Raw genomic sequence first — 108266 nt, forward strand, 5'->3', positions numbered from 1 at the left:
GACCCACTTCCCGTCGATCAGCATCTGCTTATAGGACCCGTTCGCGAACGGATGACGCGTGATCGGAATAGCCTGCGACACAGCCATGGCTGCACTCCCTGTCAGGTGATTGATTGGTTCGATCTGGGCCGGATCGTTGAGTTGAAGAATACAGGGGTGCCCGATAGGCGTAAAGGCAGCGCGGAACGAAGACCTCCCATGCCGACTTGTGCAGGGTCGCGCACCGCCATGTTATAGCTCGCGAGCCCCTCTTGCGGAGACATCCCATGCCACATCCCGCCATGGTCAAAGACAATGTTGCCGTGATCACAGGCGGCGCATCCGGAATCGGATTTGCCGCCGCCGCGGCCTTCGCGCGTGCCGGCATGAAGGTGTGCATCGCGGATGTCGATCAGGAACGACTGGCGGACGCCGCGACAAAACTGTCATCCATCACTTCTGCCACAAAGGTGATGACCTTCGCCGTCGATGTCGGCAGGGCCGAGAGCGTGATGGAACTGGAGCGCGCGGTGGGCGCGCATTTCGGCGGAACCGACTTGCTCATGAACAATGCCGGCATCCAGCCGGGCAGCACATTGTTCGGCGAGCCCGACAATTGGCAACGCATCATCGCCGTCAACATGTGGGGCATCATCAACGGCTCGCGCATCTTCGCGCCCGACATGATCGCGCGCGGCAAATGTGGCCTCATCATCAACACGGGCTCGAAGCAGGGCATCACCACGCCGCCGGGCGATCCCGCCTACAATGTCTCCAAGGCCGGTGTGAAAGCATTTACCGAAGCGCTCCAGCACGAGCTGCGCAACACGAAGGACTGTCGCATCACGGCACACCTGCTGATACCGGGCTTCGTCTTCACCGGCCTCACCGCGAAGGGACGCACCGAAAAGCCGGCGGGCGCCTGGACGCCGGAGCAGACGATCGATTTCATGCTGGCGCGGCTGGAGGCCGGCGACTTCTACATCCTGTGTCCTGACAACGACGTGCCGCGCACGCTGGACGAGAAGCGCATGGAATGGGCGGCCGGCGACATCATCGAGAATCGCCCGCCGCTGTCGCGCTGGCACCCGGATTATGCGGATGCGTTCAAGAAGTATGCGGAGGGGGAGTAACGATTAGACCCTCATGGTGAGGAGCGCGCCCTTGCGCGCGTGTCGAACCATGAAGGCCCGAGTGGGGCCTGCATCCTTCGAGACGCCCGCCTTCAGCGGGCTCCTGAGGATGAGGGATTAGAGCGTCTCCTGCTGGTGTCCGCAGTTCTTGCAAGCGAACTTGACCCGGGTTTGGCCTTTCTCCGCCTGGACCCGGTTCGGCGCGCCGCACTTGCCGCAGACGGCCTCGACGCGGGTCGCGCCCTGCTTGACGACGATGGTCTTCTTTTCCATCGATTCGCGGATCAGGCGCTCGGCCTCCTCGCGCAGCGATTGTTTCGACAAAGCTCGTCTCCGCCTCTGAAAAGCGCGAGAGCCATATCCCACCTGCGGCCGAAGCACAATGCGTGATACGGATCGCGACCATCGAGGTGTCATTCCGGATGGTTGCGGAGGCGAGAGCCGCGGCGTGTGTTGCTCCGCGGCCCTCTTGCTTCTCGTCGGATCGGCTCAAGGCGTTTTTCAAGCGGCCTTGGACACCTCCATCAGCAGCCGCTCGGCCTTGGCGTCCTCGATGCGGTTCACCAGCCGGCTGCTCTCGTGATTGTCGCGCACGGTCTTGGTCAGGGTGATGCAGGTCTGGATCAGCATGACGATGCCCATGGTGAGATAGCCCTTCATCCAGAAGTCGATCGGCAGGAAGAAGACGCCGATGGCGACGAGGAATGCGGACGCTGCAAAGGACGCGTAAGTGAAGGTCACCCAGGCGCTGCTGTGGGGTTGGCCGTTCTGGTTCATGGTGGTCTCCTGTTGGCTCGAATGATGAGGGGTTTGGGATCAGGTGGTCGGCGTGCGGTTGGACTTCAACCGCGTCAACACGTCGTCCGCAGTCGTCTTCAGCCGCGGGCCAAAGCCCTGCTCGGCGAGTCTCTCGGCGGTGGCGAGGGGGCCTGTGGCCGCATCGAGCTCGACCAGCGCATCGTCGGCAGCCTGGGCCTCCATCTGCCGATCGCGCAGACGCCTCAGGGTGCTCTCCGCCTCCGGCAGCGTGGATTCGTAAGGCCGCGCTGCCTCGATGCCGCTGCGGCGAAGCGAGCGCACCGCCTCCGAGGCACGGGCGATGCGGCGGCCCCGATCGAGCTCGGTGATGCGGGCCTGCGCCGTTGCGACGTGCCGCTTCAACCTGATGATCTCGGTCGCGAACAACGCGCGTGCCGTCAGCGCCGCATCGCGGTCGGCCTCCAGGCCTGCGATGGCTTCGGCGGCGTCCCTGGCGAGATCCTCGCGGCCGCCGTCGAGCGCCGCAACCGCGCGCGTCTCGAGATCGGCGATCCGCGCGAGCGTCGCCTCGAGCTTGCGGCCTTCCTGCTGATCCTGCGCGATCGCCAAGGCCAGCGTTCGCTTGCTGCGCTCGACGGCGGCAGCCGCATCGCGCATCTGCTGGTCGAGGATCAGAAGGGCCGTCCGGTCTTCCAGCTCTTCCCCTGCGGCGGCTACGCTGCCGCGGAAAAGCGTCACGACTGTCTTGAACATCTGTTTCTCCCTGTTATGAGCGTTGCTCACAAATGCTTTGTAGCAGTAAACTTGAACATCGTTCAATAAACAAACTGAGCACCGCTCAAGAGTTCGGCTGGATTATGTTCAAGGCCTTGAAACGTCGGGAGAAACTCCGGTCCGATTTATTTCTGGCAGCGGAGCGGATGATAGCGGACCGTGGATTATCCGGCCTGAAAACCCGCGATCTCGCCCGCGAGATCGGCTGCGCCAATGGCGCGGTCTACAATCTCGTGGCCGACATGGACGAGCTGATCCTGCGCGTGGGCTCGCGCACGCTGCACCGGCTCGACCAGGCCCTCAGCGCCGCGGTCCCCAGGGGCGAGGCAATGCCGCAACAGACGCTGGTCCGCGTCGCCCTCGCCTATTGCGATTTCGCTGCGGAAAATCTCCAGCTCTGGCGCGCGTTGTTCGAGCACCGCATGGAGGCCGACAAGATCGTCCCCGACTGGTCCGTCGAAGACCAGATGCAACTGTTCCGCCACATCTACCAGCCGTTGGCCACACTATTTCCGAAGCGCAGCCCCGAGGAGCTCGGCATCACGGCGCGCAGCCTGTTCTCGGCGGTGCATGGCATGGTGGCGCTGGGACTGGAGCAGAAGCTGGTTGCCGTACCGCTGCCGGCGCTGCGCGAAGAAATCGCTCGCCTCGTGCGAGCGATGATCGACGGACTGGCCGCGCACGGAGGCGGCGCCTGACTAAAATTTCGCCTGTCCCATCGCGTGCGGCACGCTTAGCTTCGCGGCGTCCCGTCATCTCTTTCGGAGCCTCCCATGCCCCTCCTCATCCGCGGCGGCACCGTCGTCAATCATGATCATTCGCGCCGTGCGGACGTGCTGATCGATGGCGAGACCATCGTGGCAATCGGAGCATCGCTCGATGCGCCCACGGGTGCCGAGATTATCGACGCTGGCGGCGCCTACATCATCCCGGGCGGGATCGATCCGCACACCCATCTCGAAATGCCGTTCATGGGCACCGTGACAGCCGACGATTTCGAATCGGGAACGAAGGCGGCGCTGACCGGCGGCACCACCATGGTGGTGGATTTCTGCCTGCCCGATCCCGGCCAGTCGATGCTCGCGGCCTACCAGGAATGGCGGCACAAATCCGAGAAGGCGGCCTCCGACTACGGCTTCCACATGGCGGTGACATCGTGGTCGAAGCAGATCCATGACGAGATGGAAACCGTGGTCAAAACCTACGGCATCAACACCTTCAAACATTTCATGGCCTACAAGGGCGCGCTGATGGTGAACGACGACGAGCTCTACAACTCGTTCGCCCGCTGCGCCCATCTCGGCGCCATGCCGGTGGTACACGCCGAGAACGGCGACGTGGTCGCCTTGATGCAGGAGGCGCTGATCGCGCGCGGCGTCACGGGCCCCGAGGGGCACGCTTATTCGCGACCACCAGAGGTCGAGGGCGAAGCCACCAACCGAGCCATCATGATCGCGGACATGACGGGCACGCCGGTCTACATCGTGCACACCAGCTGCCGCGAGGCGCATGAAGCAATCGCGCGGGCGCGCGCGGCCGGAAAGCGCGTCTATGGCGAGCCGCTGATCCAGCATCTGCTGCTCGATGCCGGCGAGTACCGGAGCAAGGACTGGGATCATTCCGCCCAGCGCGTGATGTCACCGCCGTTCCGCGACAAGTCCCATCAGGACAGTCTGTGGGCCGGCCTGCAATCCGGCTCGCTCCAGGTGGTCGCGACCGACCATTGCGCCTTCACCACCCCGCAGAAGCGATTCGGCCTCGGCGACTTCAGGAAGATCCCGAACGGCACCGGCGGCCTCGAAGACCGCCTCGCGCTGCTGTGGACCGCGGGCGTCGCCACGGGACGGCTCACCAAGGAAGAATTCGTCGCGGTGACCTCGGCGAACATCGCCCGCATCCTCAACATCTATCCCCGCAAGGGCGCCGTCGCCGTCGGCTCGGATGCCGACATCGTGGTGTGGGATCCCAAGGCGACCAGGACCATCAGCGCCAAACGGCAGATGAGCCGGATCGACTACAACGTCTTCGAGGGCTTTTCTTGCACGGGCGGCCCGGCTGCGACGGTGTCCCGTGGCCGTACCGTCTGGCAGGATGGTGATCTGCGCGCCAAGGCCGGCGACGGTCGCTACATCGAACGACCCGCGTTTTCACCGGTGCATATCGCCAACTCCACCTGGAAGGAGCTGACCGCCCCGCGCGCGGTCGAACGCTACGCGGTGACGCCGTAGCGACTCTCACGGCTCACCATTTCGGCTTTCACCACCGGCCGCTACCGTCGGTTCGCGCCAGGCCGACCGTTCTCGGCGGCACCGACCGGCGCGAGGCCGCGCGCGCCTGCTCGATCGAGAAACCCCGCTCAAGCCGCGCCGCGCTTGCGCGTAGCATCGCTGCGTCGAGCTTGCCCTGCCGCGCCCCGTCCAGGGCGCAGGCGAAGACGCGGTAGAACTGCGCGCCGTCATAGGCGACCAGCAGCAGATCGACCCCGGCATTGATCGCCTCGACCACCGCCTTGCAGACGTCGTTCTGGTAGATCGCGCCCATCACGAGGTCGTCCGTCATCACCACGCCCTGGTAACCCCATGTCTCGCGGATGACGCCCTCGACGACTCGTTTCGAATGCGATGCGGCGTGATCGGGATCGACGGCGGTGAGCGTGACATGGCCGACCATGAGCGCGCTGTGCGAATGCGATAGCACGTCGCGGAACGGGAGCCAGTCGGATTCCTCCAGCTCCTTCACCGGCGTGTCGAGCTTGGCGCTGAAATGATGTGTGTCGGCATGCACCCGGCCGATGCCCGGAAAATGCTTGAGCGTGGCACCGACGCCTGACTGCTCCAGCCCGCGCACATAGGCGCTCGCAATCGTGCTGACGACGGCCGGATCGGTCGCGATCGCGCGCTGGCCGATCAGCGTGTGGAAGTCGAGCCGGTTACGCCGCGCCGGCGGCTTGAGGTCGAGCACAGGGGCGAGATTGAGGTTGACGCCGAGGTCCGCGAGCTCGCGGCCATGGATGCGGCCGAACTCCTCGGCTTTGGCCTGCTGGTCGTCGGGAGCGAGTCCGGCCAGCGTCGCCAGCGCCGGCACTTTCGTCAGTGGCGGCGCGAGATGACCGACAATGCCGCCCTCTTGGTCCGCGGCGACCACCAGCGGTGGCAGGCCAGCGGCACGCCTGATATCTTGGAGCGACGCGATCTCGGCACGCAGCGCCTCGATCGTCCGTCCCCGGATGTTGTGCCGGGTGACATAGACGCCGCCGATCAGGCCCTGCTCGGCAAGGCGCGCGACCTCGGGAAACGAGGAATAGCCGACCATGAAGTGCGGCCCGAGCCGACGCGCTTCTGCCGCACTGACGCCGAGGACATCGTTCTTGCGCAGCTCGAACTTCAGATGCGCCGCAGACATCAGGACCGGCGGCAGGCACCAGAGCATGACAAGCAGCTTGCCCGCCATGGTGCGCCAACGCCGTCTGTGCAGCAGGAGCAAGACGATCGCGATGCTTGCGACGACAAGCGCGATGTTTCCGGCGCCGCGCAACGCCACCAGATAAGGATCGCTCTTGTTTGCGGCCGCGAACGCGACCACAGGCGCGGCTAGCCAGAGCAGAATGAGGCCGGTACGGCGGAGCAATTGCATGATGCATCACGTGTTGGGAGTGGCGACTGCTTCGCACCTATCAAAGCGAATCGCGCTCTGCGAGAGGCAAACGCGCGCCTGCACGAAATCTGCAAAAAACTCCTGAAACCGTGCTGACGTTGATCCCGGCTTCTGCACAAGCACCGTTCAAAGTCCGTGATGTCACCATCACGAAAGGTCTTCCGGATATGACGAGCCTGGCTACGACGATCGTAGAGGAAATCAAACCGATGGGTCATTCCTCGATAGCGGCCAAGGTCGGCCTCGCGCTGGCGCTGGCCGCATTCGCCGACTGGCTGTTCTACGGGCAGCGGATCGGGCTATCCCTGTCGCTCTTTACGATCGCGCTCGCTGGCGTGTCGGCACTCTTCAATCATGCGGCACTGGACTCGCGCCGCGCTCTGATCGGCTCGGCCATTCTCGTCACCGGTCTGGTGCCTGCTATCGAGGAGCTCAACACGCTCTCGTTCCTGGTCCTTGCTGCGTCGCTGGCGATTGCGCTGCTGCTCGTGACCAACGCGGAAACGACCGGGCTCGCCGACCGCGTCCGTGCGCTGCGCAACTTCGTCCTGCTTGGACCCTTCAGGTTCTTCCTCGATGCGCCCCAGGCGTTGAACGCCTCGGCGTTCACCCGCGGCTTCGCGCTGTGGCTGCTGCCGGCAACACTGAGCACCGTATTCATCGCGCTGTTCGCGGCGGCCAATCCGGTCATCGAGCAATGGGTGTCCCTGCTCAATCCAAAGCTCATCTTCGAATATGTCAGCATCCCGCGCGTGCTGTTCTGGGCCATGATGCTCGCGCTGGTCTGGCCCTTCATCCATGTGCGCTGGCGGCGCAGGAAGATTATCGTCGCCACCGAAGCCGACGCCGTAGAGCCGCCCCCGCCCACGCCCCTCGTCTCACCGGAGTTTGTGGGCCCCTCTACCATCCTGCGCTCGCTGATCCTGTTCAATCTGCTGTTCGCGGCGCAGTCGATTCTTGACGGCATCTATCTCTGGGGGCATTTGGCGCTGCCCGACAATTTGACCTACGCCGCCTACGCCCATCGTGGCGCCTATCCGCTGATCGCCACCGCGCTGCTCGCCGCAGTCTTCGTACTGGTGACGATGCGCCCGGGCGGGCCGGCCGAGAAGTCAAAGGTAATCCGCCCGCTGGTCTATGTGTGGGTCGGGCAGAACGTGCTGCTGGTCGCCTCCTCCATCCTTCGTCTCGATCTCTATGTCGATATCTACATGCTGACCTATTGGCGCATCGCAGCCTTCATCTGGATGGGGCTGGTGGCGCTCGGACTGATCCTGATCGTGGCCCGCATCGTCCTCAACCGGTCCAACCAATGGCTGGTCGGCGTCAATCTGATCGCACCCGCGATCGTGCTCTATGCCTGCTCGCTCGTGAACTTCGATGCCTTCATTGCTGACTACAATGTGGCGCACAGCAAGGAAGCTTCGGGCAAAGGCGTGCAGATCGACATGAACTATCTCCTGACGCTCGGCCCGCAGGCGCTGCCCGCCATCGACAAGGCGATCATGCTGCGGCCCGGCAACCCTGAGAGCTGCCTTGTGTCGCGCCGCGACCGCCTTGTAGAACAGCAGCGTCAGGACTTGGCCTGGCGAAGCTGGGGTTTTCGCAACTGGCGCCTCCGGCACAGGCTGGATACGCAGGCGACGAGCCAATCGGCGGGCTGACGAGGGCAGCGGAGAGTTTCTTGGCGCATCGCATTCTCATCGTCGACGACGAAGGCCACATCCGCGAGGTCACCCGGGTCGCCCTGAAGAAGGCGGGCATGGACGTGATCGAGGCGCGCGACGGCAGGGAGGCGCTTAGCCGCGCTGCCGCCGACAAGCCCGACCTGATCGTGCTCGACATCGGCATGCCTGAATTCGACGGCCTCGACGTCTGCCGCGAGATTCGCAAGACCTCGGACGTGCCGATCCTGTTCCTGTCGGCGCGCGACGAGGAAATCGACCGCATCCTCGGCCTCGAGATCGGCGGCGACGATTACGTGACAAAGCCGTTCAGCCCGCGCGAGCTGGTGGCGCGGGTCAATGTCATCCTGCGCCGGCTCGGTCCGCGCAATGGCGAGATCAAGGCTGGTCCTACCGCGCTTGCCCAGGGCGGGCTCCTGATCGATCCCGAGCAGCATGTCGCCTCCTTTGCCGGCACGCCGCTGAAACTGACCGCGATCGAGTTCGGCATTTTGCGCGCGTTCCTGACCCGGCCGACCTCGGTGTTCAATCGCGAGCAACTGATGCGGGCGGCCTATCAGCTCAATATCCAGGTCTCCGACCGCACCATCGACAGCCACATCCGCAACATCCGCGCCAAGCTGGCGGCGGAAAATTGCGAGAACGTGATCGAGACCATCCACGGCGTCGGCTTCAAGCTTGGCCGTTGCGAGAAAGAGGCATGAGCGCAGCGCCGGACAAATGGCGGCCGTCGCTTGGCCTCGTGATCTTCACGGTGCTAACAACCGTCGGCGTGCTGCCGCTGGTCGGCCTGTTCTTCTTCCGCCTCTACGACAACCAGCTCATTCGCCAGACCCAGGCCGAACTGATCGCGCAAAGCCGCGTGCTGGCGACGATCTATGCACAGGAGGTCACGACGAGGCTCGACAGCGGCCTCACGCTCGGCGCCGAGGTGCCGCCGGGCGTGTTGCCCGACCCCGGCGATCAGGTCACCCCGATCCGGCCCGCGCTCGATCTCACCGCCAACGACCTGCTGCGGCGGCGTCCCGATGCGCAAGCCGCTCCCCGGCCCGCGCAGCCTGCCTATGTCGAGATCGGCGCAAAACTGACGCCGATCATCCGCGAGACCCAGAAGGTGACGCTGGCAGGCTTTCGCATCCTCGATCCGCAAGGCGTCGTCGTTGCCGGGCGGCAGGAGGTCGGGCAATCGCTCGCCCATATCGAGGAAGTCGCGGATGCGCTGCATGGGCAATACCGCGCCACCTTGCGCAACCGCGTGCCGGACAAGCCGCCGCCGCCGATCTACTCCTTCAGCCGCGGCCTCGGCGTGCACGTGTTCTCGGCGATGCCAGTCATCGTCAACAACCGCGTCGCGGGGGTGATCTACACCACGCGGACGCCGAGCAATATTTTCGATCATCTGTACCAGGAGCGGGCCAAGTTCGTGCTGGCCGGCCTCGCCGTCATCCTCGGCACGATGGCGATCGGCCTCGTGTTCTCCCGCACCATCACCCTGCCGATGCGCGAGCTGATCGAGCGCGCGACTCGAATCGGCCGCGGCGACCGCGAGGCATTTAAGCCGCTCCGGCACTATGGCACGCGCGAGTTCGCCCAGCTCTCGCACAGCTTCCTCGGCATGGCCGAGCAGTTGGCGCGGCGCTCCGACTATATCGCGACGTTCTCGGCCCACCTCACCCACGAGCTGAAATCGCCGCTGACCTCGATCAAGGGTGCGGCCGAGCTGTTGCAGGATTCGGTTCAAGGCAAATCCGAGGGCCTGACGCCGGCCGAGCAGAACACCTTCATCGCCAACATCCTGTCGGACACGCAGCGGCTGGAGGCGATGGCGCAGCGGCTGCGCGAACTGGCCCGTGCCGAAAGCCTGCCGCAGAACGAGCGCACTGAGCTCGCACCCGTGATCGCCGACCTGAGGAGCCTGTTTCCCGCAAGCGATATCTCGGCCAGCGGCAGCCTCGACCGCCCCATCGGCATGTCCGGCGAAAAGGCGCTGATCGTGCTGTCGCATCTCGCCGACAATGCGATGCGGCACAACGCTGGGACAATCAGGCTGGAGGCGGCCTTCGAGCGCACGACCGTGCGTCTCACGGTCAGCAATGACGGCGAGCCGATCTCAGCGCCGAACCGCGACCGGATTTTTGATGCGTTCTTTACCACCCGCCGCGATCAGGGCGGGACCGGGATGGGGCTTGCGATTGTGCGTGCGGTGATGGCGAGCCATGGCGGCTCGATCAGGCTCAAGCCGACCGAGGCGGGCGCCGCCTTCGAACTCCAATTCCCTGTAGCCTGAGGCGCGATGAGGTCATCGCCCCCCAGTTTCCTGTGGGCATGATCCATTCGGAAAACCGCTTCGCACTTTTCCGGATCATGCCTAGATCGCAAACACCCAGGCGGCAACGATGGTGCCGATGGTGACCAGGCCGGCGATGGTCCAGCCGGCGGCATATTCCAGCTCGGGATGACCGGTCGCCCGCATGATCTCTGCCGGATCGGCGGTATGCTTCTGTGCCATGACAGCCTCGCACGTTTCTCCCCGCGTCATATGTAAGTCGCATCAGCCGCCAATAGGTTCCATCACGGACGTGCGAGGAATGACACAGCTAGGTTTGTTCGCCGGACCGCAAGCGGTCCCCGCCGGGCTTCGCCACGCGGACAATTTTATCGATCCCGCCCTCGAGCAGGAATTGATCGGCCGCATCGCAGCACTGCCGCTCCAGCGCTTCCAGTTCGGGGCGTTCGAGGGTAACCGCCGGGTCGCCTCGTTCGGCTACCGCTACGACTATTCGCTGCAGCGGCTGGCCGAGGCGGAGCCGATCCCGGACTGGATGGCGCCCGTCGCGCGTCAGGTCGAGCAATGGGCGGGGCTGCCGGAGGCGGGCGTCCGCCAGGTGCTCTGCACCGAATACGAGGTCGGCGTTGGCATCGGGTGGCACCGCGACAAGCCGCATTTCGACAAAGTCCTCGGCCTGTCACTCGGCGCAGCGTGCAAGTTCCGCTTCCGCCGCCGGAGCGGCGACAAATGGCAGCGCCACACGCTCGAGGCTCTGCCACGCTCGCTTTACATGATGGAGGGCGAGGCGCGCTCGGAATGGGAGCACAGCATCCCGCCGGTCGAGGCGCGCCGTTACTCCATCACCTTCCGGACGATGAAGCGGGCCTGACCGGCTGTCCAAATAAAACTGCGAAAACAACCCCATGCACAGTAGAACGCCGTTGCCGGCCCAAGGCTGGGTCACCCGCCAACAGCTTGACTCAACGGGACAAAATGGCCGCATTGTGCAACAGCCGCGCCGTTTGCGAACTTGCCTTCCGATGCCCCGTGGCGTGCTAGGTTGGTTCCATGCATCCCGGACGCCGAGGTTGCAGGTCCAGGGAGGCAAGGATGAAAGCCAGCCGTTCGATTCTTACCTGCGCTCTCCTCGTCGCCAACGTCCATCATGTCGCCGCCGCTTCTGGCGCCACGCCCACAAAAGTTTCGGGCTCGACGGCGCTGGCGCTCGCAGGGGTGATCGCGCCGCTGTCGTCTGTCTTGTCCGGCGCCGAAAAGAAGGCAATGGCGATGCTGTTCGCCGCCAACAGCGACATTCCCTACAAGAAGCCGATCGTGGTGACCGCCGATAGAATCGTCTGCCGCGCCGGCAATGTCGACATCACCGTGCGGAACTGCGAGGTCACGTTCGGTAAGAAGATCAGGACGGTGAACGGCTCCACGGCCAACGAGATCTTCGCCACCGAAGCACTGGCCGGCATTGCGCCCCACGGCGCAGCGGGATCGAATTTCGAGAGCCTGACCAACCTGAGCTGCACGATCGATCCCAATGCCATCAGGCGGAAAGACGGCACCGGGGCGGATTGCACGTTCCAGCCGGGGAATTGAAGCACGCGTGAAGGACGAGCCGGGAGAGGACCAAGGGTGCCGTGAAATCGCCTCATGACCAACTAACTAATAAGGCGAATTGAAAAGACGGGCCAAACGCGCGAGGCCATATCGGGCACGCAGGGCCGACATCGTCATGAAGAGTTTCCTCGCATTTTGTCTAGTTCTGGGCGTGACGGCAGCCTCCGCACACGGTCCATTGCCGATGCTGCCGAGGGCGCGGTCCGATCTTGTCCGAGTGGGCCTCACCGACAGCGACACCACCGCCGGCGGCACTGCGCGGCTGTGCGAGCAGGTTACGTTCTCGCGGGGCCTGCGCTACGCCGAGAGCGAAGCCAATGTGCTCGATGTCGCCGCCAGCGCGACCAAGGCGGATACGCCGCGGCCGGTGCTGCTATTCGTCGCCGGCGACACTTTCACCGGCGACCGCGCCGCGCCGGAGCTATCGCGCCAGATCCAGGACCAGGCGATGTGCTTTGCTGCGCGCAACGACATGATCGGGGTGCGCGTCAACTATCGCCTGGCGCCGTCGGCGGCTTGGCCGATGGGGGCGACCGACGTGGCGGCGGCACTGTCCTGGGTTCACGGCAATATCGACCTGTTCAACGGCGATGCCCGCGAGATCGTCGCGGTCGGCTACGGCGCCGGCGCCTTCCATGTCGCCACCCTGCTGGCGCATCCCGAATTCCAGACCGATCGCGCCGATGTCGCCGCCGTGGTGCTGGTGTCCGGCATTTACCGCGCTGGCAAGGACGCCAGCGACAGCGAGAAGGCCTATCTCGGCACCGACCCCAGCCAGTACAACAAGCGCTCGGTCTTCCCCGGCATTCTCAATGTCGACGTGCCGATCGTGCTGGCCTGGGCGGCGGACGATTCCGCCGGCATCGTGGCGCAGGGCGAGACCCTGAAGAAGACGCTGTGCGGCGCCGGCCATTGTCCGCGCAGCGCACTGCTCCGCAGCCGCGACGGTATCGCCAGCGCCTTCGGCCTCGACGGCTCCGGCGACAGCCTCGCCGAGCCGACGCTGCTGCTGGTGCATCAGCTCGAGGCGCGGGGGCTGCCGTAGCGAGGCGCTGCTCCGTTATCGACCACTCACACCATTGAGTGGGCCACCCCTCTCCCCGGTCTGAACACCCGCAAGGGGCGAGGGAGCGCAGCGGAGCACGCAGCCACACTGCGGTTCATCGCAAGTGCCTCATAAATCGAGTCGCCTCCCTCCTATCCGTCTGCTCAGCTTCGGGACCATCACGTTCGCCCCGACCACGACGTCGTTGCTGGAAATGTTCCCGTCGCGCATTCGCTATACCGCCATGTCGTTCCCCTACCACATGAGCGCGGCCTGGCTCGGCGGATTTTTGCCGGCGACGGCTTTCGCGATCGTGGTCGCGACCAGGAATATCTACTCGGGATTATACATGCCCGGCCGACGACGTGGAGGAGTGGCGGCAGGGATCTGTTCGTTTCACGGCGATTGTTTAAGATCGGCATTGACCTGCACTCCGCCGGGAGATCCTCCAAATGACCGATACCATCCGCATCCAACGCTTCAACGCTCGGCCCGTGATTGTGCCGATGAACTTGCCGCTCCAGACCTCGACCGGCGCGGTTGCCAGGGCGCCGCTGGTGCTGATCGACTGCGAGACGGACCACGGCGCCGTCGGGCACGCCTATCTGTTCTCGATCACGCCGTCGGCCTTGAAGCCGCTGACGGCGATGGTCACTGAAATGTCAGAGCTGCTCGCCGGAGACGAGCTGCTGCCTTTCGAGATCGAGCGCAAGCTGACCCAGCGCTTCACCCTGCTGGGCCTCGCCGGCCTGCAGCGGCTGGCGCAATCCGGCATCGACATGGCGGCCTGGGATGCGCTGGCGCGCAGCAAGGGCCTGCCGCTGGCTCGCCTGCTCGGCGGCGCGCCGAAGCCGGTGCGCACCTACAATTCGAAGGGGCTCGGCATCATGCCGGCGGGTGCCGCGGTGGACGAAGCCCACAAGCTGCTTGCAGAAGGGTTTCACGCCGCCAAGATCCGCGTCGGCCGGCCCGATGCGCGGGAGGATCTCGCCGTCGTCCGCGCGGTACGAAAAGCTGTCGGCGATCAGGTGACGCTGATGTGCGACTACAATCAGGCGCTGACGGTGACCGAGGCCATTCGCCGCGGGGAGATGCTCGACGACGAGGGCTTGAGCTGGATCGAGGAGCCGATCCGCCACGACGACTATGAGGGCAGCGCCCGCATCGCGGACGCGCTGAGCACGCCGATCCAGATCGGGGAGAATTTTGACAGCGCCTTCTCCATGCAGGCCGCGCTCTCGGCAGAGGCCTGCGACTACGTGATGCCTGATGTCCAGCGCATCGGCGGCGTCACCGGCTGGCTCCGTGCCGCTTCGCTCGCGCATGCCGCCGGCATCGAGATGTCCTCGCATCTGTTCTCGGAGGTGAGCGCGCATCTGCTGTGCGTGACGCCAACCGCGCATTGGCTGGAATATGTCGACTGGGCCGACGCGGTGCTGGCAACGCGGCTGACGGTCAAGGACGGCTTTGCGTTGCCGAGCGAGGAGCCCGGCAACGGCATCGCGTGGGACGAGGCGGCGGTCGCCAAATATCTCGTCGAATGAGCCGACCTGCTACGACCGGACGGCGGCGATCATATTCAATTCGACCGGCGCCCCCCGCGGCAGCTCGGCGACACCGACAGACGTACGCGTGTGACGGCCGCGATCACCAAGGCGTTCGATCAGCCGGTCGGAGGCCCCGTTCATGACTTGCGACTGCTGCGTAAATCCAGGCCCTGAAGCGACGTATCCAACGACCTGCAGGACCTGGACGATCCGGTCCTTCCCGCCTGTGGCATGATTGATGGCGGCAATGCAGAGATCGGCACAGAGGGCGGCGGCCTCTTGCGCGGCCGCCATATCGACGCCAGCGCCGACCTTGCCCGCATATAGCAGGTCTTCGCCGCGACGCGGCAACTGGCCGCTGACATACGCAACTCCACCATGGATGATAACCGGCAGGTAGTTGCCGCCGGGCTTGTTCACGCTGCTCATTTAGATGGCCCGCCTTCTCTTCACATTCCGGCAAAACGATGCACCGGCATCGTCGCCGTGGGGACGAGGGGACAATGGCAGGCCACAAATCATGGATCAAGGCTGCCAAGCTCTTGCATGCCGAAGGCGCTGCGGATCCGCCCCGGCAAGGCTTCGCTTCCAGGCGTTGCGTAGCGGTGGCGAGCGCGATAACGATGCCCCATGACCGCATGGCTCCCTCATCCCCACATCCGCGTCGTCGCGATCGGCCTGCACTGGCGCGACGGCCGGCTGCTTGCGGCCGAGGTTCGCGACGATGCGGGGCGGATCAAGGGCGTGCGTCCGCTCGGCGGCGAGATCGAATTCGGCGAGAGCTGGCGGGCTGCGCTCATGCGTGAATTCAACGAAGAGCTCGGCATTGACGTCACGCTCAAGGGCGAGCCGTTGATGCTGGAGAACATCTTCTTGCACGAGGGCGCGATCGGGCACGAGGTGATGTTCATCTCCGAGGTCGAATTTCCCAAGGCCGCGTTCCGCGATCAGGACCGCATCGACTTCAGGGAGGATAACGGGGAGCAGATCGTGGCGCGCTGGTTCGACCTCGCAGATCTCGACGTGGAGGGCGCGCCGAGCCTGTTTCCAAGCGGGCTGAAGGGCTTGCTGCTAGGGGCACGAGACGGCGCTGTGTAAGCGGCGCACCTGCTTTGCTGGCCGCGATGACGCCGGCTTCAACTCCACGTCATAGTGCCAAGCCTGCTGCTTGGCAGCTACTTCGCCAGTCGGAAGCGGCCTCCTTCCACCTTGATCAAGAATGCCGAGCGCTCGTCATATCCATTGTGATCGGTTGCGCTCATCGTGGACAGGCCGTTGTTGAGATACACCTCCTTGACGCGCTCGAGCTCGTCACGAAGGGCGGCCCGAAACTCTCCCGTACCGGGTTTCGCGGTCTTCAATGCGGTTGGTATCGCCGTCTGAAGGAGCGCCATCGAATCCCACAGGTGCGCTGCGAAGATGTTCGGCTTCTGCCCGTTCGCCTTCTCGTAGGCGGACAGCAATTGGTCTCGGACCTTGCGGAACGGATCGTCGGCCGGCAAATCGTCCGCGATCGTGAACGCCTCGCCGGTGAAGACGGCGCCTTCGACGCTGGCGCCGCCGAGCTTGATGAATTCTTCGGTGGCGACACCGTGGGTCTGGTAGATCTTGCCGGAATAGCCTCGCTCGCGAAGCGCCTGCTGCGGCAGGACCGCCGGCGTGCCCGCCGAGGCGATGAAGACAGCGTCCGGATTTGTCGCCATCACCTTGAGAGCCTGTCCGGTCACGCTGGTGTCGGCGCGCGCATAGACTTCGTGCGTGGTCAGGGTCAGGCCGAGAGTGGGAGCAAGCCTGCTCACTTCCTTGTAATAGCCCTCGCCATATCCATCGGAGACGCCGATATAGCCGAGCGTCTTCGCGCCCGACTTCGCGATATGCTTGAGGATCGCGAGGGCCATCAAATCGTCGTTGGGAACGACCTTGAAGGCCCATTTGCGCCGCTCGTCCATCGGTTGGACGATGGCCGTCGCCGCGGCGAGCGAGATGATCGGCGTCTTGGCCTCCCAGGCGACGTCGAGCATCGGCATGGTCACCGGCGTCAGCGAGGAGCCGATGAGGACGTCGACACCGTCCTGAATGACGAGCCGCCGCGCGTTCTGAATGCCCTTGGTCGAATCCGATTCATCATCGAGGGCGATATAGACGATCTTCTCGCCGCCGATCTCCTTGGGAAGGGCAGCAACCGTCCGCATCTGCGGCTGCCCGAGCGCCGAGCCCGGCCCTGAAGCAGAGACCACGATGCCCACCCTGATATCGGCATTTGCGCGGGGGATGGCGAGAACCATTGCAGTGCAAACGCACAAGGCGGCGAGGCAGCGCCGGATCATGATGTCCTCCCTGGTATTATCTTCACCAAAGCAATGTCGCTCTGGCCCGGGAGAAAGTCTGTCCCTACCGCTAGGGACAAGCCCAATCTCGGGGAGGATCGCCTTCGGTTGAATGCGCGGGATGCCGCTCGACTATCCTGGACCGACAAAGTCGCGCCATCTCGCGTCAGACGAGAGTGGAACAAGACGCCCCACGTCTACGCTCTTCGAGCTACGACGGACACGCTTCGCCACAATTTCCAGGCTGTGCCACGCGAAGCCGAAGGCGAAGCGTGGTGGGCACGACAGGGATCGAACCTGTGACCCCTACCATGTCAAGGTAGTGCTCTCCCGCTGAGCTACGTGCCCTAGTCGTCCACTGGTGTCGGGTGGGGTCCCTATAACGGCTCAGGGAAGCCGGCGCAAGGACGGAACGGGGCCGATTCAGGCCGCCAGCATCTTGTTCACTTCGCTGACCAATTCGCGCAGATGCACGGGCTTGGACAGCACCTTGGCGTTCTTGGGGGCGTCCGAATCCGAGTTCAGGGCCACCGCGGCGAAGCCCGTGATGAACATGATCTTGATGTCGGGGTCGAGTTCCGAAGCCCGGCGGGCGAGCTCGATGCCGTCCATCTCCGGCATCACGATGTCGGTCAGCAGCATCTCGAACGGCTCTTCCCGCAGCCGCTGATAGGCGGCCATGCCATTGTCATGGGACGAGACCTGAAAACCGGCGTTTTCCAGCGCCTTGACCAGGAAACGGCGCATGTCGTTGTCGTCTTCGGCGAGCAGGATTTTTGGCATGGCAGGATCGTCGCATCCCCAGAGGATATCAGCAGAGGTCACTAAGCCCGACAGAGGGTAAATTTGGGGTGAAAATCTTTACCCTGAGGCGGCGACGCTGCCCGTTCCTTGTGAACTGTAATGGAGCTCGAAGCAATCGAGCCGCCGCGGCTCATCCCCGTTTCCCTGCCCGCACGGTTAAGACGTGTTCCAACCAGCTATCACATCTTTTCGCTTGGCAGAATGGTTGCGATTCCGGACAATGACGACAACATAAGAGCCGCTCGATCGGCCGAATCAATGCGGTCTGGACCCTGCCAGATGCCGGCGCGAAGGGACGAAGCCTGAGAAGATGACCCGGTTTGACGGCGAGGTGTCGCCAGCCTTCGAGATCGTGGAGCCCGCGCAATGGCGCGCGCCCGTCATCTTCAACTCGCCCCATTCCGGCTCGACCTACCCGGACGAATTTTTGGCGGCTTCAAGAATCGACCTGCCGACGCTGCGGCGGTCCGAAGATTCGTTCATGGACGAGTTGATCGGCCACTTGAGCGAGCGCGGCTTTCCGACCGTCAAGGTCAATTTTCCCCGCTCCTATGTCGACGTCAATCGCGAGCCCTATGAGCTCGATCCCCGCATGTTCAGCGGACGGCTGCCGAGCTTTGCCAATACCCGCTCGATGCGGGTCGCTGGCGGCCTCGGCACCATTCCGCGCGTGGTCGGCGACGGCCAGGAGATCTACCGCGACCGCATTCTGGTCGATGATGCGCTGGGGCGGATCGAGACGCTGTACAAGCCCTATCACCGGGCGCTGCGCCGACTGATCAACAAGGTGCACCAGATGTTCGGCACCGTGGTGCTGGTCGACTGCCATTCGATGCCCTCGGTCGGCGTGTCCCGCGACGAGCCGCGCCGGCCCGATGTCGTGATCGGCGACCGCTACGGGACGAGCTGCACGCCGCTGCTGCCCGACCGGGTCGAGGAGACCATGGCCGGCCTCGGCTATTCGATCGGCCGCAACAAGCCCTATGCCGGCGGCTTCATCACCGAGCATTACGGCAATCCAGCCAGCGGCCTGCACGCGGTGCAGCTCGAGCTCAATCGCGCGATCTATATGGACGAGCGGCGGCGCGAGCGCAGTCCACGCTTTGCGCAAGTGGCGACCGACTTCGGCGTTCTCGCCGACGTGCTGGCGACCACGATTCCGTTCGGCGACCTCGGCCCGTTCCAGGCCGCGGCGGAATAGGCGCCGGTTTTTTGTAAGATCGTGTGGTCTGCGGTCGGCGCGAACTATCTTCGCTTCGCCAATTTGCGCGCGCTGAACTGAAAGCCAGGTTCGCAGAAACAAGGCCGCAAGAAAAAAGGGCCGCTCGCGAATGACGCAAGCGGCCCAAGTCTAGGGAGGAAACGCCCAAGGAGGGCAGCGGTAACGCAGAGCGCTACCGCACCGCAACAATATGCGGCCGCGACGCACAAAGTGCAAGGGCTTTTGGGCCGTTTCCCATGCAATACGCACATGGCTCAGTTGCTTCCACGGAAACCCAGATTCAGCTTCTTTGATAAAGAAATTCAATGGGTTGATAGGTGTTTGCGTACGAACGAAGCACGGTCGGAACTAAGTTTTCAACGCCGTGATCGATATTTGGCCAGAAGATGACCGACATACGGCAGGGCGGCCGCGGCATTCAAAATACCAGGGAGCAAAATCAAGACAGCGCTGCAAGATCCTGCTGAATTGAGCTAGGCAGGAGGCGAGCTTCACCCGACTTTCGCTTTGAGGATTTAGCCCGTGACGGTGATCGACTTCTCCGCCTTCATCGGACGGCTCGCCACCGCCTCCGGCGAAACCATCCTGCCGTTCTTCCGCACCTCCCTGTCGATCGACGACAAGAGCAAGACCAGGGATTTCGACCCCGTGACGGAGGCCGACCGCGCCGGCGAGGCGGTGATGCGGCGGCTGATCAAGGCCAACTTCCCCCAGCACGGCATCGTCGGCGAGGAATTCGGCAACGAGCGCGAGGACGCCGACTATGTCTGGGTGCTCGATCCCATCGACGGCACCAAATCCTTCATCGGCGGCTTTCCGATCTGGGGCACCCTGATCGCACTGCTGCACAAGGGCGCGCCGGTGTTCGGCATGATGCATCAGCCCTTCATCGGCGAGCGCTTCTCCGGCGACAACGGCTCGGCCAATTACAAGGGCCCCTCCGGCGAGCGTCGGCTCCAGGTCCGCCGCTGTGCCTCGCTTTCGGGGGCCACGACCTACACCACCAGCCCCTTGCTGATGAACGAGCGTGACCGCGCCATCTTCGGCCGCATCGAGCAGGGCGCGCGGCTGTCGCGCTATGGCGGCGACTGCTACTCCTATTGCATGCTGGCGGCGGGCCATGTCGATCTCGTGGTCGAGACCGAGCTGAAGCCTTATGATATCGCCGCGCTGATTCCGATCGTGACCGGCGCCGGCGGCGTCGTCACCACTTGGGAGGGCAAGCCGGCCCAGGGCGGCGGTCGCATCATCGCGGCCGGCGACGCCAGGGTCCACGAAGAAGCCTTGAGGCTGCTCAACCAATAACAAACGCGAGCGGGAGGCTTTCATGACTATCTCACGCAGGCTTCTTCTTGGTTTGTTCCTGCTGCTGCCGTCAGCGGTGGCGGCGCAGAATTTTCCCGCGAAACCGATCAAGCTGATCGTGCCGTTCCCGGCCGGCGGTCCGAACGACATCATCGCGCGTGTGATCGGCCAGCGCATGTCGGAGCTGTCGGGCCAGCCGGTGCTGATCGACAACCGCGGCGGCCAGGGCGGCGTGCTCGGCACCGACGCTGTCTCCAAGGCCCCGCCTGACGGCTACACCATCGCAATCTCCAGCGCCGGCGCCCTCGCCATCAGTCCGAGCATGGAGAAAGTCGCCTATGACACGCTGACCGATCTCACGCCGGTGACCCTGGTTGCGACCGTGCCGGAAATGCTTGTGGTCGCCACCAACGTGCCCGCAAAGGACATCGGCGAGCTGATTGCACTGGCCAAGGCGCAGCCCGGCAAGCTCAACTTCGCCTCATCCGGCCCCGGCAGCCTGCCGCATCTGGCTGGTGAATTGTTCAAGCAGACGGCCAAGATCGACATCGTGCATGTGCCCTATCGCGGTGCCGCGCCGGCCGTGAACGATCTACTGGGCCAACAGGTCCAGATGACGTTCCTCGATCTTTCCGGTGCTGCTGCCGCAGGTCAAGGCGGGCGCGCTACGGCCGATCGCAATCGGCTCCGCCGCGCGGGCCCCGACCGCACCTGATGTGCCGACCACCGCAGAAGCGGGATTTACCGGCCTCCACATCGAGAACTGGTACGGCATGGTCGCGCCGAAGGGCACGTCGAAGGAGATCGTCACCGCGCTGCATGGCCTGGCAACAAAGGCGATGGCGGATCCCGCGGTGAAGGAAAAGCTCGCCGCGCAAGGCGCAACGCTTGTTGGCGACGAGCCGGAGCATTTTCGCCAGTTCATCACGGACGAGACCGCGAAATGGGCGAAGGTGATCAAGGACGCCGGGATCGAGACGGCGAAGTAGGGCCGATGTTCCCCCAGCGCTACCCCGTTATTTGCTCATAGCCGCCGCCGTTTCATGACGAGCCTCTGCGCTTCGACAGCCGCCTATGCACGCCGCTAGAGAGGTGACCAAACCAGCTTCTCGAAGCCGCGCCTGCCCTTCGGCGGCCTGCATGATCTCAGCCCTACACGCGAGCACCTCCATCAGCCGATCGATTTCGACCGTCTGAATGGTACGGAAAGGTCGGGAGGCGATGGGGTGCCTCCACGGAGCGATCCGCACTGCTCAGCGCGCGTATAAGCCTTCTACGATCGGCAACCGCGCGGCCCGGACGGCCGGAAACAATCCACCGATCAGACCCACGATCAGCGCAAGGGCGACGCCCTCGACGATCAGCCAGGGACTGAGCTTGAAGTCGAACACCACCTGCGTGAAGTTGCCGCCGAGGGTCGAGGCCGTGACGCCGTCGAAAATCAGATAGGTGGCGGCAGCCCCTACCAGGCCGCCGATGACGGCGAGCAACAACGATTCGGCCAGCGTGCCGACGAACGCCGGGAAGCCGCCGAAGCCGATGGCGCGCAGCGTTGCGATTTCCGTCGCGCGGGCAGCAACCGACGAATACATGGTGTTGAGCGCGCCGGCGACCGCGCCCAGCGCCATCGCGATCGCCAGCGGCCAGCCGAGTTTCTGAATCAGGTCGGAGGTCTGGGAGGCCTGTTCGGCGAAGTAGGCGGCTTCGGATTTGACGTCGAGCTTCAGCCGCGGATCGTTGTCGCTGTAGCTTTTGAGTTCGTTCAGCGTAGCTGGCGCGGTGAGGCGCACGCGCACAATTTGCACGACGTTGTTGCGGTTGAACAGGCTCTGCACCACGTTGAGATCGGCCCAGATTTCAGATTCGAACACGCTGCCGCCCGCGTCGAACACGCCGACGACGGTCCAGCGCGTGGCGCCGAACGCCACGGTAGAGCCGAGGTCGAAGCCTTCGAACTGGCGCTGCAATGCCTTGCCGACCACCACTTCGTTGCTGCCGCGGTTGAACATGCGGCCCGCGGTGATGGTGATGTCCTTGCGCAGCGTAGAGCCCTGTTCGCCGATCCCGCGCAGCGGCAGGTTGGCCTTGGTGCTGGTCGAGCGCTTGATGCCGTCCACCACCAGATAAAGCTCCGGCGAGATCAGCGGCTTGCCGTCGTTGCCGCGGGCGATCCCGGGACCGTCCTCGATCAGCCGCACCTGGTCGCGGCTCACGGTGCTGTTGATCTCGGCCTGCGAGCCGGCCCGCAGCACGATCGCGATGTCGTCGGCGCCGGAGCCTGCGATGGTGCGCTGAAAACCGTTGGCCATCGCCAGGAAGGCGAGCAGCACGATCACCACCAGAGCGATCGCGATCACCGTCGACAGCGAGAGCCAGCGCCGCTGCGCAATGCTCTTGAGATTGATAGCGGTGACCGCCGCGACTTGAAGCCAGAGCGAACGCATGCCTATCCCCGTCCGAGCGCGGTTGCAATTTTGAGGCGCATTGCATTGAGCGCCGGAATGATGCCCGTGATCAGCCCAAGGGCGATCATCAGCGCCAGGCCTTGCAGGATGATGGTTGGTGATACCGCAAAAGCGGGCGCGATGCTGGCGAGGCTGTTGCGGAGCGCCATGGCGATCAGCGCCGCGATCGCGAGGCCAGGAATGCCGCCGAGCAGCGCCAGCAGCACGGACTCGCCCAGCACCATCGCAAGGATGCGCGGCCCCGAAAAGCCGAGCGTCTTCAGCACGCCGATCTCGCGGGTGCGCTCCCGGATTGACAGCGCCATGGTATTGCCGACGATCATCAGGATGGTGACGAAGGCCGCGCCGACCACCAGCAACACGATCAGCGCGATATTGCCGAACTGCGCGGCGAACGCCTTGCCGAACGCCTTTTCGGTGTCGGTCGAGGTCTCGGCGGTGGAATTGGCGAACATCGCGTCGATGGCTTTGGCCACCCGATCGTTGTTGTCGGGCGAGGTGGTCTGCAGGATCATCCAGCCGATGGTGTCCTTGCCGAAACTGCGGGTCTCGTCGAAATAGGCGTACTGGAACAGCAGGAAGTTGGTGTCGACGTGCTCGGCCTTGGCCTTGACGATGCCGGCGATGGAGAGGTCCCAGGTGTGGCCGCCGCTCTTCTGGCTGAAGATGTTGCTGTTAAGCGGGATGCGATCTCCGATCTTCCAGCCCCATTTCTGCGCCAGCTTTTCGCCGACCACCGCGCTGCCGCGGTCGCGCATGAATGCCTGAAGCTGGTCGGGCGCAACCTCGAATTCGCTGCGGTAGACGTCGAAATAGGTGTTCGGCTCAATCGCCAGCGCCATGATGAAGTTTTTCGGATCCTGATAATAGCCGCCGAACCAGTTGGCGAAGGTCACCTGCCGGACCCCTTCGATCGCGCGCACGCGATTGTAGTAGGCGATCGGCATCGGCTGGGTGAAGTTGATCTTGTTGACGGTGATCATCCGGTCCGCGGCGGCGGCATCCTCGCCGGCGGTGAAGGCGCGGTAAAATCCCGCGAGCACGCCGAAGATCATGAAGGCGATCAGGATCGACACGATCATCAGGCTGGCCCGCAATTTGCGGCGGAACAGGTTTTTTCGGACCAGGTCAAAGTCGTTCACGCGGCAAGCTCCCGTTCGACGAAACGGCCCTTGTCGAGATGCAGGACGCGCTTGGCATAGTTTGCCGCGGCCGGGTCGTGCGTCACCATCACGATGGTCTTGCCGAGTTCGCCATTGAGCAGTTGCAGGATCGTAAGGATTTCGTCGGCGGATTGCCGATCGAGATCGCCGGTCGGTTCGTCGCACAGCAGCAGGTTCGGATCCGAAACGATGGCGCGCGCAATCGCCACGCGCTGCTGCTGGCCGCCCGACATCTCGCGCGGACGATGCTTGATGCGGTCGGCGAGCCCGACCACGGAAAGCGCGGTCTGAACGCGCTCGGCGCGCTCCTTGCGGTTCAATCTGGTGAGCAACAGCGGCAGTTCCACGTTCTGCGCCGCGGTCAGCATCGGCATCAGATTATAGAACTGGAAGATGAAGCCGATATTGGCGGCCCGCCACGCGGCGAGCTCGCCCTCGGAAAGGCCGTCGATGCGCTGGTCCGCGACCGCAATCTCGCCGGCGTCGGCCCGATCGATGCCGCCGAGCAGGTTGAGCAGCGTCGTCTTGCCCGAACCGGACGGCCCCATCACGGCAATGAAATCGCCGCGGGGGATAGCAAGATCGAGATGATCGAAGATCGAGATCGTCTCTTTACCCTTAGTGAAACGCTTGGCTACACCGGTAAGGCGGACCATCGGTTGTTCGGCTGTCACGCTTGTCTCCTCTTGGGATTCCGGCTGGAGGCTAATTCGCGGCGGTGGCTTCGGCGGCGCCCTTGGCCTTGGCGTCGCCCAAGAAGTTCACCTTCACCGCCATATCAGGTAGGATGCGCGGGTCCTTTTTCTCGAAACGGATGCGGACCCTCACCGTGGCCTTCTCGCGGTTCGCGGTCGGCACGATCGCAATGACCGAGGCCGGAATGGTCCAGTCCGGATAGGCATCCAGCATCGCGTTCACGGCGCCGCCGGGGACGACCCGGCCGATAAAGGCTTCGTTGACGTCGACTTCAATTTCGATCGAATCCATGTCGACGATGGTGCAGATGCCGGTGCGTGTGTAGCCGCCGACCGACATCGGTGAAATCATTTCCCCGGGCTGCGCGCTCCGGTCGATGACGACGCCGGCGAACGGCGCCCGGATTTGATGCTTGTCCAGCATCGAGCCGCTGCGTTTGGCGTCGATCTTGGCGGTCTCGAGCTGCGACTGCGCCTGGCGCAATTGCGCGCTGAGTACTCCGAACCGGGCCTGTGCCTTGGTCAGATCGGCGTCGGTTGCGAAACTCTTCTGCGAAAGTGTTTGCACCCGCGACATGATCCGGGTCGCATCCTCCAGGTCCGCCGAGATCGCGGCCACCGCGGCTTCGGCCGTCTCGACCCGCGAGCGGGCCAGTTCAAAATCCCTTTCGGCCAGTACGCTATCGAGTCGCGCGACGATCTGACCTTCGGCCACCGTCATGCCTTCGTCGATGAAGACCTCGACCACTTTGCCAGTGATCTCGGCCGCAACGGTGGCTTTGCGGCGCGCCACCACGTAGCCGGAGGCCGCCAAGCTGCCCACCGCCTTCACGGTCGTTCGTTCGGGCTGTGGCGTATCGGGCTGCGGGGCCGGTGCGACCTGGGAGGCGGTCTCCTTCAGTGGGACTGCTCTGCGAAATTCGAAAGCGGCAAAGGCGGCGAATGCGACAACGCAGGCGACGATCGCCGCCGAGATTGGCAACCAACGGCTACTCGATCGCTTCGCCTTGCTGACGCTGCGATCGATCGTCAGCGATCTCAGCAATTTGCTCTTGTCGTCGCTCATCGTTCGTTTCCATCCGGTTGCTCGCTGCAGCTTGCGCGGGCGGCATCGTCTCTCGCGCTGGGAGCTTTGCTCCCGGCCGGATTACTTGTCTCGCGATTAATGAGAGCAGGCCTCACCCGATAAAGGGCCCCCCGGTTACAATCCACATTCGGCTCTCGCGAGCGCTGGGCGGCACCCTTGTCGACGAGGCGAGTGGCGGGACATTTAAAGCTTAACGGCGACAGAGGCAATTCCTTAAACGAATAGGCGTTGCGCTTCATGTTGCCAGTTGTGGCCATGCGCAGATTCTTCGCCTCAACGCGCGTGGCCTCCCCAAATCCCCTCAAAACCCGGCACAATCTCACAAGAGGAACCGGTCCTTGAAATCGGCAGGCATGGCAAAATGTCGCGCTCCAGCAATCTCCGGGCACAGCGGCAAAAGCCGAGAGCCATTGATGATGGCGCCTGCTAACGATGAGCCCTCCAGGGGGCAAGAGCAGCGCCCTTCACACCGCCGCTGCCCTCAGATGCTCCACCAACATTTTGGCCGGCCGCGGCAGCACCTTGAAGCTGCGCGCGCAGATCACGAGCTTGCGGTTGGCCCAGGCGTCGCGCAGGCGAACCATGGCAATCGACATGGTCTTGGCGCAGCGGCGGGCGGCTGCTTCGGGCACGAGCGCCACGCCGACATCGGCGGCGACCATCTGGCAGATCGCATCGAAATCGCGCATGCGGGCGCGGTAATGCAGCCGCATGCCGAGCCGGGCGGCGTGCTTCGAAATGTGCATCTGAAGCGCGGTGGCGCTGGTCAGCCCGACGAAGTCGCAAGCCCGCGCCTCCTGAAAATCGATCTGGCGGCGGCCCGCGAACGGGCCGCGCTTCGACGTCACCAGCGTCAGGCGGTCCTCGCTGAAGACGAAACGCTCGATATGGTCGGGCAGCGCGTGCTCGGCGGCAAAGCCGAGATCAGCCGCACCCGCGGTGATCGCCGCCGCGATGTCAGTGCTCTCGCGCTCCTCGATATCGATGGCGAGGTCGCGATGCTCACGCAGGAAGCCGGCGAGCGCCTTCGGCAGATGCTCAGACAGGCCCGACGTGTTGGCGAGGAAATGCACGCTGGCGCGGACGCCGCTGGCAAAGCCGGCGAGATCGCCGCGCATGGCGTCGATCTGGTGGATGACGAGCCGCGCATGATCGAGCAGGCTCTCGCCGGCCGCGGTCAATTCGACACCGCGCCGCCTGCGCTTGAGCAGCGCGACGCCGAGCGCATCCTCGAGCCCCTTGATGCGCGCGCTGGCCGAGGCAAGCGCCAAATGCGAGCGTTCCGCGCCGCGGGTGATGCTGCGCTGGTCGGCGACCGCGATGAAGAGTTGGAGGTCGACGAGGTCGAAGCGCATGGCAGGTCTCCACAGCCTTCGCCCGGAGCGAAGGCACTCTCCGTAACCTTCAGATTGTGCCGGCGCGCCGCTTCAGTCAATGTGCTGACATGATCGACCCGCTGCTCATCCTCATCGCCGCCGTTTTCCTGGTCGCCGGATTCGTCAAGGGCGTGATCGGGCTCGGGCTGCCGACGGTGTCCATGGGCCTGCTCGCGGTGAGCATGACGCCGAGCCGCGCCATTGCCATTGTGATCGTGCCCGCCATCGTCACCAACATCTGGCAGACTTTCGTCGGACCGCATTTGCGCGACATCCTGAGGCGGCTGTGGCCGCTGATGATCGGCACCGTGATCGGCTGCTGGCTCAATGCCGGCGCGCTGACCGGCCCGCATGCCCGCTACGGCACGATCGTGCTCGGCGCCCTGCTCGTCATCTATGCCGTGATCGGCTTGAACAAGTTCCAGTTCCGCGTCGCTCCGCAGAACGAGAAATGGGTCGGCGGCGTGGTCGGTGTCGTCACTGGCGTGATCTCGGCCTCGACCGGGGTGCAGGTGATCCCCTCGATGCCGTTCATGCAGGCGATCGGCATGGAGAAGGACGAGCTGGTGCAGGCGCTCGGCGTGTTCTTCACGACTGCGACGCTGGCACTCGCCTTCAACCTCACCGCCGGCGGATTGATGACGCCAGCCAATACCGTACCGGGCGCCGTGGGCCTCGCCATGGCCTTTGCCGGCATGTTCATCGGCCAGTCGGTGCGGGCGCGGATGCCGGCCGAAGCGTTCCGCCGCTGGTTCCTGATCGCGATGATCCTGCTCGGCCTTTATCTCGCCGGCAGCGCGCTGCTGAAGGAATTCGCGTAAGAGAAGTTACCGCGTCTCCAGCATGGCGACGCGGATGCCGAGATAGATGAAGAGGCCGCCGAGCGCGCGGTTGACCCGGGCGAGCGCGCCCTCGGACTCGCGCAGCCGGTGCGCGGCTTTCGCCGCAAACGCCGCCAGCACCAGGCACCACAGCGTTCCCGTGCAGATAAAGATCAGGCCGAGCGTCAGGAACGCGAGCGGCTTATGCGGTGAATCGGCTGCGACGAATTGCGGCAGGAAGGCCAGGAAGAACAGCGCGACCTTGGGATTGAGGGCGTTGGTGAAGACACCCTGCAGGAAGACCCGCCGCAGCGAGCTCCGCATCGGCGCGTGGGTCGCCGCCGCCAGCACCGGGCGCGACCACAGCATCTGCAGCCCTGTCACGACCAGATAGGCCGCACCGACCAGCTTCAGGATCGAGAAGGCTGTCGACGAGGCCATCAGCAGGGCCGAAAGGCCGATCGCCGCGGCCGCAACATGGACAAAACAGCCACAACTGATGCCGAGGGCGGCCGCGGCTCCGCCCCGCCAGCCCATCTGCATGCTGCGGCCGATGACGTAGACGGAATCAGGCCCCGGCGTGATGTTGAGCAGCACCCCCGACAGGATGAAGAGCCACATTTCGTGAATGCCCAGCATGCGAGGTGCCCCTGCCGCCGCCCGCGCGGTCCTCATTCGCTTAGTCGGTTCGTCCCTTCCCGTCCACCGCCGGGATTGCCTAGGATTTACCTAGAATTTGCAATGCGGATCATACTTCCGCTCGGCCTCATCTGCTTTATAAAGGCACGGTTCTTGAAATGCGGGATTCGAGGCGACTGCCACGCCGTGGCCGTGCCCTCCCTTGGAGCTCCGAGAATATGGAAAGACGTCTGGCCGCCATCGTCTGCGCCGATGTCGCCGGCTATTCGCGCATGATGGGCAACGATGAAGCCGGCACCCATGCCGCCTTCAAGGCCCATCGCAGCGCGATCCACCCCATCATCCTCAATCACGGCGGCCGCGTCGTCAAAAACACCGGCGACGGCTTCCTGCTGGAGTTCCCGTCGATCGTCGGTGCCACCGAGGCCGCGATCGCGATGCAGACCTTGATGGCGGAGCGCAACCAACATCTGCCGGCCGACCGCGCCATGCAGTTCCGGCTCGGCATCCACATGGGCGACGTCATCGCCGACGAGGACGAAGTATTCGGCGACGATGTCAACATTGCAGTCCGCCTGGAATCGGTGGCGAGCCCCGGCGGCTTCGCCATCTCGGCCAAGGCCTACCGCGAGGCGAGCAAGCATCTCACTGCGTTGCTGACCGATGCCGGCAACCATCGCTTCAAGAACATCAAGGATGCGGTCGGGGTCTGGACCTGGACGCCTGAGGGCGCGCCGGCGCTCGCACCCGAGCTGAGAGAGGCATCCGCTCTCTCGCAACAGTATCGCACCGCGATCGTCGGTGTGCTGCCCTTCGCCAATCTCAGCGACGCCCAGGACGAATATTTCTCAGACGGCCTCACCGAGGATCTGATCCACGCACTCTCGCTGCAATCCTTTTATCGCGTGCTGAGCCGCAACTCGACCTTTGCCTTCAAGGGAAATAACACGAGCACGCGCCTGATCGCGCGCGAGATCGACGCCACCTATCTGATCCAGGGCTCGGTGCGGCGCGCCGGCGCCAAGATCCGGGTCACCGCCGAGCTGATCGCGCCGGAGACCGGCGAGCAGCTTTGGACGGGACGTTACGACCGCGACATCGGCGACCTGTTCGCGATGCAGGACGAGATCACCACCAGCCTCTCCGCCGCCATCGCCACCGAGATCGTCCGGGCCGAGGCCTCGGCGCCAGCGCGCCTGAGCACCGACGTGAGCGCCTGGGACCGCTTCCTCAAGGGACTGTCGCATTACTACCGGCAGACCAAGGAGGATTTGGCCGCCGCCGTCGATCTGTTCCGGCACGCCATCCAGCTCGATCCCAATCTGTCGATCGCGCACGCCTATCTCGCCACCATCCAGATCCAGAGCATCCAGTTCGGTTGGGTCAAGGGCACGCGGGAGATGTGGGCCGAGGCGATGAACCTCGCCGAAACCAGCGTGCGGCTCGACCCGCGCTCCTCCTTCGCGTTCTCGATCCTGTCCTGGGCTCACGCCATGGAGGGGCATTACGAGGCCGCGATGGACGCCGCCAAGCGCGCGGTCGCGCTCAACCCCTACGACAACGGCGCGCGGGGCGTGCTGGGCATCTGCCATTTCGTCATTGGCGAGCACCGCGAGGCGATCGAGCTGTTTTCGATGGCGGTGCAGCGCGACAATAGCGATCCGCGCTACCAATGGGCGGCGCTGAACGCCTTCAGTCACTACCTGTTGCGCCAATATGACGCGACCCTGTCATGGGCCCGCGAGCAGCTCTACATCAACCCGAACCACATGCAGGCGCTGGCGATCCGCGCCGCGGCACTGGCCCAGATGGGACGGAGTGGCGAGGCGAGCGAGGCCGTCGGCGTGCTGATGGGAAATTATCCTACCCTGAATGTCGAAAGGCATCTGCGCAACTTCCACTGGAAGCGGCCGGAGGACCTCGCCCATTACCGCGAGGGGCTGCTGAAGGCCGGCGTGCCGCTCGGCAAGCTGGCCCTGGTGCAGAGCGACGTCAAACGCGCCGCCGGGTCCTGAATGGCGGTCACGGGCTCTTGGCCGTCAGGGCTCTTCGCACTCAGGGCTCTTCGCAGTCAGCGCTCTTGGCAGTCCCTGATCGGTCCCTGGCAAATCCGCACCGGCTTTTATTGACACGACAGTGAATTGGGCCACACTTCGCTACACGCTGAAGTAGTATACCCTGCTGCCGGTTTGTTAGGACTTTCCGCGCTCTAACGGCGCGCCTGCGCATTTCGATTCGCTGTTTTCAGGATTTGGGCCATGCATCACCCCGCTTCGAAGCCGCCCTTCGATCCCTCGATCCCGGTCTCGCCGAACAATCCGTGTCCGTTCCTGCGCGGCCTCGTCGGCGAAGGTTTCGTCGAGGGCGGGACCGTCCCGCTCAACACGCTCTCGCAGACCATCGCGAATGCGAGCGGCGAGACGGGGCTGAAGAAGATCTCCGCCCGCATCCAGGTCCGCGGCGTTGCGCTGATCGCCAACGGTCTTGGTCATATCCTCAAGAGCATCTGGTCGGGCGCGCAGCTCGATGCGCTACGCGGCGGCCCGCTCGACAAGCGCGGCGCCGGTTCGCGCATCCTCGGCGTCGACGGCAAGGTCAACGAGGACGAGATCGCGCGGCTCGCGAGCTTCGGCCGGACCTACACCGACCCGAACACCGGCAGCAGTGAGCCCGGTCTCAACGCCGCGGAAATCCAGACCTTCATGCGCGACAACCTCAAGCGCGCCGGCAGCGCCGCACGCTGGTACTACAAGCTGCTGATGAAATTCGAATGGCCCATCCTTTTGAAGATCATCGGCAAGGGCAAGAAGGATGAGGAGCGTTATCTCAGCGTGTCCGACATACGCACGCTGTTCAACGAGCGCAGATTCCCCGACCGCATCAATCAGCGGATAGTGTCGCGGCCGCTGCTGTCGGCCTGTCAGCTCCGCTTTCGCTGGGCGGTGGGGCTGACCGCGTTCGTCATCGGCCTTGGCCTCGTCGCGCTGGTGGCCGTCGCCGAATTCCCCAACCAGGTCCGCGCCATGCTGCCGCAGAAGGGAATCCTCGTGAATCTTCTGCCGCCGCCCTTGCCTGCGGTCCCGGAGACGAAGGCCGCCTTCTGGCTCGAGCAGAACTGGTCGCTAAAGGACCGGCACTGGTTCCATCATGCCAGCCAGGGCACCGCGACCTTCCCGGTGCCCTACGAATGGTTCATGGCGCTGGAGCAGCCGCGTCTTCATCTGTTCGCAAAGCCGGGCATGATGAAGGACAGCGCCTATCTCGAAGCGTTCGGCTTCATCCCTAGCCCGCAGTCGATCCAGACCGACACGACGACACTGCGCCGCTTCGGTTACGCCAACGTCTACGAGACGACGCAGCCAGCGGATTTGTCGGCGCGATGGACACCGGCGGAGAACGTCGACGGCCTGCCGGTCGGCTTCGCGCGGATGACCGGCGTCGTCGACCCCGCGACCGGCCGTCGCGAGGAGGACAAGATCGGGCTGACCTGCGCGGCCTGCCACACCGGCCAGATCCATTACCAGGGCGTGGACATCCGCTTTGACGGCGGCCCGGCCATGACCGACCTGAAGAAGCTGGAACTCTCCACCGGCCTCTCGATCGCCTACACCCTCTACGTCCCGCTCCGCTTCCAGCGCTTTGCCGATCGCGTGCTCGGCCCCGACGCCAGCAAGACGGACCGCGCCGCACTCAAGCAGAAGCTCAGTGCGATCGGCACGTTCCTGATCGACTGGGCGAAGACCCAGCAAAAGACCATTGAAGGCAAGAAGACCTGGAACGGCAGGCAGCAACAGGACACAGAAGAAGGGTTCGGCCGCCTCGACGCTCTCAATCGGATCGGCAACCAGGTGTTCTCGCAGGATCTCGCGCTGAGCGGGGTCAAGGGATTCGAGAAGAACCTGCACGCCCAGGACGCCCCGGTCAGCTACCCTCCGATCTGGACGGTGCCCTGGTTCAAGTTCGCCCAATACGACGCCTCGATCGAGCAGCCGTTGATCCGCAACGCCGGCGAAGCCCTCGGCGTGACCGCGCTGCTCAATCTGTCGGACGCCTATCCGGAGGAAAGGCTGTGGCGGTCCTCGGTCCACATCAGGACACTCGGCTGGATCGAGGACATGCTGAGAGGCCCCGATCCGTTCAAGCCGGCCGATCCTTCCAGCGGTCCGAAGTTCGGTGGCCTGCTCGCACCGAAATGGCCTTCGCAAATCCTCGGCGATGCATGGCGGCTAAAACCCGATCGCGTCGAGCGCGGCCGCGCGATCTACGCCGAGATGTGCTCCGGATGCCATCTGCCGGCCGTCGACACCCCCGCCTTCTGGTCATCGAAGCATTGGGAGCCGAGCGGCGACAGCAAGGTCCTGAATGCAGTGACCATTCCGCTCGACGAGATCAAGACGGACCCCGAACAGTCGCTCGTTCTCAGCAAGAGAATCGTCGATGTGCCCGGCTTCCTGAAGGTGAATACGGGTGATCTCCAGAAATGGTGGCAATGCGACATCCCGACAGCGAGCACCTCGCCCAACGAGATGGTCTATGCGCTCGGCCTCATGACCGTGGTCGATCTCGTCGCTCGCAGATGGATGGACGATGAGAATATCTCCGAGGCCGAGCGTGGGAAGATTTGGAATCTCGCGCGCAAGAACTGCCTCAATCCGGCGGCTGATCCGCGCTATCGCGCGCGGCCGCTGAACGGCATCTGGGCCACGGCGCCTTACCTGCACAACGGGTCGGTGCCCTCGCTGTACTGGCTGCTGAAGCCGGCGAGCGAGCGTCCGCAAAAATTCTGCATGGGCCGCCGCGACTATGACCCTGACACCGTGGGCTTTGCGGTGACCGCGGACGACAAGTGCAAGACGGGCGAAACGCAGTTCTCGGCGGGGTCAGAGAAGGATCCGATCCAGGGCAACAGCGTGCTCGGCCATTCCTTCGAGCGCAAGGACGGCGAGCCGAAACGTTCCGGCGTGATCGGCCGCATGTTCAAGGATGATGCCGAGCGCTACGATTTGATTGAATATCTGAAGACGCTGTAGGCGACCAGGGTTCGTCATTGCGAGCGAAGCGAAGCAATCCAGACTGTCTCCGCGGAAAAAGACTGGATTGCTTCGTCCGCAAGAGCTCCTCGCAATGAGAATGAGGACTCTCCTCGAATCCAATCGTCACCGTCCTCACTTGAACAGGGGCGTGCCCGGCACGAAGGCGTCGAAGGCGGCCCAGAACTGGGAGCGGTAACGATCCTGCTCCTGGAGGATCTCGTGCTTGGAGCCGGCGATCACCAGATGGGAGCCGGCGCGCAAGTGATAGGCAAATTCCTCGATCGCCGCGGTGGAGACCACGGCGTCGTTGGAGGCTGCCAGCATCAGGATCGGTTGGCGGATCTGCGAGGGGTAGTTCGCGCCCTTGAAGGTGTTCATTGCGCGGAAGGCGGTATCGGCCCAGGCCACGGTCGGCGATGCCAACCCGAGCGTCGGGTCCTCCTCCAGGATCGCGGCATTGCGTGCATAGCGCACCGGATCGCTGGTCACGGGATTGTTGATGAAGGGATCGAGCCCGGTGAGACGATCGCTGCCGCCGGGGACGTAACGGCCGCCCTGCCCGAGCAGGCGCATCGTCTTGAGCAGCGCACGCACCGGAAGCGAGGTGGTGCGGCCGGGCAGGTCGATCATCGGCGCCGACAGCACCATGCGGTCGAACCAGCGCTTGCCCGCATGCGCCACCCGAAGCATCACCGTGCCGCCCATGGAGTGGGCCAGCGCAAAAAACGGCGGCGGGCAATCGGGCAGCACCACCTGCTGCACGAAGGCCTCGACGTCCACCTCGAAATCGGAAAAGTCGCGCACATAGCCCTTGCGGGGGTCGCGCAGGCGGCGCGAGGAGTGGCCCTGCCCGCGCCAGTCGATCATCGCCACCGCAAAGCCGCGGTCGCGCAGATCGCGCACGGTCTCGAAATATTTCTCGATCTGCTCGCTGCGACCGGTAAAGACGCAGACGGTGCCCTTGCGGCCCGCCGGCGGCGCCCAGCGCGCAAAGCGCAGCTCGGCGCCATCGGGCGTCTTGATGGTGCCGCTGACGACGTCTTCGGGAACGGGATTGGACGGTATCGAGACCAGCGTCATGATTGGAGGTGCTTGGGCGCGAAGTGCTGCAAATCAAGGGGCCAAAGCGCCGAAAAGGCGCAAATGCCGCCCCTCTTGAACGCCGTCTCGTTCCACCCATATCACTTTCGTGCAGGCCGCTACCAGTGTTTCGGAACCGGAACATCAGGCTGCACACAGACTAAAGCCCGGCCCGATTGGCGGGCGGGTTGCCAACAGTCGCTCAATGGAGGACTTGACCATGCGTAGCTACGATCTCACCCCGTTCTATCGTTCCACCGTCGGCTTCGACCGCCTCTTCAGCCTGCTCGACCAGGCCGGTTCGGACGGCAGCCCCGGTTATCCCCCCTACAACATCGAGCGTACCGGCGAGAACGCCTACCGCATCACCGTTGCGGTCTCGGGCTTCGCCAGGGATGAGCTCTCCATCGTCGCGAAGGAAAATACGCTGACGATCAAGGGCGAGAAGGTCGCCAACGAGAACAGCAAGAACGAAGTGCTTTACCGCGGCATCGCCGCGCGTGCCTTCGAGCGCGCCTTCCAGCTTGCCGACTTCGTGCAGGTCAAGGACGCCTCGCTCGAGAACGGGCTGCTTCACGTCGATCTCGTCCGCGAGATTCCCGAGGCGAAGAAACCCCGCCAGATCGCGATCAACGCCGGCGCACCAAAGGCGCAGGTGATCGAGAACTCGGCCGCGCAAGCCGCCGCGTAATCCGCGCACGGCACCCCCAAGTTACGAAAACGCCCCGGTGCCCCGGGGCGTTTTTTTGCGCCGCATCACAGAGGGGTGAAGGCGCGTAACGGCGCCGCTACGCGCTCCGTCCTTTGGGCATCGAACCCAAAACAACACGGAGACCGATCATGACACTTTGGCGCAGCCTTTTCGTCGCCGCGAGCCTGCTGGCAGCCCCCCTTGGCCTTGCTCACGCACAGACGCCGCAGACCGTGAAGGCGACCAACGTCGTGCTGGTGCACGGCGCCTGGGCCGACGGCTCGAGCTGGTCGGAGGTGATCCCGATCCTCCAGGCCGCGGGCCTGCATGTCACGGCCGTGCAGAATCCGCTGTCGTCCCTTGCCGAGTCGGTCGAGGCAACCAAGCGCGCGCTGGCCGAGCAGGACGGGCCGACCGTGCTGGTCGCGCATTCCTGGGGCGGCAGCGTGATCAGCCAGGTCGGCACCGACCCGAAGGTGACCGGGCTCGTGTATATCGCGGCACGGGCGCCCGATGCGAACGAGGATTTCGTCGCTCTGTCCAAGCAGTTTCCGACCGGCCCGGTACGCGCCGGCATCGTCGAGCGCGACGGTTACACCAAGCTGTCGGAAGAGGCCTTCCTGAAGTACTTTGCCAACGGTGTGAAGCCGGAGCAGGCGAAGGAGCTTTACGCCGTGCAATGGCCGACCGCAGCCTCGATCTTTGCCGGCCGCACCACGGCAGCTGCGTGGCATTCCAAGCCGAGCTGGTACGCGGTGTCGAAGAGCGACTACACCATCAATCCCGATTTCGAGCGCTTCCTCGCCAAGCGCATGAACGCCACCACCATCGAGCTCGATGCCGGCCATCTGTCGCTGGTGTCGCATCCTAAGGAGGTGGCGAATTTGATCCTGGAAGCGGCGGGGTATCCGCGGAGCTAGCGCTGATCGCCTTGATGCAAAAGGCGCCTGAACATTTCAGGGCGCCTTTTGTTTTGCTCAAATCTAATTCAGCCCCTGCGCCGCCGGCATGTCCTGCGTCGGCAGGATGGTCGGTACCGGCTTCGCCTGGCCGACGGTTGGAGCCGAAGCTTGAGGTGCTGCCTCCACCGGCTTGGCCTGCGCGGCAGCGGCCTGCTGCACTGGCTGAGCCTGCGGCGCTTGAGCCTGCTGCGGCGCGGGCTCGGCCGGCTTGGCGGCGGCAACCGGCGTCTCGCCGCGTGGCGGGGCGGCCTTGGGCAGCGGCACGGGGCGGCTCGCCACATGCGGGATCGCGGCCGGCGGCCGCGGCGGGCCGCTGCGAACCATGGCCGGCGGCGGCAGCGCGGTTTGCGGGCCGTAGGGCGCAACCGCGCGCTCGTCATAGCCGGGCGCCATGCCGTAGGCGTCAGCAGCCGGCATGAAACGGATGATCCGCCCGTCGCGGGCATCGATCACGAGCCGGCCGTCGTCGCCGCGGCGGTCGATCACCGTAATGGTGTAGACGCTGCCGCGCAGACGCGGGATGCCGAGCGGTGAGAAGCCGTTGTCGCGCAGCACTGCGTAGACCTCGGTAGCCGGCAGCAGCGCCGCCGGTGCCGGCCCCCGCTCTTCGTAGCCATACCCGTAACCGTAGCCTTGGCCGTAACGCGGCGGCGCGACGTCCGGCGGCGCATAGGGTCCGTCGAAATCCGACACCGCGATCATGGCCCCTGCCGCAATACCGCTCGCTGGAACCTGCGCCCGAGCAGCGCTTGCAGCCAGCGCCAGCGTGGCAGCAGCCACACATCCTGTGAAAAACTTCATGGTCGACACGCTCCTGTCAGGCCCTGGATGACTTGCGCTCTTTCGCTTCTTGCGGCCTGGCGCGCCTTCCGAAGGGTTGATCCGAAGCTTCATTGGCGATTTCGGCGCCCGCAGGGCCGGATCAGGGCGCGTTTGCTTCAAAACAGCGGCTGCGCAACTTTTGGAAAGCGATTGATTGACATATCGGGAATCGGGACTTCCACGCGCTTGTGTGCTAGACAAAAATTTGGCAAGGTGATGGTTAGGACAGGAAGACTGTCTCAATTTTGCTCGCGGTTCCGGCACAGGGATTGCAGCGGAAACTGGCACTTTCGAGCGCCGTTAAGGTACCAGGCAAAGCCGTTCTCGGGGACGAAGAACGCCTAGGCCTGAATTTAAGAAAATGCGGCTCGCAGTGGACGAGCGGTGACCCAGAGGCGGGTGCCGCGGAACGCCCAAGGTGCGCCGAAGATGGCGGTGAGGCAGCTTGCCGCACGGAGAGGATTGGAACAATGAACGGGTCGCAATTCGAGCGCGCAAACATCGTGGCAGAAGAGCTGTCGGCGACGGTCGCCTCGAAAACGACCAATCCGATTGCCGATCCGATTCAGGAGCACAATTCGCGCCCGCCGGCCGAAGGCCTCTACGATCCGAGCTTGGAGAAGGACTCCTGCGGCGTCGGCTTCATCGCCAACATCAAGGGCCAGAAGTCGCACGAGATCGTCGCGGACGCGCTGAACATCCTCTGCAATCTGGAGCACCGCGGCGCCGTCGGCGCCGACCCGCGCGCCGGTGACGGCGCCGGCATTCTGGTGCAGATCCCGCACGCCTTCTTCAGCCGCAAGGCCGGGGAGCTCGGCTTCGCGCTGCCGGCGCCCGGCGAATACGCCATCGGCGCGCTGTTCATGCCGCGCGACACCGCCTGGCGCAACGTCATCAAGAGCATCATCGCCGACCAGATCAAGGAGGAGGGCCTGACCCTGCTCGGCTGGCGCGACGTGCCGACCGACAATTCCTCGCTCGGCGTCACCGTGAAGCCGACCGAGCCCGCCTGCATGCAGGTGTTCATCGGCCGCAACGGCACCGCCAAGACCGAGGACGATTTCGAGCGCCGGCTCTACATCCTGCGCAAGTCGATCTCGCAGGCGATCTACCAGCGTCGCGACCGCGGCCTTGCAGGCTATTACCCCTGCTCGATGTCCTGCCGCACCGTGATCTACAAGGGCATGTTCCTCGCCGACCAGCTGGGCAAGTACTACCCCGATCTGCACGAGAAGGATTTCGAGAGCGCGCTCGCGCTGGTGCACCAGCGCTTCTCCACCAACACCTTCCCGGCCTGGTCGCTGGCGCATCCCTATCGCATGATCGCGCATAACGGCGAGATCAACACGCTGCGCGGCAACACCAACTGGATGGCGGCGCGTCAGGCTTCGGTGAGCTCCGAGCTCTACGGCAAGGACATCAACCGGCTCTGGCCCATCTCTTATGAGGGACAGTCGGACACCGCCTGCTTCGACAACGCGCTCGAATTCCTGGTGCAGGGCGGTTACTCGCTTCCGCACGCCGTCATGATGATGATTCCTGAAGCGTGGGCCGGCAATCCCTTGATGGATGAGAAGCGCCGCGCCTTCTATGAATATCATGCCGCGCTGATGGAGCCGTGGGACGGCCCCGCCGCGATCGCCTTCACCGACGGCCGCCAGATCGGCGCCACGCTCGACCGCAACGGCCTGCGGCCGGCGCGCTATCTCGTGACCAAGGACGACCGCATCGTGATGGCGTCCGAGATGGGCGTGCTGACGATCCCCGAGGACCAAATCATCACCAAGTGGCGCTTGCAGCCCGGCAAGATGCTGCTGGTCGACCTCGAGCAGGGCCGGCTGATTCCGGACGACGAGATCAAGGCCGAGCTCGCGAGGAGCCATCCGTACGAGGAGTGGCTGGAACGGACCCAGATCGTGCTGGAAGAGCTGCCGAAGGTTCCGACTACCGGCGTGCGCTCCAATCTGTCGCTATTGGATCGCCAGCAGGCGTTCGGCTACAGCCAGGAAGACATCACCATCCTGATGACGCCGATGGCGGCCACGGGCGAGGAAGCCGCGGGCTCGATGGGCAACGACACGCCGATCTCGGCGCTGTCGGACAGGGCCAAGCCGCTGTTCACCTACTTCAAGCAGAATTTTGCCCAGGTCACCAACCCGCCGATCGACCCGATCCGCGAGGAGCTGGTGATGAGCCTCGTCTCCATCATCGGACCGCGGCCGAACCTGTTCGACCTGCAGGGCCTTGCCACCACCAAGCGTCTCGAAGTGCGGCAGCCGATCCTGACCGACGCGGACCTGGAAAAGATCCGCTCGATCTCCGATGTCGCCGAATCGCACTTCAAGTCGCGGACGCTGGACACCACCTTCCACGCCGGTCTCGGCGCGGCCGGCATGGACCAGGTTCTCGACGAGCTCTGCGCGCGTGCGGAAAGCGCGGTGCGCGAGGGCGTCAACATCATCATCCTGTCCGATCGCATGGTCGGCACTGACCGGGTGCCGATCCCCTCGCTGCTCGCCTGCGCCGCCGTGCATCATCATCTGATCCGCACGGGCTTGCGCACCTCCGTCGGCCTCGTCGTCGAATCGGGCGAACCGCGTGAAGTGCATCACTTCGCTTGCCTGGCCGGCTACGGCGCCGAAGCGATTAATCCGTATCTCGCGTTCGAGACCATCACCGCGATGAAGGACCGCCTGCCCGGCTCGCTCGACGACTACGAGATCGTCAAGCGTTACATCAAGTCGATCGGCAAGGGGCTTCTGAAGGTGATGTCCAAGATGGGCATCTCGACCTACCAGTCCTATTGCGGCGCGCAGATCTTCGACGCGGTCGGTCTCAAGGCCGACTTCGTCGCAAAGTTCTTCGCGGGAACGCACACCCGCGTCGAGGGCGTCGGCCTCGGCGAGATCGCCGAAGAAGCCGTGCGCCGTCATGCCGACGCGTTCGGCGAGGCTCAGGTCTACAAGACTTCGCTCGATGTCGGCGGCGAATATGCCTATCGCAGCCGCGGCGAGGATCACGCCTGGACCGCCGAGTCGGTGTCGCTGCTCCAGCACGCCGCGCGCGGCAATTCGCAGGAGCGCTATCGCGCCTTCGCAAAGATCCTCAACGAGCAATCCGAGCGTCTGCTGACGCTGCGCGGCCTGTTCCGGATCAAGAACGCGGACGAAGAGAAGCGCAAGCCTATAGCCCTCGACCAGGTCGAGCCGGCCAAGGACATCGTCAAGCGCTTCGCCACGGGTGCGATGAGCTTCGGCTCGATCTCGCGCGAGGCCCACACCACGCTTGCGATCGCTATGAACCGGATCGGCGGAAAGTCGAACACCGGTGAAGGCGGCGAGGAAGCCGACCGCTTCAAGCCGATGCCGAACGGCGATTCCATGCGTTCGGCGATCAAGCAGGTCGCCTCGGGCCGCTTCGGCGTCACTACGGAGTATCTCGTCAACTCCGACATGATGCAGATCAAGATGGCTCAGGGCGCCAAGCCCGGCGAAGGCGGCCAGCTGCCCGGCCACAAGGTCGACGCGACCATCGCCAAGGTGCGGCACTCGACGCCGGGGGTCGGCCTGATCTCGCCGCCTCCGCATCACGACATCTATTCGATCGAGGATCTGGCGCAGCTCATCTACGACCTCAAGAACGTCAACCCGACCGGCGACGTCTCGGTCAAGCTCGTCTCCGAGATCGGCGTCGGCACGGTGGCCGCGGGCGTTGCCAAGGCGCGCGCCGACCACGTCACCATCGCGGGCTTCGAGGGCGGCACCGGTGCATCGCCCCTGACCTCGATCAAGCACGCCGGCTCACCTTGGGAAATCGGCCTCGCCGAGACCCACCAGACGCTGGTGCGCGAGCGGCTGCGCAGCCGCATCGTGGTCCAGGTCGACGGAGGCTTCCGCACCGGCCGTGACGTCGTGATCGGCGCGCTGCTGGGTGCCGACGAGTTCGGCTTTGCGACCGCGCCCTTGATCGCGGCCGGCTGCATCATGATGCGCAAGTGCCATCTCAACACCTGCCCGGTCGGCGTCGCGACCCAGGACCCCGTCCTGCGCAAGCGCTTCACCGGCCAGCCCGAGCACGTCATCAACTACTTCTTCTTCGTCGCGGAAGAAGTCCGCGAGATCATGGCCTCGCTCGGCTTCCGCACCTTCAACGAGATGGTCGGCCAGGTTCAGCTGCTCGACCAGACCAGGCTGGTCGCGCACTGGAAGGCCAAGGGCCTCGATTTCTCCAAGCTGTTCGTCAAGCAGAAGGAAGAGAAGGGCCAGAAGATCTATCACTCCGAGCGCCAGAACCATCATCTGGAGGCGGTGCTCGACCGCTCGCTGATCGAGAAGGCGACGCCTGCGCTCGATCGCGGCGCGCCCGTGAAGATCGAGGCCAACATCAACAGCACCAACCGCTCCGCGGGCGCGATGCTGTCCGGTGCCGTCGCCAAGATCTACGGCCATGCCGGCCTGCCGCACGACACGATCCATGTCAGCCTCAAGGGCACCGCTGGCCAGGCCTTCGGCGCCTGGCTCGCCCATGGCGTCACCTTCGAGCTCGAAGGCGAAGGCAACGACTATGTCGGCAAGGGCCTCTCGGGCGGCAAGATCATCGTCAAGCCGCCCAGGAACTCCGCCATCGTGCCGGAAGAGAGCATCATCGTCGGCAACACCGTAATGTACGGCGCGATCGAGGGTGAGTGCTATTTCCGCGGCATCGCCGGCGAACGCTTTGCCGTGCGTAACTCGGGCGCGGTCGCGGTGGTCGAGGGCGCCGGCGATCATTGCTGCGAATACATGACCGGCGGCATCGTGGTCGTGCTCGGCAAGACCGGGCGCAACTTCGCAGCCGGCATGTCCGGCGGCATCGCCTACGTGCTCGACGAGACCGGCGACTTCGACAGGCTGTGCAACATGGCGATGGTCGAGCTCGAGCCGGTGCTGTCGGAAGAGCTGATCAACGCCGGCACCTATCACCATTCCGGGGACCTCGAAGCGCACGGCCGGGTCGACGTGTTCAAGAACCTGCTCGCCTCCGACGTCGAGCGGCTGCACGTGCTGATCTCGCGCCATGCGAAAGCGACCGGCTCCAAGCGCGCCGCCGACATCCTTGCCAATTGGCAGGACTGGCTGCCCAAGTTCCGCAAGGTGATGCCGGTCGAGTACCGGCGCGCGCTGCGCGAAATGGCGGCCAACGCAGACGCCGAGCCGAAAATCGCGATCGGGGCGTAAGCATCACACCCCGTCATTGCGAGCGGAGCGAAGCAATCCAGACTTTCTTCCTTGATGCAGACTGGATCGCTTCGTCGCCTCGCTCCTCGCAATGACGGTGAGGAAGCAAACAAACGAACTAAGCGGCAGGGACTTCGGGTTTAATGGGCAAGATCACGGGTTTTCTCGAAATCGAACGGCATGACCGCAAGTACACCCCGGTGGCCGAGCGCGTGAAGCATTTTCACGAATTCGTCGTTCCCCTCTCCGAGAAGGAAACGCGCGACCAGGCCGCGCGATGCATGAACTGCGGCATTCCCTATTGCCACGGCACCGGCTCGGTCGCGCCGGGCACGCCCGGCTGTCCGGTCAACAACCAGATCCCGGACTGGAACGACCTCGTCTATCAGGGCAACTGGGAAGAAGCTTCGCGCAACCTGCACTCGACCAACAATTTCCCGGAGTTCACGGGCCGCATCTGTCCGGCGCCGTGTGAAGCCTCCTGCACGCTCAACATCGACGACAACCCGGTCACCATCAAGACCATCGAATGCGCGATCGTCGACCGCGCCTGGGACAATGGCTGGCTGAAGCCCGAAATCGCCGCCCACAAGACCGGCAAGAAGGTCGCGGTGATCGGCTCCGGTCCGGCCGGCATGGCGTGCGCGCAGCAGCTCGCGCGCGCCGGGCACGACGTGCATCTGTTCGAGAAGTTCGCCAAGGCCGGCGGCCTGCTGCGTTACGGCATCCCCGACTTCAAGATGGAAAAGAACGTGATCGACCGTCGCGTGGCGCAGATGGAAGCCGAAGGAGTCACCTTCCACTACAACAGCCATGTCGGCACGGAGGGCAATGTCGATCCGCGCGAGATGCTCAACGAATACGACGCCCTGGCGCTGACCGGTGGCGCGGAAGCCCCGCGCGACCTGCCGATCCCCGGCCGCGATCTCGCCGGCATCCACTACGCCATGGACTTCCTGCCGCAGCAGAACCGCCGCGTCTCCAACGAGCCGCTCAATGGCGTCCAGGAGATTCTGGCGGGCGGCAAGCACGTCGTCGTCATCGGCGGCGGCGACACCGGCTCCGACTGCATCGGCACCTCTCTGCGCCAGGGCGCGTTGTCGGTGACCCAGCTCGAGATCATGCCCGCCCCGCCCGAGCGCGAGAACAAGGGCCTGACGTGGCCGTACTGGCCGCTCAAGATGCGGACGTCCTCCAGCCAGGCCGAAGGCGCGGTGCGCGAATACGCCGTGCTGACCCAGAAGTTTTCCGGCGAGAACGGCCAGGTCAAGAAGCTGCACTGCGTGCACGTCGACGACAAGTTCAAGCAGATTGCCGGCACCGAGTTCGAGCTCGATGCCGACCTCGTCCTGCTCGCCATGGGTTTCGTCCATCCCGTGCACGAGGGCCTCCTGAAGCTGCTCTCGGTCGAGCTCGACCCCCGCGGCAACGTCCAGGCTAACACGCTCGACTACCAGACCTCGCGCCCGAACGTGTTCACCGCCGGCGACATGCGCCGCGGCCAGTCGCTGGTGGTCTGGGCGATCCGTGAAGGTCGGCTGTGTGCCCGTTCGATCGACACGTTCCTGATGGGGAAGACGGATCTGCCGCGGTAGTCGCGGTACTCTCCGGTCATTCCGCGACGCGCGAAGCGCGAGCCCGGAATGACGAGCGAGAAAGCCGCGCCTTCGCGGCTCACTGCCGCCGCTAATTCTGCAGCCTCACCCCAAGCATCACCACCGTCCCCTGCGAGCTCGAGCCCGCGACGCTCGAATCCAGGATGTCATGGCGCAGCGTGCCCTTGACCCAGATGTTGCGGTTGAGCTTGTAGATCAGATTGCTTTCGAACGAGTAGGTCTTGTCGTTGCGGTTCTGGCCCTGGTAGTCGAGCGTGCCGTAGGTGAACTTGCCGACGGCCGTCAGCCAGCGGCGGAAATCGTGGTCGACTTCGGCCGAATAGGTGCGCACCAGGACGCCTGAGGAGCCGGGGACCGTGGTCTCGGCGATCTGCGTGTCGGTGAAGAATTTCACCGTGGTGAGGCCGCTCGCGTTCCAGATCAGCGATCCCGTGGTCAGGAGCCCCGCGAGCTGGCTGAGGCGCGGGTCGGTATAGTTGCGCGCGGAATAGCCGACCGAGATTTCGCCGATGAGGATGCGCGAAAACTCGAAGGACGTGCCGACCTTGGCGTAGCCGCCGTTGGAATCGCGGAAGTAGCCGTTGCGGTCGGCGGCCAAATCATGGACGCGGGTGTCGCCCTGGATCTCGACGAACGGCTTGAGACCCGGCTTCAGGTCGTAGGAGAATCGCCCGACGCCGCCATATTGATTGAAGTCGCGGTCGGTATTGCCAAAGGTCGAGCCGTCGGTGAGCTTGGAGTCCGTGTAGGCCGTGCGATCGACCGTGGCGCCGGCGGCGACCTGGAAACGGTTGAAGGTCTGGTCGAAGCCGATTGTGGTGCCATAGGCGGCATAGACTGGATATCTCTGCAGGCCGGCCTGCACGTTCGGGCTACCGGGATTGTCGGTGGCGAGCCGCAGGCGCAGCTGCGAGAGCAGCTTGAAATCGCGGGTGACATCAAGGCGGCCGTCGATATGGCCGGTGAAATCGGGACGATTGGCCTCGACCGGCGACGGCGAGGCGAAGCCGTCGATCGACGCCGGCATATTGTTGGTGTAGCCCGTGAACGAGCCGCGCAGATCGGCGACCAGCGCATGGCGCTCCCAATCCGATACCACCAGCAGATCGGGCGCGACTACATAGGCCGGCGAGCCGACCGGCTTGTTGAGCCGGGTCGGATTGGTGTCGTAGCCGGCGGAGAGCTCGAGCCCGCCCTTGATCAGGAAGCTGCCGGCATAGTCGCCGACGGCTCCGAAGGCGTCGTCATCCGCCTTGAGACGGCGGCGCTGCGGCTGGCCGGGCACGGTGCCCGCCATCGCCGCCGGCACGGGTGCCTTGTTTGCGGACGCAGATGGCGGCGGCGCGAGCCGCGGCAGGCCGAGCGTGGAGGCGGGCGGCGTTGTTGATGGCACCGGCGAGCCGGGACCGGCAGACCGCTTCGGCTTCGGCTGGCCCGGATGGAGCTTGGGTTGCTGTCGCTTGCGGTTGAGCGAGTCGTAGCCGGAGCTGCTGGCGCCGGTGGCGGCCGGAAGGCCGTAGGTCGGGACCTGACCGATGCGCGAGGTCGCCGGCGTCTGCTGGCGCTTGCGCGGATCGGCACTGGCATCGGGCATGGCCGGCAGCGCATCCGACGGCGCCTGCGGCACCCCCGCCGTACGGCGCGTCGGCAGCGTCTCGGGCGAGGCGAAGCCGCCGCGGTTGGGATTGAACAGATCGGGCGTGAGGCTCTGGGCGGCCGCGGGCGCGCTTCCAAGGGCCGTCAGCGCAACGCAGGGGACAAGACACGGCAAAGCAGCGCGCAGGAATTGCGCGCGTTTGCTCCGGCCATTGCCTGGAGACGACCCCACGATGGAACAACTCCAACGAAATCAAACACTTTCACGATGACGCCCACCGGCTGGCGGGAACCATCGTTAATGGAGTTAAAACAATTATGGTTAATGACCCGTTGAGGCTCCGGGCAGGCTCGTCGCCTCACGGGCTGCGGCGTGCTAATGAGGCGCCGACCGGGCGAACGCCCCTTCCTCCCTGGACCAGAACATGCCGAGTTCGAAACCGCTGATGACCGCATCATCCGGCCCCATCCCCGACAGCGTCGAATCCGCGCTCCGCACGCTGGAGACGGAGAGCGGCGGCATCAACGCGCTCGCAGCCGCCCTGCGTGGTCCGCTGGGCGAGACGTTTGCCAGGGCGGTCGACCTGATCCGCAACGCCAAGGGCCGCGTCATCGTCACCGGGCTCGGCAAGTCAGGCCATATGGGACGCAAGATCGCCGCGACGCTGGCTTCGACCGGCACGCCCGCCTTCTTCGTGCACGCCGCAGAGGCCGGTCACGGCGATCTCGGCATGATCACCACCGACGACGTCATCATGGCGCTGTCCTGGTCCGGCGAGCAGCCGGAGATGAAGAACATCGTGAACTATTCGGCGCGCTTCGCCATCCCCATGATCGCGGTGACGTCGAACGCGGCCTCCTCGCTGGGACAAGCCGCCGACGTCGTGATCGAGCTGCCGAAGGCGCGCGAGGCCTGCCCGCACAATCTGGCGCCGACCACCTCGACCATGATGCAGGTGGCGGTCGGCGACGCCATCGCGATCGCGCTGCTCGAAGGCCGCGGCTTTACCGCGCTGGAGTTCGCGCATTTCCACCCCGGCGGCAAGCTGGGGGCGATGCTGAAATTCGTTCGCGACTACATGCGCACGGGCGCCGAGATCCCGGTCAAGCCCATGGGCACCAAGATGTCGGAGGCGGTGGTCGAGATGTCGGCCAAGGGTCTCGGCTGCGTCTGCATCGTCAACGAGGCCAATGAGGTCGCCGGCATCATCACCGACGGCGATTTGCGCCGCCACATGCGTCCCGACCTGCTGGCGGCATCGGTCGACGACATCATGACAAAGCAACCGAAAACGGTGCCGCCCTCGATGCTCGCGACCGAGATGATCGAGGTGCTGAACACTCGCAAGATTACGACGCTGGTCGTGACCGAGGCGGGCAAGGTGGTGGGCATCGTGCATCTGCACGATTTGCTGCGAGCGGGCGTGGCGTAAGGCGCGCGCAATCTCTCTCCACGCCCTCATTGCTAGCGCAGCGAAGCAATCCAGACTGCCTCCGCAGAAGGCAATCTGAATGCTTTTTCGCAAGAGTTTTTCGTAAACACGGCGGCTAGATCTGCGCCGGAAACCGGATCGCCTTATCCTCCAGAGGCAAGCGCAGCCCGTTCGCCAGGTACGACACCGTGCGATAGAAGCCGCACAAGAGCATGATCTCCAGGATCTGCGGCTCGTCGTAGTGTACAGAGAGCGCCGCGAATTCCTCGTCCGTGAATGTTGCACGGTGATGCAGTGCGTCCACTGCGGCGATCAGCGCCTGTTCGCCCGGCGACCAGCACGAGGACGTCGCATAGCCCCAGACCGTCGCACTCACTTCATCCTCCGTGAGCTTTGCCGGCCTGGCGAACACGGCGACATGCACGCCCCATTCATATTCGCATTTGTTCAGCGCGCAGGTGCGATCGATGACGATCTCGCGCAGGCGCAGGGAAAGCGGACCGGGATCAAGCAGGCCGCCGGCACGGAACTTGTCCCAGGCACGGCCGTGACCCGCCATGACCCGGAACAGCATCAGCGGCGGCGCGCCGCGCATGACGCGGTCGAACTGCGCCTGGATCTCCGGAGGATAAGGCGGGGTGAGCGGCGCGATGCGCGGCGTGGATTGGGACAAGAGCCGCCTCCTTTGCTACATTTATTGTAGCGATACGCTACATTATCTGTAGCAGACCGCAAGAGGGAGATGATGGCCAAGCAGGCTGACACGAAGACGCGGGGGTCGCGCACCGGACGGCCGGTCATGGCGCTGCTGGACCTGCTCGGCCGGCGCTGGAGCCTGCGAATATTGTGGGAGTTGCGCGGCGAGCCCCTCACCTCACGTGCGCTGCGCACCGCCTGCGACGAGGCCTCGCCGACAGTGCTGCAAGCGCGGCTGACGGAGCTGCGCGAGGCAGGCTTCGTCGAGCTCGGCGAAGGCGGGGGTTACGGACTGACGCCGCTAGGGCGAGAATTGTGCGCGACATTCATGCCGCTGCACCGGTTTGCGGAGAGATGGAGGAGGTAGCCGTCTCTTGCTCTTCCCTGGAGGGTAAGAGACGGCTACGCCGCCGCTACCGTCAGATTCGCGCCATCCACCTGCACCACCTTCACCCGCGTTCCCGCCGGCGTATCGGGGCCAGCCACGCGCCACACGGTATCGCCCAGGCGCACGGTGCCGCTGCCGTCGATGATCGGCTTCTCCAGGGTGAACTCCCGCCCGAGCAGCGCCTCGGTGCGCTTGTTGAGGAAGGGGCTCACGCTCGTATCCGGCTTCGGCCGGGCCAGGCGTCGCCACACCGGCACGGCGGCGGCGGCGAAGATCGCGAACATCACGAGCTGGATTTGCCAGGACACGGCAACAGTGAACGAGATCAACCCCACCAGCAGCGCGGCGAGCCCGAGCCAGAACAGGAAGATGCCCGGCGCCATCACCTCCAGCGCCATCAGGATGAAGCCGAAGATCAGCCAGTTCCAGCTGCCGAGCGATACGAACATGTCAGTCATGACACGACCTTCCATCATTGGCGCATGCTCCTATCGAAGGGTCATGCGCCGGTGACTATCCCTGCCGCGGCGGCACCGCCGGCGGCGTGCTGCCGGTCGGCGGCACGGAGCCCGGGCGGCGAGCGGCAGATCCAGGGGCTGCGCTCTCGCCGAATGTTGCTTTTGCGATTTCGCCGATGCCGGCGAGCGAGCCCAGCATGCTCATCGCTTCGACCGGAAGCATGATCACCTTCTGGTTCGGCGAGTCAGCCAGTTGCCCGAACGCCTTGATATATTTGTCGGCGATGAAATAGTTCAACGCGGCGACGTCGCCCTTGGAAATGGCTTCGCTCACCATCTGAGTGGCCTTCGCCTCGGCCTCCGCCGAACGCTCGCGTGCCTCGGCGTCGCGGAACGCGGCTTCCTTGCGACCTTCGGCCTGCAGGATCTGGCCCTGCTTGGCGCCTTCGGCGCGCAGGATCTCCGACTGGCGCTGGCCTTCAGCGGCCAGAATATCGGCGCGCTTGACGCGCTCGGCTTTCATCTGCCGTCCCATCGCCTCGACGAGATCGGCCGGCGGTACGATATCCTTGATCTCGATGCGGTTGACCTTCAGGCCCCAAGGCGAGACCGCGGCATCGACAACGCGCAGCAGGCGCTCGTTGATCTCATCGCGATGCGACAACACCTGGTCGAGATCCATCGCACCCATCACCGAACGGATGTTGGTCATGGTCAGGACGGTGATGGCCTGCGTCAGGTTGGAAACCTCGTAGCTCGCCTTGGCGGCGTCGAATACCTGGTAGAACGCGACGCCGTCCACCGTCACGGTGGCGTTGTCCTTGGTGATGACCTCCTGCTCGGGAATGTCGATCACCTGCTCCATCATGTTGATCTTGCGTCCGACGCGATCGAAATAAGGCACGATCAGATTGAGCCCGGGGCTGAGCGTCTGGGTGTATTTGCCGAACCGCTCGATGGTCCAGTCATAGCCCTGCGGCACCGTCTTCACGCCGGCGACCAGCGTGACGATGACGAGCAATACCAGAACAATCGCGAAAATGTCGAAACCGCTCATATTTCCTCCAAGGCAGAAAAAGACCTTCCCGCGCTGTCATTGGTCGGGATCGCAACTCTACCGGTTCAGCGGTCGCAAGTAACGTCGGCACCGGCGCAATTATGGACAAGATGGGTGGAGAGGGAGCGGTCTCGATATGTATTTGCGGAAAGCCCTTGAAAGCGCGCAGGCTCAGACCTAGCGACAGATATTAACGCATCCGGCGATGCGGTCCGCTGCGGACGGCTTCATTCGATGACATCGTTCGCGATTGCGAGCAGGCCCGCGGGAAGCGTGACGCCAAGCGCCTTGGCCGACTTCAGATTGATCGTCAGCTCGAACCTGGTCGGATTCTGAACCGGCAGATCGGCCGCCTGCGCGCCCTTCAGAATGCGGTCGATGTAGGCGGCGGCGCGGCGCAGCTGCTCGGCGCTGTCGGTGCTGTAGGACATCAGCCCACCCTCCTCGACGAAGGTGCGGCTCCAGAACACCGCCGGCAAGCGAGCCTCACCGATCGTCCCCAGCAGTTGCGCGCGATTGGCCATCGTGAAGAAATCAGGCAGGACCAGGAAGCCGCCGTCCTTGCGCTCAGCCAGCGCCGCGATCGAGCCGGCGTCGTTTACCGGGGCGGGCTCGACGGCCACGCGAAGCGCCTTTGCTGCCTCCTCGATCGTGCGCAGCATCAGGGGCGCGAATGGCGCGGTCTCGGGATTGTAGACGATGAAGACGCGGCGAACGGGTGGGGTGACCTGCGTCAGCATCTCCAGCCATTTGCCGGCGAGCGGACCGTCGTAATCGGTGAAGCCGGTGACGTTGCCTCCGGGATGTGCGAGGTTTTCCACAAAACCCTGGCTGACGGGATCGGTGACGACGGCGAACACGATCGGGATCGCCGTGGTGCGCCGGCGCAACTCCTCGACCGAGGGCGTGCCGACCGCGAGCAGGATGTCAGGCTTGAGCCCGATCAACTCGTCGGCAAGCTGCGCCATGCGGGCGCGGTCGCCGCCACCGCTGCGCCAGTCGATCCTGAGGTTGTCGCGCTCCTTCCAGCCGTGGCCGGCGAGCGCCTCGACCAGGACCATGCTGCGCGTCTGCCCGATCGCATCATCGGCAGCCGCGACCGAGAGCACGCCGAGCCGCCGCGTCGCATTCGGCTGCTGCGCTAGTAGCGGGGCCGGCAGCGCCGCGATCATCCCAAGAAGCGCCAGGCACAAGCGGCGGTTCATGGGGCGCTCCTCAGATCCAGCCCTGAAGCTCACGCAGCACCAGGGTGCGGATTACGTCCATCCCCGGCTCGCTGTCGTTCAGGCAGGGGATCGCGGAAAATTGCTCACCGCCATTGTGCTTGAATATCTCCGCGTTCTCCTGCGCGATCTCCTCCAGCGTCTCCAGGCAGTCGGCGGAAAAGCCGGGCGTCACCACCGCGATGCGGCGCAGGCCTTCCTTGGCGAGCCGCTCCATGGTCTTGTCGGTGTAGGGCTGGAGCCACTCGGCATTGCCGAAGCGCGACTGGAAGGTGAGCAGCAGTTTTGTCTCGTCCATGCCGAGCCGGCGACGCAGTGCCTGCGTGGTCGCGATGCAGTGCTGCTGATAGGGATCGCCCTTGTCGACATAGGATATCGGCATGCCGTGGAAGGACGCCACGATCAGCTCAGGCTCGAAGGACAGCGTCGTTAGATGCGCCTCGATCGAGGTCGCGAGCGCCTCGATATAGGCTGCGTCCTCGTAGTAAGGCGGCGTCACCCGCAGCGTGGGCTGATTGCGCAGGCGGGCCAGCACGCGGAACACTTCGTCGCAGACGGTCGCCGAGGTCGGAGCGGAATATTGCGGATAGAGCGGCACCACCAGGATGCGCTCGCAGCCTTTCGCGATCAGCGCGTCGATGCCCGACTTGATCGAGGGATTGCCGTAGCGCATCGCCCAGTCCACCACGACGTGGCCGCTGTCCGACAAGGCGGCCGACAGCTTGTCGCTCTGCGACCGCGTGATGGTCTTCAGCGGCGACTCGTTCTTCTCGGTGTTCCAGATCTTCTGGTAATCCAGCGCCTTGGTACGGGGACGGCTGCGCAGGATGATCCCGTTCAGCACCAGCTGCCAGACCAGGCCCTGGTCCTCGATGACGCGGGCGTCCGAGAGAAACTCCTTGAGATAGACCCGCACGCCCGGCGCATCGGCCGTATCCGGTGTTCCGAGATTGACCAGGAGCACGCCGACGCGCGGCAAGGCGGATTGGGCGGCCGGTCTCGCGGCCTTGATCGGGACGACACTGGTCATGCCCTGTGGGTCGCGCGTTGGTCCGAACTTGTCAAGATGAGCCAGGCATCGCTAGGGTCGCACCCAGGGGGAGGGGCTCATGACACTGGCGGAATGGTGCGTCTTTGGAGCGCTGCTGCTCTATCTGTCTACGATCGCCGCGGTCAAATGGATCAGGTTTCGCCGCTTCGACAATTCGCGGCCTCGTGACCCTGCCTTCTATGAGGACGCGCTCTCGCAGCGCGCGCTGGGCGCGCACCAGAACGGGATCGAGACCTTTCCGTTCTTTGCCTTCGCGGTGCTGCTCGCCGAATATAGGGATTCGCCGCAGCGGCTGATCGACGAGCTCGCGGCATTGTTCCTGATCGTCCGGATCGCCTATGTGCTGACCTATCTCGGCAACCGCCCGACGCTGCGCTCGATCCTCTGGACCGTCGGCTTTGCGATCAACCTCGGGATCTTTTTCATGCCGGCGTTGAAGCTGTTTCTGCCGGTGTGAGCGGCCTCACGCCGACAGATGGCGCTCCCGCGTCGCGATCAGCGCCCGCATCGATGCCGGGATCGTGACCGGACGATGGGTCTTCTGGTCCGTGTAGACCCATACGATCTCGCCGGTCACCAGCGCGTCGGTGCCACCCTTCCGAAAGATCGCGAGCTCGAAGACAAGACTCGAATTGCCGATCCGCGCCACGCGCGTGCCGACATCGAGCTCCCAGTCGAACCGGACCGGCGCTTTGTACTCGACGACGGATTTGACGACGTGAAAGTCGATGCCGCTCGCCTGCGCATCCGCATATTGGTCGAAGCCCAGCGCGCGGAAATATTCGGTGATGGTGGTGTCGAAATAGGTCAGGTAGTGCGCGTTGAAGACGACGCCCTGGCCGTCGATCTCGGAATAGCGCACCCGGAACGGATGGAAGAACCAGAAATTTTCGCGCGACACGGAATCCCCCCGACAGCCTCAAAAACACGTCGTCCGTTCGGCGGCGACGTAGCCGAACAAGAGGCCGGCGCCCAACAGCAACACGAGGCCGGCGGCGCCGAATTCGATGGCGCGCATGAACAGCGCGCCGCCGCCGTCGCGTCCGGCGCTGAGGCGGGCGGCGATGTCCTTGGCGAAGACCGCGACGACCGCGATGGCCGCGACCGTGATCGCGGTGCCGAGCCCCATCAGGAAGGTCGCGGCAATACCGGCCCAGAACAGGCCCTGGGCGAGCGCGAACACCAGCACCAGGATCGCACCCGAACAGGGACGGATGCCGACGGTGAGGATCGCCGCAAAACCACGCCGCCAGCCGCCGGGCCCGGCGAGCTCACTCGGGGTCGGGCCGTGGGAATGGCCGCAATGCTCGTCATGGGCGTGATCGTGGGCATGGTGATGATGCGCGTGACCATGGTCGCCGGGATGATGCCCATGCGCATCATGATGATGGTGATGGTCGTGATCGTGATGAAGCGGCACGCCGGCGATGGCCGGCACCGGCTGGGCCGCCTGCAGCGCGCGGATGAAAGTGCGGCCCTTGACCCAGACGAGGCGCAGCCCGAACAGCGCGATCAAGGCGTAACTGGCGATCTCGATTACGCCTTCCGCCTTGCACATGGTCTTGGCGGTCGCATTCAGGACCCAGGCCGAAATGCTGACGATCAGGATCGCCACCAGCGACTGCATCAGGGCGGAGGCAAACGACAGCGCAATGCCGCGCCGCGCGGTCTCTCGGTTGGCGACGAGATAGGAGGCGATCACCGCCTTGCCGTGGCCGGGGCCGGCGGCGTGGAAGATGCCGTAAGCAAACGAGATGAACAGCAGCGTCCACACCGCCGAGCCGTCGGACTTGGCCGCGCGAATGCTCACTGACATCTGGCGATAGAATTCGGACTGCTTTGCCAGGAGCCAGCCGATCAGGCCGCTGGCCTCGGGCTCGGCCGCCTGCGCGGGGCGCGGCGCGCCAAAGGGGTTTTGCGCGAGGAGATCGTGACGCGCGGCATCAGCGACGACGAGCACGACGATAACCGCGGCGCAGGCAAGAAGCCCGCGGGCGAGCGGGGAAAGAAGACGACCGATCAAGGGCAATCCACCGTGACCTTGTTGGCAAACATCATGCCGAAATTGGTGTTCTCGCCGTTCAGAAAGGTCTGCTCGTTGAGCTTCTGCGCACTGGCGGAGCCGTCGCTCGGCCGGTCAAGCTTCATCTGACAGCCGGCGGGCGCGCCGACCAGCTTGACCGGATTGTCTTTGGCCATCTGGAAGTCGATGAAGAAGGAACGGTCGAACACTTCGAGCATCAGTTGCTTGGGCTTGACCGGGTTCTTCAAAGGCAGCGTGAAGTGCAGGGTCAGCACCGTGTCCTTGTAGTCGAGGAAATAATCGACCGGTTCCTGGAATCGCTCCTTCTTGCCGTCGGCTCGCGCAAAGGTGAAGTAGGCATATTCCTTCAGCGACTCGACATTGGTCTGCGCCAGCGGCACGAGCTCCTCGCGCGTATAGGCGCCCTTGGTCTTGCTCTCGAGCCCCTGCACCGCATAGGCCGAGAACATGTCGTCGAAGGTCCAGGCATGGCGGACCCCGGTGATGCTACCGTCGGCTGCATAGAGCAACTCGCTGGTCGCGGTGATCCAGACATGCGGATGCGCCCGCGCTGTGCCCGCCGCGAGTGCGAGGCCCAGGGCGAGCAGGAGTCCGAGCAGGCCGCGCACGCCCATCAGGCTGCCTGCGGGGCGTCGAGCAGGCCGCGACGGCGGAGCAGCGCGTCGGGCTCGGGCGGCCGGCCGCGGAAGGCCTGGTAGGCCGCTTCCGGATCAACCGATCCGCCGCTCGAGTAGATGTCGTCGTGCAGGCGTTTTGCCACGGCAGGATCGAAGATGTTGCCGACCTCCTCGAACGCGCCGAAGGCGTCGGCGTCCATCACCTCGGACCACATGTAGCTGTAATAGCCGGCGGCATAGTGGTCGCCAGTGAAGATGTGACCGAACTGCGTGGGACGGTGACGCAGCGCGATCTCCTCGGGCATGCCGATCTTCTCGAGCTCCTTCTTTTCGAAGGCACGGACATCCTGCGCAGCGGAAGCTGGCTGGGTGTGGAACTCGAGGTCGACCAAGGCCGAGGAGACGAACTCGACCGTGGCAAAGCCCTGGTTGAATTTTCGCGCGGCGAGGAACCGTTGCAACAACTCGTCCGGCAGCGGCTCGCCGGTCTGATAGTGACGGGCGAACTTCTGCAGCACCTCGGGCCGCTCCTGCCAGTGCTCATACAGCTGCGAGGGCAGCTCGACGAAATCCGTGAATACCGAGGTACCCGACAGCGAGGGATAGGTCACGTTGGAGAGCATGCCGTGCAGGCCGTGGCCGAACTCGTGGAATAGGGTACGGGCGTCGTCGGGCGACAGCAGCGATGGCTCGCCGCCAGCTCCCTTGGCAAAATTGCAGATATTGAGGACGAGCGGCGCGACGTCCCCGTCGAGCTTCTGCTGGTCGCGCAGCGAGGTCATCCAGGCGCCGGAGCGCTTCGACGGCCGGGCGAAGTAGTCGCCATAGAACAGCGCCTTGTGCTTGCCGTCGGAGCCCTTGACCTCCCAGACCCGGACGTCGGGATGCCAGACCGGAACGTCCTTGCGCTCCTCAAAGGTGATCCCGAACAGGCGCGTGGCGCAGTCGAAGGCGGCTTCGATCATGTGGTCGAGCGAAAGATACGGCTTGATCGCCGCGTCATCGAAATTGGCGCGCTGCAGGCGCAGCCTCTCGGCGTAGAAGCGCCAGTCCCAGGGAGCGAGCTGGAAATTGCCGCCCTCCTCCGTGATCAGCGCCTGCATCTCGTCGCGGTCGGCGAGCGCGCGGGCGCGCGCCGGCTTCCAGACCCGCTCCAGCAGGCCCCGCACCGCGTCCGGCGTCTTGGCCATGGAATCCTCGAGCCGGTAGGCGGCGTAGGTCGGATAGCCCAAGAGGTTCGCGCTCTCTTCGCGCAGCTTCAGGATCTCGACGATGGTTCCGTTGTTGTCGTTGGCATTGCCGTTGTCGCCCCGCGCGATGAAAGCCTTGTAGACCTTCTCCCGCAGGTCGCGGCGGGCAGAGCTCTTCAGGAACTGTTCGACCGAGGAGCGCGACAGCGTGACGATGGCCTTGCCTGCCATGCCCCGCTCTTCCGCCGCAGCCTTGGCGCTGGCGACGAAGCTCTCCGGCAGGCCCTGGCGATCGGCCTCGCCAAGCTCCATGAACCAGTCCTGCTCGTCCCCGAGCAGATGATGGCTGAAGCCGGTGCCGAGCTGGGCCAGCTTCTCGTTGATCTCGGCCATCCGCGTCTTGGCCTCCTCGGAGAGGCCGGCGCCGGCGCGGTGGAAGCGGGTGTAGGTGCGCTCCAAGAGGCGGAGCTGCTCGGGCGTGAGAGCGAGATCGGCGCGGTTCTCGTGCAGCTGGGCGATGCGGCCAAAAAGCACGGCGTTCATCATGATCGGATTCCAGTGCCGCGCCATCCGCAAGGAGACCTCCTTGTCGATCTCCAGGATGACCGGGTTGGAATGCGCCGAGACGAGGTCGTAGAAGACGGCGGCAACCTTGCTCAACAGCTTGCCCGAGCGCTCCAGCGCCGTGATGGTGTTGGCGAAGTCGGGCGCGGCGGGATCGTTGGTGATCGCAGCGATCTCGGCGGAGTGGTCGGCGAAGGCCTGCTCGAAGGCCGGGAGGAAGTGCTCCGGCTTGATCTCGTCGAAAGGCGGGGTCGCAAACGGCGTCACCCAGGCCTTCAGCAGCGGATTGGTCTCGGAGTCCGTAATCTGGCGGGGTTCTGACATCGCAAGTCCCGATTTTCATGGCTCGATTGTTGCGACCAGCTATAGCACGCGATGGGGCTTTTTTGGGCCATTTGGCCTTGCTCCCGGCCGCCTTTTCAGGGAGATTGCGGCCCTCGACAGACACGGATCCCTGAGCTCATGAACGCGCCTTCCTCGTCTTCCCGTCAGATCGCCTGGCCAAGCGTCATCACCGTCATCAGCGCCGCCATCCTGATCGGCGCCGAAGTGTTCGGCGCGGCTTTTGCCGGCGGCTGGGCGCTCGCGATCCTGATCGGCCTCGGCGATCAGGGCGCGCACATCCTGCAAGCCGTGCTGTTCGCACTCGGCGTGCTGGTGATGACCGCCTTCATCCGCGCAGCTCAGCGCGTCGAGCCGTTCACGAAGCGCCCCTGACGCTGCTCGCGCGCGAGTGACGCGCACACGAGGCTCAAAAACTTAACGCCCGTTCATCTTCCGCGTCGCTCGCGCAACACTGCGCAAGCAGATGTTAGGCAATTCTGTTGCCAGCCTAAAAAATCTCTTGCGAAGCAGAGTCAAAACACCTATGTGCGGATTGCCCAATTTCGCACGTGCCTGTGGTCGTGTGTCAGTCGGTAGGTATCCGGACAAGAGGCCGGACAGCCGCCAAGGGGTGAAGAAGCCGAGGGGCTCTTCGGAAGTGCGGAAGTCGGAAGGCCCATAGCCGGAAGACGAAAGCAAACCCGGAGCGCCCAGCATCTCTCTCAAGAGATGCCTTGTCGAAGGTGACTTCACTTCTTGCAACCGTGACTGGCAGCCGGAGGCGAACCGGCGCACCCCGCTCTCAACGGGGGACGCGACTTAAAGCAACGACGGATCGGGCTTTTTTGGTCTCTACCGGCAGTCCAACGCCGGCGCGGGCTACTGAAAAGGCTTGTCCTTCATTGCCAGGTGTGCGGGCGGGAAACTCTCCCAACCAATCCACGGCAGCACAATTCGGTCTAGGGTTTTAGCCCTGTCGCGTCTCCATCGTGCGGCAGCGGCGAAGCACCCTCGTCCGAGAACCGCTTTGAACGAGCTCCGTCGCTGGGGCCGCTTTGGAGAGTGCTATGACCGAACGTATCCAGGAATTCCTGCGCAACCGCCGCAAGGATGGCCTCGACACCGAGCCGTGCCTCGTCGTCGACCTCGAGGTCGTGCGCGACAATTACCAGACCTTCGCCAAGGCGCTGCCCGACAGCCGCGTGTTCTACGCCGTCAAGGCGAACCCGGCGCCGGAAGTGCTGGCGTTGCTCGCATCCATGGGCTCCTGCTTCGACACCGCGACGGTCGCCGAGATCGAGATGGCGCTGGCCGCGGGTGCGACGCCCGACCGCATCTCCTTTGGCAACACGATCAAGAAGGAGCGCGACATCGCGCGGGCCTTCGCGCTCGGCATCCGGCTGTTCGCGGTCGATTGCTCGGCCGAAGTCGAGAAGATCGCCCGTGCCGCCCCCGGCGCGAAGGTGTTCTGCCGCATCCTCTATGATTGCGCCGGCGCCGAGTGGCCGCTGTCGCGGAAGTTCGGCTGCGACCCGGAAATGGCCGTCGAGGTGCTCGACGTCGCCAAGCGCCTGGGCTTGGAGCCGTGTGGCATCTCGTTCCATGTCGGCTCGCAGCAACGCAAGGTGAAGGCGTGGGACCGCGCGCTCGCGATGGCCTCGCAGGTGTTCCGCGACTGCGCAGAGCGCGGCATCAACCTGTCCATGGTCAACATGGGCGGCGGCTTCCCGACCAAGTACCTGAAGGACGTGCCGCCGGTGGTGACCTACGGCCGCTCGATCTTCCGCGCGCTGCGCAAGCACTTCGGCAACCAGATCCCGGAGACCATCATCGAGCCGGGCCGCGGCATGGTGGGCAATGCAGGCATCATCGAATCCGAAGTCGTGCTGATCTCGAAGAAGAGCGACGAGGACGAGGTGCGCTGGGTCTATCTCGACATCGGCAAGTTCGGTGGTCTCGCCGAAACCATGGACGAGTCGATCCGCTACGCCATCCGCACCCGTCACGACGGCGCGGACATGACGCCGTGCGTGCTCGCAGGACCGACCTGCGACAGCGCCGACGTGCTGTACGAGAAGAGCCCGTATCCGCTTCCCGTCACGCTCGAGATCGGCGACAAGGTGCTGATCGAAGGCACCGGGGCCTATACGTCGACCTACTCGTCGGTGGCGTTCAACGGCATCCCGCCGCTGCGGACGTACCACATCTGATCCGCCTCTGGTTCTGAGGCCTGACCAACCCGGGAGCCGGCTTGCCGGCTCCTCCCTCACCTCTGGATTCTGACGACGTCTTGGACTGGCGTGCCGCTCGCACGTCCGTTCAAGCGGGGACCGATGCGCCATGACTGCTTTTCGGAAGCCACCGATCGCCCTCACCTCGAAAGCCGCTCCGTTCGTGATCCGCGCGGAGCGTGCTGCCGACGTTGCAATGCGTGAAGCGCTGCTCGATGCCTGCTTTGGCGAGAACCGCCATGGCCGCACCTGCCAGCGCCTGCGCGACGGACGCGCACCCGCCACAGGCCTTGCCCTGTCGGCTGCGCGCGAGGGCAAGCTCGTGGGAACCGTGCGGCTTTGGCACGTCAGCGCCGGAGGCAGGCCCGCTCTGGTCCTCGGACCGCTGGCGGTCGACCCTGCCTGCCGCGAGCTCGGGATCGGCGCCGCGCTGATGCATCAAGCGTTGGCCGCCGCCCGGGCGCGCGGCCATGCCGCCGTGATCCTGCTCGGTGATGCCCCCTATTACGCCCGCTTCGGCTTCTCGGGCGAGAAGACCGGCGCGCTGTCGCTGCCCGGCCCGTTCGAGCGCGACCGCCTGCTGGCGATCGAGTTCGCGGAAGGCGCGCTCGACGGCGCCGAAGGGATGATCGTCCCGACCGGCGCGGCCTTGCCTAAACGGAGGTCGGTTCGCGCTCTCCACGCGCGCGCGGCCTAAGGGATCGCCATGATGGTGACGGCCGAAGCCGCCGCGAGCGGCACGGCCGGCGATGCCTGCACTAAGCCTGTTCGTTGGGGGTTGCGCAGGCGCCACAAACGCCCTTTAACCCGCCAAATCCTCCCTCAGTCGAGGCCCAAGACATGTCCCGTCGCCTGATTTCCACCGGCTCGCCGTTTGAGAAGACCGCCGGCTACAGCCGCGCCGTGATCGACGGCGAGTTCGCCTTCGTCGCGGGAACCACGGGCTATGACTACACCACGATGACGATGCCATCAGATGTCACGAGTCAGTCACGCAACTGCTTCAAGACCATCGAAGCTGCCCTGAAGGAGGGAGGTTTCGAGATGGCCGAGATCGTCCGCGTGACCTACTACCTCACCGACATCAAGGACGCAGACGCGCATTTCGCCGTCTGCGGCGAAGTCCTCGGCGACATCCGCCCGGCCGCAACGCTTCTCGTCGTCTCGGCGCTCTACAAGCCCGAGATGAAGGTCGAGATCGAAGCCACTGCCAAGCGCCGCAGCGCCTGATCCACCTCACCCTTGTTCGCCAGCACGTTTCGGAGAAACCATCCTATGAGCCCCGCCTCGCAGATCTACGCGAAGATCACTGGTCCCATCGTCATGGTCGGCTTCGGCTCCATCGGCAAAGGCACGTTGCCTCTGATCGAGCGACATCTCGACTACGACAAGTCGCGCGTCACCGTGATCGATCCCAAGGACGAGGGCCGCAAGGCACATTGCGAGAAGCACAATGTCCGCTTCATTCAGAAGGCCGTGACCAAGGACAATTATCGCGACTTGCTGACCCCGCTGCTGACCGAAGGCGGCGGCCAGGGCTTTTGCGTCAATCTCTCCGTCGATACCGGCTCCACCGACATCATGGAGCTCTGCAACGAACTCGGCGCGCTCTATATCGATACCGTCAACGAGCCCTGGCTCGGCTTCTATTTCGATTCCTCAAAGGGTCCGGAAGCACGCTCCAATTACGCGCTGCGCGAAGCGACGCTGGCTGCCAAGAAGGCGCGCCCCGCGGGCTCGACCACGGCCGTCTCCTGCTGCGGCGCCAATCCCGGCATGGTCTCCTTTTTCGTCAAGCAGGCACTGCTCAATGTCGCCGCCGACCTGAAGCTCAATGCGCCCAAGCCCAAGACCAAGGCCGAATGGGCCGACCTGATGCGGCAGGCCGGCATCAAGGGCATCCATATCGCCGAACGCGACACCCAGCGCTCCAAGAAGCCGAAAGAGCCGGACGTCTTCGTCAACACCTGGTCGGTGGAAGGCTTCCTCTCGGAAGGCGTGCAGCCGTCCGAACTCGGCTGGGGCACTCATGAAAAATGGATGCCCGAGAACGCAAAGACCCACGAAGCCGGCTGCGGCGCCGCCATCTATCTGATGCAGCCCGGCGCCAACACGCGTGTGCGCACCTGGTGCCCGACTCGCGGCGCGCAATACGGCTTCCTCGTCACCCACAACGAGTCGATCTCGATCGCCGACTATTTCACGGTGCGCGACGCCTCGGGCACGGCGGTCTACCGGCCGACCTGCCACTACGCCTACCATCCCGCCGACGACGCCGTGCTCTCGCTGCACGAAATGTTCGGCCGCGCGGCGAAGATGCAGGAAAAGCACCACATCCTCGATGAGGACGAGATCGTCGACGGCATCGACGAGCTCGGCGTGCTGCTGTTCGGCCATGACAACAACGCCTATTGGTACGGCTCGCAGCTCTCCATCGAGGAGACCCGCAAGCTCGCCCCATACCAGAACGCCACCGGCCTGCAGGTGACCTCCGCCGTTCTCGGCGGCATGGTTTGGGCGCTGGAGAACCCGAATGAAGGCATCGTCGAAGCCGATGAGATGGATTTCGATCGTCTCCTGGAAATTCAGCTGCCCTATCTCGGCCCGGTGAAGGGCTTCTATACCGACTGGACGCCGCTGACGGATCGTCCCGGACTGTTTCCCGAGGACATCGACACGAGCGATCCCTGGCAGTTCCGGAATATTCTGGTGCGCTGAGGCGGGGGGACGGGACCGCGCGTCGCGCGGCCCGGAATGCCGGCGGAGAAGCCTACTTCTCCTTGATCGGCGGTGCGATTTTCTCAGCCGGAGCCGGCGGCAATGCCGGCTTGGTTGCGCCCGCCGCCCCCTGTGTCTGCGGATCGGGCCTTGCCGGTTCAGGCGCCGGCGTGGTCGGCCGCTCGCCGCCGGGCTTGGCTTCCGCAGGCTTGTTCTGATCGTCGGACGGCGTGCCCTGGAGCGGCTGCGTCGCCTGGGCCGTCTGGATCCGGGTCTCGGCGCGGATTTGCGCCAGCGACATACCTGAAACCACGACGCCTGCTGCGAACAGCGAGCAGGCGACCATCAGGTCGAGCTTCAGTCTGCGCTTGTCATATTGGCCGGACATGTCGATCACCGCCTTTGTCCGGGATCAACGAAGTCGCCCGTCTGCGGTTCCCCTGCCCGTGGCGGCGGGAACTCGGGTCCAGGAGCCGACCGCGTCCGAACTCACAGCGCCGCCGCGGGTTGAACGCGCACGCCCATCCCCTGCTTTCAAAACAATGACAGATTAAAGCTCGAGCAGGCCGCCATCCCCATTTTCGTCGGCGAACGCCAGCAGCGTGCCCTTGGCGTTCCAGGCGAGCGCCGCGACCGGCGGCGTGCCATTGCGGCGAACCAGGATTTCGGCGCCGTCTTCAAGTCGGACCATCAGCACGGTGCCATCACTGTAGCCGGCGGCGAGGATGTCGTTCTTCGGATGGCACGCGACCGCCGCGACGCGGGCCTGCAGCGGCGCGAGCATCGCGGGTTCCTTGCCCATCGGGCCGTCCTTGCTGCCGAACGGCCAGACGATGACGGTGTCGGCGCCCGAGGTCGCCAGCCCCTTGCCACCCGCGCTCCAGGACATCGAACGGACGCGGCCGGGATAGCCGGTCATGCGCATGTGCCTGTTGTCGGCGAGCCGCCAGCCGTGCAGTGCCGGCTCGTGCATCGCGGTGACGAGAAACTTGTTGTCGGGGCTGAAGGTAACCGCATGATGCGAGCCGGCCCAGGGCAGGAATTCCGCTGATCCTTCCATGTTCGGAAACCACAGCGTCGCGCCGTTGTAATGCGTGATGGCAAGCCGCAGGCCCTTCGGCGCAAACGCGAGCCCGCCGACGGTCGTGGGCACCTCGAGCGACTTCTCCTCGGTCTTGCCGCTCTTGACGGTGGCGATCTTGCCGGCCGACCAGGCGAAGGCGCCATCCGGATGCAGCGCCACCGCGTCGATCCAGCGCCGCTTCGGATCGGTCGCGAGCAGCGTCACCTCGCCCTTGGCATCGAGCGAGACGACCTTGCCGTCGTCGCCGCCCATGATAAGGCGCTTGCCGTCGGAGGCAGTCGAGAGAATGCCGCCGCTGTGCACGGCGACGGTGCTGATCTCACCCTTGGCGTCGACCAACGCGACGTTCTCCTCACCGCCGACGAAGGCGGCGTGAGGCCCGAGGAAGTGCACCGAGGTCACGGCCATGCCGAGCGTGACGGGCTTGACGCGCTCGGTGGCGGAGACGATCGAGGCGGAATCGGGAGCCGGCGTAAACTCTTTCATCACGAGACGATGCAGCTCTCAAAACCCTCGCGAATGGCCTTTTCCGGCAATTCGCGGCCGATGAAGACGAGACGGCTCTCGCGCGGCTCGCCATCCTTCCACTTCCGCTGATGGTTGCCCTCCAGCATCATGTGGACGCCCTGGAAGACGTAGCGGTCGTCGTCGTCGTGGAAGGCGAGGATGCCCTTGGAGCGCAGGATCTTGCCGCCCTCGACCTGCACCAGGTTCTGCAGCCAAGGCATGAACACGTTCGGATCGAGCGGCTTGTCGGTCTTGAGCGACAGCGATTGCATGTCCTCATCGTGATAGTGCTTCAGACCCTGACCGTGATCATGGTGGTGATGATGATCGTGGCCGTGGTGGTGATCGTGGTCGTGGTCATGGTCGTCGGCCGTCAAAAAGTCCGGCTCGATATCGAGGATTCGGTCGAGGTCGAACGCGCCGCGGTCGAGCACGTCGGCCAGCGCCACCGAGCAGCGCTCGGTGCGATGCAGCTTGGCGTAGGGGTTGATGCCGCGAATGCGGGCCTCGACCTCGGCGAGCTCGCCCTTGCTGACGAGATCGATCTTGTTCAATACGATGACGTCGGCAAAGGCGATCTGGTTCTTGGCCTCGGGCGCGTCCTTGAGTCGGTCGGACAGCCATTTGGCGTCGGCAACCGTCACGACCGCGTCGAGGCGGGCGTTCTTCTGCACGTCTTCGTCGACGAAGAAGGTCTGGGCGACAGGTGCGGGATCGGCAAGGCCGGTGGTCTCGACGATGATGGCGTCGAACTTGCCCTTGCGCTTCATCAGGCCATCCATGATGCGGACGAGGTCGCCGCGCACGGTGCAGCAGATGCAACCATTATTCATCTCGAACACTTCCTCATCGGCGCCGATGATGAGGTCGTTGTCGATGCCGATCTCGCCGAATTCGTTGACGATGACGGCGTATTTCTTGCCGTGGTTCTCCGACAGGATGCGGTTCAAAAGCGTGGTCTTGCCGGCACCGAGATAGCCGGTCAGGACGGTCACGGGAATTTTGGAGGAGGTCGCTTCAGACATAAGAACTCCGACATCAGGCTTGTTCGCGCGACGCGAGGCGGGGTGGCCCCTGCCCTAATGGTCAAGCGCGCTAGTCAGCGCCTTTATATTGTGCCTGACCATGTCAATGTAAGTGGGTGCAGGCCCCTTTTCGCCCGTTAAACCGTCCGAAATCAGGGTCCCGCCGACCTTTGCGCCGGTCTCCGCCGCGATCCGCCGGATCAGGCGGTCGTCGCTGATATTCTCCAGGAACACGGCCGGGATTTTTTGGGCCTTGATCTGACCGATGATGCGGGCGACGTCGCGCGCGCTCGGCTCGGTTTCGGTGGAGACGCCTAGGGGGGCGATGAACTGGATACCGTATTCGGCGGAAAAATAGCCGAAGGCGTCATGAGTGGAGATCACCTTGCGCCGCTCCGGCGGGATTTTGGCAACGGCCTCCCGGACCTCACGATCGAGCGATTCGAGCTTTTCCAGAAAGGCCTTTGCCTGTGCGCGGAAGACGTCCGCGTCTTCCGGAGCGGCCGCGGCGAGCGCATTGGCGATGTCGGACACGTAGATCTTCGCGTTGGGGACGGACTGCCAGGCGTGAGGATCTGCGGCCGAACCAAGCTTCAGTGGCACGATGCCGGCGCTTGCCGTGACCACCTGCGCCTTGCTGGCGGAAGACTGCACGAGACGCGGCAGCCAGCCTTCTAACCCAAGCCCATTGACGATGACGAGCTTGGCCTCCGCGACCCGCTTCGCATCGGCTGGCGCCGCCGTGTAGACGTGGACGTCGCCGTCGGCGCCGACCAGCGTGGTCAGATTGATGCGGTCGCCACCGATGCTACGGGCGAAATCGGCGATGATCGAGAAGCTTGCAACGACGTTGAGCCGCTCCGCGGCGCGCAGCGGCGACGCGATCAGCAACAGCGTACAAAGCAGGATGAGCCGCATCGTCACGCTTCCAGATGCCGGCCGGGAAAAAGTTGCCGGACGATACCGCCGACGCGGCCGAACAGGACGGAGACGACGTAGAGCACCGTCGCCACCAGAATCACCGCAGGACCCGACGGCACACGGGTCTGGAACGACAGCACGAGGCCGGCATAGCCGGAGACCGCAGCCGCCACGACCGCGATGCAGATCATGACGGTGAGATCACGCGACCAGAACCGCGCGATACCCGCCGGCAGGATCATCAGCCCGACCGCAAGCAGCGTGCCGAGGGCCTGAAAGCCGTTGACGAGGTTGATCACGACGAGGGCGAGGAAGGCAAGATGCGCAGGTCCCCCGGCGCGGCTGACGGTCCGCAGGAACAGGGGGTCCACGCTCTCGATCACCAGCGGGCGGTAGATCACGGCGAGCACCAGCAGCGTCACGGTGGCGTTGAAGGCCACCACCAGCAGCGTCTGGTCGTCCATCGCGAGGATGTTGCCGAACAGCACGTGCAGCAAATCGATATTGGTGCCCTTGATCGAGACAATGGTGACGCCGAGCGCCAGCGATGCCAGATAGAAGGTCGCGAGCGAAGCGTCCTCCTTCAGCCCGGTCGAGCGCGCGACCACGCCGGCAAGAATCGCAACGGTAAAGCCGGCGATCAGGCCGCCCGCCGTCATCGCAAACAGATTGAGGCCGGAGAGCAGGAAGCCGACCGCGGCGCCGGGCAGGATCGCATGCGCCATGGCATCGCCGACGAGGCTCATCCGCCGCAGCATCAGGAACACGCCGATCGGCGCGCCGGCCAGCGACAGGGCGATCACGGCGGCAAGCGCGCGCCGCATGAACTCGAATTCGGTGAACGGACCGATCAGCGCGTCATAGAGCATCGGATATCAAGCCGCCTGCGAACGGGCATCGTCAGCCGCACAGGCCGCCGCGCTGTCGTCAAAAGCCTCGCACATCCGCATCGCGACCAGCAGGTTCTCCGGCGTCAGCACCTCCGCCGTCGGTCCCCACGCCACAGGGCCACGCGCCAGCACCAGCGTCTGGCTGAAATGCTTGCGCACCATTTCCATGTCGTGCAGCGCGGCGAGCACGGTGCGGCCCTCGCCTTGCCACTGCTTCACCAGCGCGAGCAAATCGGCCGTGGTCTTGCTGTCGATGGCGTTGAAAGGCTCGTCGAGCACGATAAGCGCAGCATCCTGCAGCAGTACGCGCGCGAACAGCACACGCTGCATCTGACCGCCCGAGAGGGTGCCGATCGGGCGGTTCTCGAAACCATTGAGGCCGACGGAAGCGACCGAGCGGAGGATCTTTTCGCGGGCGGCCTTGCCGATCCCGCCGAACAGGCCGGCGTCGCGCCACAGCCCGGTGCCGACGAAATCGAACACCGAGATCGGAAAGCTGCGGTCGATCTCCGCGCTCTGCGGCAGATAAGCGATGTCCCTGCTATCAAGCCCGCCGAGATGGATGCTGCCGTCGAGCGGCTTGAGGATGCCGACGATGCCACGCAGCAAGGTCGACTTGCCCGCGCCATTCGGGCCGATTACGGCCAGCAATGCACCCGGCGCCACCTCACCGCTGAGGTGATGCACGGCGGGGTGGCGGTCATAGCCCAGCGTGACGTTGTGGAAATGCAGCGCCGCCATGGTCACCTCATCGCCAGGAAGACCACGCCCCAGAGCACCGCACATACCACGAGCGCCGCCGCGAGGCGCGCGCCCATGGTCATGCGCAGGATCGACCAGGGCGCTGCCTGGGCGGGATGTGGCGAGGCTGCATCATGGACATGGGCGTGGGCGTGCCCATGCGAATGCCCGTGGTCATGAGAATGGCCATGAGCGTGGTCGTGATGATGAGCGTGGGACGCGGCGGGAACCATGCCTGGACGTTATATTATAACATTACCACTGTCCACGTCGCGCTCACGGCTTCCCGATCACCATCGCTATGGCGGCTGCGACGAACGGAAATGGCACCGAGACGGCACAGCGGAACCAGACGAAACGGGCCGGCATGAACGGGATTTCCCACAAGATCACCCGCTGGAAGGCAAACAGCGCCCAGGCGACGACATAGGCGACCACCTGCGGTACTCCGCCGCCCGACTTCAGCGCGACCGTGCCGATGGAGAAGCCGATCACGGGCCCGCCGGGGGTGGCGGCACCCGCAACCACAGCCGTCGCGACGCCCAGCCAGCCGCTGTCCGGTCCGAGCCAGCCGGTGATCACCTCCTGCGGGATGATGGCGGCGATGTAGCCGGAGCCGATCACACCGAGCGCGATCCGCGGCACGATGTTGATGAAATCCATTGAGCCTTCGCGCAGCGAGACCTTGAACACTGGGGGGCCACGGCGGAAGGCGATCAGGCCGACGCCGAAGACCGAGCCCCACAGTAGGATGTCGATCAGAAGCGCCGCGCTCACGTCTCGTCGTCCTTGGTGGCAGGCTTCGGATACATCCTGACGTAGACGAAGCGGCCGAGCGCGCCGGCCAGCACCGGCAGCGGCAACGAGATCAGGATCCGCCACAGCGTGAAGTCAGTGCCCATGATCGGGATTTCCCAGGCCACCGCCCGGCCATAGCCGATCAAGGTCCAGCTCACGACCATGGCGATGGTGGCGCCGAAATCGGCGCCTACAGCTAGCAGCGCGCTCGCCACGGGATATGCGGTGAAGGGACCGCCGGGCAGGATCGCGCCGAAGGCGGTGCCGATCAAAAGCCCCTTCAGGCCAGACTTCGGCCCGAGCGAGCGCGACACTTTTTCGTGCGGCAGGATTTCGGAGATGAATGCCCCTAGCAGGCAACCGGCCAGCACACGCGGCAGGATGCCTGAGAACAGCGAGAGGTCGTGGGTGAGAATGTCGAGAACGCCGTCGGTGCCGTCACGCCGCCAGACCAGTGCCGCACTCATTGCGACCAGCGCTGCGATGATGATGGTTGACCAGCCGATCGGCTTGCGCACGCGCCCCGGCCGCGGCTCGGAGTCCGCGTCCTCGGCAGGCGCCGGGTCTTTCGGGAAAGGTTCTGACAACGGGCTCGATGGGCTCGAGGGTGACGTCCGTCCTGATTAAGGGCGGTGTTCCACGGATGCAAACGGTAGGACGACAGACCCATGCGCGCGCCGCGCAGGGCAATTCCGCACAGCAAAAAGGCGGCCGCGCATGCGACCGCCTTAGTTGCCGTCATTCCGGGGCGGCGAAGCCGGACCCGGAATCTCGAGATCCCGGGTTCGATGCTTCGCATCGCCCAGGGATGACGGTGATTGATCTACGCCTTCTCGAACAGGGACTCGACGTATTCCCAGTTCACGAGATTCTCGACGAACGCCTTGAGATAGTCCGGACGGCGGTTGCGATAGTCGATGTAATAGGAATGCTCCCAGACGTCGCAGCCGAGGATCGGGGTGGCGCCGTGCACCAGCGGATTCTCGCCGTTCGGGGTCTTGGAGATTTCGAGCTTGCCGTTCTTGACCTGGAGCCAGCACCAGCCGGAGCCGAACTGGCCGACGCCGGCTGCCTGGAAGTCAGTCTTGAACTTCTCGAAGCCGCCGAGGTCCTCGTTGATCTTCTTCTCGATCTTGCCCGGCAGCTTGGTGCCGCCGCCATTGGGCTTCATCCAGCTCCAGAAGTGGATGTGGTTGTAGTGCTGGCCGGCATTGTTGAACACAGCGGGGTTCTTGCCGAACGAGCCCTTGACGATCTCTTCAAGGGACTTGCCTTCCCATTCGGTCCCCTTGAGCGCGTTGTTGCCGTTGGTGACGTAGGCCTGATGATGCTTGTCGTGGTGGAATTCCAACGTCTCCTTCGACATGAACTGGCCGAGGGCGTCATAGGCGTAAGGGAGTGGGGGCAGCGTAAAGGTCATGGTTTCTTGTCCGCAACTGGTGGGGAACGAGTTCTAACGGTCACCCCTTATAGAACGTTCCGCGGCCGTTAAATACCGTCAAGTTGCGAAAACACGTGATGCGGCCGCTTGGCACGATTGCATAAAGCCGGCAGGCGGCGGACGATCACCCAGGCCAGGCCGGTCGCAGCAAAATATCATTGCCTTTGAACCGGTTATGACAGAACGAATGCACCGCGAACCGAACATGCGAGAGCCGAAGCAATGAGCGTCGAGATCGACATCCTGAACGGCGACGCCTCGTGGCCGATCGCGGAGCCGCTGCATCAGGCAGTTTGGGGACCGCATATGATCGCCGACAAGCCCTGGGCTCACGTCAAATGGGCCCATGCCGATCTGCGCGTGCTGATCGAAACGCCCGAGGACGGCCTGGTCTGCCATGTCGGCATCTACTTCCGCACCGCGACCTGGAATGGACAGAAGGTGCACATTGGCGGCATTGGCGGAGTCTGCACCCGCGAGGACCGGCGCGGTCGCGGCTACGCGACCATGGCAATCGACGCGGCCGTGCACACCATGCGCGCGAACGAGGCGGTCCGGTTCGCACTCTTGTTCTGCGAGCCGCACAACGCCCCGTTCTACGCGGCCCGGAGCTGGCTGCCATTCGAGGGCGAGGTCTATTGCGAGCAACCGGAGGGGCGAATCCGGTTCACCCACATGCCGCCCTATGTCTTCAACATCGTCCGGGCGCCGACCTTGGGCACCATCGACCTATGCGGCCTGCCGTGGTGACCCCTGCGTGAGGTGAGGCTGCCGCCGGGGCCTACCTGCCCCTATAATATGTCGATCATCATCTAAAATTCCGTCCGGTGACACATGACGATCGACGCCATCCTAGACGCCGAGCCCCAGCGTGCCCCGGTTGCCTCCCCCATTGCGAGCCTGCTGACGGCGCCGATCCTGCCCACGTTGCTGCGGCTCGCGATACCCAACATGATCGCGATGGTCGGCAGCACGCTGGTTGCGATCGCCGAGACCTCCTATATCGGCCGGCTCGGCACCATTCCGCTCGCCGCGATCGCGCTGGTGTTTCCGTTCGCCATGCTGACGCAGATGATGAGCGCAGGCGCGATGGGCGGCGGCGTCTCCTCCGCGATCAGCCGCGCGCTCGGCGCAGGCGATCGGGACCGCGCCGCGACGCTGGCGCTGCATGCCGCCATCATCGGCCTCTGCGGCGGGCTGTTCTTCACAGTGATGATGCTCGTCTTCGGCCGCTCGTTGTTCGCGCTGCTCGGCGGCCGCGATCACGTGCTGGAGGAGGCCAGCGGCTATTCGCAGGTGCTGTTCTCCGGTGCGGTCGCGATCTGGCTCGTCAACACGCTGGCCTCGGTGATCCGCGGCACCGGCGACATGCGCCTGCCCTCGATGACGCTGATCGGGGGGAGCGTGCTCCAGATCGCGCTCGGCGGCACGCTGGGGCTCGGTCTGTTCGGCGTGAAGCAATACGGCATGCCGGGCGTCGCCAGCGGCCAATTGATCGCGTTCAGCTGCGCTGCGATCTTCTTGCTCTGGTATCTCGCGTCCGGCCGCAGCCGGCTGCCGCTGAACCTTCGCGCGTTTCATTTCGAGCGCGCGATGTTCCTGGACATTCTTAAAGTGGGCGCGGTGGCGTGTTTGTCACCGCTTCAGACCGTTCTCACCATTCTGGTCTTCACAAAAATTCTCGCGACCTTCGGCACCGAGATGCTGGCGGGTTACGGCATCGGCTCGCGGCTGGAATTTCTGCTGATCCCCATCACCTTCGCCTTTGGCATCGCCTCGGTGCCGATGGTCGGCGTGGCGATGGGCGCGGGACACGTAAAGCGCGCGCGGCGTGTGGCCTGGACTGCAGCTGCGGCCTCCGGACTCACGGTCGGCCTGGTCGGGCTCGTCATCGCGCTCGATCCCTCGCTGTGGGTCGCGCTCTTCACGCGGGATGCGGGCGTCTCCGCCGCCGCCCACAGCTATTTCCATTGGGCCGGCCCGGCCTTCGTGTTCTTCGGCATAGGCGTGTCGCTCTACTTCTCCTCACAAGGTGCGGCGCGCGTCGGCGGGCCCGTGCTGGCATCCACCGCGCGCCTTCTGATGGTTGCGATCGGCGGCATCGGCCTGATGATGGCTCAGGCGCCGGCCTGGACGTTGTTCGCGCTGGTCGGCGGTGCCATGGTCGTGTTCGGCCTGTCGACTGCGGCCTCGGTCGCCTTCGCGCGCTGGGGCAAATGAGCGCAGGCAGGTAAGCGCAGGGATGTGATTCCAGCCAGCGTTGCACTATCGCGTCGGCCTGCCAGGGAGGCGCTCCATTTTTCCAGGCCGTCTCCATGACTTCCGGATTCGCTGCTCTCATCGTCCTCCTCGCCGCGCTTGTTGGCGCATCTGCCGCTCGTGCGCAGAACGCCGATGGGACATGTTGACACCCAGGCAGGTGATGCGCGCGTCAAGATCAGCAAATGCGGCGGCGGCATATGTGGCCACATCGTCTGGCTGCGCGATCCCTACGACTTGTGTGACCTTCTTGTCCCGGGCGCGAGCGTCGCTCTAAAGCATGATCCGGAAAAGTGCGCAGCGGTTTTCCGAAAAGATCACGCTTAAACAATAACCTAAAGCGCGATAGCGATTCATCCTGATCGCGTCGCGCTTTAGGCCATCATCGCCTTCAGCGCGGTTGCCGCCGAGGCGTAGCCGCCCCGCGCACCGTCGATGAAGTGGACGTGATCGCTGCGCAACACCGAGGGCGTGAAGCAGGTCATCATGGCGGCGTCCTGCGGATAGAGGCCATAGCGCACGACGCCATTACGTGCCGCAATCGCGAGACGGTCGCTCAGCGCGCGTTCGAGCTCCGGCGTGCAGTCGAGGATCATGCGCAGGCCGTCATCATACTTCCTGAAATCCGAGTTCTCGACCACCTGACGTTTGTAGACATTTGGCACGAAGCCGCCGACGTTAAGGTCGAAGCGCATGATCAGGTAGACGAACAGCGTATAGGCCAGCGCGCTGGCGCGGCGCGCCAGCAGCGGACCGCCGCGCTTGGTGCGGGCCTCGAAGTCGAGCCCCTGCGGCGGCCATTTCAGCGGCGGCCCTTGCGGCGGCACCGGGCGCGCACCATCCGGGCTGCGTTCGACAAGGTGGATGATGTCCTCGATCACTTTGCGGAAGGCATGCGGATCGACGCCCCGAGCGGGCATCACCAGAACGGACAGGATCAGTCCACGTGAGGCCGGTATCACCTCGAAGCGGCAGGACAGGCCGGAGAGATCGGGCTGCGTGCCCGCCGGCGCTTCGGGGACGGCAAAATCCCCCCGCTTCATCGCAGCGTCGGCCCAGGCGAGCCCGCCGCCGGAGAACATTGCGTAGGACAGGTTCGCCGAGGGGCCGAAGCGTGCGACGCGCACGTCGAGGCCTTGTGCGCGGATCGCGCTGACCGGCACCAGCGCGACCCGCATCGTCAGATCGAGATCTTCCCGCACCCAGGTCGCGGTCGCGGCCAGCGCCTCGCGGGCAGGCTCGAGATCGGAAGGCGCGACCGCAAAACTCGCGCCGTCGCCGCCGAACACGAAGGGGAATTCGCGTCCCTCCAGCGCGTTCGTCACCGCCGCGATCACGGCCGCACCCGCCATGTTGACCGCCTTGTAGCGCTGCGCCGCGATCGCCTTGGTCGAATCGACGATGTCGGCAATGCCGATGCTCCAATCGTCCGGGAGCGGCGCATAGAGCGCCGGGTCCATCAGGCTGGTAAAGCCGCGGAAGACGGGAATGCCGCCATAGAAGGATTCGCCTGAGGTCATCGGGGATACTGGATGGTTAGAATGCGGGTCCGAACGAGATACGAGGGAGGATCGATCCGGGTTCGCCAGCGGGCGGGCCCTTGCAATCTTTGGCCGAAACCGGCCCGGACAACAAGATCAGGCCGCGCCTGCAATGCCGCAGTTCTCGTAGGTGGGCAAAGGCGCAAAGCGCCGTGCCACCATGTGTCACCAGGACAGATGAGGTGGTGGGCACGCTACGCTTTGCCACCCTACGAGCACTGCAAAGCAACGGACTCCGAGCGCGAACACCCGCTAGTGCAGCTTCTCGTCCTGACGCTTGCGCAAACTATCGAGAGACGCATCGTAGCAGCCGACCAGGCGTACGAATTGCTGCGGGTACATTTCATGGCCGTGACTGCCGGAATTCTGATGTGTCATCGGCGGGCAGTGGGCATCAGCCGGCTTCGCGCGGGATTGCTCCGTCCGTCCCTGATTTGAAGCCGTTACGTCAGGCATGGCCATGGACTGCTCCCTATCGATTAGGGCAGATCGATTGACGTAACCCAATCGATTGCGGGGCATCTTATGACCAAATCCGGCTGAATGTCATGTGCTGGATCAACGCAATCGTGGTGGCAGAGTTCCCCTTATGCCGTATTCCCGGCGTCGACAGTGAACACGGACCCGGTGACATTGCGGCCGCCCTCGCCGAGCAAATATTCCACCATCCGCGCGACGTCGTCCGTCTCAGGAAGGCGGCGCAGCGCGCTGCGGCCCGCGATGCGCTTGCGCGCCTCGTCGGAAAGATTGTGCGTGAGTTCGGTGTCGATGAAGCCCGGCGCGATGGCGTTCACGGTGATGCCGAGCTTGCCGACTTCGCGCGCCAGCGAGCGGGTGAAGCCGGTGGCAGCGGCCTTGGTCGCGCCATAGACGGACAGGCCGTTATAACCGGTGGTCGCAATGATCGAGGAGATGTTGATGATGCGGCCTGCCCCGTCCGCCATCATCTGCCGCGCCACATATTTGGTGAGGATGATCGGCGACAGCACGTTGAGCTGCACGAGCGCCTCGATCGCGGAATTGTGCATGGTGGCAAGCAGGCCCTCGGTGCCGAGGCCGGCATTGTTGACGAGGCCGTAGACGGGGCCGAATTCGTCGCGCACCAGTTTTGCAAAGGCCGGAATGGCGTCAATCACCGCAAGGTCGCAGGCGCGGAAATGCAGGCGCCCTTCGGAGACGGCAACCGCAGCTTTGAGCTCTTCGCTCTCGCCCCGCGCCGCCGCGATCACGTTGTAGCCGGCGCCAGCCAGGCGCTTGCCGATCGAAAGACCGATGCCGCGACTTCCGCCAGTGACGAGAACGTTGTTATGCATCGGTTCGCGCCAGTTTTCCGGCCGGGGTGACATCGAGCGCCTCGACGAAGCGGATCACTGCCGGCACCTTGTGGGAGGCGAGCTGGGCGCGGCACCGGTCCAGGATCTGGTCACGGATATCTTTCGCGCGCGCGGGATCGGTGCCCTCAGTGAGGATCACGTCGGCAACCACGATACCGCCGGTGATCGGGCTCTTCCGCGACTTGGCCCGCGACATCCGCACGTCGGGATGGCGGTTGATCACCGCCTCGATCTCCTCGGGATGGACCTTCAGCCCACCGATATTGATGATGCCGCCGCGGCGGCCGACGAAGTAATAACGGTCGCCGCGCAGCTCGACGATGTCGCCGCTGTCGATAAATCCATCGCCATCGGTAAGCGCCGCAGCGCTGCGGCCGACATAGGCATGCGCAGTGCGCGTCGAACGGATACGAAGCGAGCCGTCGACCACTTTCATCTCGACGCCGTTGCGATTGCCGAGATAGTCGGCCGGAAAGCCCTCCAGCCCGTCATTCACGGCGAAGCCGACGCCGGCTTCGGTCGAGGCATAGGCATGACCAACGGAGGAATTGGGAAATGCCGCCTTGAGACCGTCGAGCACCGCCTGGTCGGCGATTTCGCCGGAGAGGCGGACGTAGCGAGGAGCGAATTGCGTAGCCGAACCGCTCATCAGGAGCTTGCGCCAGTGTGAAGGCGTGCCGGAGATGTGCGAAACGCCATGCGCCTTCAGCCGCGCGACGTGATCACCGAGCGCCTCATGCGGGTCCGACAACACCATCGAGCCACCGGAAAGGATGGCGCGGAGGAAGATCTGCAGGCCGCCATAGCGGCGGATGTCGTAGAAGGTCGCCCAGACCGGCGCCGGGCCACGCGCGGGCCCTTCGGCAACGATCGCCCCGGTGAGCGCTTCCAGCGTGTGGCCGACGACTTTCGGCACGCCTGAAGTGCCCGACGTCAGCATCAGCCATTCCGTGGCGCGCTCGGACTTGGCCGGCGCGGTGGCTTCAAGCGGCAATTGCGCAGTGACGATGAGCGTGATGCCCGTGTCGGCCCAGCCGTCGGGCTCGTCAGTGACAACCGCATCGATCCCGGCATCGGCGATCAGCGCCTCAAGATGGGCCGGGTTGAGGTCGGGTGGACAGAGCAGCATGCGACGGGCGATGCCGTCGAGCTCGATCATGGCAAGGCCCGACCGGAGCTGGTCCGACAATTTGAGCAGCACGGCACGACCCGACAGCTCGCGCAGGCGGCCGCCTAGAACCGTGTGCGACAGGATGTCGGTCAGCGACACGACATCGTGCGCATCGGAGATCGTTCGGCCGGTCAGCTCCGCGCCGAGATGGTCGCGGAGCGCGAAGATTTCACGCGGGGACATTTTCGTAGGCCCGCACGAAATCGCCCACCGTGGCGGGGAATGCTGCGTCCTCGGAAATGGTGAAGGGGTCGACGCCGGTCTCGTCCTCGAGACGCGCGACGAGGATGGCGAAGGCGAGCGAGTCGAAGCCCGTCTCGTGCAGGGACAGATCGTCCGAAAGAGCGGGAAGCGTGACGTGCTGCTCCTTGGCGATCTGCTGGATCGCCTCGATGACCTTAGACCTTACCGACATGGCTGGCTCGCGTTGTTATCGTTGCTGTTGCGGCGGCTCTTGCTGGCCGCCTCCCCATGGCGGCTTGTTTACCCGAGAGAAGTAAATGGCTTCTTGGACAATTCAGATAAAATTGGACCTATCTGCCGATTTTTACGGGATCTACAGCCTGATCGAGCCGTCCAGGATCCGCGCATAGGCCGCGGCGTCCAGCGGGACATAGGCTCCGGATCTCGAATCCACCATGAACAGCGGATCGGAGATCGCGGCGGGATCGAAGCCCTCTCGAACGAGATCGCCTTTCTTCTGCTTGAACGTCTCGGTCGCATCGATATCGCTGGAGATGCGGATGAAGACGGGGCGTGCATAGGCCGGCAGGCACTGCGCGAGATGTGCAGGCAATGTCGCAATATCGAAGCCCTCGTTGACGACGATCGCGCTCATGCCAGCGCGGCCGTCAGTGCCGGAGATGCTGACACCGTAGGTGGTCGCGTCGACCACGCCGCTGAAGTCGCGCATCGCGTCGTTCACTTCCGAGGTCGCGACGTTCTCGCCTTTCCAGCGGAACGTGTCCCCGATGCGATCGACGAAGTGGAAGAATCCCTTATCGTCGATCCGCATCAGATCGCCGGTGCGAAACCAGGCATCGCCTTTGGCAAAGACATCGCGAAGGATCTTCTTCTCGGTTTCGCCGGTGTCGGTGTAGCCCTCGAAGCGGCCACCGCCTTCATCGGCGGTGCCGATGCGGCCGATGGCTTCGCCGGCCTCGCCGCGGGCACAGGCGAGGCAAAATCCCTCGTCATTGCGCAGCGGCAGGCCGCTGTCGGGATCGAGCTTGACCAGGTTCGCGGGAAAGCGATGCGCTAGCAGCGGCGGGACGCGGCCGATCGCCCCTCGCTCGCCCTCGACGTTGAACAGCGAGAAATTGCCTTCCGTCGCCGCATAGAATTCGAGGATACGGGGAATGGCGAAACGCGTCTGAAAGTCATCCCAGATGTCGCCGCGCAGGCCGTTGCCGCAGACGAGGCGGAGACGATGACGGTTCTCGTATTCGGACGGCGGCGCCTTGAGCAAATAACGGCAGAGCTCTCCGATATATTGAAACAGCGTGCAGTCGTGATGGACGACATCGGACCAGAAATGCGAGGCCGAGAATTTTTCCGCAATCACTACTGACCCGCCGGCAGCCAGCATGCTGCATGGCGCGACGATGCCACCAACCGAGTGGAACAAGGGCAGGCAATCATAGAGCCGATCTTGCGGGCTCGCGCTGGTGAGGCCGGCGAACCAGAAGCCCCAGTTGAGAATGCGGCGGTGGCTGATGCTGGCGGCCTTCGGCAGGCCTGTCGTGCCCGAGGTGTAGATCAGCAGCGCACGGTCGTCGATGCTGACCTCGCCGCGCTCCTGCGGCGAAAGAGGGGCGTCGTCCAGCACCGCCAGATCGATGGCGCGATCGCCGCGGGCATCGCCATGCGTCCAGACCTTGGCCTCGGTCTTCAGATGCGGTGTTGAACTCTTCAGTGTCTCCGTCAGCTCATGCGCCACGATGATATGCCTGGGCTTGGCGACGTCGATGCAATGCGCGAGCGAGGGCCCGACCAGCTTGGTGTTGAGGAGTGCGACCACACCGCCGACCCGGCTGATGCCGAGCCATGCCGCGATATAGTCGATGCCGTTCGGCATGATCAACGCAACAGTATCACCCTTGGCCACGCCGACCGAGCGCGCCCAGCGCGCGTAGCGATTGATGCGCTTCGACAAACCTGAATAGTCGAGACTTGTCTCATCGGTGACCAGCGCGACACGGTCGGGTTGACGCTGCGCCCAATCGTCAATGACGTCGGCGAACAGGCGCCCCGGCAGCGTCTCGATCCGCGCGGTGAGCTCGATGGCCTTCAGCCAGATCTTTGAAGCCGAAGGCGGGCGCGCGGTTTTGGGTTGCTCGATGACACCGGTCGTCATGCCGTTCATTCTTTCGGAACGTGTCTGCTGGTCCCGGCAGCTTAGCTCGCGCGGCCTGCCCAGGTGTTAAGAGACAGGGTAAAGGCCGCTTAGTGCGCGATTAACTCTAGTCATCCCTTACAAAGCCGGCGGGATCCGTGCGCGAGGCCGCTGGCGCAAGGTGGCGAAATTGTCGGACATCAAAAGCAGCAGCGCCGTACGGCGAAGCTGAAACGCCGCGCCGTCCCGCGCTAACCGGTTCGCCTCTGACGCAAGCGCTGCGGCGCTGCATTGACCGGGTAGTAGGGATTGAGGTCACAGATCGCGGAGCGACCCGTTGCAGTGGCGCGGCACTGCGGCAACGAGGTGAAGGAGCAGTCGTACCACTCCCCGCCTCCCCCGTTCGCACCTGAGTAAACGTGCATGCAGACGGGGTAACGCGGATCGAAGGTCTGCGCATGCGACGGCGCGGCCGTGAGCAGTGCGCCGGCGGCCACGATCAGGCTGAACGCGAAACGCATGAACAGTATTCCGGTACGCTGCATCACGGGTCCTATTGCACCTTCTTGTGGCGCCGGCGGGGCTGCTGCGGCGGCTGGTCGAAGGCGTAATAGGGATTGACGTCGCAGCTCGCCGAGCGGCCCGACGCGGTCGCGCGGCACTGCGGCAGCGAGGTGAAAGAGCAGTCGAAATAGTCGCCGCCACCGCCGCCGAAGCCGCCGCCGGGCGTGTAAACGTGCATGCACACCGGATAGCGCGGATCGTAGGTCTGGGCGCTGGCATCTGCCGCGACGAACAGCGCCGTAATCGCGGCGAGGGGCAAAATCAACATGCGCATGGACAGATCCTTGAATCGACGGCGTCGGCGGGCCTGATGCCGACGGCCTCCTATGACATAACACCAGGCCGGTTGCGACTGTTCCTAGGGACAGATGACGGCAAGGTGAGCGCTGCGGGCTGCGGCGCTATGCGCCGAGCCCCTGCAACACCAAACGGTTCAGCCTCGCCGCAAACGCCGCGGGATCTTCCGGCAATTCGCCGTCCAGGATCTGCGCCTGTTCGAGCAGGAGCAGGCTGAGATCGTCGACCGCCTTGGAGCCCGCTTGCGCCTTGGTGATTGCAGTCACCAGCGGATGGCGCAGATTGATCTCCAGGATCGGCTTGGTCTTCATGCCGCGGTTCTGCTGCGCGAGGATGCGCTCGAGCTCACGGCTCGGGCCCTGGCTGTCGGCGACGAGGCAGGACGCGGAGCTGGTGAGGCGCGTCGAAGCCTTGACGTCGCTGACGCGCTCGCCGAGCGCGGCCTTGATCACGGCGATGGTGGCGCCTTCGTCCGCGGCCGGCTCGTCCTTGTTCGCCTCGTCCTTGTCGTCGACGCGCGGGATCAGGTCGAGATTGAGATCGCCCTGGCTCAGCGATTTCAGCGGCTTGCCGTCGAACTCCGATGGCATCGAGGTCCAGAACGCGTCGACGGGATCGGATAGCAGCAGCACCTCGATGCCGCGCGCGGTTGCGGCCTCGAGCCGCGGATTGGACTTCAGCCGCTCGATGCTGTCGCCGACGAGATAGTAGATCTCGGTCTGGTTCGGCTTGAAGTCGGCGATGACCTGCTTCAACGACCGCTTCTCGCCGGACGTCGTGGTGAAGCGCGATAGCGCCAGCAATTTTTCGCGGCGTTCGAAGTCTTCGTAGATGCCTTCCTTCAGCACCGCGCCGAAGGCGTCCCAGATCTTGGCGAAATTGTCCGGATCCTTTTCGGCGAGGCTTTCGAGCTCCGACACAACCCGGGTCGCCACCGCCTTGCGGATCTGCGCGAGCTGCGGATTGTTCTGGAGCATCTCGCGAGAGATGTTGAGCGGAAGATCCTCGCTGTCGACGACGCCTCGGATGAAGCGGAGATAGCCCGGCAACAGATCCGCATCATCGGTGATGAAGACACGGCGGACGTAAAGCTTCACCCGGCCCTTGCGGTTCGGCTCGAACAGGTCGAACGGCTTGGTCGATGGCGCGAACAGCAGCACAGCATAGGAATAGCGGCCCTCGGCGCGGTAATGCAGCGTCATCGCGGGATCGTCGAAGGCGGACGCGATCTGCTGATAGGCCTTCTTGTAGTCGTCCGCGTTCAGCTCGGATTTCGAGCGCTGCCACAGCGCACTTGCCGAATTGATCTGGCGCGGCTCGCCTTCTTCCGGCACGAGCTCGATGGGAAACAGAATATTGTCGGAATAGGCACCGACGATGCGCTCGATCTCGTAGCTCTCGAGATATTTCTTGGCATCGTCCTTCAGGTGCAGAACGATCTCGGTGCCGCGCGTCAGGCGGGCCGCCTCCTCGTCACTGGCGCGGGCGATCTCGAAGCCGGAGCCGCCGGAGGATGTCCAGGTCCAGACGTCGCTCTCACCGGCGCGGCGGCTGACGACGACGATCTTCTCGGCGACCATGAAGGCGGAATAGAAGCCGACGCCGAACTGGCCGATCAAGCCGAGGCCGTCCTTGGCCTCCTTCAGCTTCGACACGAACGCCTTGGTGCCGGAGCGGGCGATGGTACCGAGATGGTCGATCAACTCCTGCCGCTCCATGCCGATACCGTTATCGGTGATCGTGAGCGTTCCGGCCGTCTTGTTCGGGATGATGCGGATCTTGAGTGCATCGCCTTCGCCCAGCAGGGCCGGGGTGGCGATCGCCTCATAGCGCAGCTTGTCGCAGGCGTCGGAGGCGTTGGAGACAAGCTCGCGCAGGAAGATGTCGGTCTCGGAATAGACGGAGTGCACCATGAGGTGCAGAAGTTCGGAAACTTCGGCCTGGAAGGGCTGCGTATGCACAGCCGTGTCTGACGTCGTCATGCGTTTACCCGGTCAAAACGAAGGGAAAGAAACCCGGGATATAACGCGAGCGTACGGAGGATCAAGTGGACATGAACAATCGTGCTCTCGGCAGACGAACGCCTGGTCCGGCGCCCCGCGGATCAAGTCACGCAGCGGCCGGGCTGAAGCAGCTTTGCGACCTCGGTCAGGGAGCTGACCATCGGCTCGCAGGCGATCGTCGGCTTGTTGCGGACCTTCTTCTGGTTCTGGAGCAGCATCGGCGGCTTAGCGTTGCCGGTCTCGATCGCGGCGGGAACCCGCAGCAGCACCGAGGTATCGGCGAGGTCGTTCAGCCGCATTGAGACGGTGCGGGTAGGAACCGGCCCCTGCTTGATCTCGGCAAGGCGGTCCGCCTTGCCGACACGATTTACATTATGGCTGGGTGCGTAGTTCGAGCTATGGCTAGGTAGATCGGCGACAGCCTGCCAGCGGTCGGCGAGATCGTGGCCGGAGGCCAATTGCGCGGCACCCAGCGTTGCGGCAATCGCGAGGGCGCCCAAAAATACCTTATGAATCTGTGACATGGCTATCGACCCCTCGCCCCATGGCGATCGCGGGAACAACGCGGGCGGAGGACCGGGGGTTCTTGGCGGTTACGATCACTTAACCGTGTGCGCCAAATGCAGCAGCCGAGCAAAAAATTTGGCAAGGCCGGGAACGACTCGCGCGGCCGGGAGTCGTCTCAACAGCCGGCTATTCCCCCCTGCCCCATAAGCCGGCGACGTAGGGCGCGACTGTGGTGATGCCAGTCGCGCCCTGCTTTTTTGCGCCCCGTCGCCGCCCCACTCGACGCAAGGGTGGAAGGCGATGAAACACCTCCATGTTTTCGCCGCCCCCTGAGCGGCAGAGATCAAGCCAGATCGCGGCTTGGCTCAGCCTTACGTACCGCCGGCCTTCAGCAATTGTTGCGCGTCGAGTTCGACGGTCTTGAATCCCCAGTCCGCCGCCACCGTCACGAGATGCGCCGTTCCCCCGGGGCCGTCGGGGTCCTTCTCGCGATTGTAGAGCGCGACCAGCGTCAGGTAGCGCGCTTGGGCGGCGAGGGCGTTGAACATCATCCAGAGATTATTCCGCTGCCAGATGTCGTAACCCTTCTTGCCGGAGAGCCAGCGCGGCAAATCCTTGGATTCGGCAAGCACGCGAGGGTTCACGCGCTGGCAGAGTTGCTGGTATCGCATCACCCAATCGACCCCTCCGTGATTGACCGATTCCGCCTGAAACTGGGCCTCCGGCAAGGCCAGCAAGAGCTGCGTGGGGACGTTGAGCGCGTTGCAGACGTCGTGGAACAGGATATCGCTGCCGCAGGCCCCGCCTGCGATGCCGAACGCAACGCCGCCATTCTCGTTCATCTCGTCCTTGACCGCTTTTTCGATCATCTTGCGCGCCGCGGCCACGGCCTCGGGCGTGTTGGGAAAACGCGGGTCGTTCTTGTCCCGGCGGGGCGTGTCCAGCATATGGCCCGTGAAAAGGATAACTCGCACGGGCAGCGCCGCGGGTTTATCCGGCGCAGCCTGGTTCATCTCCCTCAGTGCGGCTTCGACATTTGCCGACAGCACTCCGAGTTCGCGAAACAGCAGGAGATTGCGCCGCGCCGCATCGATTTCGAACGGGCCCACATTTGCCAAGCCCCTTCGATAGGCGTTCCCAGCTTGGGCCGGCTTCTCGGCCGTGAGGAACGACAGGTCCGCACGGCTGATTTCCTTCCAGACGTCGAATTTCTCGCCCTTCCGCATCACCTTGTCATCGTTGCCGACGGCCAGGTGGAGCGCCGCTGCAAGACGGCTGGCGCGGCGTTCGCTCGCCTTGAGAGCGATGATCGGCGCGTCTCCGTCCTCAAAATTTTCAGCCCAGATGTCGGGGAGCGCCCTGGCGAGACTGATCTGGACCGTCAGCATCGCAAGCGCATTGATCCCCGCATAGAAGCTGTCCAGATCTTCGGCAAAGCCATCGAGATAATGCTGGATGGCGGAGGCAAGATGCGCAGAGCGGAGGGCCGCCTCGCGTTGCGCGTCGCGAGACGCTGCGGCCTGCCAGTCGTCAATCCATCGCGTCTTGGCGTTGCTCCCCAGCAGTGAATGTCCTTCGGCGCGGTGAAACCGCCGCTCCGCCGATTCCTTGGGCGTCTCATCGCGATCATTCGGCGGCATCGTGCGGGCGAGTACCCGGTTGATCGCCTGTTCTGAGCGCGTGATGCAGTCGAGCTTTGAATCGGCACCAAGGGCCCTGGCCGCCAGCTTCTGATAGATCGTGCCCAGGCGGTAGTTGGCCTGAAGATCGTTGCTGTCCAGCCCCCGGAGCAGTTCGAACGTCTCCTTGGCTCCGGCGAAGGCCTTGATCCGAAATTGCGCGTCGCCAACAATCCGCAGTCCCGCGCTCCCCCATTCGAAACCGCGGACCTCCTGGGCGAGCAGCCGCAGGTCGCCGGCGCGACCAGCCTTTTGCGCGATCTCGACCTCTTCCTGGAAATCGAACGGAACGACCATGAGCGCGGCCCGGTCGTGCGGCGTCAGACGCGGGAGCAACTTGAAGACAGGGCTGTCCTTGTCGGTGTCGGCAAGTGTTGCCTTGAGCGACTCGATAAAGCCAGGGAGCGCCGCGGCAGGGTCCGCCGGATCGTATTGACCATATCGATCGGTCTGAAGATCGAAGGGATACTTGTCCTGCGTGCCCTTGGCGCGCATCAGCAGGGTGTGCCGATCGCGCAAACCGTGCCGGATACCAAGCTCGTAGAACACATTGGCGTTGTGAATGGAGAGGTCGGCGATCACCAGATCCGAGAGCACCAGCAGCCTGAACATATCCTCGCGAATATTGCCCTGCCGCGTGATCTCGAGCGTGGTGCGGCCTTCGATACCGGCGGCCTTGAGCGCAGGTGCGATAAGATCCCTTTCCACCCGATCGAAATCGATGCCGCCCTGCGTGCCGAAGGGACGAACGATGAAAGCGCGCGTGACTTCCATGACTAACATCCTCGGATCTGGATCAGGAGCACCGCCTGAGCACCGGCCGCCGCCGGATCAGCTCACATCGAAGCAACGCGGAAAGTGTTCCGGCTTGACCTGCTCCTTTGCGGCAAGCCGCCCGATGTTGGCAAGGTCCGCGAGATTGTTGGGATCATCCATCGCCGCGATCTTCGCGACAGCTTCCGGCGCAAGGTCGAGCTTGACCGTGGTCTTCAGCCAGCCGGGCTCCAGGAGCACGTTATAGCGTGCATAGGTCGCCAGTTGCGGGCCGCTCTGGCTGTCCAGCTTCATATCCCCCACAGCGCGGTCGATCGCCGATGGCGTCAGGCAGTTCGCCAGCCATTGCAGCATCGTCTGATTGACGCGCCCGCAATCGTCCATGAGGGATTGCAACGATCGCAGGCCCTGCTCGGCCGCAGCCATGCCCGTGATTTGTGCCGTCGTGTAGGTCTTCTTGAACGTGCCCGTGCCGATCGAGATCAGCAACAACTTGTCTCTGCCGGTTGGCCAGCGAAAACCATGGCCGTCGAGCGCGGCCAGCATCAGCAGTTGCAACGAAGGGTCGTTGAAAGGGCTCACACCGCCGTCGACGAACGCGCCGGCGACGATTTTTCCCTCACGCGAGGAGATGTCGATCTCCTGAGGCTTGAAATAAGTCGGTGCCGCCGTGCTCGCCCGGACCACCTTGGTCAAATGCAACTGGCCGTCCTGCGCGGCATATCGAGCGGCGGGATGGTTGTGCAGCGGCCAGGGGCCGCCGGTGTCGAGGCGCTTCGTCATGATCATCAAGCCGGTGCGGATGCGCTCGCTGTCGAGCGTCGTATCTGCCCCGAGTTGCTCATCGAGCGCATCTTGCAATGGTTCAGATTTGAACTTCGGCGCGAGCAGCCCGAGCCGCCAGAACTCGGCCTGGAAAACATCCGTCCCGATCCCGGTGTAGAGCTTCTTGAGCTGCTCCACAGTCAATCCACAGGCCAGACCGGCCGCAATGATCGACCCCGTCGACGTGCCTCCGATGAGGTCGAAATAGTCGCAGAGCAGGAATTCCGGGTTGTTGAATCGCCTCCTGAACTCCCGCTCCATGACGTCAAGATATTCGAGGCTGAGAATGCCGCGTATCCCACCTCCATCGAGAGCCAATATCCGCTTTGGTCCGTTCGTCCCGTCCAGATGTTGTTGCTTGGTCTTGGGCATGCGGCCCTCCCAGGCTGCAAAAGCAGCTAGCGACGCCAGCTGCAGCAATTCGATAGTTCAAAATATTCTCGTATGCGACGGCTGTGGAATCTGCCGCCGCATCAAATTCGGTCGCACCTTCAAAACAGGTGGCTTCAACCATCTTGCACGAAATACAGCCTAAAGTATGTGAACAAGATTACAGGCCGAGAAAAGCCAGACCGCCCTCACGCTCGTTCGTTGCATCGGGCTGGAAGTGCAGAAAAAATCATCAGAGAAAAAATCGCCAGCCGCTCCGCACGGCTGCGTTGTGAGTTTGCCGGCGAAGGGACGGCGTAACCGTAAACGCAACGGCGCCCTGCTATCGCTCGATGCGTCAAGAGGCCTTGCCTGCGAGCCATGTCCGTCCATCGCCATACAGCTTCTCCACTTCGGCGCCGATCAGGCCCGGCATGTCGCGCTTGACCTTGTAGCCGATCAGCTCCTGCATGTAGGCGAGGTGGCGGTAACCTTCGGGTAGCGCGGCGAGCGCCTTCTGGTCGAGACGGAGGGTCGCGGCGGGATCGACCGGGTCGATCCGGTCCTTTTCGTAGATCGGCTGGCGGCGGACGATGCCCCATCTTCCGTGCCGCTTCTCCAGGAAATCGTAGAAGCGCCCGGTGCAGACGACGTCGCAGAGCACGTCGTGCACCGGGGCGCGCTGCGAGATCGTCATCTTGGTTTGTGCGATCGCCCGCTCGCCTGCGAGATCGATGCTGGTGCCGCCCAGGAAATGCAGGATGCGAACGCCCTTGGCAAAGCCCTCCTGGCTGACGCGCATGAAATCCCGCGCCGGCCCCTGAAACCAGGTCGCGGACATCCAGCCCTCGTCATGCCAAACGGTGGCAAAGCGCTCCCAGTCGCCGGCGTCGCGCCACACCGCCCAGTTCTCGACGAGGTCGCGGATGGCGAGGCGATCGAGGAGTTGCTGGTCCATGATCCGTTTCTCCCGGCGGCGTGACGCTGCGATGGATGTGATCGGCTCGACGTATCAACGGGGCAATTGGATTGCCGTCAAGCGCCTGATGCTTTGCGGCCGTTCGAATTGCCCACAGCGAGAGCCGCGACACGAGCAACGAGCCTTGCAATCAACCGGACCGCGACTAATATCGCACTCATGCAAATGAAATTTCCCTTGCTGGCCGCGCTTCTCGGATTGCTTGCGGCATTCCCCGCGCATGCGCAGACAGATATGCGGAGCGAAAGTGCCCGGGCCTGGAAGGCGAGGCTGTCAGCACACATCGCCAAAAGCAGACTGTATCCGGCTCAGGCACTCGGACAAACCGGTGAGGCCAAGGTTCGCTTCGTCATCGACCGGTCCGGCACATTGGTCTCGCGAGCACTCGCCGCGAGCACCGGCTCGCGACTGCTCGACGATGCTGCGCTAGAGATCGTCGCCCGCGCCCAACCGTTTCCGCAGCCGCCTTCGGAGCTGAAGGAAGAGACTTTTTCTTACGTGGTCCCGATTGTCTTCAGCGGCCGTCAATTCCAGGTGCCAACCAACGGGCTGGTGCTGAGCACACCGGCTTCCGGCTTGGCCGAGTCCGAGGCTATGGCCGCCTGGCGCAAGGCAGTCACCGAGCACGTATGGCGCAACAGGGTGTTTCCTTCGCAGGCGATGGGCCAAAGGGCCGATGCAGGGGTCACATTCGTGGTCGATCGCTCGGGCCAATTGATCTCAAGCGCGTTGGTGGAAAGCACCGGCTTTGCGCCGCTGGATGCCGCGACGCTGGCCATGGTCGAGCGATCCGTGCCTTTCCCGAAGCCGCCCGCCGAGGCGAAGGACGACCTGCAGAGGGTGACCGTCCTCGTGGCTTTCGACGGGACGCAATTGAACTTGGCGCCGTCTCCGGAACGAGAGAAATCGCTCCAATCCTGGATCGAGGGCCAGGCCAAGCTGAATGCGAAATCCCCTGGACCTGATGATACAAAGCTAAACTCGATGCTTCGCAGCATCTGCCGCGGCTGCTGAGGCATCGCAGGACAACGCTCCGCCGCCATATACAAAAACGGCGCGCCTTGCGACGCGCCGTCCTCTGGTTCGATGCAGGTCTCTTACGCCGCCGGCGCCTTTGGCGCACGATTGCGCGAGTTGCGCTGGAAGAACAGCGCCTGGCTCGCCACCGCCGACACCATCGCGGGCTGGAACGGCTTTGAGATCAGGAACGCCGGCTCGGGCCGCTCGCCGGTGAGGAAGCGCTCCGGGTAGGCGGTGATGAACACCACCGGCACTTCGAAGGTGCGCAGCAGCTCGTTGACGGCGTCCAGGCCCGACGAGCCGTCGGCGAGCTGAATGTCGGCGAGGATCAGGCCGGGCCGCTTGTTCTTGGCCAGCGCCACCGCATCGGCGTGGGTGCGCGCGACACCGACGACGTTATGGCCGAGATTCTTCACCAGGCTCTCGAGGTCCATGGCGATGAAGGTCTCGTCCTCGATGATCAGCACGTCGGTCGCGATCTCCGCCGCCATCTCGCGGCCTGCGGCGTCCGCAAGGCGCCGCGTCTCGCCGACGTCAGTACCGAGGATATAGCCCACTTCCTCTTCCGAGAATCCTTCCAGCGACAGCAGCAGGAAGGCCTGCCGCGGCAGCGGTGTGATGTTCGACAGACGCCGCTCTGGCGGCATCGGCAGGGTCGTCACCTCCGAATCGTCGTTGACGGAGACCGAATTCCAGATCTGGGTGAACAGCCGGAACAGGCCGGCGCGCGGCCCGTGGCTCTCGTCGAGCACCGCCGGATCTCCCAGCATGGCTTCCAACATGGCTGCGACGTAGGCGTCACCGGAGGCCTGGCTGCCTGTCAGGGCGCGTGCGTACCGGCGCAACAACGGCAAGTGTTCAGCAACAAGCTGTGAACGGGACATCCCCACTCCATTCGTGTTCGGGCCGGCCTTGAGATGCAATCCTGAGGTCAGGCGCCACGCGGGGGGCCCGGGTTCCCCTGCTGGGCTGATTACGCCTCACCCTAAGAAAAGTTCCGTCCAAGGGGGGAACTTTTTATCGAACCTGGAATTGTGCCTAACCAGGGAACGGCTCCCGGTTGAGAAACTTCTCGAACTTACAGTAACTTAACTCGGGGAAACGTGGAACAGGTCATGAAAGATCTCAAGTCTCAAGCCAGCAGAAGCACGACCCCCGGCAAGGGAGGCCTCACTCCGGAGATCCAGTCGCGGATCGGCCATCAGTTGCGCGCCATGTATGATGATGTCGTGCGACAAGGTGTTCCGGATCGGTTCGCAGAACTGATCAAGAAGCTTGATGCGCCGGGAGCGACACCCCACGTGGAAAATGAGGGCGGATCCAACGACAACAACAATGGGAGGGATTAATGCCTCTCACCGACTCCCTGCGTAACGACATCCTGGCGGCCGTGCCCAGTCTGCGCGCGTTCGCCATTTCACTCAGCGGCAATGCGGACCGCGCCGACGATTTGGTCCAGGAGACGCTGCTCCGCGCGCTCGCCAACATCGACTCGTTCCAGCCCGGCTCCAACCTGCCGGCGTGGCTGTTCACGATCCTGCGCAACCTGTTCCGCTCCGACTATCGCAAGCGGCGGCGCGAGGTCGAGGATGCCGAAGGCAATTACGCCAAGACGCTGAAGACACAGCCCTCGCAAAACGCTCATCTCGAGTTCGAGGAGTTTCGAACGGCCCTCGACAAGCTTCCGCAGGATCAGCGTGAAGCGTTGATCCTGGTCGGCGCCTCCGGCTTCTCCTACGAGGATGCGGCCTCGATCTGCGGCTGTGCGGTCGGCACGATCAAGAGCCGCGTGAACCGCGCCCGCTCGAAGCTCGCCGCGCTGCTCTATGTCGATGGCGCCGAGGATTTCGGGCCTGACGAGACCGTGCGGGCCGTGATCGGCGGCAGCGGCGGCTGACGGCCAAGGGACCGAGACGAACGAAGACGGCCGTGCCACGGCCGCCTTCGCGTGCGTCTGACGCCGAAGGCGGGCTACGCCGCCCGATCACTCCTCGACGAAGGTCACGGTATCGGCCACGCTCGCGCGCGAGGTGCGGTAGCTGTTGACCTTGTGGGCGTGGTCGGCATAGCCGAATGAGATGCCGCAGACGATGCGGCGATCGTCCGGCAGGTTGAAGTGGCGGCGGATCAGGCCGGAATGCCGCGCCAGCGCTGCCTGCGGAATCGTGCCGAGCCCGAGCGCCTGCGCGGCCAGCATAAAATTGCTGACATAGGCGCCGCAATCGATCGCACCGTAAATGCCGAGCGGCTCGTTGGTGTGGATGATCGCGACATGCGGCGCGCCGAAGAAATTGTAGTTCTCCAGCGCCTGCTTGGCGTAGGCGCTTCTGTCACCGCGGGCGATGCCGAGCGTGTTGTAGAGCTGAAAACCGCTCTCGCGGCGGCGCTCCAGATACACCCCGACATATTCGCGCGGCGGCGTGAAATCGTAGTCGTCGCCGAGACCGCCCGCGGCCTCCTTGTAGATCGCCTGGCGAAAGCGCTCCTTGGCCGCGCCGCTGGCGATGACGACCTGCCAGGGCTGGCTGTTGCACCATGAGGCCGTGCGCTGCGCGGTGGTCAGCACATGCTCAATCGTTGCGCGGTCGACCTCCTTGGGCAGGAAGGCGCGCACCGAATAACGCTCGTTGAGGAGCTCTTCGAGCACGCCGATGCGATCGTTTTGTTTGACTGTAGCGTCCATGGATCAGCTCGCGCTCTTCGTAGGGTAGGCAAAGGCGCATCGCGCCGTGCCGACCAACAGACTTACCCCGATGCATCTGGATGTGGTGGGCACGTCTCGCTTTGCCCACCCTACGCGATACAGCGAGAGGTGAGATCACCGCCCCTTGGTCGGGATCTTGTTGTACGGCACGTCCTTGTCGACCCGGATGTCGCCCGGCAATCCCAGCACGCGCTCAGCGATGATGTTGCGCAGGATCTCGTCGGTGCCGCCGGCGATGCGCATCGAGGGCGAGGACAGCAGCATCTGCTGGAATTGCCCCTGCACGGTCTCCTCGTCGCTGCCTGTGAGCACACCGGCCGCGCCCTGCAGGTCCATCGCGTAGGTTGCAATGTCCTGGAGCATCATGCCCGACACCAGCTTGCCGATCGAGTTCTCCGGGCCCGGCCGCTCGCCCTTCGACAGCGCCGAGATGGTGCGGTAGCTGGTGTATTTCAGCCCGTTCGATTTCGCCGCCCAGCTCGCAAGCTTCGAGCGCACGGCGGGATCGTCGATGGCAAGCCCGTCCTCCAGCATCAGGTTGGAGCAGAACTCGAACATCTCAGGCACGCCGGTCGCAAGCCGCGAGCCGATCGACATGCGCTCGTTCATCAGCGTGGTCAGCGAGACGCTCCAGCCCTCGCCGACGGCGCCGAGGCGTTGGGTATCGGGGATCACGACATCGGTGAAATAGACCTCGTTGAACTCCTGCATGCCATTGGCCTGCTTGATCGGACGGACCTCCACGCCCGGGCTCTTCATGTCCAGGAAGAACATGGTGAGGCCCTTGTGCTTGGGCACATTCGGATCGGTGCGCGCGATCAGGAGGCCGTAGTCGGAGTAATGCGCGCCCGAGGTCCATATCTTCTGGCCGTTGACGACCCAATTGTCGCCCTTCTTCTCCGCGCGGGTGCGCAAGCCCGCAACGTCCGAGCCGGCGGACGGCTCGGAGAACAGCTGGCACCAGATCTCCTCGCCCGAGGCGAGCTTCGGCAGATACCGGCGCTTGGCATCCTCGGTGCCGAAAGCCATCACGGTCGGACCGCACATGCCCTCGCCGATCTGGAACGGCTGCGTCAGCTTGCCGTAGACGCCCTCCTCCTGCTGCCAGATCACCCGCTCGATCGGCGTGGCGCCGCGGCCGCCATATTCCCTAGGCCAGTGCAGGCAGGCCCAGCCGCCCTCGGCCTTCTTCTTCTGCCACGCCTTGCCGACATCAACGATGTCGTGCTGGGCGAGCCGGATCCGGCCAAGCGAGGACTTTGACAGCTCGGCCTCGAGCTCCTTTGGCGCATGGGCCTCGACCCATTTGCGCGCGGTCTCGCGGAATGCGGCTTCCTGCGGGGTGTCGTCGAAATTCATGGCGGACCTCAATCCTTGCTCGGTGCGTAGGGTGGGCAAAGCGAAACGTGCCCACCACCTTTCGTTCTCGACGGAGTTGGTGGGCATGGCGCGCTCCGCGCCTTTACCCACCTACGATTCTAACCTCTCCCCTTCGTCGGGATCTTGTTGAACGGCACGTCCTTGTCGACACGGATATCGCCGGGCAGACCCAGCACCCGCTCGGCGATGATGTTGCGCATGATCTCGTCAGTGCCGCCCTCGACGCGAGTGCCGGGCGCGCGCAGCAGCATCGCCTGGAAGCGGCCGGCGAGTTCGGCATCCTCGCCGCTGATCACGCCGCTCGCACTCTGTAAGTCCAACGCATAAGTCGCGACGTCCTGAATCATCGAGCCTGCGACCAGCTTGCCGATGGAATTCTCCGGCCCCGGCCGCTCGCCCTTCGACAACGCCGAGATCGCGCGCATGCTGGTGTATTTCAAGCCGCTCGCCTTCACCGCCCAGTTGGCGAGCTTCGAGCGCACCGCGCGGTCCTCGATCGCGGGGCCGTCGTCGAGCATCAGGCTGGAGCAGTACTCGAACAATTCAGGGAAACCGGTCGAGACGGCCGCGCCGATCGCGCTGCGCTCGTTCATCAGCGTGGTCAGCGACACATTCCAGCCGTCTCCGACCTCGCCGAGGCGCTGATGGTCGGGAATGCGGACATTGGTAAAATAGACCTCGTTGAAATCCGAGGCTCCGCTCGCCTGCTTGATCGGTCGCACCTCGACGCCCGAGCTCTTCATGTCCAGGAAGAACATGGTGAGGCCCTTGTGCTTGGGCACGGTTGGATCGGTGCGGGTGAGCAGAATACCGTAATCGGAATAATGCGCGCCCGAGGTCCAGATCTTCTGCCCGTTGATCACCCAGTCGTCGCCCTCCTTCTCGGCGCGCGTACGCAAGCCCGCGACGTCCGAGCCGCCGGCCGGCTCCGAAAAAAGCTGGCACCACACCTTCTCGCCTGATGCGAGCGGCGGCAGATAGCTGCGCTTATGCTCCTCGCGCGCGAACGCCATCATGGTTGGTCCGCACATGCCGTGGCCGATGATGAACATCCGTGACAGCTGCCCGAACGGCCCTTCTTCCTGCGACCAGATCACGCGCTCGATCGGCGACGATCCGCGGCCGCCATATTCCCTGGGCCAGTGCAGGCAGGCCCAGCCGGCATCGGCCTTCTTCTTCTGCCAGGCCTTTGCGACCTTAAGGATGTCAGCGTTCTTGAGCGCGGTGCGGCCGAGCGAGGATTTGCGCAGCTCCTCCTCGTACTTCTTGGGCGCATTGGCGCTGATCCAGGCGCGCGCGGTGGCGCGGAATTCGGCTTCCTGCGGGGTGTCGTCGAAGTTCATCTTTGCTCTCTCTCTCGTCATTCCGGGGCGATGCGAAGCATCGAACCCGGAATCCAGAGGTTACCGACTCAGATCGAGATTTCCGGGTTCGGCGCTACGTGCCGCCCCCGAATGACGTCACGCCGCGTTCTTCTTGCGCATGCGGTCGATCAACCGGTCTTCCCAATAGGACAGGCTACCGAGCCCGAGCGCCATGGCGTTGGCGCGGCGATAGTACATGTGGCAGTCGAACTCCCAGGTGAAGCCCATGCCGCCGTGGACCTGGATGTTGTTCTTGGCGCAATGCTGGAACGCCTGCGTCGCGCTGATACGCGCGGCGGCGGCAGCCTCCGGCAACTCGGCCGCGTTGGTCGAGAGCGCCCAGGCGCCGTAATAGCTGTTGGAACGCGCCAGCGTCGCCGAGACATACATATCGGCCAGCATATGCTTGACCGCCTGGAACGAGCCGATCTGGCGGCCGAAGGCGATGCGATCGAGCGCGTAGTCGCGGCCCATCTCCAGCGCGCGATCGGAGCCGCCGACCTGCTCGAAAGCGCACAGCACCGCGGCGCGGTCGAGCACCTGGGTGAGGATGCTCCAGCCTTCGCCGGCAGCTCCTAGCGGCTCGGCCTTGCAGTCTTTGAAAGTGATCTCGGCCTGCCCGCGGGTCGGATCGAGATTGGTGAGGCTCTTCACTTCGACGCCACCCGCTTTGAGGTCAACCAGGAACAACGAAACATCGCTCTCGCGCCCGCTCGATCCGGTGCGCGCGGCGACTACCGCGAAATCGGCGATGGCACCATCGGCGACCGGCTTCTTGACGCCGTTGAGCACACCGTTGGTAGCTGTCAGCTTGATGGTCTTCGGCGACGGATTGCCCTTGCCCTCGAACAGAGCCAGCGTGCCGATCGCCTCGCCCGAGGCGATCGCGGGCAGCCATTTCTTCTTCTGGGCGTCGCTACCCGCGATCAGCAGCGCTTCGGCAGCAAGATAAACGGTCGAGGAGAACGGCACCGGTGCATTCGCCCGCCCCATCTCTTCTGCGATCACGCAGAGCTCGAGATGGCCGGCACCGGCGCCGCCGAACTCTTCCGGAATCGCGACGCCGAGAAAACCCATTCCGGCGAGGCCCTTCCACAGCTCCTTGTCATAAGGCGCCTTGCCGTCGAGCACGACGCGCACAGCCTTCGGCGAGCACTTTTCCGCAAGGAATTTGCGCGCTTGGTCGCGGAGCTGTTTCTGGTCGTCGGAGAAATCGAAGTTCATGGCGGGCTACCTTGTTATTGCTGTTCTGCAGGAATGGGTGGAGCGAAGCGATTACCCATCGATTGTCTGACGAAAGGCGATGGGTTTCGCTACGCTCTACCCATCCTACGGTGGTCATCTCAGCACGATCACGTCCTCATCCGGCTGATCCGCATAGAGCCGGTCCACCAGCGCGGCGCGGCGCTCGAGGCCGGCACGCTGGTTAATGTAGCCCTTGTCGGTGAGCTCGTTGCCGTCGATCGAAGGCGGCTCGACCATCAGCATCGCGCGCGCGATGATGCGGCTGCTCGCGCCCTCGCATTCCCGGTTGTGCGCTTCCAGGCCGCGGCGGAAGCAGGCGATCACCTTGGGTTGCTTCACGGCATCGGCAAAACTCAGATCGGGATTGCCGACCAGCTGCCGGCAGGCGTGCAAGTTCGGCCAGGCCAGCAGGCCGATGAACGGGCGGTCCTGCCCCGCCACGAGCGCATCGTGCACGACAGGCGTCGCTGCGGCGATCGTATCGGTGCGGAGCGAGCCGACATGCACGAACGTTCCGGTGGTGAGCTTGAAGTCCTCGACGACGCGACCCGCAAAGATGATGCCCTTCACCGGATCGGAATCATCGACGAAAATGCCGGCGTCACCGATGCAGTAGAAGCCTTCCTCGTCGAACATCTTCTGCGTGAGCTCAGGCTGGCCGAAATAGCCGGGCGTGACGTTGACGCCGCGCAGGCGCAATTCGTATTTCGAGCCACACGGCACCATCTTCAATTCGACACCGGGGAACGGCAGGCCGATCAGGCCGACGCGCTCGGTGTCCCAATAGGTGCCGGTCGAGGTCGGCGCGGTCTCGGTCGAGCCCCAGCCGGTGTAGAACACGATGCGCTCGCCGGTGGTCTTCACGGCGAGGGTCTGCATGCGGTCATAGAGATCGTCAGGCAGGCGCGCGCCGCCATAGGCCATGATCGAGAGATTCTTGAAGAAGGAGCGGCAGAGCGCGTCGTCCTTCTCCATCGCCGCCGCCAGCGCGGCGTAGCCCGCCGGCACGTTGGCGTAATAGGTCGGCGAGATCTCGCGCAAGTTTCGCAACGTCTCCTCGAACTGGCCCGGCATCGGCCGGCCGTCGTCGATATAGAGCGTGCCGCCATCGACCAGGATCGGATGGAACGCGGCATTGCCGCCCATGGTGTGGTTCCAGGGCATCCAGTCCAGCATGGTCGAGATCGGCCCGCTGGGATCGCGCGGCCGCACCTGCATCATCATCGCCGCATTGGCGCACATCATCTCTTGCGTGTTGATGACGGCCTTGGGCATCCCGGTCGAGCCGGACGTGAACAACAGCTTGCCGACGGTCTGCGGCGTGATTTTTGCGATGGAGGCATCGACATCGGCGGTCACGACCGTTGCCGCGAGCTCCGCAAAGCTGACGCTCTCGATGCCCTCGCAAGGACGCGCGACGTGAACTACGGTGACGCCGCTGAGATCAAGCGCGCTCAAGGCCTTCTCGAACAGCGGGCCGTCCTGCACCATCACCACGGCCGGCTTGATCAGGTCGAACAGGTACTTCAGCTTGACGTGATCGTGGCTCATCAGAGAATAGGCCGGTGACACCGGAGCCGCGGGGACGCGTGCCTGCATCGCGGCCTGCGTCATCAGCGCATGCTCGATCGAGTTGCCGGAGAGGATCGCAACGGGGCGACCGTCGAGTCCGAGATTGAGCAGACTCTGCGTCAGAGCATCCACGGTGCGCTTGGCTTCGCCATAGGATACCTTGCGCCATTTGCGGCTCGCTCCGCCGCGCTGGGCAAGCCAGGTGCGTTCCGGCGCTTCCTTCGCCCACTTCGCCAGCGAGGCTGGAATGTGCTTCTCGTAGGCTTGCAACGGAATGCGCGACTTCAGCACCACCGTGCCGTCGGCTCGCCGCTCGACGTCGATGTCGCGTGGTAGCCACTCGATCTTGCGAAAGGCGGGCTTCGTCATCACAGCCGCCGCACTTCCACTCATTTTGCGTCTCCCGGAATTATCGTCCTTTGCGGATCGTTCTGGTTCAGCGCTTGATATAGACAGGCTTTCGCTTCTCAAGGAAGGCCCTGATGCCTTCCGAAAATTCCTCGGAACGGCTGCACAGGACCTGGTTGCGATCCTCGATTGCGATCACGGCTTCCAGCGATCCGGCATCGACGCTCATGTTGAGACATTCCTTGGACAGGCGCAGGCCCACGGGTGAAGCCGTCATCATCGCGTCGACATAGAACTCGGCCGCATCATCTAGCTTGTCCTCGTCCACGACATCGGAGACGAGGCCGACCGCCAGCGCCCGCTCGGCGCCGATGAAGCGTCCGGTGAGGATCAGCTCCGATGCGACGGAGACGCCGACGAGGCGCGGCAAGAAATAGCTGGTGCCGATGTCGCAGCCGCCAAGGCCGAGCTTGATGAAGGCGCAGTTCATCCGCGCCGATTTCGTCGCGATACGGATGTCGGAGGCCAGCGCCAGCGCAAAGCCGCCGCCGGCCGCGGCGCCCTGCACCAGCGCGAGGATCGGCTGCGGGCAGCGCCGCATCAGCATCACGATGTCGGCAATGCGGCGCTGCGAATCCAGCGACTCCGTGACGCCGGGTGGCTCCTGCTGTCCGGCACGCCGGGCCATCGCGGCCTTGAGATCAAGGCCCGCGCAGAAATTCCTGCCGGCGCCCTTAAGCACGACGACCCGCGTGTCGCGGTTGCGCTGCAGCCCCTGAAAGTAGGTATTGAGCGCGTCGATCAGCGCGGGATCGAGCGCGTTGAGGCTGTCAGGGCGATTGAGCGTCACAGTGTCGACGCCGTCATTGTGCTCGATCAGCAACGGTTGGGACATGAGGCGCCTCGTGCTTACCGCCGATCGCGGTGCCGATTACTGCGCCCTCTCCCCTTGTGGGAGAGGGCATGTACGCTGTGAGGCCAGAGTTCACTTGGGTGAGGGGTCTGTCTCCGCGGGCGCAGACCCCTCATCCGGCGCTTCGCGCCACCTTCTCCCACACCGGGAGAAGGGAAGAGCCGCACCCTACCGCGGCGCCATGCGGATCGCGCCGTCGAGGCGGATGGTCTCGCCGTTGAGCATGGGATTCTCGACGATGTGCACGGCGAGCGAACCGTATTCATTGGCGTCGCCAAGACGCGCGGGGTGCGGCACCTGGGCACCGAGGCTCTTGCGGGCCTCTTCGTTCAAGCCCATCAGCAGCGGCGTCAGGAACAGGCCGGGCGCGATGGTGTTGACGCGGATTTTCTGGCTGGCGAGGTCACGTGCGGCCGGCAGCGTCAGGCCGACGACGCCGCCCTTCGACGCCGCATAAGCGATCTGGCCGATCTGGCCTTCGTAAGCTGCGACCGACGCCGTGTTGACGATGACGCCGCGCTCTTCCCCGACCGGCTCGATCGTGACGAGGCGCTCGGCGAACAGGCGCAGGCAGTTGAAGGTGCCGATCAAATTGACGTTGATGATGCGCGCGAACTTTTCCAGGGGATAGACGCCGTCGCGGCCGACGATGCGCTGCGAGCCGCCGATGCCGGCGCAGTTCATCAGCACGCGCGCGACGCCGTGCGCGGCTTCTGCCTTGGCGATCGCCGCCTTGATCTGCTCCTCGCTGGTGACGTCGGCATGCAATGCGACGCCCTTCACTTCGGCGGCGATCTTCTCTGCGTTTTCCTTGCTCTGGTCGATCACGCCGATCTTGGCGCCCTTGGCGACCATGGCGCGTGCGGTCGCGGCACCGAGGCCCGAACCACCGCCGGTGATGAGAACGGCAACGTCTTTCAATTGCATTGTAAGCTACCTTTCCTTGGGCGTTTTTTCTCTAGACCTCTGAGTTCTGGGCCGGATTATCCAGCCGCGGCAGCTTCCTCGCCTTGCGTGAGGATGCCGCCGCAGATCAGCGTTTCCATGTGCTTGATGTATTGCCGGCAGACGTCGTCGGTGACCGGGCCGACGCCGGTCGCGCGCGACATCGCGTGCCGGCCGAAGAAGAGATGATCGCAGGCGCCGATCAGGCTGGTGTAGAACAGCACCGGATCGGTGGCGCGGAACTCGCCCTGGCTGACGCCTTCGGCGAGCAGGCGCCGATGAAAATCCAGCAGCGGCGCGACGAAGAATTTCGAGACTTCGTCCGCGGAGCCAGCGACGCTCTCGTGCAGCAGATAGTGGATCAGCCGGTTCATGTAGGGAAACCGGTGATAGGCGCGAATGATGCCGCCGATATGCAGCTTCAGCTTCGCGGTCGGCGTGATCGGCTGCGCCAGCAGATATTCGAGATTGGACAGTTCCGTTCCCGCATCGCGCTCAAGCAGCGCCAACAGCAGGCCGTCCTTGTTGCCGAAATGGTATTTGACCAACGCGGCGTTGGCGCCTGACTTTTGCGCAATGTCGGAGAGCGAGATCTCGATCGAGGAGCGTTCGATCATCAGCTCGCTCGCGGCCACGAGCAATTTCTCCGCGGTGGAATTCTTCCCGCTGGGGAGCCTGGTCGGTACGCTGGTAGCCACGGATTTCCCTGAATGCCCTTCGAGAGGCGCGCAGATAAGCCCAAGCAGCGTCTCACCACAAGAGTTAATTGATCGATTGACTAAACGATCGCCCGTCCCTTAAATCCGATCCTGACAACCAACCCAATCAACAATTTCAGGGAGAGACCGATATGGCCGAGGCTTACATCGTCGCCGCTGCGCGCACCGCGGGCGGGCGCAAGGGGGGCCGCCTCGCCGGCTGGCATCCGGCTGATCTCGCCGCAAAGGTGCTGGACGAGCTGGTCGATCGCACCAAGGTCGATCCTGCCCAGGTCGAGGACGTGATCATGGGCTGCGTGATGCAGGTCGGCGAACAGTCCAACAACGTCGCGCGCAACGCGATCATGGCCTCGAAGCTGCCGGAGAGCGTGCCGGGCACGTCGATCGACCGCCAGTGCGGCTCCTCGCAGCAGGCGCTTCACTTCGCAGCTCAAGCCGTGATGTCGGGCACCATGGACGTCGTAATCGCCGCCGGCGTGGAATCGATGACGCGCGTGCCGATGGGCCTGTCGTCGCAGCTCCCGGCCAAGAACGGCTTTGGCAATTACAAGAGCCCGGGCATCGAGGCAAAGTATCCGAACATCGTGTTCAGCCAGTTCACTGGTGCTGAGATGATGGCCGAGCGATACGGTCTCTCCAAGGATGAGCTCGACGAGTACTCCTACAACAGCCATCAGCGGGCGATCGCGGCGACGCAAGCCGGTCACTTCAAGACGGAGATCGTGCCGCTCGAGATCACCCGCGCCGACGGCTCCAAGGATACCCACCACATCGACGAAGGCATCCGCTTCGATGCCACGCTCGAAGGCATCAAGGGCGTCAAGCTGATCGCCGAGAACGGCAAGCTCTCCGCCGCCAGCGCCAGCCAGATCTGCGACGGCGCCTCCGGCGTCATGGTGGTGAACGAGCGCGGCCTGAAGCAGCTCGGCGTCAAGCCGCTGGCGCGCATCCACCATATGACCATGATGGGTGGCGATCCCGTCATCATGCTGGATGCACCGCTGCACGCAACCAAGCGCGCGCTGGAGAAAACCGGCATGAAGATCGGTGACATCGACCTGTTCGAGGTCAACGAGGCCTTCGCCTCGGTGCCGACCGCATGGCTGAAGACCACCGGCGCCGATCCGGAGCGCCTCAACGTCAACGGCGGCGCGATCGCGCTCGGCCACCCTCTCGGCGGCTCCGGCACCAAGCTGATGACGACGCTGGTCCACGCCCTCCACCAGCGCGGCAAGCGCTATGGCCTGCAGACCATGTGCGAAGGCGGCGGTATGGCGAATGTGACGATCGTGGAGCGGCTGTAGGAAAACAAAAGCGAGTAGTGAGTGGCGAGCAGCGAATGGTGATTGGGCGAAGAGCGGCTCCGTTCTTCCCTACTCGCAATTCGCTGTTCGCCATTCGCGTTTGAGGAAAACGCCATGACCCACCCCTCCATCCACGCCCGCGCCACGCCCGACAAGATCGCCTATCAGATGGCCGGCACCGGCAAGGCGATCACCTATCGCGAGCTCGACGAGCTTTCGAACCAGGGCGCGCATCTGTTTCGCTCGCTCGGGCTGAAGGCCGGCGACCATATCGCGCTGTTGATGGAGAACCGCCTTGCCTTCATGGAGCTCTGCTGGGCAGCGCAGCGAAGCGGGCTCTATTACACCGCGATCAGCCGCTATCTGAAGCAGGACGAGATCGACTACATCGTCGCCGATTGCGGCGCCAAGATCGTGATTACCACGCCGAAATGCGCCGACCAGATCAAGGGCCTGATCAAGGGCGTCGCCGGCGAGCCGATCTTCTACATGATGGACGAGCCGCTGCCCGGCTTCCGCTCCTACGACAAGGAGGCCGCCGCGCAGCCGACGACGCCGATTGCGGGCGAGGTCGCCGGCTACGACATGCTGTATTCGTCCGGCACCACCGGGCGGCCCAAGGGCGTCAAGAAGGCCTTCGAGGGTAAAGCGATCGACGAGCCGAACCCGCTTCTGCGGGTGCTCTGTGCCGACATGTGCGGCATGAACGCCGAGAGCATTTATCTATCACCGGCGCCCCTCTATCACGCCGCTCCCTTGCGCTTCAACATGATGGCAATCGTGCTCGGCGGCACCTCGATCATCATGGAGCGCTTTGACGCCGAAGAGTTCCTGAAGCTCGTCGAGAAGCACAGGGTCACGCAGTCGCAGCTGGTGCCGACCATGTTCGTGCGCATGCTGAAACTGCCGGACGACGTTCGCACCAAATACAACGTCTCCACGCTCAAGGGCGCGATCCACGCCGCCGCTCCGTGCCCGGTCGACATCAAGGCCAAAATGATCGATTGGTGGGGGCCGATCCTGATCGAGTATTACGCCGGCTCGGAGGGCAACGGCGTCACTGTCTGCAGTTCGCCGCAATGGCTGGAACACCGCGGCAGCGTTGGGCGCGCCGTGATCGGCAAGATCAAGATTCTCGACGAGAACGATGAGGAGCAGCCGCTAGGCGAGATCGGCACGGTCTACTTTGCCGATGCGCCTGCTTTCACCTATCACAACGATCCCGAGAAGACGAAGAAGGCCTACAACGCCAAGGGCTGGTCGACGCTCGGCGACGTCGGCTATCTCGACAAGGATGGCTTCCTCTATCTCACCGACCGCAAGGCCTACATGATCATCTCCGGCGGCGTGAACATCTACCCGCAGGAGACCGAGGACGTGCTGATCACACACCCCGACGTCGCCGATGTCGCCGTGTTCGGCGTGCCGAACGAGGAAATGGGCGAAGAGGTGAAGGCAGTGGTGCAGCCGCACGACATGAGCCGCGCCGGCAAGGCGCTCGAGGCCGATTTGATTGGCTACTGCAAGGTCCGCCTCTCCGCGATCAAGTGCCCGCGCTCGATCGATTTCGAGCCCGAGCTGCCGCGCACGCCAACCGGCAAGCTGGTGAAGCGCCACCTGCGCGACCGGTACTGGCCGAAGACGACGGCCCAGATTTAAAGGAGTGGTCTCGTGTCCCGGACGCGGTGCAGCGCGCAGCGATGCACCGCAGAGCCGGGACCCATCGCTGAGATGCTGGGCCCCGGCTCTGCGGTGCAGCACTTCGTGCCGCACGGCGTCCGGGGCACGATCAACATCACTCAATCAAACAGGCTCGGCGTGTGGTTCACCAGCGCGCCTTCGATCTCGAGCATCTTCAGCTTCGTCACCACGCCGCCATTCGCCGAAAATCCGCCGGGCTTGTTGCCGGCCGCGAGCACGCGATGGCAGGGCACCACGATTGGACACGGGTTGCGGCCGAGCGCCTGGCCGACGTCGCGCGACAGCTGGACGCCGCCGAGTTGCTTGGCGATATCGCCATAGGTGATGGTCCTGCCGGGCGGGATCGCGCGGGCGATCTCGTAGACGCCGCGGTTGAAGTCGGGCACGCCGTCGAGATCGAGCGGAATGTCGGTGAGGTCGTCGGGCTCGCCCGCCAGCAGCTTGGCGATGCGGTCGATCGCCTCTCGCACTTCGGTGGTCGGCTCGGCTTCGGTCGCCTCGGCATGGCGTTGACTGATGCGGGTGCGGATCTTCTGCTCGCCGCCCATCGGCAATTGCGTGCCGTTGATGCCGCGCGGGCCCCAGGCAATGGCGCAGAGGCCGATCCTGGTGTCGAACAGGGCAAAATGCTGGTCGGTCATGGCGCGGTTCCTGGCTTGCGTCCTTCGCATGCCCATAGTGTGATCTCGGCTTAAATCTAGGCTTGGAAATAGTTGCGATCCACCCGCTTTCCGGGAATCGTGCACAGGAGTTCCGCCCGCCTCGCGAGTCCCGATGCAAAGCCTTCACGTCAACGGTTACGAAATGCCCTATCTCGACGTCGGCGAGGACAGGGACCGCCCGCCGCTGGTCTGCGTGCACGGCTCGCTCAATGACTTCCGTGTCTGGAGCTGTGTGCTCGGGCCGCTGACCCAGCGGCACCGGGTGATCGCTGTCAGCCTGCGGCACTTCTTCCCCGAACGCTGGAACGGCCTCAGTGCCACCTATTCGATCGCGCAGCATGTCGAGGACGTCATCGCCTTCATTGAGAAGCTGGACCTCGGTCCCGTCGACCTGATGGGCCATTCCCGCGGTGGACATATCTGTTTCCGCGTGGCGCAAGCCCGCCCCGATTTGTTGCGGCGGCTGATCTTGGCCGAGCCCGGCGGTGAGCTCGATGCGAGCCTCGATCCGGATTACGTTGGCGGCCCCTCGCCGCTGCTGGCGCGCTTCACGGCTTCCGCCGAGAAGATCGCGGCCGGCGATGTCGACGGCGGCCTCGCTGTCTTCGTCGACACGCTGGAGGGCGCCGGCACTTGGCCGCGGTTGCCGGCGATGGTGAAACAGAATCTGCGCGACAATGCCATGACGCTGATCGGCCAGGTCCGCGACAACCGCCCGCCGTTCTCGAAGGCGGATGCGGAGTCCATCAAGATGCCGACGCTGTTCATCCTGGGCGCCCGGACCAAGGGGCTGCTGCCGAAGGTGCTGCATGCGCTCGCCGCGCATGTGCCCTATTCCAAGACGGCGGTCATCGCGAACGCGACACATCCGATGTTCGAGCAGGCGCCGCAGAAGTTCTCCGAAGTGGTCCTGGATTTTCTCGCGAGCTGATCATGCAGACATTCCGCATCAACAGTTACGACATGGCCTATCTCGAAGTCGGAAGCGGCCCGCCGCTGGTCTGCGTGCACGGCACGCTGGGGGATTTCCGCACCTGGTACTCCCTGCTCGGCCCGCTGTCGAAAACGCACCGTGTCATCTCCGTCAGCCTGCGGCACTTCTTTCCCGAGCATTGGGATGCCGTCGGCGACGACTACAAGATGGCGCAGCACGTCGCGGACATGATTGCTTTCATCGAGCAGGTGAGGCCCGCACCCGTCGACCTGATAGGCCATTCGCGCGGCGGCCACATCGCATTCCGCGTCGCCCAGGCACGGCCTGATCTGCTGCGAAAGCTGGTGCTGGCCGAGCCGGGTGGCGATCTCGATGAGAGCCTGCCGGTGCCCGAAGGCACGCCCGTGCACCCGCCGCTGGCTGCGCGCACGGCGCGATCGGTCGAGATGATCCGCGCCGGGGATATCGAGGGCGCGCTGCAGAACTTCTACGAGGGAATCGAAGGCGACGGCTCCTGGCGGCGCGTGCCAGCGGCCGCGAAGCAGCAGCTCCGCGACAACGCGCTAACCTTCCTCGGCCAGATCAACGAGCAGCGCAGGCCCTATACGCTCGCGGACGCACGGGCGATCAGGACGCCGACGCTGCTGATCGGCGGCGGCGCCACAACCGGCAGCCTGTCCGTGATGTGGCGCGTGCTCGCCGAGCACATCGCCGGGGCGAAGACGGCTGTGATTCCCAATGCCGGACACTGGATGTTCGAGCAGGCACCGCTGGAGTTCTGCGAGGTGGTGGACGCGTTTTTGGCGGAGTAAGCGGCCTCACGCCTCTTTTTCCTCGAAAACAACCCCATGCACAGTAGCCGACCTTAGCAATATCAATGGCTTAGGTGGTCGCAAAAGCGAGTGGACGGCATGCCGGCGCGCTTGACAGCCTTCCCGCCGCCCCGTATTTTCGAATACGGAATTCCGTATTCTTTCATAGCTCGCGGAGCTGCCGGCGTGATCCCTCTCGACCCGCTCCCGAACCTGATCGACCAGGTCTATGCCCGGATCCTGGAGGCGATCTCCGACCGCACGCTGCGGCCCGGTCAGCGCATCCGGCAGAACGAGCTGGCCGACACGCTCGGCGTATCGCGACAGCCTGTCTCGCATGCGCTGCATCTGCTGCACCGCCAAGGCCTGGTTGCCGAGAGCGGCAAGCGCGGCTTTGAAGTCACCCAGCTCGACCCCTCACGCATCCGCCAGCTCTACGAGGTGCGCGGCGCGATCGATGCGCTCGCGGCGCGGCTTGCCGCGGAGCGCGCGGGATACGACGCGGCCGGCCGCGCGCACTTGGAAGCGGCGCTCGCCGCCGGCAGCCGCATCGACCGCACGACGACGCTCGCCGAGCTGATCGTGCTCGACGTCGATTTTCACCGCGCGATCTATCAGCTCGCCGGCAACCCCGTGATCGAGGAGACGATCGCGCCGCAATGGCCGCATATGCGCCGCTCGATGGCGACGGTGCTGTCGGAGCTCGACTATCGCGGCAGCGCCTGGGCTGAACATGCCGACATCGCCGGACATATCCTCGCGGGCGATGCGACGGCGGCCGAACGTGCGGCGTTGGCGCACGCGCAAACAGCAGGACGGATGACCGAGGAGAGATTGAGGGCGACGGAAGAGGCGGCGGCGTAGGCATTCACGCCCGGACGACAACGAAGAAACAACAACAGGAGGACGACCCATGAGACTGTCTCAGGAGCAATTGGAGTTCTTCCACCGCGAGGGCTGGCTGTTCCTGCCCGAGCTGTTCAGACAGGAGGAGGTCGATCTGCTGGCGCGGGAGGCGATCGGCATCTACGACGCCAACCGGCCGGAAGTCTGGCGCGAAAAGAGCGGCGCGCCGCGCACCGCCTTTGCCGCGCATCTCTACAACGAGGCGTTCAGAATCCTCGGCGCCCATCCACGCATGATCGACCCGGTCGAGCATCTGTTCGGTGAACCGGTCTACATGCACCAGTTCAAGATCAACGCGAAATCGGCCTTCACCGGCGATGTCTGGCAGTGGCACCAGGATTACGGCACCTGGAAGCGGGACGACGGCATGCCGGAGCCGCGGGCGATGAACATCGCGATCTTCCTCGACGAGGTGATGCCGATCAACGGCCCCTTGATGCTGGTGCCGCGCAGCCAGAATGCCGGCGATCTCGAAGCCTCGCACGACCTCGCCACCACATCCTATCCGCTATGGACGCTGGACGAGGCCACCGTGACGCGGCTGGTCGAGCAGGGCGGCATCGTGGCGCCCACCGGCAAGCCCGGCGGCATGCTGATGTTCCACGGCAACCTTGTGCACGGCTCGGCCGGCAACATCACGCCCTACCCGCGCAAGATCGTGTACCTGACGCTGAACGCGGTTTCGAACTCCATCCGAAACCCGACGCGGCCGGAGTACATCGCCCATCGCGACTTCGCGCCGATCAAGACGGTGGACGACGACGCGCTGGTGCGGCTCGCCCGTGCGCCACGGCAGGCGGCGGAGTAATAGGTCTCGTGCCCCGGAGGCAGCGCAGCACGTCGGTGATGCGCTGCTGAGCCGGGGCCCCCCCCCCACGGAATTCCCTCACTTTTGGGTCCCGGCTCTGCGGAGAGGCACTTCGCGCCGCACCGCGTCTGGGACACGGTCATGATCTGGTAGCAACATGAACCTCTTCCGCCTCCTCCAGGCCCGTGCTTCCGCCCGCAAGCCCGTCCGTGTCGCGCTGATCGGCGCGGGTAAGTTCGGTTCGATGTTTCTGGCGCAGGTGCCGCACACGCCGGGGCTGGAGGTGCCAATCATCGTCGACATCGACGGCGACCGCGCGCGCGAGGCGTGCCGCACCGTGGGCTGGAGCGCCGAGCGGATCGCCGCGACCGCCTTCACCGATGACGGCGTGCGCGCCATCGCCGGCGGCGCGATGGAGGTGGTGGTAGAGGCGACCGGCAATCCCGCCGTGGGAATCAAGCATGCACGCGCCGCGATCGCGGCGGGCAAGCATATCGTGATGGTGAATGTCGAAGCCGACGTGCTGGCAGGTCCGCTGCTCGCCGAGGAAGCGCGCAAAGCAGGCGTGGTCTATTCGCTCGCCTATGGCGACCAGCCGGCGCTCACCGCGGAAATGGTCGACTGGGGTCGCGCCACCGGCTTCCGCGTCGTCGCCGCCGGAAAAGGCACCAAATATCTGCCGGCCTATCACGACGTGACACCGGACGGCGTCTGGCAGCATTACGGTCTGACCGCGGGCGAAGCGCAGTCGGCCGGCATGAATCCGCAGATGTTCAACTCGTTTCTCGACGGCACCAAATCGGCGATCGAGATGGCTGCGATCGCCAACGCCTGCGCCCTCGACGTGCCCGCGGACGGTCTGCTGTTTCCGCCCTGCGGCGTCGACGATCTGCCGCATATCATGCGGCCGCGCAGCAAGGGTGGCGTGCTGGAGCGGTCGGGCGTGGTCGAAGTCGTCTCCTCGCTCGAGCGCGACGGACGGCCGGTGTTCCGCGATCTGCGCTGGGGCGTGTATGTCGTGCTGGAGGCGCCGAACGACTACGCCGCCGACTGCTTCAGGCAATACGGCCTCAAGACCGATGCCAGCGGACGCTTCGCCGCAATGTACAAGCCCTATCACCTGATCGGGCTCGAGCTGAACATCTCGGTCCTGTCGGCGGCGCTGCGGGGCGAGCCGACCGGCCAGGCCAGCGGCTTCCGCGGCGACGTCGCGGCGGTGGCCAAGCGCAATCTGCGCGCTGGCGAGATGCTCGACGGCGAAGGCGGTTACACGGTGTGGGGCAGGCTGGTGCCGGCGGCCGCGAGCCTGAAGGCCGGCGCGCTGCCGATCGGCCTCGCACACCACGTCAAGCTGAAGCATGACGTCGCGCACGGCGCGGTGGTGGGCTGGAGCGATGTCGAGTTCGATGCCGGCAATGAGACGGTGAAGACGCGCAAGGCCATGGAGGCCGCGTTCGCAGCGCAGCATTGATCGGCGCCGTCATAGCCCAACCAAAGTGCGCTTGATTTGCGATCCCCCTTTGGTCATCCTGCCCCCGATCCGGAAACACAGAATTTCGGACGCAAAAAAAGTCGGCCCACCGGCGAAGACAAAGCGACGGCAAGATCGCGATCCCTCGTCGAGGATTCGACAATATAGGGAGGGAAATGCATGGAACGTCGTAAATTCCTGACGGCAGGCGGGCTGGGCCTCGCCGCAAGCGCCGTTGCCGCACCTGCCATCGCGCAGTCGATGCCCGAGGTGAAATGGCGGCTTGCCGCGAGCTGGCCGAAATCGCTCGACACGCTCTATGGCGGCTGTGAATATTTCTGCAAGCGCGTTGCCGAGATCACCGACAATCGTTTCCAGATCCAGCCGTTTGCTGCCGGAGAGCTCGTCCCCGGCCTGCAAGTGCTCGACGCCGTCGCGAACGGCACCGTCGAGATGGGCAATACTGCGCTCTATTACTATTGGGGCAAGAACCCGGCATTCACCTTCGGCACGTCGCTGCCGTTCGGCCTCAACACGCGCCAGCATATTTCCTGGCTGTTGTGGAACGGTGGTCAGGACATGATCAACGATCTCCTCAAGGAGTACAATGTCGTCAGCGTTCCCACGGGTTCGACCGGTGCCCAGATGGGCGGCTGGTTCCGCAAGGAGATCAAGACCGTCGACGATCTCAAGGGCCTGAAATTCCGCGTCGGCGGTTTTGCCGGCACCATCATCTCGAAGCTCGGCGGCGTGCCGCAGCAGATCGCGGCCGGCGACATCTATCCCGCGCTGGAGAAGGGCACGATCGACGCGGCCGAATGGGTCGGCCCGTATGACGACGAGAAGCTCGGCTTCGTGAAAGTCGCGAAGTACTATTACTATCCGGGCTGGTGGGAAGGCACCGGCCAGGGCCACAACCTCATGAATCTCGACAAGTGGAACGCGCTGCCGAAACACTATCAGGCGGCAGTCTCGGCGGCCTCACTCGATACCTTCACCTGGGTCACCGGTAAGTACGACTCGGTTAATCCACCCGCGCTCAAGCGGCTGCTCGCTGCCGGCGCGATCCTCAAGCCCTTCCCCCAGGAGGTGCTCGAAAGCTGCTATGTGGCGGCAGGTGAGATCTACGCGGATCTGGCCAAGAGCAACCCGCATTTCCGCAAGATGTATGCGAGCCTCACGGCTTATCGCAGCGACTCGCTCGCCTGGATGCAGGTCGCCGAGCTCAGTTTCGACAGCTTCATGATGCGGATGCGGACGCGGACGTAGCTGCCCCTCCGGACGAGACACAAACGACAAGCCCCGGAGACATCTCCGGGGCTTTTTGTCGAGCCGGTCCGCCCGCCTTCGCAGCCTTCGTAAGGTTGGCAAAGCGAAGCGTGCCCACGCGTTTGTCTCAGCTGAGGGGACGCTGGCACGGCGCGGCTCGCGCGCCACCTTACCGCTCCGAATGCGCGGCGCGAGCAACGCGCCGCAAACATCCTCAGTTCTCGTCATCCCCGAGCGCGGCGACAAGCTTGTCGTAGTACTTGCCGACGAGATCGATATTGCCCTTGTTCTCGACCGCGGGCGCCGGCGTCTTCAGCGCTTCGTTGAGCTCGTCGATCGCCTCTTTCTTGTCCTTGGCCGGCATCTTCTTGTCGGCCTGCACTTGCGCGATCTGCGCCTTGATCACGGCCTCCACACCGACATATTTCTTGGTGGCAGGGTCGAAGCCGCCGATCACGAGGCTGATGTTGTCGACGACGTTGTTGTAGTCGTCATAGCCGGCAAAGCCGTGCTTCTTGGCGACGTCATCGAGCTGCGCAATAACCTTCTGGTCGGGCGCGGTGTTTTCGGGGAGTTTTTCCGTGATCGCGTCCATGTCCTTTTGCGCGGCAAGCACGCCCTCGAGCTGCTTGTCGCTCAGCGCGATCTGCTTGAGCGCTGGCGCCGGCTGCTGCGCGGGCGCGGTCTGCTGAGCGGGGGCTGCCTGGCTCGGGGCCGGTTGCTGCTTAGCTTGGGCGAACGCCACACCGGAAGAAGCGAA

Annotated in this window: 102 protein-coding genes, 1 tRNA gene and 2 pseudogenes (2 of these 105 running past the window's edge); 43 read left to right on the plus strand and 62 right to left on the minus strand. The window is 64.3% G+C overall.

All coding sequences use genetic code 11. The features are described from left to right. On the minus strand, window positions 1-87 hold the start of the coding sequence (locus tag IVB28_RS26970; protein ID WP_247530241.1) for an aldehyde dehydrogenase family protein. It extends 1410 nt beyond the left edge of the window; 87 of the gene's 1497 nt are visible here — the first part of the coding sequence; its start codon is at window positions 85-87; the stop codon falls past the left edge of the window. A gap of 179 nt (window positions 88-266) precedes the next feature. Between IVB28_RS26970 and IVB28_RS26975 the strand changes: the two genes are divergently transcribed. Beyond that, window positions 267-1112 (plus strand): SDR family NAD(P)-dependent oxidoreductase, encoded by an 846-nt coding sequence (locus IVB28_RS26975; protein ID WP_247530243.1) that lies wholly within the window; start codon window positions 267-269, stop codon window positions 1110-1112. 117 nt (window positions 1113-1229) lie between these two features. Here the strand turns inward: IVB28_RS26975 and IVB28_RS26980 are convergent, their stop codons facing one another. From IVB28_RS26980 to IVB28_RS26990, 3 genes are all read right to left on the minus strand, one after another. Next, entirely contained in the window at window positions 1230-1436 is a 207-nt protein-coding gene (locus IVB28_RS26980) for a hypothetical protein (RefSeq protein WP_247530244.1), read from the minus strand. 177 nt (window positions 1437-1613) lie between these two features. Further along, window positions 1614-1889: a YiaA/YiaB family inner membrane protein gene (locus tag IVB28_RS26985; RefSeq protein ID WP_063197515.1), complete on the minus strand. Its 276-nt coding sequence runs from the start codon at window positions 1887-1889 to the stop codon at window positions 1614-1616. A 39-nt stretch (window positions 1890-1928) separates the two neighbouring features. Next, window positions 1929-2624, minus strand: a complete 696-nt coding sequence (locus tag IVB28_RS26990; RefSeq protein WP_247530245.1) for a PspA/IM30 family protein — start codon at window positions 2622-2624, stop codon at window positions 1929-1931. Window positions 2625-2728: 104 nt separating this feature from the next. On the opposite strand from IVB28_RS26990, the gene IVB28_RS26995 reads away from it, so the two are divergent. After that, window positions 2729-3343 carry a TetR/AcrR family transcriptional regulator gene (locus IVB28_RS26995; protein ID WP_247530396.1) on the plus strand — a complete coding sequence of 205 codons (615 nt, stop codon included), beginning with the start codon at window positions 2729-2731 and terminating at the stop codon, window positions 3341-3343. 75 nt (window positions 3344-3418) lie between these two features. Then, on the plus strand, window positions 3419-4873 hold the full coding sequence (gene hydA, locus IVB28_RS27000; RefSeq protein ID WP_247530246.1) for a dihydropyrimidinase: 1455 nt from the start codon (window positions 3419-3421) through the stop codon (window positions 4871-4873). 28 nt (window positions 4874-4901) lie between these two features. On the opposite strand, the gene IVB28_RS27005 is transcribed toward hydA, so the two are convergent. Then, window positions 4902-6278 carry a glycoside hydrolase family 3 N-terminal domain-containing protein gene (locus tag IVB28_RS27005; protein WP_247530247.1) on the minus strand — a complete coding sequence of 459 codons (1377 nt, stop codon included), beginning with the start codon at window positions 6276-6278 and terminating at the stop codon, window positions 4902-4904. A gap of 188 nt (window positions 6279-6466) precedes the next feature. On the opposite strand from IVB28_RS27005, the gene IVB28_RS27010 reads away from it, so the two are divergent. From IVB28_RS27010 to IVB28_RS27020, 3 genes are read left to right on the plus strand one after another with little or no spacing between them, the layout of a single operon-like run. Continuing rightward, entirely contained in the window at window positions 6467-7963 is a 1497-nt protein-coding gene (locus IVB28_RS27010) for a DUF4173 domain-containing protein (RefSeq protein WP_247530248.1), read from the plus strand. 20 nt (window positions 7964-7983) lie between these two features. Then, window positions 7984-8688 (plus strand): response regulator transcription factor, encoded by a 705-nt coding sequence (locus tag IVB28_RS27015; protein ID WP_247530249.1) that lies wholly within the window; start codon window positions 7984-7986, stop codon window positions 8686-8688. Continuing rightward, window positions 8685-10271: an ATP-binding protein gene (locus IVB28_RS27020; RefSeq protein WP_247530250.1), complete on the plus strand. Its 1587-nt coding sequence runs from the start codon at window positions 8685-8687 to the stop codon at window positions 10269-10271. Before IVB28_RS27015 ends, IVB28_RS27020 begins: the two co-directional genes overlap by 4 nt. 81 nt (window positions 10272-10352) lie before the next feature. Here IVB28_RS27020 and IVB28_RS27025 read toward each other — a convergent pair whose 3' ends face one another. Then, window positions 10353-10493 carry a hypothetical protein gene (locus IVB28_RS27025; protein WP_164718835.1) on the minus strand — a complete coding sequence of 47 codons (141 nt, stop codon included), beginning with the start codon at window positions 10491-10493 and terminating at the stop codon, window positions 10353-10355. Window positions 10494-10572: 79 nt separating this feature from the next. Here IVB28_RS27025 and IVB28_RS27030 point away from each other — a divergent pair, with 79 nt between their 5' ends. From IVB28_RS27030 to IVB28_RS27045, 4 genes are all read left to right on the plus strand, one after another. Further along, entirely contained in the window at window positions 10573-11142 is a 570-nt protein-coding gene (locus IVB28_RS27030; RefSeq protein ID WP_247530251.1) for an alpha-ketoglutarate-dependent dioxygenase AlkB, read from the plus strand. Between the two features lie 221 nt (window positions 11143-11363). Beyond that, window positions 11364-11858: a hypothetical protein gene (locus tag IVB28_RS27035; RefSeq protein WP_247530252.1), complete on the plus strand. Its 495-nt coding sequence runs from the start codon at window positions 11364-11366 to the stop codon at window positions 11856-11858. 136 nt (window positions 11859-11994) lie between these two features. Next, window positions 11995-12924 (plus strand): carboxylesterase family protein, encoded by a 930-nt coding sequence (locus IVB28_RS27040; protein WP_346730771.1) that lies wholly within the window; start codon window positions 11995-11997, stop codon window positions 12922-12924. A 452-nt stretch (window positions 12925-13376) separates the two neighbouring features. Beyond that, on the plus strand, window positions 13377-14468 hold the full coding sequence (locus IVB28_RS27045) for an enolase C-terminal domain-like protein (protein WP_247530255.1): 1092 nt from the start codon (window positions 13377-13379) through the stop codon (window positions 14466-14468). A 9-nt stretch (window positions 14469-14477) separates the two neighbouring features. Here IVB28_RS27045 and IVB28_RS27050 read toward each other — a convergent pair whose 3' ends face one another. After that, entirely contained in the window at window positions 14478-14900 is a 423-nt protein-coding gene (locus tag IVB28_RS27050; RefSeq protein WP_247530256.1) for a RidA family protein, read from the minus strand. A 201-nt stretch (window positions 14901-15101) separates the two neighbouring features. On the opposite strand from IVB28_RS27050, the gene IVB28_RS27055 reads away from it, so the two are divergent. Continuing rightward, entirely contained in the window at window positions 15102-15569 is a 468-nt protein-coding gene (locus IVB28_RS27055; protein WP_247530257.1) for an NUDIX hydrolase, read from the plus strand. A 77-nt stretch (window positions 15570-15646) separates the two neighbouring features. On the opposite strand, the gene IVB28_RS27060 is transcribed toward IVB28_RS27055, so the two are convergent. The 3 genes from IVB28_RS27060 to IVB28_RS27070 form a co-directional block, all read right to left on the minus strand. After that, window positions 15647-16756 (minus strand): ABC transporter substrate-binding protein, encoded by a 1110-nt coding sequence (locus IVB28_RS27060; protein ID WP_247530258.1) that lies wholly within the window; start codon window positions 16754-16756, stop codon window positions 15647-15649. A gap of 315 nt (window positions 16757-17071) precedes the next feature. Next, window positions 17072-17146, minus strand: a tRNA-Val gene (locus IVB28_RS27065). Window positions 17147-17221: 75 nt separating this feature from the next. After that, entirely contained in the window at window positions 17222-17581 is a 360-nt protein-coding gene (locus IVB28_RS27070; protein ID WP_007597092.1) for a response regulator, read from the minus strand. Window positions 17582-17912: 331 nt separating this feature from the next. Between IVB28_RS27070 and IVB28_RS27075 the strand changes: the two genes are divergently transcribed. From IVB28_RS27075 to IVB28_RS27085, 3 genes and pseudogenes are all read left to right on the plus strand, one after another. Beyond that, on the plus strand, window positions 17913-18803 hold the full coding sequence (locus IVB28_RS27075; RefSeq protein ID WP_247530259.1) for an N-formylglutamate amidohydrolase: 891 nt from the start codon (window positions 17913-17915) through the stop codon (window positions 18801-18803). A gap of 543 nt (window positions 18804-19346) precedes the next feature. After that, window positions 19347-20129 carry a histidinol-phosphatase gene (gene hisN / locus IVB28_RS27080; protein ID WP_247530260.1) on the plus strand — a complete coding sequence of 261 codons (783 nt, stop codon included), beginning with the start codon at window positions 19347-19349 and terminating at the stop codon, window positions 20127-20129. Between the two features lie 22 nt (window positions 20130-20151). Further along, window positions 20152-21118 (plus strand): annotated as a pseudogene (locus tag IVB28_RS27085) (tripartite tricarboxylate transporter substrate binding protein). 264 nt (window positions 21119-21382) lie between these two features. On the opposite strand, the gene IVB28_RS27090 reads toward IVB28_RS27085, so the two are convergent. The 5 genes from IVB28_RS27090 to IVB28_RS27110 form a co-directional block, all read right to left on the minus strand. Continuing rightward, window positions 21383-22573 carry an ABC transporter permease gene (locus IVB28_RS27090; protein WP_247530261.1) on the minus strand — a complete coding sequence of 397 codons (1191 nt, stop codon included), beginning with the start codon at window positions 22571-22573 and terminating at the stop codon, window positions 21383-21385. Between the two features lie 2 nt (window positions 22574-22575). Continuing rightward, window positions 22576-23736, minus strand: a complete 1161-nt coding sequence (locus tag IVB28_RS27095; RefSeq protein ID WP_247530262.1) for an FtsX-like permease family protein — start codon at window positions 23734-23736, stop codon at window positions 22576-22578. Beyond that, window positions 23733-24413, minus strand: coding sequence for an ABC transporter ATP-binding protein (locus tag IVB28_RS27100; protein ID WP_247530397.1), 681 nt, complete (start codon window positions 24411-24413; stop codon window positions 23733-23735). Before IVB28_RS27100 ends, IVB28_RS27095 begins: the two co-directional genes overlap by 4 nt. A 49-nt stretch (window positions 24414-24462) precedes the next feature. After that, window positions 24463-25284 carry an efflux RND transporter periplasmic adaptor subunit gene (locus IVB28_RS27105; protein WP_247530264.1) on the minus strand — a complete coding sequence of 274 codons (822 nt, stop codon included), beginning with the start codon at window positions 25282-25284 and terminating at the stop codon, window positions 24463-24465. 719 nt (window positions 25285-26003) lie between these two features. Continuing rightward, window positions 26004-26894: a LysR substrate-binding domain-containing protein gene (locus tag IVB28_RS27110; RefSeq protein ID WP_247530265.1), complete on the minus strand. Its 891-nt coding sequence runs from the start codon at window positions 26892-26894 to the stop codon at window positions 26004-26006. Window positions 26895-26983: 89 nt separating this feature from the next. Between IVB28_RS27110 and IVB28_RS27115 the strand changes: the two genes are divergently transcribed. Beyond that, window positions 26984-27736 carry a sulfite exporter TauE/SafE family protein gene (locus tag IVB28_RS27115; RefSeq protein ID WP_247530266.1) on the plus strand — a complete coding sequence of 251 codons (753 nt, stop codon included), beginning with the start codon at window positions 26984-26986 and terminating at the stop codon, window positions 27734-27736. A gap of 6 nt (window positions 27737-27742) precedes the next feature. Here IVB28_RS27115 and IVB28_RS27120 read toward each other — a convergent pair whose 3' ends face one another. Beyond that, window positions 27743-28375: a LysE family translocator gene (locus IVB28_RS27120; RefSeq protein WP_247530267.1), complete on the minus strand. Its 633-nt coding sequence runs from the start codon at window positions 28373-28375 to the stop codon at window positions 27743-27745. A gap of 218 nt (window positions 28376-28593) precedes the next feature. Here IVB28_RS27120 and IVB28_RS27125 point away from each other — a divergent pair, with 218 nt between their 5' ends. Together IVB28_RS27125 and IVB28_RS27130 are read left to right on the plus strand one after the other, a co-directional pair. Further along, window positions 28594-30390, plus strand: a complete 1797-nt coding sequence (locus tag IVB28_RS27125; RefSeq protein WP_247530269.1) for a tetratricopeptide repeat protein — start codon at window positions 28594-28596, stop codon at window positions 30388-30390. 243 nt (window positions 30391-30633) lie between these two features. Continuing rightward, complete coding sequence (locus IVB28_RS27130) at window positions 30634-33405, plus strand: di-heme-cytochrome C peroxidase (RefSeq protein ID WP_247530271.1); 2772 nt, start codon at window positions 30634-30636, stop codon at window positions 33403-33405. Window positions 33406-33540: 135 nt separating this feature from the next. Here IVB28_RS27130 and IVB28_RS27135 read toward each other — a convergent pair whose 3' ends face one another. Further along, window positions 33541-34488: an alpha/beta hydrolase gene (locus IVB28_RS27135; RefSeq protein ID WP_247530273.1), complete on the minus strand. Its 948-nt coding sequence runs from the start codon at window positions 34486-34488 to the stop codon at window positions 33541-33543. A 220-nt stretch (window positions 34489-34708) separates the two neighbouring features. Here IVB28_RS27135 and IVB28_RS27140 point away from each other — a divergent pair, with 220 nt between their 5' ends. Further along, window positions 34709-35179: an Hsp20 family protein gene (locus IVB28_RS27140; RefSeq protein ID WP_247530276.1), complete on the plus strand. Its 471-nt coding sequence runs from the start codon at window positions 34709-34711 to the stop codon at window positions 35177-35179. Window positions 35180-35328: 149 nt separating this feature from the next. After that, window positions 35329-36099, plus strand: a complete 771-nt coding sequence (locus IVB28_RS27145; RefSeq protein WP_247530277.1) for an alpha/beta hydrolase — start codon at window positions 35329-35331, stop codon at window positions 36097-36099. Window positions 36100-36162: 63 nt separating this feature from the next. Here the strand turns inward: IVB28_RS27145 and IVB28_RS27150 are convergent, their stop codons facing one another. Continuing rightward, window positions 36163-36942, minus strand: coding sequence for a hypothetical protein (locus tag IVB28_RS27150; RefSeq protein WP_247530279.1), 780 nt, complete (start codon window positions 36940-36942; stop codon window positions 36163-36165). 491 nt (window positions 36943-37433) lie between these two features. Here IVB28_RS27150 and gltB point away from each other — a divergent pair, with 491 nt between their 5' ends. Continuing rightward, on the plus strand, window positions 37434-42179 hold the full coding sequence (gene gltB, locus IVB28_RS27155) for a glutamate synthase large subunit (protein ID WP_247530281.1): 4746 nt from the start codon (window positions 37434-37436) through the stop codon (window positions 42177-42179). A 143-nt stretch (window positions 42180-42322) separates the two neighbouring features. Further along, entirely contained in the window at window positions 42323-43774 is a 1452-nt protein-coding gene (locus tag IVB28_RS27160) for a glutamate synthase subunit beta (RefSeq protein WP_247530282.1), read from the plus strand. Window positions 43775-43865: 91 nt separating this feature from the next. On the opposite strand, the gene IVB28_RS27165 is transcribed toward IVB28_RS27160, so the two are convergent. After that, complete coding sequence (locus IVB28_RS27165; protein WP_247530284.1) at window positions 43866-45623, minus strand: outer membrane beta-barrel protein; 1758 nt, start codon at window positions 45621-45623, stop codon at window positions 43866-43868. Window positions 45624-45816: 193 nt separating this feature from the next. On the opposite strand from IVB28_RS27165, the gene IVB28_RS27170 reads away from it, so the two are divergent. Next, complete coding sequence (locus IVB28_RS27170; protein WP_247530286.1) at window positions 45817-46824, plus strand: KpsF/GutQ family sugar-phosphate isomerase; 1008 nt, start codon at window positions 45817-45819, stop codon at window positions 46822-46824. Window positions 46825-46939: 115 nt separating this feature from the next. Here IVB28_RS27170 and IVB28_RS27175 read toward each other — a convergent pair whose 3' ends face one another. After that, complete coding sequence (locus IVB28_RS27175; protein ID WP_247530288.1) at window positions 46940-47497, minus strand: carboxymuconolactone decarboxylase family protein; 558 nt, start codon at window positions 47495-47497, stop codon at window positions 46940-46942. A gap of 72 nt (window positions 47498-47569) precedes the next feature. On the opposite strand from IVB28_RS27175, the gene IVB28_RS27180 reads away from it, so the two are divergent. Then, window positions 47570-47887, plus strand: a complete 318-nt coding sequence (locus IVB28_RS27180; RefSeq protein WP_247530290.1) for a winged helix-turn-helix transcriptional regulator — start codon at window positions 47570-47572, stop codon at window positions 47885-47887. Between the two features lie 35 nt (window positions 47888-47922). Here IVB28_RS27180 and IVB28_RS27185 read toward each other — a convergent pair whose 3' ends face one another. The 4 genes from IVB28_RS27185 to hemH all read right to left on the minus strand — a co-directional run bounded on the left by IVB28_RS27185 (window position 47923) and on the right by hemH (window position 51676). Further along, window positions 47923-48366, minus strand: a complete 444-nt coding sequence (locus tag IVB28_RS27185; protein WP_247530292.1) for an NfeD family protein — start codon at window positions 48364-48366, stop codon at window positions 47923-47925. Between the two features lie 55 nt (window positions 48367-48421). Then, window positions 48422-49423 (minus strand): SPFH domain-containing protein, encoded by a 1002-nt coding sequence (locus IVB28_RS27190; RefSeq protein ID WP_247530295.1) that lies wholly within the window; start codon window positions 49421-49423, stop codon window positions 48422-48424. Window positions 49424-49650: 227 nt separating this feature from the next. Beyond that, entirely contained in the window at window positions 49651-50628 is a 978-nt protein-coding gene (locus IVB28_RS27195) for an ABC transporter substrate-binding protein (protein ID WP_247530297.1), read from the minus strand. Window positions 50629-50638: 10 nt separating this feature from the next. After that, window positions 50639-51676 (minus strand): ferrochelatase, encoded by a 1038-nt coding sequence (gene hemH / locus IVB28_RS27200; RefSeq protein ID WP_247530299.1) that lies wholly within the window; start codon window positions 51674-51676, stop codon window positions 50639-50641. Between the two features lie 79 nt (window positions 51677-51755). On the opposite strand from hemH, the gene IVB28_RS27205 reads away from it, so the two are divergent. Next, window positions 51756-52154, plus strand: a complete 399-nt coding sequence (locus IVB28_RS27205; RefSeq protein ID WP_247530300.1) for an MAPEG family protein — start codon at window positions 51756-51758, stop codon at window positions 52152-52154. A gap of 6 nt (window positions 52155-52160) precedes the next feature. Here the strand turns inward: IVB28_RS27205 and IVB28_RS27210 are convergent, their stop codons facing one another. The 4 genes from IVB28_RS27210 to IVB28_RS27225 are packed head-to-tail and all read right to left on the minus strand — an operon-like array spanning window position 52161 to window position 56436. Then, the gene (locus IVB28_RS27210) at window positions 52161-52598 is read right to left on the minus strand and encodes a thioesterase family protein (RefSeq protein WP_247530302.1); all 438 of its coding nucleotides are present in this window, start codon (window positions 52596-52598) and stop codon (window positions 52161-52163) included. An 18-nt stretch (window positions 52599-52616) separates the two neighbouring features. Continuing rightward, complete coding sequence (locus IVB28_RS27215; RefSeq protein ID WP_247530399.1) at window positions 52617-53717, minus strand: nickel/cobalt transporter; 1101 nt, start codon at window positions 53715-53717, stop codon at window positions 52617-52619. Then, on the minus strand, window positions 53717-54355 hold the full coding sequence (locus IVB28_RS27220) for a DUF1007 family protein (RefSeq protein WP_247530303.1): 639 nt from the start codon (window positions 54353-54355) through the stop codon (window positions 53717-53719). Before IVB28_RS27220 ends, IVB28_RS27215 begins: the two co-directional genes overlap by 1 nt. Continuing rightward, on the minus strand, window positions 54355-56436 hold the full coding sequence (locus IVB28_RS27225) for a M3 family metallopeptidase (protein ID WP_247530306.1): 2082 nt from the start codon (window positions 56434-56436) through the stop codon (window positions 54355-54357). The genes IVB28_RS27220 and IVB28_RS27225 overlap by 1 nt, the downstream gene beginning before the upstream one ends. A 138-nt stretch (window positions 56437-56574) precedes the next feature. Here IVB28_RS27225 and IVB28_RS27230 point away from each other — a divergent pair, with 138 nt between their 5' ends. The 5 genes from IVB28_RS27230 to IVB28_RS27250 all read left to right on the plus strand — a co-directional run bounded on the left by IVB28_RS27230 (window position 56575) and on the right by IVB28_RS27250 (window position 61385). Next, window positions 56575-56829, plus strand: coding sequence for a hypothetical protein (locus IVB28_RS27230; RefSeq protein ID WP_247530308.1), 255 nt, complete (start codon window positions 56575-56577; stop codon window positions 56827-56829). A gap of 674 nt (window positions 56830-57503) precedes the next feature. Then, window positions 57504-58646, plus strand: coding sequence for a type III PLP-dependent enzyme (locus tag IVB28_RS27235; protein WP_247530310.1), 1143 nt, complete (start codon window positions 57504-57506; stop codon window positions 58644-58646). Window positions 58647-58776: 130 nt separating this feature from the next. Continuing rightward, complete coding sequence (locus tag IVB28_RS27240) at window positions 58777-59364, plus strand: N-acetyltransferase (protein WP_247530312.1); 588 nt, start codon at window positions 58777-58779, stop codon at window positions 59362-59364. Window positions 59365-59507: 143 nt separating this feature from the next. Next, window positions 59508-59897, plus strand: coding sequence for a RidA family protein (locus tag IVB28_RS27245; protein ID WP_247530313.1), 390 nt, complete (start codon window positions 59508-59510; stop codon window positions 59895-59897). A gap of 45 nt (window positions 59898-59942) precedes the next feature. Beyond that, window positions 59943-61385: a homospermidine synthase gene (locus IVB28_RS27250; protein WP_247530315.1), complete on the plus strand. Its 1443-nt coding sequence runs from the start codon at window positions 59943-59945 to the stop codon at window positions 61383-61385. Between the two features lie 52 nt (window positions 61386-61437). On the opposite strand, the gene IVB28_RS27255 is transcribed toward IVB28_RS27250, so the two are convergent. From IVB28_RS27255 to IVB28_RS27300, 10 genes are all read right to left on the minus strand, one after another. Further along, complete coding sequence (locus IVB28_RS27255; protein WP_247530317.1) at window positions 61438-61773, minus strand: hypothetical protein; 336 nt, start codon at window positions 61771-61773, stop codon at window positions 61438-61440. A 162-nt stretch (window positions 61774-61935) separates the two neighbouring features. Then, window positions 61936-62955 (minus strand): WD40 repeat domain-containing protein, encoded by a 1020-nt coding sequence (locus IVB28_RS27260; RefSeq protein ID WP_247530319.1) that lies wholly within the window; start codon window positions 62953-62955, stop codon window positions 61936-61938. Then, window positions 62955-64001 carry a GTP-binding protein gene (locus IVB28_RS27265; protein WP_247530321.1) on the minus strand — a complete coding sequence of 349 codons (1047 nt, stop codon included), beginning with the start codon at window positions 63999-64001 and terminating at the stop codon, window positions 62955-62957. The genes IVB28_RS27260 and IVB28_RS27265 overlap by 1 nt, the downstream gene beginning before the upstream one ends. Before the next feature lie 54 nt (window positions 64002-64055). Then, window positions 64056-64919 (minus strand): zinc ABC transporter substrate-binding protein, encoded by an 864-nt coding sequence (locus tag IVB28_RS27270; protein WP_247530323.1) that lies wholly within the window; start codon window positions 64917-64919, stop codon window positions 64056-64058. A 2-nt stretch (window positions 64920-64921) separates the two neighbouring features. Further along, the gene (locus IVB28_RS27275) at window positions 64922-65791 is read right to left on the minus strand and encodes a metal ABC transporter permease (protein WP_247530324.1); all 870 of its coding nucleotides are present in this window, start codon (window positions 65789-65791) and stop codon (window positions 64922-64924) included. A gap of 6 nt (window positions 65792-65797) precedes the next feature. Beyond that, a complete protein-coding gene (locus tag IVB28_RS27280; RefSeq protein ID WP_247530325.1) occupies window positions 65798-66553 on the minus strand; it encodes an ABC transporter ATP-binding protein in 756 nt (251 codons plus the stop codon). Window positions 66554-66555: 2 nt separating this feature from the next. Then, window positions 66556-66786 (minus strand): hypothetical protein, encoded by a 231-nt coding sequence (locus tag IVB28_RS27285; RefSeq protein ID WP_247530326.1) that lies wholly within the window; start codon window positions 66784-66786, stop codon window positions 66556-66558. A gap of 43 nt (window positions 66787-66829) precedes the next feature. Further along, window positions 66830-67330, minus strand: coding sequence for a hypothetical protein (locus tag IVB28_RS27290; protein ID WP_247530329.1), 501 nt, complete (start codon window positions 67328-67330; stop codon window positions 66830-66832). Continuing rightward, the gene (locus tag IVB28_RS27295; protein WP_247530330.1) at window positions 67327-67938 is read right to left on the minus strand and encodes a permease; all 612 of its coding nucleotides are present in this window, start codon (window positions 67936-67938) and stop codon (window positions 67327-67329) included. Before IVB28_RS27295 ends, IVB28_RS27290 begins: the two co-directional genes overlap by 4 nt. 236 nt (window positions 67939-68174) lie before the next feature. Next, a complete protein-coding gene (locus IVB28_RS27300) occupies window positions 68175-68771 on the minus strand; it encodes a superoxide dismutase (protein ID WP_028139981.1) in 597 nt (198 codons plus the stop codon). Between the two features lie 243 nt (window positions 68772-69014). Here IVB28_RS27300 and IVB28_RS27305 point away from each other — a divergent pair, with 243 nt between their 5' ends. The 3 genes and pseudogenes from IVB28_RS27305 to IVB28_RS29540 form a co-directional block, all read left to right on the plus strand. Next, on the plus strand, window positions 69015-69542 hold the full coding sequence (locus IVB28_RS27305; RefSeq protein WP_247530332.1) for a GNAT family N-acetyltransferase: 528 nt from the start codon (window positions 69015-69017) through the stop codon (window positions 69540-69542). Window positions 69543-69626: 84 nt separating this feature from the next. Further along, window positions 69627-71012 (plus strand): MATE family efflux transporter, encoded by a 1386-nt coding sequence (locus tag IVB28_RS27310; protein WP_247530334.1) that lies wholly within the window; start codon window positions 69627-69629, stop codon window positions 71010-71012. A 95-nt stretch (window positions 71013-71107) separates the two neighbouring features. Beyond that, window positions 71108-71288: pseudogene (locus IVB28_RS29540) on the plus strand (DUF2147 domain-containing protein); the annotation flags it as partial. A 137-nt stretch (window positions 71289-71425) separates the two neighbouring features. On the opposite strand, the gene IVB28_RS27315 reads toward IVB28_RS29540, so the two are convergent. The 13 genes from IVB28_RS27315 to IVB28_RS27375 form a co-directional block, all read right to left on the minus strand. Continuing rightward, the gene (locus tag IVB28_RS27315; protein WP_247530336.1) at window positions 71426-72571 is read right to left on the minus strand and encodes a DUF3095 domain-containing protein; all 1146 of its coding nucleotides are present in this window, start codon (window positions 72569-72571) and stop codon (window positions 71426-71428) included. A gap of 273 nt (window positions 72572-72844) precedes the next feature. Further along, on the minus strand, window positions 72845-73054 hold the full coding sequence (locus tag IVB28_RS27320) for a hypothetical protein (RefSeq protein ID WP_247530338.1): 210 nt from the start codon (window positions 73052-73054) through the stop codon (window positions 72845-72847). Between the two features lie 125 nt (window positions 73055-73179). Further along, complete coding sequence (locus IVB28_RS27325; RefSeq protein WP_247530340.1) at window positions 73180-73905, minus strand: SDR family NAD(P)-dependent oxidoreductase; 726 nt, start codon at window positions 73903-73905, stop codon at window positions 73180-73182. Beyond that, on the minus strand, window positions 73898-75280 hold the full coding sequence (locus IVB28_RS27330; protein WP_247530342.1) for a fatty acid--CoA ligase family protein: 1383 nt from the start codon (window positions 75278-75280) through the stop codon (window positions 73898-73900). Before IVB28_RS27330 ends, IVB28_RS27325 begins: the two co-directional genes overlap by 8 nt. After that, window positions 75267-75512, minus strand: coding sequence for an acyl carrier protein (locus IVB28_RS27335; RefSeq protein WP_015688794.1), 246 nt, complete (start codon window positions 75510-75512; stop codon window positions 75267-75269). The genes IVB28_RS27330 and IVB28_RS27335 overlap by 14 nt, the downstream gene beginning before the upstream one ends. Before the next feature lie 141 nt (window positions 75513-75653). Next, entirely contained in the window at window positions 75654-77462 is a 1809-nt protein-coding gene (locus IVB28_RS27340) for a long-chain-acyl-CoA synthetase (protein WP_247530344.1), read from the minus strand. Between the two features lie 221 nt (window positions 77463-77683). Further along, window positions 77684-77953, minus strand: a complete 270-nt coding sequence (locus IVB28_RS27345; protein ID WP_247530401.1) for a DUF3551 domain-containing protein — start codon at window positions 77951-77953, stop codon at window positions 77684-77686. 32 nt (window positions 77954-77985) lie between these two features. After that, window positions 77986-78270 (minus strand): DUF3551 domain-containing protein, encoded by a 285-nt coding sequence (locus IVB28_RS27350; protein WP_247530345.1) that lies wholly within the window; start codon window positions 78268-78270, stop codon window positions 77986-77988. 127 nt (window positions 78271-78397) lie between these two features. Beyond that, window positions 78398-80275, minus strand: a complete 1878-nt coding sequence (gene htpG, locus IVB28_RS27355) for a molecular chaperone HtpG (RefSeq protein WP_247530347.1) — start codon at window positions 80273-80275, stop codon at window positions 78398-78400. Between the two features lie 122 nt (window positions 80276-80397). Continuing rightward, a complete protein-coding gene (locus tag IVB28_RS27360) occupies window positions 80398-80820 on the minus strand; it encodes a hypothetical protein (protein WP_247530349.1) in 423 nt (140 codons plus the stop codon). Between the two features lie 354 nt (window positions 80821-81174). Next, the gene (locus tag IVB28_RS27365) at window positions 81175-83256 is read right to left on the minus strand and encodes a tetratricopeptide repeat-containing protein (RefSeq protein WP_247530351.1); all 2082 of its coding nucleotides are present in this window, start codon (window positions 83254-83256) and stop codon (window positions 81175-81177) included. Window positions 83257-83313: 57 nt separating this feature from the next. Then, window positions 83314-84453, minus strand: coding sequence for a patatin-like phospholipase family protein (locus IVB28_RS27370; RefSeq protein WP_247530352.1), 1140 nt, complete (start codon window positions 84451-84453; stop codon window positions 83314-83316). 355 nt (window positions 84454-84808) lie between these two features. Next, on the minus strand, window positions 84809-85408 hold the full coding sequence (locus IVB28_RS27375; protein ID WP_247530355.1) for a nuclear transport factor 2 family protein: 600 nt from the start codon (window positions 85406-85408) through the stop codon (window positions 84809-84811). Between the two features lie 186 nt (window positions 85409-85594). Between IVB28_RS27375 and IVB28_RS27380 the strand changes: the two genes are divergently transcribed. Next, window positions 85595-86443 (plus strand): energy transducer TonB, encoded by an 849-nt coding sequence (locus IVB28_RS27380; protein WP_247530357.1) that lies wholly within the window; start codon window positions 85595-85597, stop codon window positions 86441-86443. 83 nt (window positions 86444-86526) lie between these two features. Here IVB28_RS27380 and IVB28_RS27385 read toward each other — a convergent pair whose 3' ends face one another. Continuing rightward, on the minus strand, window positions 86527-87333 hold the full coding sequence (locus IVB28_RS27385) for a response regulator (protein WP_247530359.1): 807 nt from the start codon (window positions 87331-87333) through the stop codon (window positions 86527-86529). A 231-nt stretch (window positions 87334-87564) separates the two neighbouring features. On the opposite strand from IVB28_RS27385, the gene IVB28_RS27390 reads away from it, so the two are divergent. Together IVB28_RS27390 and IVB28_RS27395 are read left to right on the plus strand one after the other, a co-directional pair. After that, window positions 87565-87798 (plus strand): NepR family anti-sigma factor, encoded by a 234-nt coding sequence (locus IVB28_RS27390; RefSeq protein ID WP_024337325.1) that lies wholly within the window; start codon window positions 87565-87567, stop codon window positions 87796-87798. Next, window positions 87798-88346 carry a sigma-70 family RNA polymerase sigma factor gene (locus IVB28_RS27395; RefSeq protein WP_018316216.1) on the plus strand — a complete coding sequence of 183 codons (549 nt, stop codon included), beginning with the start codon at window positions 87798-87800 and terminating at the stop codon, window positions 88344-88346. The genes IVB28_RS27390 and IVB28_RS27395 overlap by 1 nt, the downstream gene beginning before the upstream one ends. An 87-nt stretch (window positions 88347-88433) precedes the next feature. Here IVB28_RS27395 and IVB28_RS27400 read toward each other — a convergent pair whose 3' ends face one another. The 8 genes from IVB28_RS27400 to IVB28_RS27435 form a co-directional block, all read right to left on the minus strand. Continuing rightward, window positions 88434-89132 (minus strand): nitroreductase, encoded by a 699-nt coding sequence (locus IVB28_RS27400; protein WP_247530361.1) that lies wholly within the window; start codon window positions 89130-89132, stop codon window positions 88434-88436. Between the two features lie 135 nt (window positions 89133-89267). Beyond that, the gene (locus IVB28_RS27405; protein WP_247530363.1) at window positions 89268-90512 is read right to left on the minus strand and encodes an acyl-CoA dehydrogenase; all 1245 of its coding nucleotides are present in this window, start codon (window positions 90510-90512) and stop codon (window positions 89268-89270) included. A 119-nt stretch (window positions 90513-90631) separates the two neighbouring features. Beyond that, on the minus strand, window positions 90632-91876 hold the full coding sequence (locus IVB28_RS27410) for an acyl-CoA dehydrogenase (RefSeq protein WP_247530364.1): 1245 nt from the start codon (window positions 91874-91876) through the stop codon (window positions 90632-90634). A gap of 117 nt (window positions 91877-91993) precedes the next feature. Beyond that, window positions 91994-93121: an acyl-CoA dehydrogenase family protein gene (locus IVB28_RS27415; protein WP_247530366.1), complete on the minus strand. Its 1128-nt coding sequence runs from the start codon at window positions 93119-93121 to the stop codon at window positions 91994-91996. 114 nt (window positions 93122-93235) lie between these two features. Further along, a complete protein-coding gene (locus IVB28_RS27420) occupies window positions 93236-95107 on the minus strand; it encodes an AMP-binding protein (protein ID WP_247530367.1) in 1872 nt (623 codons plus the stop codon). A 43-nt stretch (window positions 95108-95150) separates the two neighbouring features. After that, entirely contained in the window at window positions 95151-95957 is an 807-nt protein-coding gene (locus tag IVB28_RS27425) for an enoyl-CoA hydratase-related protein (RefSeq protein ID WP_247530369.1), read from the minus strand. A gap of 186 nt (window positions 95958-96143) precedes the next feature. Continuing rightward, window positions 96144-96902: an SDR family NAD(P)-dependent oxidoreductase gene (locus IVB28_RS27430; protein WP_247530371.1), complete on the minus strand. Its 759-nt coding sequence runs from the start codon at window positions 96900-96902 to the stop codon at window positions 96144-96146. Between the two features lie 56 nt (window positions 96903-96958). Then, entirely contained in the window at window positions 96959-97618 is a 660-nt protein-coding gene (locus IVB28_RS27435; RefSeq protein ID WP_346730772.1) for a TetR family transcriptional regulator, read from the minus strand. A 152-nt stretch (window positions 97619-97770) separates the two neighbouring features. Here IVB28_RS27435 and IVB28_RS27440 point away from each other — a divergent pair, with 152 nt between their 5' ends. Together IVB28_RS27440 and IVB28_RS27445 are read left to right on the plus strand one after the other, a co-directional pair. Further along, the gene (locus tag IVB28_RS27440) at window positions 97771-98943 is read left to right on the plus strand and encodes an acetyl-CoA C-acetyltransferase (RefSeq protein ID WP_247530372.1); all 1173 of its coding nucleotides are present in this window, start codon (window positions 97771-97773) and stop codon (window positions 98941-98943) included. 114 nt (window positions 98944-99057) lie between these two features. Then, window positions 99058-100602, plus strand: coding sequence for an acyl-CoA synthetase (locus tag IVB28_RS27445; protein WP_247530374.1), 1545 nt, complete (start codon window positions 99058-99060; stop codon window positions 100600-100602). 140 nt (window positions 100603-100742) lie between these two features. Here IVB28_RS27445 and IVB28_RS27450 read toward each other — a convergent pair whose 3' ends face one another. Next, the gene (locus IVB28_RS27450) at window positions 100743-101285 is read right to left on the minus strand and encodes a methylated-DNA--[protein]-cysteine S-methyltransferase (protein ID WP_247530376.1); all 543 of its coding nucleotides are present in this window, start codon (window positions 101283-101285) and stop codon (window positions 100743-100745) included. A 133-nt stretch (window positions 101286-101418) separates the two neighbouring features. Here IVB28_RS27450 and IVB28_RS27455 point away from each other — a divergent pair, with 133 nt between their 5' ends. The 6 genes from IVB28_RS27455 (at window position 101419) to dctP (ending at window position 107506) form a co-directional block, all read left to right on the plus strand. Next, window positions 101419-102237 carry an alpha/beta hydrolase gene (locus IVB28_RS27455; protein ID WP_247530378.1) on the plus strand — a complete coding sequence of 273 codons (819 nt, stop codon included), beginning with the start codon at window positions 101419-101421 and terminating at the stop codon, window positions 102235-102237. A 2-nt stretch (window positions 102238-102239) separates the two neighbouring features. Then, complete coding sequence (locus IVB28_RS27460) at window positions 102240-103052, plus strand: alpha/beta hydrolase (RefSeq protein WP_247530380.1); 813 nt, start codon at window positions 102240-102242, stop codon at window positions 103050-103052. Window positions 103053-103238: 186 nt separating this feature from the next. Continuing rightward, window positions 103239-103916, plus strand: coding sequence for a GntR family transcriptional regulator (locus IVB28_RS27465; protein ID WP_247530382.1), 678 nt, complete (start codon window positions 103239-103241; stop codon window positions 103914-103916). Window positions 103917-103965: 49 nt separating this feature from the next. Continuing rightward, complete coding sequence (locus tag IVB28_RS27470; RefSeq protein ID WP_247530383.1) at window positions 103966-104766, plus strand: phytanoyl-CoA dioxygenase family protein; 801 nt, start codon at window positions 103966-103968, stop codon at window positions 104764-104766. 157 nt (window positions 104767-104923) lie between these two features. Beyond that, window positions 104924-106237 carry a Gfo/Idh/MocA family oxidoreductase gene (locus tag IVB28_RS27475; protein WP_247530385.1) on the plus strand — a complete coding sequence of 438 codons (1314 nt, stop codon included), beginning with the start codon at window positions 104924-104926 and terminating at the stop codon, window positions 106235-106237. Between the two features lie 180 nt (window positions 106238-106417). Further along, window positions 106418-107506 carry a TRAP transporter substrate-binding protein DctP gene (gene dctP, locus IVB28_RS27480; protein WP_247530387.1) on the plus strand — a complete coding sequence of 363 codons (1089 nt, stop codon included), beginning with the start codon at window positions 106418-106420 and terminating at the stop codon, window positions 107504-107506. A gap of 214 nt (window positions 107507-107720) precedes the next feature. Here dctP and IVB28_RS27485 read toward each other — a convergent pair whose 3' ends face one another. Further along, window positions 107721-108266 carry the 3' portion of a hypothetical protein gene (locus IVB28_RS27485; RefSeq protein ID WP_247530389.1) on the minus strand. The gene runs 66 nt beyond the window's last position, so only the last 546 of its 612 coding nucleotides appear in the window; its start codon lies beyond the right edge, outside the window — the gene reads right to left on this strand; it ends in the stop codon at window positions 107721-107723.

It is taken from the genome of Bradyrhizobium sp. 199, assembly GCF_023073355.1.
Lineage (GTDB): Bacteria > Pseudomonadota > Alphaproteobacteria > Rhizobiales > Xanthobacteraceae > Bradyrhizobium.

Bases quoted from the DNA above. Each gene is read 5' to 3' on its own strand.
- IVB28_RS26975 (WP_247530243.1), top strand. From the start codon at position 267: ATGCCACATCCCGCCATGGTCAAAGACAATGTTGCCGTGATCACAGGC.
- IVB28_RS26985 (WP_063197515.1), bottom strand. From the start codon at position 1,889: ATGAACCAGAACGGCCAACCCCACAGCAGCGCCTGGGTGACCTTCACT.
- IVB28_RS26990 (WP_247530245.1), bottom strand. From the start codon at position 2,624: ATGTTCAAGACAGTCGTGACGCTTTTCCGCGGCAGCGTAGCCGCCGCA.
- IVB28_RS26995 (WP_247530396.1), top strand. From the start codon at position 2,729: ATGTTCAAGGCCTTGAAACGTCGGGAGAAACTCCGGTCCGATTTATTT.
- hydA (WP_247530246.1), top strand. From the start codon at position 3,419: ATGCCCCTCCTCATCCGCGGCGGCACCGTCGTCAATCATGATCATTCG.
- IVB28_RS27005 (WP_247530247.1), bottom strand. From the start codon at position 6,278: ATGCAATTGCTCCGCCGTACCGGCCTCATTCTGCTCTGGCTAGCCGCG.
- IVB28_RS27010 (WP_247530248.1), top strand. From the start codon at position 6,467: ATGACGAGCCTGGCTACGACGATCGTAGAGGAAATCAAACCGATGGGT.
- IVB28_RS27020 (WP_247530250.1), top strand. From the start codon at position 8,685: ATGAGCGCAGCGCCGGACAAATGGCGGCCGTCGCTTGGCCTCGTGATC.
- IVB28_RS27025 (WP_164718835.1), bottom strand. From the start codon at position 10,493: ATGGCACAGAAGCATACCGCCGATCCGGCAGAGATCATGCGGGCGACC.
- IVB28_RS27030 (WP_247530251.1), top strand. From the start codon at position 10,573: ATGACACAGCTAGGTTTGTTCGCCGGACCGCAAGCGGTCCCCGCCGGG.
- IVB28_RS27035 (WP_247530252.1), top strand. From the start codon at position 11,364: ATGAAAGCCAGCCGTTCGATTCTTACCTGCGCTCTCCTCGTCGCCAAC.
- IVB28_RS27040 (WP_346730771.1), top strand. From the start codon at position 11,995: ATGAAGAGTTTCCTCGCATTTTGTCTAGTTCTGGGCGTGACGGCAGCC.
- IVB28_RS27045 (WP_247530255.1), top strand. From the start codon at position 13,377: ATGACCGATACCATCCGCATCCAACGCTTCAACGCTCGGCCCGTGATT.
- IVB28_RS27050 (WP_247530256.1), bottom strand. From the start codon at position 14,900: ATGAGCAGCGTGAACAAGCCCGGCGGCAACTACCTGCCGGTTATCATC.
- IVB28_RS27055 (WP_247530257.1), top strand. From the start codon at position 15,102: ATGACCGCATGGCTCCCTCATCCCCACATCCGCGTCGTCGCGATCGGC.
- IVB28_RS27060 (WP_247530258.1), bottom strand. From the start codon at position 16,756: ATGGTTCTCGCCATCCCCCGCGCAAATGCCGATATCAGGGTGGGCATC.
- IVB28_RS27070 (WP_007597092.1), bottom strand. From the start codon at position 17,581: ATGCCAAAAATCCTGCTCGCCGAAGACGACAACGACATGCGCCGTTTC.
- IVB28_RS27075 (WP_247530259.1), top strand. From the start codon at position 17,913: ATGACCCGGTTTGACGGCGAGGTGTCGCCAGCCTTCGAGATCGTGGAG.
- IVB28_RS27090 (WP_247530261.1), bottom strand. From the start codon at position 22,573: ATGCGTTCGCTCTGGCTTCAAGTCGCGGCGGTCACCGCTATCAATCTC.
- IVB28_RS27100 (WP_247530397.1), bottom strand. From the start codon at position 24,413: ATGGTCCGCCTTACCGGTGTAGCCAAGCGTTTCACTAAGGGTAAAGAG.
- IVB28_RS27110 (WP_247530265.1), bottom strand. From the start codon at position 26,894: ATGCGCTTCGACCTCGTCGACCTCCAACTCTTCATCGCGGTCGCCGAC.
- IVB28_RS27115 (WP_247530266.1), top strand. From the start codon at position 26,984: ATGATCGACCCGCTGCTCATCCTCATCGCCGCCGTTTTCCTGGTCGCC.
- IVB28_RS27120 (WP_247530267.1), bottom strand. From the start codon at position 28,375: ATGCTGGGCATTCACGAAATGTGGCTCTTCATCCTGTCGGGGGTGCTG.
- IVB28_RS27125 (WP_247530269.1), top strand. From the start codon at position 28,594: ATGGAAAGACGTCTGGCCGCCATCGTCTGCGCCGATGTCGCCGGCTAT.
- IVB28_RS27130 (WP_247530271.1), top strand. From the start codon at position 30,634: ATGCATCACCCCGCTTCGAAGCCGCCCTTCGATCCCTCGATCCCGGTC.
- IVB28_RS27135 (WP_247530273.1), bottom strand. From the start codon at position 34,488: ATGACGCTGGTCTCGATACCGTCCAATCCCGTTCCCGAAGACGTCGTC.
- IVB28_RS27140 (WP_247530276.1), top strand. From the start codon at position 34,709: ATGCGTAGCTACGATCTCACCCCGTTCTATCGTTCCACCGTCGGCTTC.
- IVB28_RS27145 (WP_247530277.1), top strand. From the start codon at position 35,329: ATGACACTTTGGCGCAGCCTTTTCGTCGCCGCGAGCCTGCTGGCAGCC.
- IVB28_RS27150 (WP_247530279.1), bottom strand. From the start codon at position 36,942: ATGAAGTTTTTCACAGGATGTGTGGCTGCTGCCACGCTGGCGCTGGCT.
- gltB (WP_247530281.1), top strand. From the start codon at position 37,434: ATGAACGGGTCGCAATTCGAGCGCGCAAACATCGTGGCAGAAGAGCTG.
- IVB28_RS27160 (WP_247530282.1), top strand. From the start codon at position 42,323: ATGGGCAAGATCACGGGTTTTCTCGAAATCGAACGGCATGACCGCAAG.
- IVB28_RS27170 (WP_247530286.1), top strand. From the start codon at position 45,817: ATGCCGAGTTCGAAACCGCTGATGACCGCATCATCCGGCCCCATCCCC.
- IVB28_RS27180 (WP_247530290.1), top strand. From the start codon at position 47,570: ATGGCCAAGCAGGCTGACACGAAGACGCGGGGGTCGCGCACCGGACGG.
- IVB28_RS27185 (WP_247530292.1), bottom strand. From the start codon at position 48,366: ATGACTGACATGTTCGTATCGCTCGGCAGCTGGAACTGGCTGATCTTC.
- IVB28_RS27190 (WP_247530295.1), bottom strand. From the start codon at position 49,423: ATGAGCGGTTTCGACATTTTCGCGATTGTTCTGGTATTGCTCGTCATC.
- IVB28_RS27195 (WP_247530297.1), bottom strand. From the start codon at position 50,628: ATGAACCGCCGCTTGTGCCTGGCGCTTCTTGGGATGATCGCGGCGCTG.
- hemH (WP_247530299.1), bottom strand. From the start codon at position 51,676: ATGACCAGTGTCGTCCCGATCAAGGCCGCGAGACCGGCCGCCCAATCC.
- IVB28_RS27205 (WP_247530300.1), top strand. From the start codon at position 51,756: ATGACACTGGCGGAATGGTGCGTCTTTGGAGCGCTGCTGCTCTATCTG.
- IVB28_RS27220 (WP_247530303.1), bottom strand. From the start codon at position 54,355: ATGGGCGTGCGCGGCCTGCTCGGACTCCTGCTCGCCCTGGGCCTCGCA.
- IVB28_RS27225 (WP_247530306.1), bottom strand. From the start codon at position 56,436: ATGTCAGAACCCCGCCAGATTACGGACTCCGAGACCAATCCGCTGCTG.
- IVB28_RS27230 (WP_247530308.1), top strand. From the start codon at position 56,575: ATGAACGCGCCTTCCTCGTCTTCCCGTCAGATCGCCTGGCCAAGCGTC.
- IVB28_RS27235 (WP_247530310.1), top strand. From the start codon at position 57,504: ATGACCGAACGTATCCAGGAATTCCTGCGCAACCGCCGCAAGGATGGC.
- IVB28_RS27240 (WP_247530312.1), top strand. From the start codon at position 58,777: ATGACTGCTTTTCGGAAGCCACCGATCGCCCTCACCTCGAAAGCCGCT.
- IVB28_RS27245 (WP_247530313.1), top strand. From the start codon at position 59,508: ATGTCCCGTCGCCTGATTTCCACCGGCTCGCCGTTTGAGAAGACCGCC.
- IVB28_RS27250 (WP_247530315.1), top strand. From the start codon at position 59,943: ATGAGCCCCGCCTCGCAGATCTACGCGAAGATCACTGGTCCCATCGTC.
- IVB28_RS27255 (WP_247530317.1), bottom strand. From the start codon at position 61,773: ATGTCCGGCCAATATGACAAGCGCAGACTGAAGCTCGACCTGATGGTC.
- IVB28_RS27260 (WP_247530319.1), bottom strand. From the start codon at position 62,955: ATGAAAGAGTTTACGCCGGCTCCCGATTCCGCCTCGATCGTCTCCGCC.
- IVB28_RS27265 (WP_247530321.1), bottom strand. From the start codon at position 64,001: ATGTCTGAAGCGACCTCCTCCAAAATTCCCGTGACCGTCCTGACCGGC.
- IVB28_RS27270 (WP_247530323.1), bottom strand. From the start codon at position 64,919: ATGCGGCTCATCCTGCTTTGTACGCTGTTGCTGATCGCGTCGCCGCTG.
- IVB28_RS27275 (WP_247530324.1), bottom strand. From the start codon at position 65,791: ATGCTCTATGACGCGCTGATCGGTCCGTTCACCGAATTCGAGTTCATG.
- IVB28_RS27280 (WP_247530325.1), bottom strand. From the start codon at position 66,553: ATGGCGGCGCTGCATTTCCACAACGTCACGCTGGGCTATGACCGCCAC.
- IVB28_RS27285 (WP_247530326.1), bottom strand. From the start codon at position 66,786: ATGGTTCCCGCCGCGTCCCACGCTCATCATCACGACCACGCTCATGGC.
- IVB28_RS27300 (WP_028139981.1), bottom strand. From the start codon at position 68,771: ATGACCTTTACGCTGCCCCCACTCCCTTACGCCTATGACGCCCTCGGC.
- IVB28_RS27305 (WP_247530332.1), top strand. From the start codon at position 69,015: ATGAGCGTCGAGATCGACATCCTGAACGGCGACGCCTCGTGGCCGATC.
- IVB28_RS27310 (WP_247530334.1), top strand. From the start codon at position 69,627: ATGACGATCGACGCCATCCTAGACGCCGAGCCCCAGCGTGCCCCGGTT.
- IVB28_RS27315 (WP_247530336.1), bottom strand. From the start codon at position 72,571: ATGACCTCAGGCGAATCCTTCTATGGCGGCATTCCCGTCTTCCGCGGC.
- IVB28_RS27320 (WP_247530338.1), bottom strand. From the start codon at position 73,054: ATGGCCATGCCTGACGTAACGGCTTCAAATCAGGGACGGACGGAGCAA.
- IVB28_RS27325 (WP_247530340.1), bottom strand. From the start codon at position 73,905: ATGCATAACAACGTTCTCGTCACTGGCGGAAGTCGCGGCATCGGTCTT.
- IVB28_RS27330 (WP_247530342.1), bottom strand. From the start codon at position 75,280: ATGTCCCCGCGTGAAATCTTCGCGCTCCGCGACCATCTCGGCGCGGAG.
- IVB28_RS27335 (WP_015688794.1), bottom strand. From the start codon at position 75,512: ATGTCGGTAAGGTCTAAGGTCATCGAGGCGATCCAGCAGATCGCCAAG.
- IVB28_RS27340 (WP_247530344.1), bottom strand. From the start codon at position 77,462: ATGAACGGCATGACGACCGGTGTCATCGAGCAACCCAAAACCGCGCGC.
- IVB28_RS27345 (WP_247530401.1), bottom strand. From the start codon at position 77,953: ATGCGTTTCGCGTTCAGCCTGATCGTGGCCGCCGGCGCACTGCTCACG.
- IVB28_RS27350 (WP_247530345.1), bottom strand. From the start codon at position 78,270: ATGCGCATGTTGATTTTGCCCCTCGCCGCGATTACGGCGCTGTTCGTC.
- htpG (WP_247530347.1), bottom strand. From the start codon at position 80,275: ATGACGACGTCAGACACGGCTGTGCATACGCAGCCCTTCCAGGCCGAA.
- IVB28_RS27360 (WP_247530349.1), bottom strand. From the start codon at position 80,820: ATGTCACAGATTCATAAGGTATTTTTGGGCGCCCTCGCGATTGCCGCA.
- IVB28_RS27365 (WP_247530351.1), bottom strand. From the start codon at position 83,256: ATGGAAGTCACGCGCGCTTTCATCGTTCGTCCCTTCGGCACGCAGGGC.
- IVB28_RS27370 (WP_247530352.1), bottom strand. From the start codon at position 84,453: ATGCCCAAGACCAAGCAACAACATCTGGACGGGACGAACGGACCAAAG.
- IVB28_RS27375 (WP_247530355.1), bottom strand. From the start codon at position 85,408: ATGGACCAGCAACTCCTCGATCGCCTCGCCATCCGCGACCTCGTCGAG.
- IVB28_RS27380 (WP_247530357.1), top strand. From the start codon at position 85,595: ATGAAATTTCCCTTGCTGGCCGCGCTTCTCGGATTGCTTGCGGCATTC.
- IVB28_RS27385 (WP_247530359.1), bottom strand. From the start codon at position 87,333: ATGTCCCGTTCACAGCTTGTTGCTGAACACTTGCCGTTGTTGCGCCGG.
- IVB28_RS27390 (WP_024337325.1), top strand. From the start codon at position 87,565: ATGAAAGATCTCAAGTCTCAAGCCAGCAGAAGCACGACCCCCGGCAAG.
- IVB28_RS27395 (WP_018316216.1), top strand. From the start codon at position 87,798: ATGCCTCTCACCGACTCCCTGCGTAACGACATCCTGGCGGCCGTGCCC.
- IVB28_RS27400 (WP_247530361.1), bottom strand. From the start codon at position 89,132: ATGGACGCTACAGTCAAACAAAACGATCGCATCGGCGTGCTCGAAGAG.
- IVB28_RS27405 (WP_247530363.1), bottom strand. From the start codon at position 90,512: ATGAATTTCGACGACACCCCGCAGGAAGCCGCATTCCGCGAGACCGCG.
- IVB28_RS27410 (WP_247530364.1), bottom strand. From the start codon at position 91,876: ATGAACTTCGACGACACCCCGCAGGAAGCCGAATTCCGCGCCACCGCG.
- IVB28_RS27415 (WP_247530366.1), bottom strand. From the start codon at position 93,121: ATGAACTTCGATTTCTCCGACGACCAGAAACAGCTCCGCGACCAAGCG.
- IVB28_RS27420 (WP_247530367.1), bottom strand. From the start codon at position 95,107: ATGAGTGGAAGTGCGGCGGCTGTGATGACGAAGCCCGCCTTTCGCAAG.
- IVB28_RS27425 (WP_247530369.1), bottom strand. From the start codon at position 95,957: ATGTCCCAACCGTTGCTGATCGAGCACAATGACGGCGTCGACACTGTG.
- IVB28_RS27430 (WP_247530371.1), bottom strand. From the start codon at position 96,902: ATGCAATTGAAAGACGTTGCCGTTCTCATCACCGGCGGTGGTTCGGGC.
- IVB28_RS27440 (WP_247530372.1), top strand. From the start codon at position 97,771: ATGGCCGAGGCTTACATCGTCGCCGCTGCGCGCACCGCGGGCGGGCGC.
- IVB28_RS27445 (WP_247530374.1), top strand. From the start codon at position 99,058: ATGACCCACCCCTCCATCCACGCCCGCGCCACGCCCGACAAGATCGCC.
- IVB28_RS27450 (WP_247530376.1), bottom strand. From the start codon at position 101,285: ATGACCGACCAGCATTTTGCCCTGTTCGACACCAGGATCGGCCTCTGC.
- IVB28_RS27455 (WP_247530378.1), top strand. From the start codon at position 101,419: ATGCAAAGCCTTCACGTCAACGGTTACGAAATGCCCTATCTCGACGTC.
- IVB28_RS27460 (WP_247530380.1), top strand. From the start codon at position 102,240: ATGCAGACATTCCGCATCAACAGTTACGACATGGCCTATCTCGAAGTC.
- IVB28_RS27470 (WP_247530383.1), top strand. From the start codon at position 103,966: ATGAGACTGTCTCAGGAGCAATTGGAGTTCTTCCACCGCGAGGGCTGG.
- IVB28_RS27475 (WP_247530385.1), top strand. From the start codon at position 104,924: ATGAACCTCTTCCGCCTCCTCCAGGCCCGTGCTTCCGCCCGCAAGCCC.
- dctP (WP_247530387.1), top strand. From the start codon at position 106,418: ATGGAACGTCGTAAATTCCTGACGGCAGGCGGGCTGGGCCTCGCCGCA.